General features: G+C 51.2%; 105 protein-coding genes (2 of these 105 cut by a window edge). 74 read left to right on the forward strand and 31 right to left on the reverse strand.

Annotated features, from left to right (window positions below; all coding sequences use genetic code 11):
* The 9 genes from AC1VOR_RS11110 to splB form a co-directional block, all read left to right on the forward strand.
* Positions 1–535, forward strand: the 3' portion of a protein-coding gene (locus AC1VOR_RS11110; RefSeq protein ID WP_482617809.1) for a LacI family DNA-binding transcriptional regulator. The gene continues 473 nt to the left of window position 1, outside the view; the window shows 535 of its 1,008 coding nt (coding positions 474–1,008); its start codon lies off the left edge, out of view; its stop codon occupies positions 533–535.
* Between the two features lie 191 nt (positions 536–726).
* On the forward strand, positions 727–1,197 hold the full coding sequence (locus tag AC1VOR_RS11115) for a hypothetical protein (RefSeq protein WP_482617811.1): 471 nt from the start codon (positions 727–729) through the stop codon (positions 1,195–1,197).
* Positions 1,194–2,192: a CehA/McbA family metallohydrolase gene (locus tag AC1VOR_RS11120; protein ID WP_482617812.1), complete on the forward strand. Its 999-nt coding sequence runs from the start codon at positions 1,194–1,196 to the stop codon at positions 2,190–2,192. The genes AC1VOR_RS11115 and AC1VOR_RS11120 overlap by 4 nt, the downstream gene beginning before the upstream one ends.
* Positions 2,179–3,528: an MATE family efflux transporter gene (locus AC1VOR_RS11125; protein ID WP_482617813.1), complete on the forward strand. Its 1,350-nt coding sequence runs from the start codon at positions 2,179–2,181 to the stop codon at positions 3,526–3,528. The genes AC1VOR_RS11120 and AC1VOR_RS11125 overlap by 14 nt, the downstream gene beginning before the upstream one ends.
* A 37-nt stretch (positions 3,529–3,565) precedes the next feature.
* Entirely contained in the window at positions 3,566–4,480 is a 915-nt protein-coding gene (locus AC1VOR_RS11130; protein ID WP_482617815.1) for a carbohydrate ABC transporter permease, read from the forward strand.
* Positions 4,481–4,497: 17 nt separating this feature from the next.
* Positions 4,498–5,343, forward strand: a complete 846-nt coding sequence (locus tag AC1VOR_RS11135; protein WP_482617817.1) for a carbohydrate ABC transporter permease — start codon at positions 4,498–4,500, stop codon at positions 5,341–5,343.
* A gap of 101 nt (positions 5,344–5,444) precedes the next feature.
* The gene (locus AC1VOR_RS11140) at positions 5,445–6,863 is read left to right on the forward strand and encodes an extracellular solute-binding protein (protein ID WP_482617819.1); all 1,419 of its coding nucleotides are present in this window, start codon (positions 5,445–5,447) and stop codon (positions 6,861–6,863) included.
* 115 nt (positions 6,864–6,978) lie between these two features.
* Positions 6,979–7,242, forward strand: a complete 264-nt coding sequence (locus AC1VOR_RS11145; protein WP_482617820.1) for a transcriptional regulator SplA domain-containing protein — start codon at positions 6,979–6,981, stop codon at positions 7,240–7,242.
* Positions 7,239–8,267, forward strand: a complete 1,029-nt coding sequence (splB, locus tag AC1VOR_RS11150; protein ID WP_482617821.1) for a spore photoproduct lyase — start codon at positions 7,239–7,241, stop codon at positions 8,265–8,267. Before AC1VOR_RS11145 ends, splB begins: the two co-directional genes overlap by 4 nt.
* Before the next feature lie 67 nt (positions 8,268–8,334).
* On the opposite strand, the gene AC1VOR_RS11155 is transcribed toward splB, so the two are convergent.
* The 4 genes from AC1VOR_RS11155 to AC1VOR_RS11170 all read right to left on the reverse strand — a co-directional run bounded on the left by AC1VOR_RS11155 (position 8,335) and on the right by AC1VOR_RS11170 (position 12,872).
* The gene (locus AC1VOR_RS11155; protein ID WP_482617823.1) at positions 8,335–9,684 is read right to left on the reverse strand and encodes a glycoside hydrolase family 5 protein; all 1,350 of its coding nucleotides are present in this window, start codon (positions 9,682–9,684) and stop codon (positions 8,335–8,337) included.
* Between the two features lie 28 nt (positions 9,685–9,712).
* Positions 9,713–10,558 carry a carbohydrate ABC transporter permease gene (locus tag AC1VOR_RS11160; RefSeq protein ID WP_482617824.1) on the reverse strand — a complete coding sequence of 282 codons (846 nt, stop codon included), beginning with the start codon at positions 10,556–10,558 and terminating at the stop codon, positions 9,713–9,715.
* 30 nt (positions 10,559–10,588) lie between these two features.
* On the reverse strand, positions 10,589–11,479 hold the full coding sequence (locus AC1VOR_RS11165) for a carbohydrate ABC transporter permease (RefSeq protein ID WP_482617825.1): 891 nt from the start codon (positions 11,477–11,479) through the stop codon (positions 10,589–10,591).
* Positions 11,480–11,579: 100 nt separating this feature from the next.
* Positions 11,580–12,872 (reverse strand): ABC transporter substrate-binding protein, encoded by a 1,293-nt coding sequence (locus AC1VOR_RS11170; RefSeq protein ID WP_482617827.1) that lies wholly within the window; start codon positions 12,870–12,872, stop codon positions 11,580–11,582.
* 253 nt (positions 12,873–13,125) lie between these two features.
* Between AC1VOR_RS11170 and AC1VOR_RS11175 the strand changes: the two genes are divergently transcribed.
* Positions 13,126–14,658: a sensor histidine kinase gene (locus tag AC1VOR_RS11175; protein WP_482617828.1), complete on the forward strand. Its 1,533-nt coding sequence runs from the start codon at positions 13,126–13,128 to the stop codon at positions 14,656–14,658.
* A 16-nt stretch (positions 14,659–14,674) separates the two neighbouring features.
* A complete protein-coding gene (locus tag AC1VOR_RS11180) occupies positions 14,675–15,370 on the forward strand; it encodes a response regulator (protein WP_482617830.1) in 696 nt (231 codons plus the stop codon).
* Positions 15,371–15,405: 35 nt separating this feature from the next.
* On the opposite strand, the gene AC1VOR_RS11185 is transcribed toward AC1VOR_RS11180, so the two are convergent.
* Positions 15,406–16,242 (reverse strand): helix-turn-helix domain-containing protein, encoded by an 837-nt coding sequence (locus tag AC1VOR_RS11185; protein ID WP_482617832.1) that lies wholly within the window; start codon positions 16,240–16,242, stop codon positions 15,406–15,408.
* Between the two features lie 167 nt (positions 16,243–16,409).
* Here AC1VOR_RS11185 and AC1VOR_RS11190 point away from each other — a divergent pair, with 167 nt between their 5' ends.
* The 4 genes from AC1VOR_RS11190 to AC1VOR_RS11205 all read left to right on the forward strand — a co-directional run bounded on the left by AC1VOR_RS11190 (position 16,410) and on the right by AC1VOR_RS11205 (position 20,921).
* A complete protein-coding gene (locus tag AC1VOR_RS11190) occupies positions 16,410–17,072 on the forward strand; it encodes a ThuA domain-containing protein (protein WP_482617833.1) in 663 nt (220 codons plus the stop codon).
* A gap of 34 nt (positions 17,073–17,106) precedes the next feature.
* Positions 17,107–18,210: a Gfo/Idh/MocA family protein gene (locus AC1VOR_RS11195; protein ID WP_482617836.1), complete on the forward strand. Its 1,104-nt coding sequence runs from the start codon at positions 17,107–17,109 to the stop codon at positions 18,208–18,210.
* An 88-nt stretch (positions 18,211–18,298) separates the two neighbouring features.
* The gene (locus AC1VOR_RS11200; RefSeq protein ID WP_482617838.1) at positions 18,299–19,738 is read left to right on the forward strand and encodes a serine hydrolase domain-containing protein; all 1,440 of its coding nucleotides are present in this window, start codon (positions 18,299–18,301) and stop codon (positions 19,736–19,738) included.
* 358 nt (positions 19,739–20,096) lie between these two features.
* Positions 20,097–20,921 (forward strand): TerC family protein, encoded by an 825-nt coding sequence (locus tag AC1VOR_RS11205; RefSeq protein ID WP_482617840.1) that lies wholly within the window; start codon positions 20,097–20,099, stop codon positions 20,919–20,921.
* Between the two features lie 152 nt (positions 20,922–21,073).
* Here the strand turns inward: AC1VOR_RS11205 and AC1VOR_RS11210 are convergent, their stop codons facing one another.
* Positions 21,074–22,117, reverse strand: coding sequence for an SIS domain-containing protein (locus tag AC1VOR_RS11210; protein WP_482617842.1), 1,044 nt, complete (start codon positions 22,115–22,117; stop codon positions 21,074–21,076).
* A 222-nt stretch (positions 22,118–22,339) separates the two neighbouring features.
* On the opposite strand from AC1VOR_RS11210, the gene fba reads away from it, so the two are divergent.
* The 8 genes from fba to AC1VOR_RS11250 all read left to right on the forward strand — a co-directional run bounded on the left by fba (position 22,340) and on the right by AC1VOR_RS11250 (position 31,337).
* Positions 22,340–23,206 (forward strand): class II fructose-1,6-bisphosphate aldolase, encoded by an 867-nt coding sequence (fba, locus tag AC1VOR_RS11215; RefSeq protein ID WP_482617844.1) that lies wholly within the window; start codon positions 22,340–22,342, stop codon positions 23,204–23,206.
* Between the two features lie 106 nt (positions 23,207–23,312).
* Positions 23,313–24,110: a DeoR/GlpR family DNA-binding transcription regulator gene (locus AC1VOR_RS11220; protein ID WP_482617845.1), complete on the forward strand. Its 798-nt coding sequence runs from the start codon at positions 23,313–23,315 to the stop codon at positions 24,108–24,110.
* A gap of 73 nt (positions 24,111–24,183) precedes the next feature.
* The gene (locus AC1VOR_RS11225) at positions 24,184–25,485 is read left to right on the forward strand and encodes an ABC transporter substrate-binding protein (protein ID WP_482617847.1); all 1,302 of its coding nucleotides are present in this window, start codon (positions 24,184–24,186) and stop codon (positions 25,483–25,485) included.
* Between the two features lie 14 nt (positions 25,486–25,499).
* On the forward strand, positions 25,500–26,435 hold the full coding sequence (locus AC1VOR_RS11230) for a carbohydrate ABC transporter permease (RefSeq protein ID WP_482617849.1): 936 nt from the start codon (positions 25,500–25,502) through the stop codon (positions 26,433–26,435).
* Positions 26,436–26,450: 15 nt separating this feature from the next.
* Positions 26,451–27,275, forward strand: a complete 825-nt coding sequence (locus AC1VOR_RS11235) for a carbohydrate ABC transporter permease (RefSeq protein WP_482617851.1) — start codon at positions 26,451–26,453, stop codon at positions 27,273–27,275.
* Between the two features lie 16 nt (positions 27,276–27,291).
* On the forward strand, positions 27,292–28,593 hold the full coding sequence (locus AC1VOR_RS11240) for a family 4 glycosyl hydrolase (protein ID WP_482617853.1): 1,302 nt from the start codon (positions 27,292–27,294) through the stop codon (positions 28,591–28,593).
* Between the two features lie 23 nt (positions 28,594–28,616).
* Positions 28,617–29,561, forward strand: a complete 945-nt coding sequence (locus tag AC1VOR_RS11245; RefSeq protein ID WP_482617855.1) for a carbohydrate kinase family protein — start codon at positions 28,617–28,619, stop codon at positions 29,559–29,561.
* A 228-nt stretch (positions 29,562–29,789) separates the two neighbouring features.
* Positions 29,790–31,337 (forward strand): right-handed parallel beta-helix repeat-containing protein, encoded by a 1,548-nt coding sequence (locus tag AC1VOR_RS11250; RefSeq protein ID WP_482617857.1) that lies wholly within the window; start codon positions 29,790–29,792, stop codon positions 31,335–31,337.
* Between the two features lie 127 nt (positions 31,338–31,464).
* Here the strand turns inward: AC1VOR_RS11250 and AC1VOR_RS11255 are convergent, their stop codons facing one another.
* The 4 genes from AC1VOR_RS11255 to AC1VOR_RS11270 are packed head-to-tail and all read right to left on the reverse strand — an operon-like array spanning position 31,465 to position 36,017.
* Complete coding sequence (locus AC1VOR_RS11255) at positions 31,465–32,097, reverse strand: metallophosphoesterase (protein ID WP_482617858.1); 633 nt, start codon at positions 32,095–32,097, stop codon at positions 31,465–31,467.
* On the reverse strand, positions 32,090–33,181 hold the full coding sequence (locus AC1VOR_RS11260) for an ABC transporter ATP-binding protein (protein WP_482617860.1): 1,092 nt from the start codon (positions 33,179–33,181) through the stop codon (positions 32,090–32,092). Before AC1VOR_RS11260 ends, AC1VOR_RS11255 begins: the two co-directional genes overlap by 8 nt.
* Positions 33,182–33,193: 12 nt before the next feature.
* A complete protein-coding gene (locus tag AC1VOR_RS11265) occupies positions 33,194–34,915 on the reverse strand; it encodes an ABC transporter permease (protein ID WP_482617861.1) in 1,722 nt (573 codons plus the stop codon).
* Positions 34,916–34,925: 10 nt separating this feature from the next.
* Positions 34,926–36,017 (reverse strand): extracellular solute-binding protein, encoded by a 1,092-nt coding sequence (locus AC1VOR_RS11270; RefSeq protein ID WP_482617862.1) that lies wholly within the window; start codon positions 36,015–36,017, stop codon positions 34,926–34,928.
* A gap of 186 nt (positions 36,018–36,203) precedes the next feature.
* Here AC1VOR_RS11270 and AC1VOR_RS11275 point away from each other — a divergent pair, with 186 nt between their 5' ends.
* From AC1VOR_RS11275 to AC1VOR_RS11400, 26 genes are all read left to right on the forward strand, one after another.
* Positions 36,204–37,103, forward strand: coding sequence for a LysR family transcriptional regulator (locus AC1VOR_RS11275; protein ID WP_482617863.1), 900 nt, complete (start codon positions 36,204–36,206; stop codon positions 37,101–37,103).
* Between the two features lie 202 nt (positions 37,104–37,305).
* The gene (locus AC1VOR_RS11280; protein WP_482617865.1) at positions 37,306–38,184 is read left to right on the forward strand and encodes a copper amine oxidase N-terminal domain-containing protein; all 879 of its coding nucleotides are present in this window, start codon (positions 37,306–37,308) and stop codon (positions 38,182–38,184) included.
* A gap of 473 nt (positions 38,185–38,657) precedes the next feature.
* Positions 38,658–39,092: a phage tail terminator family protein gene (locus tag AC1VOR_RS11285; RefSeq protein WP_482618313.1), complete on the forward strand. Its 435-nt coding sequence runs from the start codon at positions 38,658–38,660 to the stop codon at positions 39,090–39,092.
* On the forward strand, positions 39,082–39,282 hold the full coding sequence (locus AC1VOR_RS11290) for a hypothetical protein (protein WP_482617867.1): 201 nt from the start codon (positions 39,082–39,084) through the stop codon (positions 39,280–39,282). Before AC1VOR_RS11285 ends, AC1VOR_RS11290 begins: the two co-directional genes overlap by 11 nt.
* Positions 39,275–40,603, forward strand: coding sequence for a phage tail sheath family protein (locus AC1VOR_RS11295; protein ID WP_482617868.1), 1,329 nt, complete (start codon positions 39,275–39,277; stop codon positions 40,601–40,603). Before AC1VOR_RS11290 ends, AC1VOR_RS11295 begins: the two co-directional genes overlap by 8 nt.
* Positions 40,604–40,616: 13 nt before the next feature.
* On the forward strand, positions 40,617–41,093 hold the full coding sequence (locus AC1VOR_RS11300; protein WP_482617869.1) for a phage tail tube protein: 477 nt from the start codon (positions 40,617–40,619) through the stop codon (positions 41,091–41,093).
* 24 nt (positions 41,094–41,117) lie between these two features.
* Complete coding sequence (locus AC1VOR_RS11305; protein WP_059050224.1) at positions 41,118–41,537, forward strand: phage tail assembly chaperone; 420 nt, start codon at positions 41,118–41,120, stop codon at positions 41,535–41,537.
* Positions 41,538–41,729: 192 nt separating this feature from the next.
* Positions 41,730–43,730: a hypothetical protein gene (locus tag AC1VOR_RS11310; protein ID WP_482617870.1), complete on the forward strand. Its 2,001-nt coding sequence runs from the start codon at positions 41,730–41,732 to the stop codon at positions 43,728–43,730.
* A complete protein-coding gene (locus tag AC1VOR_RS11315) occupies positions 43,727–44,407 on the forward strand; it encodes a LysM peptidoglycan-binding domain-containing protein (protein ID WP_482617872.1) in 681 nt (226 codons plus the stop codon). Before AC1VOR_RS11310 ends, AC1VOR_RS11315 begins: the two co-directional genes overlap by 4 nt.
* 6 nt (positions 44,408–44,413) lie before the next feature.
* On the forward strand, positions 44,414–45,379 hold the full coding sequence (locus AC1VOR_RS11320; RefSeq protein ID WP_482617873.1) for an XkdQ/YqbQ family protein: 966 nt from the start codon (positions 44,414–44,416) through the stop codon (positions 45,377–45,379).
* The gene (locus AC1VOR_RS11325; protein ID WP_482617875.1) at positions 45,379–45,720 is read left to right on the forward strand and encodes a DUF2577 domain-containing protein; all 342 of its coding nucleotides are present in this window, start codon (positions 45,379–45,381) and stop codon (positions 45,718–45,720) included. The genes AC1VOR_RS11320 and AC1VOR_RS11325 overlap by 1 nt, the downstream gene beginning before the upstream one ends.
* Complete coding sequence (locus tag AC1VOR_RS11330; protein ID WP_482617876.1) at positions 45,717–46,115, forward strand: DUF2634 domain-containing protein; 399 nt, start codon at positions 45,717–45,719, stop codon at positions 46,113–46,115. The genes AC1VOR_RS11325 and AC1VOR_RS11330 overlap by 4 nt, the downstream gene beginning before the upstream one ends.
* On the forward strand, positions 46,108–47,187 hold the full coding sequence (locus tag AC1VOR_RS11335) for a baseplate J/gp47 family protein (RefSeq protein WP_482617878.1): 1,080 nt from the start codon (positions 46,108–46,110) through the stop codon (positions 47,185–47,187). The genes AC1VOR_RS11330 and AC1VOR_RS11335 overlap by 8 nt, the downstream gene beginning before the upstream one ends.
* Positions 47,180–47,767, forward strand: a complete 588-nt coding sequence (locus AC1VOR_RS11340) for a putative phage tail protein (protein WP_044480734.1) — start codon at positions 47,180–47,182, stop codon at positions 47,765–47,767. Before AC1VOR_RS11335 ends, AC1VOR_RS11340 begins: the two co-directional genes overlap by 8 nt.
* On the forward strand, positions 47,764–48,051 hold the full coding sequence (locus tag AC1VOR_RS11345) for a ketopantoate hydroxymethyltransferase (protein ID WP_482617880.1): 288 nt from the start codon (positions 47,764–47,766) through the stop codon (positions 48,049–48,051). Before AC1VOR_RS11340 ends, AC1VOR_RS11345 begins: the two co-directional genes overlap by 4 nt.
* Positions 48,051–50,747, forward strand: coding sequence for a hypothetical protein (locus AC1VOR_RS11350; protein ID WP_482617881.1), 2,697 nt, complete (start codon positions 48,051–48,053; stop codon positions 50,745–50,747). Before AC1VOR_RS11345 ends, AC1VOR_RS11350 begins: the two co-directional genes overlap by 1 nt.
* A gap of 12 nt (positions 50,748–50,759) precedes the next feature.
* On the forward strand, positions 50,760–51,320 hold the full coding sequence (locus AC1VOR_RS11355; protein WP_482617883.1) for a hypothetical protein: 561 nt from the start codon (positions 50,760–50,762) through the stop codon (positions 51,318–51,320).
* Positions 51,321–51,336: 16 nt separating this feature from the next.
* Positions 51,337–51,444 carry a CD1375 family protein gene (locus tag AC1VOR_RS11360; protein WP_482617884.1) on the forward strand — a complete coding sequence of 36 codons (108 nt, stop codon included), beginning with the start codon at positions 51,337–51,339 and terminating at the stop codon, positions 51,442–51,444.
* Positions 51,445–51,745: 301 nt separating this feature from the next.
* Complete coding sequence (locus tag AC1VOR_RS11365) at positions 51,746–53,110, forward strand: enhanced serine sensitivity protein SseB (RefSeq protein ID WP_482617886.1); 1,365 nt, start codon at positions 51,746–51,748, stop codon at positions 53,108–53,110.
* A gap of 393 nt (positions 53,111–53,503) precedes the next feature.
* On the forward strand, positions 53,504–54,988 hold the full coding sequence (locus AC1VOR_RS11370) for a protein adenylyltransferase SelO (RefSeq protein ID WP_482617888.1): 1,485 nt from the start codon (positions 53,504–53,506) through the stop codon (positions 54,986–54,988).
* A 365-nt stretch (positions 54,989–55,353) separates the two neighbouring features.
* The gene (locus tag AC1VOR_RS11375) at positions 55,354–56,505 is read left to right on the forward strand and encodes an MBL fold metallo-hydrolase (protein ID WP_482617890.1); all 1,152 of its coding nucleotides are present in this window, start codon (positions 55,354–55,356) and stop codon (positions 56,503–56,505) included.
* Between the two features lie 271 nt (positions 56,506–56,776).
* Positions 56,777–58,141, forward strand: coding sequence for an alpha-L-fucosidase (locus tag AC1VOR_RS11380; RefSeq protein WP_482617891.1), 1,365 nt, complete (start codon positions 56,777–56,779; stop codon positions 58,139–58,141).
* Between the two features lie 36 nt (positions 58,142–58,177).
* Positions 58,178–58,648 (forward strand): RidA family protein, encoded by a 471-nt coding sequence (locus tag AC1VOR_RS11385; RefSeq protein ID WP_482617893.1) that lies wholly within the window; start codon positions 58,178–58,180, stop codon positions 58,646–58,648.
* 32 nt (positions 58,649–58,680) lie between these two features.
* Positions 58,681–59,850, forward strand: a complete 1,170-nt coding sequence (locus AC1VOR_RS11390) for a M20 family metallopeptidase (protein WP_482617894.1) — start codon at positions 58,681–58,683, stop codon at positions 59,848–59,850.
* A 42-nt stretch (positions 59,851–59,892) separates the two neighbouring features.
* Positions 59,893–63,012, forward strand: a complete 3,120-nt coding sequence (locus AC1VOR_RS11395; RefSeq protein ID WP_482617896.1) for a beta-galactosidase — start codon at positions 59,893–59,895, stop codon at positions 63,010–63,012.
* Positions 63,013–63,036: 24 nt separating this feature from the next.
* The gene (locus tag AC1VOR_RS11400) at positions 63,037–65,331 is read left to right on the forward strand and encodes a glycoside hydrolase family 3 N-terminal domain-containing protein (RefSeq protein WP_482617897.1); all 2,295 of its coding nucleotides are present in this window, start codon (positions 63,037–63,039) and stop codon (positions 65,329–65,331) included.
* A gap of 650 nt (positions 65,332–65,981) precedes the next feature.
* Here the strand turns inward: AC1VOR_RS11400 and AC1VOR_RS11405 are convergent.
* Together AC1VOR_RS11405 and AC1VOR_RS11410 are read right to left on the reverse strand one after the other, a co-directional pair.
* Complete coding sequence (locus tag AC1VOR_RS11405; protein ID WP_482617899.1) at positions 65,982–66,863, reverse strand: carbohydrate ABC transporter permease; 882 nt, start codon at positions 66,861–66,863, stop codon at positions 65,982–65,984.
* Between the two features lie 215 nt (positions 66,864–67,078).
* A complete protein-coding gene (locus AC1VOR_RS11410; protein WP_482617900.1) occupies positions 67,079–68,008 on the reverse strand; it encodes an ABC transporter permease in 930 nt (309 codons plus the stop codon).
* Between the two features lie 429 nt (positions 68,009–68,437).
* On the opposite strand from AC1VOR_RS11410, the gene AC1VOR_RS11415 reads away from it, so the two are divergent.
* The gene (locus tag AC1VOR_RS11415) at positions 68,438–70,699 is read left to right on the forward strand and encodes a helix-turn-helix domain-containing protein (RefSeq protein ID WP_482617902.1); all 2,262 of its coding nucleotides are present in this window, start codon (positions 68,438–68,440) and stop codon (positions 70,697–70,699) included.
* Positions 70,700–70,864: 165 nt separating this feature from the next.
* Positions 70,865–72,373, forward strand: a complete 1,509-nt coding sequence (locus tag AC1VOR_RS11420; protein ID WP_482617904.1) for an extracellular solute-binding protein — start codon at positions 70,865–70,867, stop codon at positions 72,371–72,373.
* 80 nt (positions 72,374–72,453) lie between these two features.
* Here the strand turns inward: AC1VOR_RS11420 and AC1VOR_RS11425 are convergent, their stop codons facing one another.
* Entirely contained in the window at positions 72,454–73,368 is a 915-nt protein-coding gene (locus AC1VOR_RS11425; RefSeq protein WP_482617905.1) for a phosphatidate cytidylyltransferase, read from the reverse strand.
* A 98-nt stretch (positions 73,369–73,466) separates the two neighbouring features.
* Here AC1VOR_RS11425 and AC1VOR_RS11430 point away from each other — a divergent pair, with 98 nt between their 5' ends.
* Together AC1VOR_RS11430 and AC1VOR_RS11435 are read left to right on the forward strand one after the other, a co-directional pair.
* Entirely contained in the window at positions 73,467–74,003 is a 537-nt protein-coding gene (locus AC1VOR_RS11430) for a hypothetical protein (RefSeq protein WP_482617907.1), read from the forward strand.
* An 86-nt stretch (positions 74,004–74,089) separates the two neighbouring features.
* Entirely contained in the window at positions 74,090–76,474 is a 2,385-nt protein-coding gene (locus tag AC1VOR_RS11435; RefSeq protein ID WP_482618314.1) for a GH36-type glycosyl hydrolase domain-containing protein, read from the forward strand.
* Between the two features lie 85 nt (positions 76,475–76,559).
* Here AC1VOR_RS11435 and AC1VOR_RS11440 read toward each other — a convergent pair whose 3' ends face one another.
* The 4 genes from AC1VOR_RS11440 to AC1VOR_RS11455 all read right to left on the reverse strand — a co-directional run bounded on the left by AC1VOR_RS11440 (position 76,560) and on the right by AC1VOR_RS11455 (position 79,983).
* Entirely contained in the window at positions 76,560–77,255 is a 696-nt protein-coding gene (locus AC1VOR_RS11440) for an ABC transporter permease (RefSeq protein ID WP_482617908.1), read from the reverse strand.
* Positions 77,239–78,171 carry an ABC transporter ATP-binding protein gene (locus AC1VOR_RS11445; RefSeq protein WP_482617909.1) on the reverse strand — a complete coding sequence of 311 codons (933 nt, stop codon included), beginning with the start codon at positions 78,169–78,171 and terminating at the stop codon, positions 77,239–77,241. Before AC1VOR_RS11445 ends, AC1VOR_RS11440 begins: the two co-directional genes overlap by 17 nt.
* 138 nt (positions 78,172–78,309) lie before the next feature.
* Positions 78,310–79,275 (reverse strand): sensor histidine kinase, encoded by a 966-nt coding sequence (locus tag AC1VOR_RS11450; protein WP_482617911.1) that lies wholly within the window; start codon positions 79,273–79,275, stop codon positions 78,310–78,312.
* Positions 79,276–79,983, reverse strand: a complete 708-nt coding sequence (locus AC1VOR_RS11455; protein ID WP_482617913.1) for a winged helix-turn-helix domain-containing protein — start codon at positions 79,981–79,983, stop codon at positions 79,276–79,278. It lies immediately after the preceding gene.
* Positions 79,984–80,247: 264 nt separating this feature from the next.
* Between AC1VOR_RS11455 and AC1VOR_RS11460 the strand changes: the two genes are divergently transcribed.
* A complete protein-coding gene (locus AC1VOR_RS11460; protein WP_482617915.1) occupies positions 80,248–80,787 on the forward strand; it encodes an NADPH-dependent FMN reductase in 540 nt (179 codons plus the stop codon).
* A 96-nt stretch (positions 80,788–80,883) separates the two neighbouring features.
* Here the strand turns inward: AC1VOR_RS11460 and AC1VOR_RS11465 are convergent, their stop codons facing one another.
* Positions 80,884–82,296, reverse strand: coding sequence for an MATE family efflux transporter (locus tag AC1VOR_RS11465; RefSeq protein ID WP_482617917.1), 1,413 nt, complete (start codon positions 82,294–82,296; stop codon positions 80,884–80,886).
* Positions 82,297–82,435: 139 nt separating this feature from the next.
* Here AC1VOR_RS11465 and AC1VOR_RS11470 point away from each other — a divergent pair, with 139 nt between their 5' ends.
* Together AC1VOR_RS11470 and AC1VOR_RS11475 are read left to right on the forward strand one after the other, a co-directional pair.
* A complete protein-coding gene (locus AC1VOR_RS11470) occupies positions 82,436–83,497 on the forward strand; it encodes an LLM class flavin-dependent oxidoreductase (RefSeq protein ID WP_482617919.1) in 1,062 nt (353 codons plus the stop codon).
* Between the two features lie 119 nt (positions 83,498–83,616).
* A complete protein-coding gene (locus tag AC1VOR_RS11475) occupies positions 83,617–84,039 on the forward strand; it encodes a DUF6944 family repetitive protein (RefSeq protein WP_482617920.1) in 423 nt (140 codons plus the stop codon).
* A 48-nt stretch (positions 84,040–84,087) separates the two neighbouring features.
* Here AC1VOR_RS11475 and AC1VOR_RS11480 read toward each other — a convergent pair whose 3' ends face one another.
* The 5 genes from AC1VOR_RS11480 to AC1VOR_RS11500 form a co-directional block, all read right to left on the reverse strand.
* Entirely contained in the window at positions 84,088–85,158 is a 1,071-nt protein-coding gene (locus AC1VOR_RS11480; protein WP_482617924.1) for a saccharopine dehydrogenase family protein, read from the reverse strand.
* Complete coding sequence (locus tag AC1VOR_RS11485; RefSeq protein WP_482617925.1) at positions 85,155–86,555, reverse strand: MFS transporter; 1,401 nt, start codon at positions 86,553–86,555, stop codon at positions 85,155–85,157. The genes AC1VOR_RS11480 and AC1VOR_RS11485 overlap by 4 nt, the downstream gene beginning before the upstream one ends.
* 162 nt (positions 86,556–86,717) lie before the next feature.
* Positions 86,718–87,173, reverse strand: coding sequence for a MarR family winged helix-turn-helix transcriptional regulator (locus tag AC1VOR_RS11490; protein WP_482617927.1), 456 nt, complete (start codon positions 87,171–87,173; stop codon positions 86,718–86,720).
* Between the two features lie 142 nt (positions 87,174–87,315).
* Positions 87,316–87,951: a guanylate kinase gene (locus tag AC1VOR_RS11495; RefSeq protein ID WP_482617928.1), complete on the reverse strand. Its 636-nt coding sequence runs from the start codon at positions 87,949–87,951 to the stop codon at positions 87,316–87,318.
* Positions 87,952–88,383: 432 nt separating this feature from the next.
* A complete protein-coding gene (locus AC1VOR_RS11500) occupies positions 88,384–89,442 on the reverse strand; it encodes a bifunctional transcriptional activator/DNA repair enzyme AdaA (RefSeq protein ID WP_482617930.1) in 1,059 nt (352 codons plus the stop codon).
* 224 nt (positions 89,443–89,666) lie between these two features.
* Between AC1VOR_RS11500 and AC1VOR_RS11505 the strand changes: the two genes are divergently transcribed.
* The 7 genes from AC1VOR_RS11505 to AC1VOR_RS11535 all read left to right on the forward strand — a co-directional run bounded on the left by AC1VOR_RS11505 (position 89,667) and on the right by AC1VOR_RS11535 (position 96,333).
* The gene (locus AC1VOR_RS11505) at positions 89,667–90,725 is read left to right on the forward strand and encodes an agmatine deiminase family protein (protein ID WP_482618315.1); all 1,059 of its coding nucleotides are present in this window, start codon (positions 89,667–89,669) and stop codon (positions 90,723–90,725) included.
* A 40-nt stretch (positions 90,726–90,765) separates the two neighbouring features.
* Positions 90,766–91,650 carry an N-carbamoylputrescine amidase gene (aguB, locus tag AC1VOR_RS11510; RefSeq protein WP_482617931.1) on the forward strand — a complete coding sequence of 295 codons (885 nt, stop codon included), beginning with the start codon at positions 90,766–90,768 and terminating at the stop codon, positions 91,648–91,650.
* A gap of 30 nt (positions 91,651–91,680) precedes the next feature.
* A complete protein-coding gene (locus tag AC1VOR_RS11515) occupies positions 91,681–92,661 on the forward strand; it encodes a DMT family transporter (protein ID WP_482617932.1) in 981 nt (326 codons plus the stop codon).
* A 241-nt stretch (positions 92,662–92,902) separates the two neighbouring features.
* A complete protein-coding gene (locus AC1VOR_RS11520) occupies positions 92,903–93,259 on the forward strand; it encodes a PadR family transcriptional regulator (RefSeq protein ID WP_482617933.1) in 357 nt (118 codons plus the stop codon).
* A complete protein-coding gene (locus AC1VOR_RS11525; RefSeq protein ID WP_482617935.1) occupies positions 93,237–94,298 on the forward strand; it encodes an HAAS signaling domain-containing protein in 1,062 nt (353 codons plus the stop codon). The genes AC1VOR_RS11520 and AC1VOR_RS11525 overlap by 23 nt, the downstream gene beginning before the upstream one ends.
* 145 nt (positions 94,299–94,443) lie before the next feature.
* On the forward strand, positions 94,444–94,677 hold the full coding sequence (locus AC1VOR_RS11530) for a hypothetical protein (protein WP_482617937.1): 234 nt from the start codon (positions 94,444–94,446) through the stop codon (positions 94,675–94,677).
* A gap of 192 nt (positions 94,678–94,869) precedes the next feature.
* Positions 94,870–96,333: a hypothetical protein gene (locus AC1VOR_RS11535; RefSeq protein ID WP_482617939.1), complete on the forward strand. Its 1,464-nt coding sequence runs from the start codon at positions 94,870–94,872 to the stop codon at positions 96,331–96,333.
* Between the two features lie 668 nt (positions 96,334–97,001).
* Here AC1VOR_RS11535 and AC1VOR_RS11540 read toward each other — a convergent pair.
* Positions 97,002–97,673: a hypothetical protein gene (locus AC1VOR_RS11540; RefSeq protein WP_482617941.1), complete on the reverse strand. Its 672-nt coding sequence runs from the start codon at positions 97,671–97,673 to the stop codon at positions 97,002–97,004.
* 524 nt (positions 97,674–98,197) lie between these two features.
* Here AC1VOR_RS11540 and AC1VOR_RS11545 point away from each other — a divergent pair.
* The 5 genes from AC1VOR_RS11545 (at position 98,198) to AC1VOR_RS11565 (ending at position 101,483) form a co-directional block, all read left to right on the forward strand.
* Positions 98,198–98,413 carry a hypothetical protein gene (locus tag AC1VOR_RS11545; RefSeq protein ID WP_089153443.1) on the forward strand — a complete coding sequence of 72 codons (216 nt, stop codon included), beginning with the start codon at positions 98,198–98,200 and terminating at the stop codon, positions 98,411–98,413.
* Positions 98,414–98,527: 114 nt separating this feature from the next.
* Entirely contained in the window at positions 98,528–99,247 is a 720-nt protein-coding gene (locus tag AC1VOR_RS11550) for a hypothetical protein (protein WP_482618316.1), read from the forward strand.
* Positions 99,244–100,452, forward strand: a complete 1,209-nt coding sequence (locus AC1VOR_RS11555) for a glutathionylspermidine synthase family protein (RefSeq protein WP_482617943.1) — start codon at positions 99,244–99,246, stop codon at positions 100,450–100,452. The genes AC1VOR_RS11550 and AC1VOR_RS11555 overlap by 4 nt, the downstream gene beginning before the upstream one ends.
* On the forward strand, positions 100,453–101,094 hold the full coding sequence (locus AC1VOR_RS11560; protein WP_482617944.1) for a signal peptide protein: 642 nt from the start codon (positions 100,453–100,455) through the stop codon (positions 101,092–101,094).
* Positions 101,094–101,483, forward strand: a complete 390-nt coding sequence (locus AC1VOR_RS11565; RefSeq protein ID WP_482617946.1) for a DUF350 domain-containing protein — start codon at positions 101,094–101,096, stop codon at positions 101,481–101,483. The genes AC1VOR_RS11560 and AC1VOR_RS11565 overlap by 1 nt, the downstream gene beginning before the upstream one ends.
* 78 nt (positions 101,484–101,561) lie before the next feature.
* Here AC1VOR_RS11565 and AC1VOR_RS11570 read toward each other — a convergent pair whose 3' ends face one another.
* Positions 101,562–101,981: a MarR family winged helix-turn-helix transcriptional regulator gene (locus AC1VOR_RS11570; protein WP_482618317.1), complete on the reverse strand. Its 420-nt coding sequence runs from the start codon at positions 101,979–101,981 to the stop codon at positions 101,562–101,564.
* Positions 101,982–102,216: 235 nt separating this feature from the next.
* On the opposite strand from AC1VOR_RS11570, the gene AC1VOR_RS11575 reads away from it, so the two are divergent.
* A complete protein-coding gene (locus AC1VOR_RS11575) occupies positions 102,217–102,711 on the forward strand; it encodes a glutathione peroxidase (RefSeq protein ID WP_482617947.1) in 495 nt (164 codons plus the stop codon).
* 70 nt (positions 102,712–102,781) lie between these two features.
* Here AC1VOR_RS11575 and phnE (AC1VOR_RS11580) read toward each other — a convergent pair whose 3' ends face one another.
* From phnE (AC1VOR_RS11580) to AC1VOR_RS11595, 4 genes are all read right to left on the reverse strand, one after another.
* Positions 102,782–103,621 (reverse strand): phosphonate ABC transporter, permease protein PhnE, encoded by an 840-nt coding sequence (phnE, locus tag AC1VOR_RS11580; protein WP_482617948.1) that lies wholly within the window; start codon positions 103,619–103,621, stop codon positions 102,782–102,784.
* A complete protein-coding gene (gene phnE / locus AC1VOR_RS11585; protein WP_482617950.1) occupies positions 103,618–104,439 on the reverse strand; it encodes a phosphonate ABC transporter, permease protein PhnE in 822 nt (273 codons plus the stop codon). The genes phnE (AC1VOR_RS11580) and phnE (AC1VOR_RS11585) overlap by 4 nt, the downstream gene beginning before the upstream one ends.
* Positions 104,436–105,239 (reverse strand): phosphonate ABC transporter ATP-binding protein, encoded by an 804-nt coding sequence (phnC, locus tag AC1VOR_RS11590; protein WP_482617951.1) that lies wholly within the window; start codon positions 105,237–105,239, stop codon positions 104,436–104,438. Before phnC ends, phnE (AC1VOR_RS11585) begins: the two co-directional genes overlap by 4 nt.
* A 355-nt stretch (positions 105,240–105,594) precedes the next feature.
* Complete coding sequence (locus AC1VOR_RS11595) at positions 105,595–106,599, reverse strand: phosphate/phosphite/phosphonate ABC transporter substrate-binding protein (RefSeq protein ID WP_482617953.1); 1,005 nt, start codon at positions 106,597–106,599, stop codon at positions 105,595–105,597.
* Between the two features lie 191 nt (positions 106,600–106,790).
* Here AC1VOR_RS11595 and AC1VOR_RS11600 point away from each other — a divergent pair, with 191 nt between their 5' ends.
* From AC1VOR_RS11600 to AC1VOR_RS11615, 4 genes are all read left to right on the forward strand, one after another.
* The gene (locus AC1VOR_RS11600) at positions 106,791–108,443 is read left to right on the forward strand and encodes a bifunctional metallophosphatase/5'-nucleotidase (protein ID WP_482617955.1); all 1,653 of its coding nucleotides are present in this window, start codon (positions 106,791–106,793) and stop codon (positions 108,441–108,443) included.
* A 38-nt stretch (positions 108,444–108,481) separates the two neighbouring features.
* Complete coding sequence (locus tag AC1VOR_RS11605) at positions 108,482–109,117, forward strand: class I SAM-dependent methyltransferase (protein ID WP_482617957.1); 636 nt, start codon at positions 108,482–108,484, stop codon at positions 109,115–109,117.
* Positions 109,118–109,396: a hypothetical protein gene (locus AC1VOR_RS11610; RefSeq protein WP_482617959.1), complete on the forward strand. Its 279-nt coding sequence runs from the start codon at positions 109,118–109,120 to the stop codon at positions 109,394–109,396.
* Positions 109,397–109,533: 137 nt separating this feature from the next.
* On the forward strand, positions 109,534–111,228 hold the full coding sequence (locus AC1VOR_RS11615; RefSeq protein WP_482617960.1) for a methyl-accepting chemotaxis protein: 1,695 nt from the start codon (positions 109,534–109,536) through the stop codon (positions 111,226–111,228).
* 107 nt (positions 111,229–111,335) lie between these two features.
* On the opposite strand, the gene AC1VOR_RS11620 is transcribed toward AC1VOR_RS11615, so the two are convergent.
* On the reverse strand, positions 111,336–111,872 hold the full coding sequence (locus tag AC1VOR_RS11620; protein ID WP_482617962.1) for a phosphatase PAP2 family protein: 537 nt from the start codon (positions 111,870–111,872) through the stop codon (positions 111,336–111,338).
* An 87-nt stretch (positions 111,873–111,959) separates the two neighbouring features.
* Complete coding sequence (locus AC1VOR_RS11625; RefSeq protein WP_482617964.1) at positions 111,960–113,114, reverse strand: MGDG synthase family glycosyltransferase; 1,155 nt, start codon at positions 113,112–113,114, stop codon at positions 111,960–111,962.
* A 330-nt stretch (positions 113,115–113,444) separates the two neighbouring features.
* Between AC1VOR_RS11625 and AC1VOR_RS11630 the strand changes: the two genes are divergently transcribed.
* Positions 113,445–115,343 carry the 5' portion of a DUF2339 domain-containing protein gene (locus tag AC1VOR_RS11630; protein ID WP_482617966.1) on the forward strand. It continues 687 nt past the right edge of the window, so the window shows 1,899 of its 2,586 coding nt (coding positions 1–1,899); the start codon lies at positions 113,445–113,447; the stop codon falls past the right edge of the window.

Consider the following 115,343-nt stretch of genomic DNA (forward strand, 5'->3'; position numbering starts at 1 on the left):
GATCGATGATTATCAGGCGGCCTTTGATGCCACTGCATATCTGATTGATGGCGGACATCGCCAGATTGCCTTTCTTGGCGGGGATCTAAGAGATATTACGGCTGGCGATGCGCGTTATCGCGGTTATGTGGATGCTATGCAAGCTTATGAGCTTGAGGTAGACCCGCGGTATGTCCGATTTGGGAACTATAAAATGGAGAGTGGCCGGAAGCTGATGTCCGATCTGCTTCAATTACAAGAGCTGCCTACCGTCGTATTTGCAGCGAGCGATGATATGGCTGTGGGTGCTTTGAACGTGGCTCTCGATTATGGACTGAGGATTCCTGAGGACATATCCATTGTTGGGTTTGACGGCAGCCGGATTGCCGAAGTGGTAAGGCCTGCACTAACCACCATTCAGCAGCCGATGGAAGAACTCGGCCGAATTTCGCTGGAAAGCTTGCATATGTTGATTGAGAACCCGGATACAAGTGTTCCTCCTGATCTTATCCTTCCGCATCAGCTAGTAGAGCGCGAGAGTTGCCGTAGATTATAGCTTGCCTAAACATAATAAATTCTGCAAGAGCCGGATCTTCCTTGAGGAAGGACGGTTCTTTTTGCGTTTGCAAAGTTTAATAAGCCCTTAAACAAAATCGGAATAACATTTTACAAATGGTCGTTATGCTTATAAATATCCTTCTGGTATCGTTACCAGAAACACTGAATTCAGAGGAAGAGGTGAACCCATTGGCCGTTCTACTCGAAGCTGAAGGCAAATTGACGCCGATTAGCTCCAAAACACAGATTACCTATCAATTCCAGTTAAATCACGAATGGGAGTTCCTCGATATCGATTTTAAGTATGCGCCTAAGCAATATCAGGACAAAGCGGCTTCCCATGAGCTTATCATGGAAGCCATTGAGAAGTATGCAGAGCCCGAGTGGGCAGAGCCCTATAAGAAGAACTGGGAGGGATTCTATCCGCTACAAAATTTATTGACCCTCTCTGTGGACGGGCCCGAAGGGTTTCGCGGCTCAGCACATCGCCACCCGCCGGAGCAGCAGCACCGGATATGTTCGGATGTGAGCCTGACCTCACCAGGCTTCATTCCCGGCAAGCTGGCAGCGGGTGTCTGGAAAATTACGATTAGTGTGCACTGTGTTGTCACGCCCGAATGTCGTTATGTGCTGGAAGTGAGAGGAGGAGAAGTGGTTTGACTCAATGGATTCCGTTTGAATTGCATACCCATACCCCGCACAGTGATGGAAGGCATACCCTACTGGAGATGTGTCAGACGGCGGCTAGATTAGGTCTGCAAGGTATTGCGCTAACTGACCATAATACAGTGTCTGGATTGATTGACGCAGAAGCTGTAAGCCAAGAGACGGGCATCGCCATTATCCCGGGTATGGAGTGGACAACCTTTTATGGACATATGCTGACGCTGGGCGCGCCTTATTGCGAGTGGAGAGATCTGGGGCAAGGCGATATTGCCAAGGGCATTGCCCGTGTTCACGAGCAAGGGGGCATCGTAGGGATCGCCCATCCTTATAGCATGGGGAGCCCCATCTGTACGGGATGTCATTGGGAATACACGATAGAGGATTGGGAGCAGGTAGATTACATGGAGGTCTGGCATGAGACGATGCCTCCGATCAAGAACCATAATGTGCCCGCCCTGCGGCAATGGACGGATTTGCTTAATCAAGGATACCGAATTTCGGCTACCTCCGGCCGGGACTGGCACCATTCCGGAGACCATGATGCGTTGGCGGCATACACGTATGTAGGGCTTGAGGACACGGAAAGTCCGGGCTCTCCGGAGGCGGTTGTAAAGGCTATTGGACAAGGCAGATTATGTCTCAGTATGGGTCCAATTCTTGAGGTGAGTCTGCATGTAGGTGGGACGAGCTATCGGCTTGGGGACGAGGTACCGTTGCAGGAGGCAAACAATGCGGCCTCAGCCCAACTATCCGTAACCATCACCCGTTCTTCGATCCCGGAGAGACCTTGGGGTGGGGATGAGGGGAGCACCTTAATCGTCATCTCCAATTTGGGCGAACTGGCAAGAGTGTCCGCGTCTGGACGAACGCAATGGATAGAAGGCTTGAGTCTGGAAGGCTTGCGGTGGCTGCGCGTGGAGCTATTTGGTCCGATTCAGGGCCTGCTGGCAACGATAGCCTTCACGAATCCTATTTATGTTGAAATTTAATTTGTTCACCTTAGCTTGGCCTATCTTCTTGAGCCAATTGATTCAAACCTTAATTTATACCATAGATACGCTAATGCTTGGGCGGTATTCTGACCTTGCCGTAGCTGCGGTAGGGACCGTTGCCCAGATTATCACGACGGCTAACTTGATATTCGGCTTTATTACCATAGGAGCAGGCATTATTATGAGCCAATTGTTAGGGTCAGGCAGGCCGCTGGAGGCAGGGCGTATCGCCAGGATAGCTCTGTTAGCTAATTTATGCTTGGGCCTGATCGTAAGTGTAGGGCTGTTCTTTGGAACGGATCTGATCCTACAGGCTATTTCCATGCCGGAGGAACTGATGGGCTACGGGAAGACCTTCCTGACGATTACGGGCTCCGCTTCTGTAGCAGCCGCCTTTGTCATGACCGTAGAAATGATGCTGCGCATGAACGGGATGGTCAAGCGAATGCTGGCCTTATCGCTAACGGTTGTCATCATTAATACCATCGGTAATTATCTGGTGTTGTTTGGTCCCCTGGGTTTGTCCTACTTCGGGGTAACTGGAGTAGCTTGGGCTACCTTTGTCAGTCGGTTTGCGGGTGTGGCGTTGGCCTTAATTATGCTGGTTCGCAGCTTGCGTCAGCATCTGTTCACCAGAATGCAGGATAGACTTCGCTTGGCTGATCTGCGGGAGATTCTTCGGCTGGGCATTCCGTCTGCGGGTGAGCATTTATCTTATTCCGCCTCACAGGTGGTGATAACTGCCATTGTGACGCTGCTGGGAACGGCGGCCATTACAACCAAGATATATACACAATCGATTACGGGCTATGTATTTCTAATCTCCACCTCCATCGGTCAGGCCACGACCATTATGATTGGCTATTCATTGGGAGCAGGGCAGCGTACCGGGGCCAAGTTAACGGGAAACAAACATTTGCAGATTGGCCTGGCTATCAGCTTTCTAGTGAGCCTTGTGCTCTACTTGTTCTCCGGTCCGATTATAGGCTGGTTCACCGAGGATCGTGTCATTATAGCTACAGCACGGAATCTGCTGCTGTTATCCGTAGTGCTGGAAGCGGCAAGAGCCTGCAACGTCATCATGATTGCGGGACTGAATGCCAGCGGGGACGTCAGATTTCCAGTGATGGTTGGGCTCGTCCTGATGTGGGGAGTCAGCGTACCGCTGGCTTATCTGCTTGGTATTGTTCTGGAGATGGGCATCTATGGCATATGGCTGGCGTTCATTATAGATGAATGGATACGAGCGGCCTGCATGATCGTTCGCTGGAGATCGGGGAAGTGGCAGGAGGTTCGTCTTTCTACAGTAACGAGGGAAGTACAAAAACTATAAAAACGGGGGAGGGGAGGACAGGTTTCTGTCCAAGCTTATGTCCAAAACGGTAACGGCGGTATTGGAACAGCAGGCTAGCCGCAAGCGACAGAAAGTCTCCAGGAGAGAACCGCAACTGGCCTGGTATGTGTTCTTGATGCCAACCTTATTGGGAATCTTGCTATTTATGGTTTACCCGCTGCTAGAATCACTTCGATTAAGCTTTGTTAAAGGAACGGGAGAACAGTTTGTCGGGTTTAGTAATTATGCCAATGTTCTGCAATCGGGAACATTCTGGTACGCCATGTATAACACGCTGTACATGACCATTTTTCAACTTATGATTGCCATTCCCGCCGGATTTGTCATCGCCTGTTTAATTAACAATCTGCTGCGGGGCGGGGGCTTTCTGAAAGTGTTGTTCTATATCCCCAATGTCACCTCGATGGTGGCAGCGGCCACGGTGTTTCTCGCTATACTTCATCCGGATGGTCCGCTTAATTACGTAGTTCAACTGTTGGGCTTTGAGAAGATTATATGGCTATCGCAGCCGTATTCGGCTAAATGGGGCGTGATTATTCTGGCCGCCTGGCACTGGTTAGGATTTGTCATCATTATTAATCTTGCTAACCTGCAAGCCATCTCCAATGATTACTACGAGGCTGCTTCCATAGACGGTGCCTCACGATTTCAGCAATGGCGTTATATTACGCTGCCTAATATGGTAGGGAGCCTGACGATTTTGTTCATTATCGGCTGGATTGGCGGTCTTCAGCGATTTACCGATGCCTATATGCTAGGCGGCTTGCAGGGAAGTCCGGCGCGGTCCTTGCATACCGTGGTCGGCTTTGTGTTCGAGCGAGGTTTTGGCGGTCATGAATATGGCCTGGCTTCCGCGGCTACATATATTCTGTTCCTGTTCATTCTGCTATTGACCTACTTCAACACCGTAGTCACAAAAATGAAAATCTAGAAGGAGGGTAGCCAGCCATGCTGAGCAACAGAAAAACAAGACAACTATCGGACGGGCTCTTATTCCTGTTCCTGCTCGCTCTTGGTATCATCATGCTCTATCCCTTTCTCTGGATGATTAGTGTCAGTCTGGAGCAAACGGCTAACGTCAGTATTCCTTTTCCCCCCAGGTTAATGCCGGAGGAGTTCTCCTGGTTCAATTATAAGCTGGTATTTGAAAATGGGGCCTTGCTGACCGCCTATGGAAATTCTCTGGTGATAGCCCTCTTCAGCGTACTGCTTAGCGTCTCTTCGGCGCTGCTTGGCGGGTATGCTTTCTCCAGAGGTAGCTTCAAGGGCAAGCGGCTGCTGTTCTTTGCGGTTCTGGCCACGATGATGATTCCCTTTGAAGCCAGACTGATTCCTATGTTCACGATGTTCAATGAGCTTGGCATGATCAATACCAAGTATCCACTAATCTTCCCGTCGGTGATCAATGCCATGGGTATTGTACTGGCGAAGCAATATTTTGACAACTTGCCCGAAGGTTTGCGAGAGTCAGCCAAAATAGATGGGGCTGGCGAATTCAAAATCTTCTTCCATATCTTTGCTCCCTTAACCGGTCCCATTACAGCGACACTAGGAATCCTCGCCTTTCAGGACAGTTGGAATTCCTTTCTCTGGCCGCTTGTGGTCATCAATGACCAGCATTTGAAGACCGTTCCCTTATTCCTGTCCAGCTTCTCTACCGAGAATGGCGGAAGATTGGCGGGAGTGACGATGGCTACAGCGGGAATGAGTATTTTACCTATACTTCTGGTGTTTCTGTTCTTCCAAAAATATATTATCCGCAGTATTGCTCTAAGTGGCCTGAAGGGAGAGTGATAGCAGGAACGTACCTAGGAGCGAGAAGCCATACAGATAACCGGTGAGCCTTGTATGCTTTGCAGCAGTATCAAAAATGCCAATTAATCAGGAGGGTATGCATGTACAACCATCGTAAGCTGAACTTGACCGTCATTCTTTTTCTAGCCTTGGCCTTATTCCTGAGTGCTTGTGGAGGGAACGCGGCAACCAATGCCTCAACTAATCAGTCTAATTCAGGCGCGAACACAGCCGGAAATAGTGGAAGTGAAGAAGCCAAGCCAGAGGAAGGCACCAAGCCATCGGGAACGCTTAAGGTGCAACTGGTCGGAGACTTTGTTCTCGAAGATAAGACAGATCCGGTGTCGGGCCAAACCTCCCGGGGCGTGAAGGTACTTAAAGAGGAATTCGAGCGACTTTACCCGGGGACCACGGTAGAGTTCGTGCTGATGGGCTGGGATAATTACAATGAGAAGACGCAAACGATGCTCCAATCCGGGGCTGCCGACGTGTATCAGGTTCCGGGTATTACCTCCTTTACAGAGCAAGGGTTGCTGGAGCCATTGCAGCCTTATATTGACAAGGATCAATTCGACTTGGGCGTGTATCTTGACGGCCAGGTAGACGGTTGGAAGACGATGGGGCCAAACGATCAGGAACCGCAAATTTATGGGTTACCCTTCATTGGAGATGCACGCTTGATTGTTTATGATAGCCAGCTATTTGAAGATTGGGGCGTAGAACCGCTCTCGGAATCGCCAACGATTGAGGAGATTGTGGAGAAGGCGGCGGCCATGACTGGTAAAAATCCGAAGACCGGAGAGATGAACTACGGGCTCACCTATAAAGGTGGGGATGCGGCAGACAGCGTGATGAACATCAACGAGTCTTTGGGCGGCAAATGGGGGGAAGGCTTCCTGTGGAAGGACATGAAGCTGGAATTTGATAGCGAGACGATGATTCAATCCGTTGAATGGTTGAAGGAAGCAACCAAATATGCCCCTGAAGGGGTGATGGCGGGCCAAGGCGCGGAGAATTTCCTGCGTGAGAATAACAACGTGGCCATTAACCTGCGTATCGTACCAGGCTTTATCAATGACATTGCGACCTTCGGCCTTGAAGATCGCTACAAAGCCGCTCTCTTATTCAAAAATCCGACCACAGGAACAGGGGGGATGTTCGCAGGCAGTCCCTTCTCCATCGGAGCCTCGGCCAAGAACAAGGACCTGGCTTGGGAATGGCTGAAATTCAGTAGCAGTGAGTTCTTCCAACAATATATGTGGACGGATCAACGTTCGCAAAGTATGCCAGTAGTCAAAGCGGCCAGAGAGTGGGACACCGTGAAGGAAATCCCGCAGATGGAGATCATCCTGGAGCAAATGAGTCAGCTCTGGACACCACGTTATCCGTACCGTTCCGGGCAACCCCGTTATATCCTGTCCGAGAATGTGGAGCGCGTCTTGCTGGGCGAACTCTCCGCAGCCGATGCCATGAAGAGAGCCCAAGAGGAAGCCACGGCTTGGCTGACGCAGCAGAACTGATATGCTACAGCCTCTGGCTATCGCCGGGGGCTTTTTCTATATTTACCCATAAAATATTAAACATAAATTTTGGATAAGGAGGGATATTAACTTCAAAAAAGAAGGTGACCTGCACGTGGAGATATATAATGCAAATGGTAACTATCAAGCTGGAGACATCGTGTATGTGATTTACCGCAACCCTCACACCCAAGACGTGGCGAATGTACAGCAGGCAGCGGTCATACATGATCCTGAGAATCCAGGTGCGTTGGCCGTCTTCCTTTACGAGACCTATTATCCACTAACGGCAGAAATGGCGGTATATACCACGGAATCGGAAGCGAATGAGGCTTATAACTACTATTTCGGCGGTACTGTGGAGGAGAGCTTTCAATGAATGCTCCTTTTATGCCGCGACTCGTTTATTTTGAGCCCGACGCCCTGGAGTACCCTTTAGGGGTGAGTCTGCATGAGAAGTTCCAGAAGATGAACCTGGACATTAGATATACCACGTCGCACAATCAGGTGCGGAATCTTCCCGGTGACAGTGACCTGCAAAAATATCGGGTCGCGAAATCGACGCTGGTGGTGGGTGTGCGTAAAACGTTGAAATTCGATACCTCCAAACCTTCCGCAGAATATGCGATTCCTTTTGCAACGGGCTGTATGGGGCATTGTCATTACTGCTACTTGCAGACGACTATGGGCAGCAAGCCTTATATCCGTACCTATGTCAATGTGGAAGAAATATTAATGGCAGCGGATAAATATATGGAGGAGCGGATACCTGAATTCACCCGGTTTGAAGCAGCTTGTACTTCAGATATTGTGGGTATCGACCACTTAACCCATACGCTAAAAAGAGCGATCGAGCATTTTGGCCAGTCCGAGTATGGCAAGCTTCGATTTGTAACCAAGTTCCATCATGTCGATCATTTGCTTGATGCTAACCACAACGGGAAAACCAGATTCCGGTTCAGTGTCAATGCGGATTATGTCATTAAGAACTTTGAACCGGGGACGTCCCCCTTAGCGAAGCGCATTGAAGCCGCCGGTAAAGTGGCACGTGCGGGTTATCCACTTGGCTTTATTGTAGCGCCTATTTATTTGCATGAGGGCTGGAAGGAAGGATATTATCATATGTTCGAGCGGCTGGACCAGGAGCTGGATGAGGGGGTAAGGGACGATATTACCTTTGAATTTATTCAGCATCGCTTCACAAAGCCTGCCAAACGTGTCATTGAGAAGAATTATCCGATGACCAAGCTGGAACTGGATGAAGAGAAACGCAGGTACAAGTGGGGCAGATACGGGATTGGCAAATATATTTACCAGAAGGATGAAGAAGCGGAGCTGAAGGAGCATCTTCACGCGTGCATGAATAAGTTCTTCCCTCAGGCGAAGCTGGAATACTTTACGTAAAAAAAGAATGACAGCCCCAGGCCATCGCCTGGGGCTGCTTCTATATCTATGCGGCAACTGCTGATTTTTAGAGCTTAGTATATTTCTGGATCAACGTAGCCAACTCGGTCCAATGATCACAGTGTTCCCAATGGAATGAGGCCGGCAGCTCAGCGATTTCTTCCCAGGAGCGCTTCGCCAGGAACGGCTTTAGATTCTGCTCCACGCAAATGACCTGCATCAGCGTACGCATGCGGAATTGCAGCGGGTAGCGCATCGCTTGAGAGATAGGCTTAAAATAAGTGGCCGCCATGTAGTCAACGAGGGCTTCGCCCTTCTCTTGCTCCTGTTGCTGCTCCCATACCTGCTTGATCTCATCGGTTAGTACGCGCCACGGTGTATCGGCGCGGGGATAGACAATACCCATGGTGGCGGCATCCTTGTAGGTCCAAAGCGCCCAAGAGACGTCATTCTTCTCACATAGCTCCAGCATGTCCTCGATAATTTCCACCTGGAACTCGATATTCTCTTGCTCCAACACCAGTCCTAACTCCCCGCACCATACAGGACGTTTGTATTTGTCACGAATGGCCAGTAGCTTGCCAAAGGCATCAGCAAAAATTTCTTGTCGGCGCTGGCGGTTCATTTCCCGGGTAAGTACGGCCGGCTCGTCAACGAAGGGGTAGAAGTGGAACTCGTAGGCCACCTGTGGGTCGTCTATAGGATCAAGCATCGAGAAGTCCGTGGTGAACGCATTACCTTCTATGAAGATAATATGACGCTCATCATATTGGCGAATTTCGGCAACGACCTTGCGGTAAAACTCATTAAACACAGCAGCATCGCTAACTAATGCAGGTTCATTAACGATGTCATAAGCTGCCACCCAAGGCTGATCCTTGTAATGCTGAGCGATTTGCCCCCACAGACGAATAACCGTATCGCGGAGCGCCCCATATTCCCAGAAGAGAGGCAGGCCAGAGTTGGTATCGCAGTGCCAATCCGGGTTTTGCCCCCCAGGCACGGAATGGAGATCAAGAATCGCATAGATTTCATGCTTGGCGCACAGATCCACCACATGGTCCAGGTACTTGAAGCCATCTTCCTTCAACACCCCGGGCTGCTGATCGTCGATAAAATATTTGTAATTGAACGGCAGGCGTAAATGATTCACGCCTAGCTTCTTGAGGAATTCAAAGTCCCGGTCATCGACGAACCCCAACAGAAAGCGGTCAAAGAATGCATGACTGCGTTCTTCCCCGTATACCTCGGCAAAAGCCTTCTTAATCATCGTATCCGTTCCCGGTAGTCCGATCATAAAATGCTCCAGGTTCATCCAGGAGCCTAGCCCGAACCCGCGGAACAGAATCTTTTTCCCGTTCACCGTAAAGTCTTCTCCGGATACTTGAACAAATGATTTCAAATTCATGCTCGTCATATTTGGCACCATCCTATCTATCTTCAAATTAATTTTTCATTCCCGTGGTAGCCACGCTCTGGATAAAGAATCGTTCGCCTGCCAGGAACACCGCCACCATGGGAACTGTTGCAATGACAGTACCGGCCATCAGCAGGCCATAATCCGTGGTATGCTCGGTTTGGAAGGCCTTCAGACCAAGCTGCAGGGTCTTGAGTGCGTCGTCGTTCAAATAAATCAGCGGAGCCAGGTAATCGTTCCACATATACGTAAAGGTGAAAATTAGTAAGGTCGACAACGCCGGAGCGGATAAGGGCAGCATAATCTTGCGGAAGATGCGCCATTCGCTGTAGCCGTCTACACGTGCGGCTTCATTTAATTCATTGGGCAGGCTCATGAAGAACTGCCGCAACAGAAAAATGCCAAAGCCACTGAATAATTGAATAAGCACGTATCCGGTATGCGTGTTATATAGGCCCAGCCGGCTGACTACGGCAAACTGTGGCACCATGATTGATTGCCAAGGCATCATCAGGTTAGCCATGAACAAGACGAATATGACGCTCTTGAACGGAACCTTCAGCTTGGCAAAAGCATAGGCGGCCATGGCGCAAATTAGTACCTGTAATACCGTAATCAGTACCGACAGCTTCACCGTATTGAATACATATTGGCCGAACGGGATAGCCTGCCAAACCTCCCGGTAGTTGTCCAGATATAACGTCTGGGGAATCCAGTTCATCGGGTTGCGGAACAAGTCCACGTCCGTGCGTAGCGATGATGACACCATCCAGAGGAATGGGAATAGTGCAGCCACGGAGCAGAGAACCAGTCCGACTAACAACAAGACGTAGAATGGTCGGCCCTTGGATGATTTAGAGATAGCTTGCGGCACGAGAAGTCTCCCCCTTTCTCAAGGTAGTTTCTAGTAGGTGACCCATTTCTTCTCCATGCGGAATTGAATCAGCGATATCACCATGATGATCAGGAACAGTACCGCTGACATGGCTGCCGCATACCCCATGCGATAATGCAAGAACGCTTCCTGATAGATGCGAAACACCAGCACATTGGTGGAACGGCCGGGCCCGCCATCGGTCATGACCGAGACGAGGTCGAAGACCTGGAACGAGTTGATGATCGTCAGTACCAGCACCATAAACAGGGTGGGAGACAGGCTGGGCAACGTGATATACCAGAATTGCTTGAAGGTATTAGCTCCATCGAGCTTGGCCGATTCGTATAAATGCTCCGGGATGCCCTGAATCCCCGCCAGCAAAATAATCATGTAGTAGCCAAAGCTCTTCCATACGGCTACGAGAATAATAGCCAGCAGCGCCCAATGCGAGGACATCAGCCACTCGGGAGGATTAGCTACGCCTAGGGACTTCAGGACGGAGTTGATCGGTCCGGAAATGGGATTGAACAGCAGCCCCCACACGATGGCGATGGATACCATAGAGGTAATTTGCGGGAAATAAAAGGCCATGCGCAAATATCTACGCAGATGGCGCACACTGTTCAGCGCAACTGCAGATAGCAACGCAAGCAGCATGGTTAAGGGTACGAATAAGAGCGTATAGAGAAAGTTGTTCTTCAGGGATACTCGAAAATAATCGTCCTGCAGCAGCTTGGCATAATTGTCGAAGCCAACGAAGTTGGCCTTGAGGTTAAACCCGCCGTAATCAGTGAAGCTCATGCCGATGCCGTAGGCCAGTGGCACGAAGATAAATATCGTGAATAACACGAAGGCTGGAAGGATAAATAAGGTCCCTGGAAGATAAGATTTGAGGCTGTGCAGCCGTTGACCGCTCATCGAGGCCACCTCCTGTTCATTGTTGTACTGTGCTTCCGCCGGGGAGAGGCTCGGCTTCCTTCATCAAGACGGGAAGCCGAGCGGGTCCAAAGTATTTTGTCTAGCGCTTGAGTACAGCTTGGCGTTCCTTAGCAAAGTGGTTCATGGCCGTGGAGGAATCCTGCTCCTGGAACAGGAAGAGATCGCGCTGCTCGTTATAGACGCGGTTCACTTCGTCGATTTGCGGAATCGGTTGATTCTCGACGACGGTGTTCGCCTCGAAGAAATAACCGCTACCTTGCGTACCGGTAGCATTCAGGAAGGCTTCCTTCGTCTTGTCACTAGCATAGGCTGGCAGGACGCTGGACTCGGCAATGATGGTTTCCCCTTGCTCCCCAGCCACGAACTGGATGAATTCGAAGGCGGCGTCACTGTGTGAGCTTTGCGGGTTCATGCCAATAAAGGTGCTTACGCCGCCCACGGTAATGGGGTCGTTTGTGCCTTCCGGCAGCGGAAGCGGGGCCATATCGAATTCAATGTTGGTTTTGCCGCTAGCGATATCGGCCTTCAGCAGGTTGAGGGTCCACTCTCCGTTGATCAGCATAGCGACGTTGCCGCTTTCAAATTGCTTGATCCAGTCGATGCTTTCCGCCTTCATTTGCTTGTAGCTCATATGCGAGCCGTCCTCGTAGAACAGTCGGTTTAAATAATCGAGCCAGCTTGCGACGGGGGAGAGGTCATCGTCCAGAATGGTGGCTCCTTGCTGAAGCGCACCCAGCGGGGCAATCAGCCAGTCGGCATAGTAGCCGCCCCATTGCTTGTCCGCTCCCTCTCCATGAGTTAATTTTTTAGCCAGTTCCGCATATTCCTCCCAGGTCAGTTGACCGGGTGCTTCGAGACCTGCCGCTTCAAATAGCTGCTTATTATAGAACAAGGCGTATTGCGAGGTCCGGTAAGGGAGAGCATAATACTTGCCCTCGGTCAGCACTTCCGTAATATCCTGGAAGCTGGGGCCATATGCACCCACGTCCAGATTGGCCGCTTTAATGCGATCCGTGAGGTCGACAAGCTGTCCCTTGGAGGCGTACAGCCCCAGGCCAGAGGTACCGTTCATGCTGTAGACATCCATTTTGGAGCCGCCAGACAGGTTGTTCATAATCTTGGTGTTGTACTCGTCGGCGTCGTTGCTGACAGTGGTCATTTTAACCTCGATGTCACTATGTTGGGTGTTGAAGGCATCAACCACTTTTTGCATATAATCCGCTTCGTCTGTCCAGGTGTAGTAGTCAAGTACGACCTTGTCATTACCGGACTTGTTGTTAGCGCCTTCATTATTGCCGGCACCACAGCCTGCTAGTGTGAGCATCAATACCAGCGCAAGGATCAGACTGGCTTGCAGCTTCGTTCTATTCATTCGAACCCCTCCCATTTCTATGCTATGTTTGATGGACCAACGATGAATCCTACTTCTAGTCTAAGGTGAGCGTGGAATTCCGGTAAGGTTGAACTTTTATCATCGGCAGGGATGCGAGCAATAGCCTGAACCGTCTGATTTAGCGCGAATTTCCTGCGCTGCTAGGGCTGATGGGTGGATGAAATTTCAACCTTTACAGCCGGGGCGGGGTAAACTAAAATGAAGTACCTTGAAATGTGGAAGGACGGGTCGCATGATTATTTTCCTCGTCTTCATGCTCTTCATCGCAATTGCTGTCTTTTGCCTGATTCAGCAGCGTTATACGAAAGCCACCTTATTTATGCTAATGATGGGCTTCTCTTATCTGGTTGTCGTATCCTGTATCATCGTGTACATGTCCAAGGATGCATACTATTATTATAGCCTGGAGGATTACTTCGGCATCAGTCGCGGGCTCCAGAATCAACTGATGTTTCTGCCGATTTCCCGGCTTAGCTTGATTCGTCTGCTTAATCTGGCCACCATGCTATTTCTGTACTCCGGGCTGTGCTCGGCCATTTACTTCGCCTTCCAAGTACAGTTGCAGCGTGGAGTATGGTTGCTTGTCTCCCTGGCCATTCCGTTAGTGCTACAGGTCTTTGTGTATGATCCATCCCTTTATGCGAACCTGTATTATAGACTGTACCCGGATGTGATGAGCTCACAGGCTATCGTTTCACTGTATGAGGGTTTGCATACGCTTACTTTTGCGGTGAATACACTTTATATTGTAGTGGGGGTGGTGCTACTGATTTATGCGCTGTATGATGCCCCTAAGGTGCGACAAATTCGCAGTAATATCGCCATGATTCTGGTCTCGTACATATCCGTACAGATCACATACTACTATATGAACTATTGGGCACCGGATGTACTGGTTAAGGTGTCCAAGGCGGCGCACTTCGTTCATTACAAACCGATTAATCTGGTGGGCAATCCGTCTATTTATACGCTGCTGCCTTATGTAGCGGGGGTGTGTCTGCTGGTCAGCCTGTACAGCATTTACAAGTATTCGCGTATTCAGAACAGTATCAAGAACCAGGAATCAGTCATCTCGACCAATATTGATTCTGCCCTGCTGACCTCCCGGGTATTTAGCCATTACATGAAAAATGAGCTCTTGGCGATCATGGCCCAGACGGAAATTGTAGAGAACATGCTGGATAGCTCCCCCGAGGCCGTGCATGAGCTTCATGTCATTGAACAGCGCTGCCGACAAGTGTATGAACGGCTGGACTCCGTCCACCAGAAGACGCTGAAGTCGAAGATTGAGCTAGAGCCGGTTGTGCTGAGCGAGTTGCTGGACAAGCTGCTTCAGGACTTGCAATCCGAATTGAAGCAGGTACAGGTGAGCTATACCCCATCCCCGAAGGTGCCAGTGATTATGGCGGACCCTTATTATTTCTCTCAAGCGGTTGCCAATATTATCACAAATGCTGTAGATGCTTTGGAATATGTGCCTGACAAGTCCCGCCGACTGACGATAGACTTAATTGTGAGGAATAAATGGGTTGAGTTGACCGTTTCCGATAATGGGGCAGGGATGACTGAGGAGCAGGCGCGGCAAATTTTTCAGCCGTTCTATTCCTCGAAGCCAACAGCTACGAATTGGGGAATGGGCTTGTCCATCAGTCATTCGGTGATTAGTGCCCATGGTGGCAAAATTCATGTAGAAAGCCGCGTCGGGGAAGGGAGTTCCTTTCATATCGTGATGCCGCTATTGTCCGTATCTGTTGCAAACAGCTAAAGGAGGTGAGTCTCGGATGAGCAGGCCAATCAAGGTGCTGATCGTTGAGGATGATCCGTTGATTGCCAAGCGCTATCAAATGATTTTATCCAAGGACAAGGATGTGGAATACGTGGGCAGTGCGTCTAGCGGGTACGAAGGTACCATGCTGGCTGCGCTTAATCAGCCCGATGTCATTCTAATGGACATTGAATTGGAGGACAAGCAGGCCGGGCTTCGCGCAACCGAGGAAATTCTGAACTATATGCCAGCGGTCAAAGTGGTGATGCTGACGGTATGCGACACAGATGATGCAGTCTTTCGCGCCTTCGAGCTAGGGGCTACAAATTATTTGCTCAAAAATATGTCCGCTGCGGCGATTCTGCAAGCGGTGAAGGATGCCTATGAGGACCGTCCTTCCTTGCACGCCAATATCGCAGGCAAGATTACGCGGGAATTCAAGCGAATTAAGCAGACAGAAGACAGCCTGATGCATAACTTTTACAAGCTGACCTTGCTCACCTCTACGGAGCTGGAGGTACTGGAGCTGCTCATGAAGGACTACACGCGTCAGGAAATTTGCAAGCTTCGCCATGTGGAGCCCTCCACGCTAAAGTCGCAAATCAACAGTATTCTGAAGAAATTCGACAAATCGAGCATTCAGGAAATCGTACCCGTGCTACGGGAACTGCACATCCCGCAAATTCTGGCCCAGCGCAAGGGGAAAAGGTAAAGAAGATGAGGGGCTTAGCATAACGGAATCTCCCCTTATCGCAGACTGGAAGGAGCGCAGCCGCGGAGTTGGCGAAACGCCCGGTTGAAGGTGCGCACATTCGTAAAGCCGCATTCCAGAGCAATATCAAGCATGGTCTGATCGGAGGTGCGGATGAGCTCCTCCGCCCTATCTACCCGAATGCTATTGAGATAAGAAGGTAGGCTCATCCCGGTGGTGTGTTTGAAGGTGCGTGAAAAATGATAGACACTCATATGTGCCTGGCGAGCTGCTTCCTCCAGCGTAATGGGACGGGACCAGTGCTCCTCCAGGTAATCAAGCGCTTCACGCATGGCTTGCCGGCTTCCGCTGAATCGGTTGCTCTGTGGAAGGGTCAGTGGCTCACTCGGGACGTGACGAAGAATTAGCCCACTGAGCTGGTAGAGCAGACCAAGCATGATGGTTTCGTAATGAGCGGATTTGTCTCGTTCTTCTCGCAGCAGCTCATGCATCAACTCCGCGGCCTGATTAGCAAGATGGCCACCGTCCGTATCAGGTCGCCCTGCATTCCCAACATAAGGAGAGAGTAAACGGAGATGGCCCGGCCATCCACCGGGAGCTCCGATGGTTTGCGGATTAAAGATGACCAGAAGCATAGATGACTCCAGCCCTGTGCTGTCGTAATAATGAATATCCCCACTGCTACAGATCGCCATATCTCCGGCTTGCAGCAGCCAGCTTTCCGAATTAATACCTACTTGCACGCTCCCCGTTATAACATAAATCAGTTCCACATCCTGATGCCAGTGAGCCAAGAAAGAAAGGTCCTGCAATTGCATCGTACTGATGCGTAGATTGCCTCCATAATAGCGCTGTTCATGATAAGCCTTCAACTTGGTTGCCCCCTGCGATTCATCACTAGACTTCTAAGCATAAAATAGCAAAAAATGTCCGATTGGACAATGGATTTGACGAGCTTTTCCGGACTCTGCGGCTTACAATTTGAGTGAGTAGATGGAAAATAGCTGCAACTACAGTACGGGAAGGAGAAAATAAACACATGGCTAGGAAGGCTTTAATTGTACAAGGTGGCTGGGATGGGCACGAGCCTGTTCAGGTATCCGAGATATTTGCGAATTTATTGAAAAAGGAAGGCTTCGAGGTAGAAGTTTCGGACACGCTGGACCGTTTTGCGGATGAGGAGAATTTGAAGAGTCACGATCTGCTCGTCCCGATTTGGACGATGGGAGAGATTAAGGAGGAGCAGCTTCGTTCTGTGCTGCAGGCGGTGCAGTCCGGCGTAGGCATTGCTGGGTGTCACGGAGGCATGTGTGATTCCTTCCGCAATTCAGTTGAATGGCAATTTATGACCGGATCACAATGGGTCGCCCATCCATTCAATGATGGCGTCGAGTACGAGGTGAACATGGTGATGAATAGCTCCAGTCCGTTGATTGAGGGGATTCAGGACTTCAAGGTCAAGTCGGAGCAATATTATCTTCATGTAGACCCTTGTGTCAATGTACTCGCAACAACGACCTTTGCGCTGAGTGACGGGCCTCATTCTGCAAACGGTATCATTACGATGCCTGTCGTGTATACGAAGAAGTGGGGGCAGGGCCGGGTGTTTTATAATTCACTAGGCCATCACGCCGATATTTTTGATATTCCAGAGGCGCGAGAATTGATGCGTCGTGGCTTCTTGTGGGCAGCCAAGGCGTAGGAACATTAAATTCAGGCTAAAGGCGGGATTATAGTTGGATAAAATCAAGGTCGGTATTATAGGCTGTGGTAATATTAGCGGGATTTATCTGGAGAATCTGACGAACATGTTTGCAAATACAGAGGTCTATGCGGTTGCTGATACGATTCGTGAACGGGCGGAGCTTGCTGCGAAGACTCACGGCATTCCGCATGTATGGACAACAGAGCAACTACTGTGCTCCACGGAAATAGAAATTGTGGTGAACTTGACGACACCAGTCAACCATTATGAAATTTGCAAAGCAGCCCTGATGCAGGGCAAGCATGTCTATGTAGAGAAGCCCTTATCACTGGAGTTCGAGCACGGGTTGGAGTTAACCAGACTGGCGGAGGAGAAGGGACTTATGCTTGGCTGTGCGCCGGATACCTTTCTGGGAGCTGGCCTGCAGACCTGCCGGAAGCTGATTGATGACGGCTTTATTGGCGATCCGATTGCCGCTACAGCCTTTATGCTGTGTCACGGACATGAGGGCTGGCATCCTGATCCGGAGTTTTACTATCTAAAGGGCGGTGGCCCGATGTTTGATATGGGGCCTTACTATTTGACAGCGCTGGTCTCTTTGCTAGGCCCGGTAAAGACGGTCTGTGGGATCGCCAAGAAGACATTTCCACACCGAACGATTACCAGCAGTCCTAAATTTGGCCAGCAGATAGAGGTGCAGGTCCCTACGCATGTGGCGGGGACGATGGAATTTGTCTCCGGACCCGTAGCTACGATGGTGACCAGCTTTGATGTCTGGGACAGCACGTTGCCGCGAATTGAAATTTACGGCTCGCGGGGCACGCTAATTGTCCCTGATCCCAATACTTTTGGCGGACCGATTCTGTTCAAGCCGGCTGGCGGAGAAGGCTTTGCCGAAATTCCATTGCTCCATAGCCATGCCATGAACAGTCGGGGTATTGGCGTAGCGGATATGGGAGCTTGCATAACCAGCGGGCAAAAACATCGAGCGCATGGGGAGTTAGCCAATCATGTTTTGGAGATTATGCACGCTTTCCATATCAGCTCGGAGTCAAAGCGATACGCGGAACTGACCACAAGCTGTGAACGTCCAAGACCGCTTGCACCGGGACTGATATATAGCACGTTGAACTGATTATTTAATAAATGGTTATTTCTTCTAATTTATAAACGCAGCTTGTATAATGAAAGTAGCTTGTTTATCGAGAGGAGAGCTGCACCCGATGTCAATGTCTTTGCCGAGAAAAAACCTCAAGGAACTGGGGATATCGCCAAGTAAAGTTCAAGGTTTTATCGATTATTTGGAAGCGCATTCAATAGAAATGCATAGCTTGATGCTGCTGCGCCATGGTCATGTTGCTGCTGAGGGTTGGTGGCATCCGTATGAACCGGAATTGCCGCATATGCTATTTTCACTCAGTAAAAGCTTCACCTCCACAGCCATTGGTCTGGCTGTACAGGAAGGGAAGTTAAATGTAAATGATTCTGTTATCTCTTTCTTCCCGGATGAGTTGCCTGCTGAGGTATCGGCAAATTTATCTGCTATGCGCATCAAGCATTTGCTAATGATGGGGACGGGGCATACCTCTGATACAACAAGTGACATGCATCAGGCTGCGGATGGGAATTGGGTCAGAGCCTTTCTGGCATTGCCCGTAGAGCTTGAACCGGGAACGCATTTTCTCTACAACACAGGGGCCACCTATATGCTCTCGGCTATTTTGCAGAAGGTGACAGGACAGACGCTGCTGCAATTTTTACAGCCTCGTTTATTTGAGCCGTTGGGTATTACTAACCCTTCGTGGGAGAGCTGTCCGAAGGGCATTAATACAGGCGGCTTTGGTTTGAAAGTACGGACCGAGGATATCGCGAAGTTTGGACAGCTATATTTGCAGAAGGGAAAATGGCAGGGCCAGCGCTTGTTGAATGAAGACTGGATTGCCGAGGCCACAGCCAAGCAGATTTCAAATGGGGACGGCAAAGAGAGTGATTGGGCGCAAGGATATGGTTACCAGTTCTGGCGGTGTCGCCATGGAGTGTATCGGGGGGACGGGGCATTTGGACAATTCTGCATCGTGATGGAGGAATGGGATGCTGTACTGGCCATGACCGGGGGAACCAATGACCTTCAAGGGGTCTTGAATGGAGTATGGGAGCATTTGATTCCTGCATTCAAGAGTAGCGGCAGCGAGATGGCGGAAGAGCCTGATGTTGTTGAATTGCTGCAGGATAGACTGAGCCAGTTGAAGTTGCAACCTCCCTGCTGGCAGCAAGAGTCGCAGTGGGAGATGGATATTAATAAAAGCTCTTATCGACTTGAGTCCAACTCGTTGGAACTGGAGACGATTCAAATTGAGTTTGTAGAGGATACCGCTATATTGCACATTCGGGCGAAAGGTACGGACCACCGAATGGAGTTGGGCAGGCAGCGGTGGGTCCCGGGCAGAACCTCTTTCTTTGGCGTGGAGGAACAAATAGTGGGCTCGTTTACCTGGAAGGAGCATGGTCAGTTGCTGTTGTCGATTCAGCGGGTTGAGACGCCGTTTTGCATCACAATAACTTCGGAGTATAAAGAGGCTGGCGACGAGATAGAGCTTCAGGTGAGCTGGAATGCTTCCTTCGAGCCGGATGGACCTCCAGCTGTGCGAGGAAGACGGCTCTAAAAAAAATAATCACAGGGTATTCCCTATATCTAAGAGAGATGTTATGATACGAAATAAGATAACAACTCCAAAGGGGAGTAGCTGTACAGTAAAGTCGTCATTACGGGATGAGAATCCTCGGCTTTATTGGCAACATTACGTTGTTAGCGAGACCTTTGCCTATAGTGGCAGAGGTCTCTTTTGTTAAGGTCTCTGCCGAACTAGGCAGAGGCCTTTTTGGTTATATCAGGCTCATAGGTAGGGGTGCCAGGTTATCCGAGTCTATGGTTCGTAACGGAGGTGAACCGTACCAGAAGGAGCAAGAGGCCAGAAAAGGTTGGAGCAAAGATAAAATAACTAGAGAGACAGGAGTGGTAAAATGGATCTTTCAATTTTTATGGAATATGCTTGGGTGCTGGTGGTGCTCATTGTGCTGGAAGGACTGCTCGCTGCTGACAATGCGTTGGTACTGGCGATCATGGTTAAGCATTTGCCGGATGATGAGCGGAAGAAGGCTTTGTTTTATGGTCTGACCGGTGCTTTTGTTTTCCGGTTGCTCTCATTGTTCATTATTTCGTTCCTGGTTAATGTGTGGCAGGTGCAAGCGATAGGTGCCTTGTATTTATTCTTTATTTCACTGAACCATATTATCCGGAAAGTCCTGATGAAGAAGACAGAGCCCACGCCGGAAGAAGCATTACTACCAGATCAAGTGAAGAAGAAGTCTGGCTTCTGGATGACGGTGTTAAAGGTAGAATTGGCCGATATTGCCTTTGCGGTAGACTCTATTCTAGCGGCAGTAGCCTTGGCTGTGGTATTGCCAGATACGCCTTTGCCTAGCATTGGCGGCATGGATGGCGGACAATTCCTGGTCGTCTTCCTCGGTGGGTTTATCGGGATGATCATTATGCGTTTTGCGGCTAACCTATTTGTGGGACTGCTTAAACGCAAACCGGGACTGGAGATAGCAGCCTTTGTCATTGTTGGGTGGGTAGGTGTCAAGCTGGCAGTTTACACACTGGCGCATCCTTCACTCGCGATGATTCCCGAGAGCTTCGCTAAAAGTCCGGCATGGAAATTAACCTTCTATGTGGTATTGATTGCAATTGCTTTAGCTGGCTGGTTCTTGTCCAAGGACAAGAAAGAGATGAATGCTACTTCTGGCGAGAAGCTTGAGGTTTCCCAGGCGGACAGCCAGGCATAATGTTGCTGGTTGGCTTATTTAAATCATAAATAATAAAGGACCTTCTAAGCTCATGATCTATTGGCAGCTTCTGCTTCTAGTAGATCAGACAGGCTTGGGAGGTCCTTTGCTTGTAAGTATGCTATAAGGGTTGTTGGCTTCTACCGTCTAAGTTACAGCTTAACCCAGGCCATCAAGCCATCCGGCTGGTCGGGATTGATGCCGTGGCGCTCGGCACTGGAGAGCGCAGCGATTTGCGGGATGAAGATGAACGGAATACCACGAACTGCGGCATCCAGCGGCTGGTCGGTCGTAATGGCCAGATCAACGATATCCTGCGGCAGCACGTCTGCCCGGTCGGCAAAGGCAATAACGGTAGCTTCGCGCTCCTTGAGATCCTGCATGAGCTTGCGTTGATGGTCCACATCGTTGTCAGACAATGCGGCGATAACGAGCGTTTCCCGCCCAATCGTCACCATCGGTCCATGACGAACATCGAGAAGATGATAGGCGTGGGCTTGTGTTTTGGCGATTTCTGTCAAAGCAATTGCACCTTCTGCGGCCAATCCCTGAAGCTCCCCGTCGGCCAGTACGACAGCATTACTCCAGGCAAAATCGGAGGTACGGCGAATTCCCTCCTGGGTACGAGCCATGTAGGCTTCACCTTGCTGAATGGCTGCTTGCAAATCGGCAATCAACGCTTCATCGCTAGCCAGAAAGGCAGCCAGCAGCAGGTTAACCGCATAGAGGTTGGTGACCGTACGAGTCTGGCAGACGCTATGATCGAAGGCCCAGGGCAGGGCCAGAGCACAATCGGCTACTTGGGCGAGTGGAGAATTTTCGACACAGGAGATGGCTAGTACCGGAGTTCGCTGCATAGCTTGAACCTGGCGAAGGGCCTCCATGACTTCGCTAGTGCTACCTGAACGTGACGGCGCAATGAGCAGCGTGCCTTCAAGTAGGGTGCGGTAACGCCGGGCATGAAGCATCAGGTCACCGGCAGCCAAAGCTACCGCAGGCAGGCCCGTACGTAATCGAAAAGTAAATGCCGCCGCTTCACTTAAGCAATAGCTGGAGCCACAACCTACAAAGGTTACGCTCTTTACGTCTTGCGCCTGCACAAAGGCAGTTAGTTCCTCACGCTTAGATAGCATATAATCGTAGGTTTGCTGTAAAGCCTGGTATTGGCCCTTAATTTCACTATAGGTCAAACTCATAATAGGTACCCTCCCACATACAAAATTAAATGACGCTTTATGTCAATTTTATAATTGTTTCACTCAAAAAATCAACTAAAAGATATTTATGATCAAAATAAATCACTTATACTTGCAAAATGAAGATTTATTTTTTATAAAATGATTGAAATTATCAAATATAAAGATTATTATAATCACAAGTACAAAATTTATCCATTTTTCATGAAAGGAGGAATCGGAATGCCACTCATCTCGTCCACGGAAATGCTGCAAGTTGCTCGCAGGGAGAAGTACGCTGTCGCTGCCTTCAATGTACATACCCTGGAGATGCTTCAGGCGGTCGTTGAAGCTGCAGTAGAGACGGAATCCCCGTTAATCATCCAAACGACGGTAGGCACCGTCAAGCATCTGGGCCCGGATTACATTGCCCATGCGGCGAAGACGGCGGCGGATCGCACGGATTTGCCGATGGCACTGCATCTGGATCACTGCACGGATTTTACGACCATTATTCAATGTATACGTGCTGGCTACACCTCGGTGATGATTGATGCTTCAATGTACCCTTTCGCAGAGAATGTAGAGCAGACCCGGAAAGTCATGGAGGTTGCCATAGCCTCCGGCGTAAATGTAGAAGCGGAGCTGGGAAAAGTAGGCGGGGTTGAGGACAACATTGTGGTGGATGAAAGGCATGCCTCGTTGGCTGATCCCGAAGAATGCGTACAATTCGTGGCACAGACGGGTGTACTCACGCTTGCCCCGGCGATTGGAACGGCACATGGTATCTACAAGGGGCGTCCCGACATTGATTTTGCCCGGATTGCCCGAATCGCCGAGTTGGTTGATATTCCTTTGGTGCTGCATGGTGGCTCCGGTGTTCCGGCCGAGCAGATTCATCAAGCCGTGGCGCTGGGCATGTCGAAGGTGAACATTGCGACCGAATTGCGAATTGCCTTTTCTAATGCCATCAAGGGCGTATTTACGGATCATCCTGAAGAGAATGACCCCCGTAAATATATGGTTCCGGCCAAGGCAGCGGTCAAACAGTTGGCTATGGAGAAGATGCGGCTTTGCGGAAGTATTGGCAAGGCGGGCATGGCGCGTTGATAACGGTAGCTGTATTGCAATCTATCCTGGCATCCTCCACAATAGAGCTAACACGGCTGGGCTTGTCAGCCCGGACATATTCAGAGGTTGTTTAAAGGAGAGAGCCATGCAATCAAAGGGTGAATTGCGCCGAGCGAAGACGCTCGAATTGATCAAATCCCACGGTAAAATTTCGTTGCAGGAAATCATAGAAGCGATGGGTTGTTCGGAGGCTACGGCCAGACGCGACCTCGATGTGCTGGAGAAGGCCGGAGGGATCATTCGTACAACAGGCGGGGCGATTTACGAGGGAGCGCTGATGCCTTCGGCTGCGGAGTTGCCTTTTGCCGCCAAGCGAGATTTTAAGCGGCTGGATAAGGAGCGGATTGCCCAAGCGGCGGCTGCACTTGTTCAGGAAGGGGATATTATTTGCCTGACCGGGGGAACTACGACGTTCTTTATCGCCAAAGCGCTGAAGCAGCGCCAGAATATTACGGTGGTTACCAATGCCGTGAATATCGCCTTTGAGCTTGCTGATGCAGACGGAGTTCAAGTGGTGGTCATTGGCGGTGTGATGCGTGCCAAGAGCTATGAACTGAGTGGTCCATTAGCGGAGAATGTGATTGATAAGATCAATATTACCAAGATGTTTCTGGGGGTAGACGGAGTATCGTTGAACCACGGCTTCACGATGCATTCCGAGCTAGAAGCCCATATTGCCCAATTGATGATGGAACGTTCAAGCAGCGTGTATGCTGTATTCGACCAGAGCAAGCTGGAGAAGAGCGCTTTATTTACGATTACTCCGCTGAATCAGGTAACGGGCGTAATTATGAATAAACCGCCGGAGGGATGGTTTGAGCAAGCGTGCCGGGAGCAGCTGATTGCCATACATACACCCCTAGACCATACGGCTTCCGTATAAAATACGCCTGATATCCTCAAGCAACCTCCCCTTCAGATGCTGACTAATATGCGGAAGATAAGGGGATGTGCGAATGCGGTTATCCAAACGGATGTTAATACTTGCGGTGATTTGCGTCATGTTCGTCGCGTCAGGCTGTACAGGCTCCTCGGCTACCAGCGGCGATGCGTCCGCAAACCCGCAAGGCCAAGATAAGGTGAAGCTGGTCTTCTGGAGCCACCAGGAAGACGCAATTGTAAACGCATACAAAAAGCTCGTTGCTGAATTTCAGATCCAACACCCCGATATCACCATTGAGTATCAGACCTTTCCCTATGATGTATACAATCCGAAGCTGAAGGCATCCTTCTCCGCAGAGACACCGCCGGATGTAGCCGAGATGTTCGGAACCTGGGTACCCGCTTATTCCAAAAATGATTTGCTCGTCGAAATACCTGATAGCGAACATGTGCAACAGGAGTATTATGACGCCCCCATAGGTGCGTATTTACGTGATGGCAAGCTCTATGGCCTGCCGCTGGAATACAACATCGAGAACGGCGGGATGCTGATTCATCCGCAAATGCTCAAGGAGCAGGGCTTGGACCGGCCCCCGTCCACCTGGACAGAACTGGTCGAATACGCCAAGAAGCTGACGGTCCGTCAGGGGAATACCTTGCAGATTAAGGGCTTCGACTTCGTGTCCTCCGACAATATTACTTTTACCTTCCTATCCTTGATTCTCCAGCAGAATGCCAGCTTCTGGGGCGAGAATGAGCATGTCAACTTTCAGACGCCAGAAGCTGAGAAGGCCATGTCTGAGCTGGTCTCTCTGATCGCCGAGCACAAAGTTGCTGATTTGACGACCTTTGGCGGCGAACTCGACACCTCCGATTATTTCTTCCGGGGCAACTCAGCGATGACCTACCGCGGTCCGTGGACCATTTCAGCAGGTTTGAACAACTATAAGGTCAGCGACTTTGAATACGTACCTGTTCCTTCGTTCACGGACAATCCGCCTTCCTTCGCGGCTGAATCCGGCTGGGGTCTGACCGTGGCGAAGCGAAGCAAGCAGCAGGAGGCAGCTCTAAAGTTCGTTCAATTCGTTTCACAGAAGGAGAATCTGGCTACTTGGAACACGGACACTTTTACCGTTCCAGCCAAGAAGGAAATTGCCGAAGACCCCGAATTTTTGAACAATAATCCATACATGAAAACACCGATAGAAGCCCTACCGCTTGGTCAATGGATTGGCCCTGTGGCGGATCGCGACTATTTCTTCAAGCAGGTCAATGACCACTTTCAATTAATGGTTACGGGCCAAATGAATGTGAAGGAAGGACTCACGAAGATCGAACAGGCCATTAACGATAACCAGGACCAACATAAGCGATAGGGGTGTGTTCGGGCATGCGTGTTGCTGTTTCGGCCGATAAGGCCAATAAGTTGAAACGAGCGGGGAGAGCAGCGGGCCTGCGGGCCAAGCGGAGGTTCATCCTCATCTCGCTGATACCGATTCTGCTGTTGTTTGGCGTGTTCGCTTTCCTGCCCATCGCCTGGAGTTTGGGGTTATCTGTCTTTCAGTATGATCCGCTTAGCTCCAGAGCTATCTTCGTAGGCGCAGAAAATTATATTCGCATGGCCAGCGATGCCGTGTTTTTGAAATCGTTATGGATTACGTTCAAATTCGTGGCGATAACGGTTCTGGTCAATATCGTGATTACATTATGCATCGCTTCCGCAATCCAGCGAGTCAGAATTCCATGGCTCAAGAGCTTGTTCCGTACCTTGTTCTTCTTGCCAACCATTGCGCCGCTGGCAGGAACGGCTATCGTATGGAGTACGATGTTTAATTATAACAACGGTCTGTTCAATCTCATTCTGGTGAAGCTGCACCTGACTCCCATTCATTGGCTGGCTGATCCCGGGTATGCCCTTTATTCCGTGATCCTGATGACCTTGTGGGCGGATATCGGCTATAACGTCGTGTTGTTCATTGCCGGACTGGATTCGATCCCGGACATGTACTATGAAGCTGCGTTGCTGGAAGGGGCGGGGAGATGGCGTATTTTTTTTCAAATTACAATGCCTTTGCTGCGCAGAACGCTGTTATTCGTGTCGGTAACAACGGTAGTTTCTTATTTTCAGGCGTTCCCGCAATTCCAAATCATGACCAAGGGGGAGCCCTTCAACGAGACGCGGGTGCTGGCGTTACACATTTATGATCAGGCCTTTGCCGGCTCCAATATGGGCTATGCTTCTGCCATGGCAACGGTGTTCCTCATGGTTATCCTGCTCGTTACGCTGGTGCAATTAAGAGGGGGACGCGCCAATTGGGAGCATTAAGAGGAGGTAGAGTCCATGCTGCATCGACGTAGCGCTTGGGACGGAGTAGTTATATTTGTATTGGCTGTAGCGGCTGGCATCATGCTGGTGCCGTATGTCTGGATGGTCCTGTCTTCCCTGAAGAGTAATATGGAAATCGTAGCGGGTACAGGAGGATTGATACCCCGGGAGCCTAGTCTGGAAGGATATCGTACGGTGTTCCGGGATGCTCCGTTTGTGACCTGGCTGTTCAACAGCTTGGGAACCTCCATTGTGATAACGGTGGCAACCTTGTTCACCAGCGCACTCACGGGATATATTTTAGCCAAACATCAATTTAGAGGCAAAAGGGTGCTGTTCATTCTTATTCTGGCGACCATGATGATTCCATTCCAGGTGATCATGATTCCGACCTACCTCATCACGGCTGAGCTTGGACTCATCAACAATCTGATGGCCATCGTGTTGCCTTGTCTGGTGAGCTCCTATGGGGTGTTCCTAGCCAAGCAATTTATTGAGGAAATTCCGCAGGAACTGCTGGAGGCGGCCAGAATGGATGGGGCCGGAGAGTTCAAGCTGATGCTGCGTATTGTGACGCCGCTGATTTTGCCTATGCTGTCGGCTTTAGGCATCTTCACGTTCATGAATTCCTGGAACAATTACCTATGGCCTTTAATTGTGTTGAATGACGAGAGCAAAATGACGGTTCCGCTGGCCCTGGTCTATTTCAATGGAACGCATATGGTCAATTACAACGTGGTGATGTCGGCGGCAGTTCTAATTACTTTGCCGGTGATCGTAGTGTTTCTGATCTTTCAAAAGCAATTCATCAAAGGCCTGACCATGACAGGCATGAAATAGGAGTGTGGAGAGAGCGATGACGAAAATTTCCATTATCGGGGCAGGTAGTGCCTTCACTAGAGATATTGCGATGGATATTCTGATGATCGAGGGCTTGGACGGGGGAACGATTGCCTTGGTTGATATTGATGAGCGGCGGTTGGAGCTGGCTCGCAGACTCGTCTTGAAGATCGTGGAGATGACGGGCAAGTCGTGGAGGGTGATCGCCTCTACCGACCGCAGGGAGGTTATTGGGGGATCGCGGTTCATCATCAATCAGATTGAAGTTGGCGGTCTGGACACCGTTCGCTATGAATATGAAATTCCGTTAAAATACGGAGTCAACCAATGTATTGGAGATACGCTAGGTCCGGGTGGGCTGTTCAAAACGCTGCGAACACTCCCCAGTTGGATTGAAATTGTCAGGGATGTGGAGGAGCTATGCCCGGATGGGATGATCCTGAATTATACCAATCCCATGTCAGCAGTTACGTTGCTCACCTCCCGCATCACCGAGCTTCCGGTGGTAGGGTTATGCCACTCGATTCAAAATTCATCGGCCCAACTGGCGGAATATGCCGGAATTCCTTACGAGGAGCTTCACTGGAGGGCCGGGGGAATTAATCATATGTCCTGGTTTGTGGAACTAAGCCATAAGGGACAGAATTTGTATCCCATCCTGCTGGAGAAGATCAAGGACCCTGAATTGCTGCGGCAGGACCCGGTTCGTTTTGATGCTATGAAGTATCTGGGGGCCTTTGTCTCGGAATCCAGCGGCCACTTCTCCGAGTATATTCCTTATTATCGCAAACGCCAGTCGCTAATCGATCAGCATTGCAGCACAGGGTATAATGGAGCAACTGGCTTCTATGCCGATAATTGGCCGATTTGGCGTAAGGAGAATGATGAAGAGATCGTGCGTCAGCTTGAGGGGACTTTGCCGCTGGAACTACAATCCAGCAAGGAATATGCGGCGGTGATTATTGAGGGGGTACTAAAGGGCGAACCCAAAGTAATCTACGGTAATGTCCCGAACCGGGGATTGATCGAGAATTTGTCACCGGATGGGGTAGTTGAAGTAGCTTGTCTGGTCGATGCCAAGGGGATTCAGCCTACTCGTTTTGGCAAGCTGCCAGAGCATTTAGCAGCCTTATGTCGTTCGAACATGGCCTTCTTTGATCTGGCGGTTGAGGCGGTCCGACAAGGCGACAAGGAAATGGCCCGTCATGCCCTGATGGTAGACCCCCTGTCGGCGGCGGTTTGCTCTCTGGAGGAGATTGGCCATATGTTTGAAGAGCTATATGAGGCGGAGCAAGGTATTGTTCCGGTGCTGAAATGATGGGCAGCCAGAGCCGAGGAATCATGGACTCCAAGCCAATCGTTGTTGTCGCCGGAGAGCTAAATGTGGATATTATTGTATCGGGCAACGATGTGATGCCGGAATGGAATCGGGAGAAGCTGGTGGAAGGCTTTGAGATCGTGTTGGGCTCTTCCTCTGCCATTACGGCCTGTGCCTTGGCAAGTCTGGGGGCAGACGTGCGGTTTGTTAGCGTAGTGGGGGAGGACGACTTCGGGCGGTATTGTACCAATGAGCTACAGCGTATGGGGGTGAACACCGAGCATGTGACAGGGCTACCGGGGATCAAGACCGGGGTGACCTTGTCGTTCTCTACGCCAGCGGACCGTGGCCTGCTAACCTATGCAGGCAGCATTCCGCTGCTGAAGCCGGAGCTTGTCCCGGAGAGGCTGCTTCGCGAGGCCCGCCACCTCCATTTCGGGTCCTACTATTTGCAGGACGGTATGAGACCGCATTGGCCCGAATTGTTCCAAAGGCTACGCTCAGACGGCATTAGCACGTCCTTTGATACGGGGTGGGATGTGGCTAACCAGTGGGATCGTGAAGGGATTAGCACGCTCTTGGGCCATACAGATTTGTTCATGCCCAGCGAGGATGAGCTGCTGCACATTTTCCCGGCGGATCAGGTTTCTGATATGCTAGAGTCGGGGTTACCCCCGGTGGCCGGGCTAGTGGCCGTCAAGCAAGGCTCCCGAGGAGCTTCGCTACGTGAATTAGACGGGAGCGTGAGCCGGGCGGAACCCTATCAGGTATCACCGGTAGATACGACAGGAGCGGGCGATTGCTTCAATGCGGGTATCATTTACGGTTATTTGCTTGGTCATCGTGGTGGGGAGCTCATTCAATTTGCCAACGCTTGCGGGGCAGTATCGACGCTAGGAATTGGCGGTACGGGAAGCTTGCCGACCGTGGAGGCTGTCAGGAAGCTGCAGGCGGTAGTCAAAGCATGAATTTGCCTGCCAGTTGCTGAAGCATGACGGGAAATTAGCTGCAATTTGATTACAGGGACCGATCAACAGCGTGCTGCTAATATGCAACCCCACGTCTGTTTTCTCAGGCAATTGCTCTACTAGAGAAGAATTTTCACTATATCAAATTGGATATATATTTAAAATATTTCTATTATATAATATATTTAGAAATAATTTACTATATTTGAATCTAAGGAGCTGACATTAATGTTGAAATTAAAACCATGGTCCATCGTCGTACTGAGCTTGATTCTGGGCTTCGTTCTGGTAGGCACCTCGGTACATATGCCGGACGTATCGGCGGCCGGGGCTGAATATTATGTAGCGACAAGCGGTAGTGATTCCAATGCAGGGACCAGCACTGCGCCATGGAAGACTTTGCAGCATGCGGCTGACGTCGTACCTGCGGGGAGCACAGTCTATGTGCGGGGTGGCGTGTATAATCAAAAGTTGAAAATCACCCGTTCAGGTTCTGCGGCTCAAGGCCCTATCGTGTTCACTAACTATGGAACGGAACAGCCGATTCTTGACGGTACCGGACTAACTGTTAGCGGTTCCCAAGGATTGGTGGAGCTTGAGGATGTAAGCTATGTCACCGTTCAGGGCTTCGAAATACGCAACTTTACTACGACTTCCCGAAATGCCGTGCCTATAGGCATCTATGTGCATGGGGCAGGCGGATTTATTACGCTGGCCGACAATAAAATCCATGATATCAAGAACACCGCTACTCCAACGGGCAGCGACTTGCTTGGCCGGGATGCCCATGGTATTGCTGTATATGGAACCAAGGCACCTGCCTCCCTTCATGATCTTGTGATCAGCGGTAATGAACTTTACAATCTCGTATTGGGTTCCAGTGAATCCATGGTGCTTAACGGGAATGTCGATGGTTTTGAGGTCCTTAATAACCTGGTGCATGACAATGACAACATCGGGATTGACCTGATCGGCTTTGAAGGGACAGCACCTAATTCGGCCTATGACCAAGCGCGTAATGGTCTGGTGAAGGGAAATCAGGTGTACAATATTACTTCCAATTATAATCCATCCTACGGCAAGACGCTTCCGAACAATAGTAACGGGGCTGACGGCATTTACGTGGATGGAGGTAAGGATAGCATTATCGAGCAGAATTACAGCTATAACAACGATATCGGTATTGAAATCGCCTCAGAGCATGCTGGCAGATCGACCAGCAATATTACGATTCGCAGCAACGTTGTCTATAACAACCGGTTAACCGGGATTGCCATGGGCGGATATGATGATGAACGTGGCTCTACGGTCAATTGCAAGATTGTGAACAACACCGTATATAAGAACGATACGGTAGGCGATGGCAGCGGCCAGTTGTATGTCCAGTTTGATACAAGAAACAACATCATCAAGAACAACATCTTTGTCGCCAGCTCTTCGGATGTGCTGATTTACAACGAATATACCGAAAACTCTGGCAATGTAGTCGATTATAACCTGTACTTCACTTCTGGAGGCAGCAGCGAAGCGGGCTTCACGTGGAAGAACAACGATTATTGGGGATTTTCCGACTATAAAGCGGGAACAGGCAATGACGCTCATTCCCTGTTCCTGGACCCCAAATTCGTGAATGCCGCCTCAGGCAACTTCCATTTGCAATCCTCCTCGCCTGCCATTGATGCCGGTGATACAGATCATGCGATTATCGGAACAGAGGATATCGATGGAGACCCACGAGTACAAGGTGCTGCCGTCAACATTGGCGCTGACGAGTAAATATCGATTCACTTTACGAGGGTAGCATATAGCAGCTAAAATAATAAGATCCTAGGGCCATGCGGCTTTTCAGCCGTAGGTCCTAGGGTATTTATTTTCGTAATCTTTTTAATCGCCTATTAATATGTCATTCTAGGGTATGTTTGACCAGTCTTACGTTGTGAGGTGGTAAGACGGATACTGACCACTGCCATCCTTCAGTCAATTCGACTAGACTCAAAAAATGGCCATGGCCAGCACCCGTATCTATGCCAAGCTTGCCATCTGCAAACCACAGGTGATCTGGCTGCAAGCCAAAGCGGTAGGTGGATGTATGACCAAACACGACCGTTTTGCCCGGGGGGCCAGGGGTCTGAAAGAAGGGATCACGAATTTCCGTCAAATCCTCGGGAGTTTGCTCATGTAGTGAAATGCCTGGACGCAGGCCCGCATGAACGAACAGAAAGTGTTTGTATTCCGCCCATAGCGGCATTCCGGCGATGAACTCCTGGTAGTAGGTTGATACCGCTTTATGGTCAGTGGACTTACTCGGTACCTGGTTCAGCCACTTACGCTCGTTATTCCCCTGAAGTGCGATAGCTCCATCGACGCATAGCCTATGAACCAACTCCAATGTACCTACAGAGTCCGGTCCTTTATTCACGTAATCACCGAGCAGGAATAGCCGATCGGCTTGTGAATTATATCCTGCACAATCCAGTAGATACTCCAGCAAATGACCATAGCCATGAATATCCGAGACAGCAAATAATTTACTCATCGTCAGAGAGAGCACGGGCCGCATACAGCATGACATTCTGCGAAGGAACCTGAATGGTCAACCGGGCGCCCGGCTCTACCCCCCTGTCATGAAATAAATGGAGGGGTTGTCCGTCATCCGTCTTCACAATCAATCGCCATCTTGTGCCTTCATAGATTGCCTGTACCACCTCTGTCTCAAGCATGTTAGCATCAGTGGATAAGGGCTCCTGACCCACAGAAATGTTCTCGGGGTGAAGCATCATCACACCTTCTCCTGAGTAAGCGCCTGGAGTCATTTGCACTCCCTGAATCGGGGCTCCTGCTGCCAATGTCACCAGATTGCCATGAGCTGCAAATTGAACCTTTAGGCGGTTATGATAGCCCATCAATTGTGCTACCCAAGGGGTGGCTGGCCGTTCGAACAGCTCGTCGGGAGTTCCGATTTGATCGATGCCGCCCTCGCGGAGCACAAGAATGCGGTCGGCTATGGTGAAGGCTTCCATGCGATCATGTGTTACATACAGAGTAGCGATAGACAGTTCGCTGAGCAGGCCCGCCAATTCGCCGCGCATATCCGTGCGCAGCTTGACGTCCAGATTGGATAGTGGTTCATCCATCAACAGGAGCCGGGGACCTGTCGCCAGTGCCCGGGCGATACCTACCCGCTGCTGTTGACCACCGGATAGTTGGGCGGGTAGCCGTTCCAACAGTCCGTTCAGCTTCAGCAGGGATTGAAGATGCTTCAGACGGCTCTGCATTTCGGTCTTGTCGACTTTGCGCCGCTTCATACCATATTCAATATTCTGCCGGACCGACATATGTGGCCACAGGGCATAATCCTGAAATACCATATTAATTGGCCGATTTTCAGGAGGAACGTAATGTCCCTTCCCCTTCTCCACAGTAACGCCATTTATCTCAATCTCACCATCATCAATTCGGGTCAATCCAGCTACAAGCTGGAGCAGCGTCGATTTGCCGCAACCGGAAGGACCCAGAATGCAGATACGTTCGCCTTCGTTGACTTCAAATGAAATAGGCTTTAGTACCTGTTGTGTGCCATATGCTTTCGAAACGCCTTTCAGCTTTAAAATCTTACTCAAATGATAGCCCTCCTAAACTAAATCCTGATTGCGGTTCCCGTCCAAGCGGCGGAATAGCCATCGGCCGGCTGCCTGCAACGCCACAATCAGCAATACGACGACGGAGCAACTGACCACAGTAGCAGCGGTTGCGTACCCATACCTGGAAAATTCAAAGGCACGGTCTATGACTAGCGGCATTAGCGAATAATTAGCGGGCTTTAGCATGGATGCCAGAGCCAGATCGAAGATGCTTGTGCCGAACGAAGCCAGTGTTGCCATGAGCAGTGACTGACGTACAAGTGGCAGAACAATATGCCGCATCCGGTCAAACACACCTGCTCCCTGAATTGCAGCAGCTTTGAGCATGGTGCCCGAAAGCGCTCCGAACGAGCCCATCTGTACGCGTACGGCATAGGGAATGGCCCCAGCGATGCCTGCAATGACCAGCAGTGCCGGTGTACCATATAAATGAAGGCCAAGAGGCTCCAGCCACTTTTGATTCCAGATGAAGATGTAACCTATACCGAGTACAACCCCTGGAACAGCCAGGGAAATGACAGAAAACAACTGAAGTGCCGATTTGAAGCGAGATTCCGTGAAGCTTAGCACATACGCAGTTACGAAGCCAATCAACATGCTGAACACGGCCGCTGCAGCCGCAATCGTTAACGAATGGTAGAGCCCCTCCAGATACTCGAGCAGCCGATGATCCCCGGCTACGCCGGTGAACAGATTAAAGTAGTGCTCCAGGGTCAGGTTCCCTACCGTAAGCCCTTCTCCCATTTGTTTAAGTAAGGATACAGCCGCACTTGTCCCAATCGGAATACCGAGGCAGACCACCAGGAAGCCACCAACTACGATGTTGTAGGCCCAGCCGTGACGAGGCTTCTCTCTCACCGTTCTGACGGCTTTGGCATTCAGGAAGTCAAATCGCGAGCGGCGCAGGGCAAACAGCAGTAACGCCATGGCAAGCGCAAGCATGACAACAAGATAAAAGGCCAGAACTCCAGCCATATCAAAACGAACGGGCGATTGATAAATAGCGGAGTAGATGGAATAGGTCAACGTCGGGAATTTGTAGACGGTGGCCAGAGCGGCCGGAAGACCAAAGTCCCCAATGGTGTCCATAAATACGAGCGTCCAACCGGCGAGAAAAGAAGGCAAAGCCAGCGGAAAGTCGACGGTTCTCCAGACCGTAAAAGGCTTAGCGCCGTTCAGTCTGGCGGCTTGGCCGAATTGCCGGACATTCCATTCTGTGGCGGACACAATGGCCAGGTAGGCCAACGGAAATTTGCTGAGCGCCATAACAAAGACGAGCCCGGATGGCTGGAAAATAAATGACGTAACAAAGGTCCAGCCAAGCCATTGATGGACAAGGCCATCGGCACTGGCGAACAGTACCCAGCCTTGAGCAATCATAAAGGATGGAGCAATCAGCAATAGCCAGGCTGCCGTATCAAGTAGCCGACCAGCGGCGAAATTCCAACGGGCACGAACCGTGGCGAGCGCTCCGCCTATGATGGTTCCGAAGGTGGCCGAGCCAAGAGCCAGCAGTATCGAGTTCCAGAGCGACTGCCGCCATAGTGGACGGTGAAAAATTTCAGTAATAAGCCCAAAGCCGCCATATTCCAACTTCCCGAAGAAAAAGCCAGGAAAGACAACATTAATTAGAACAGCCTGTAAGGGCAGAAAAATAAAAAGGAAGAGGAGGAACGTTACCGCGCCCCCCCAATGTGCTTCCGTGGTTTTCATCTCAGGGCTCCTACTTTACGTTTTGATCAGCGAACCAGGTCTTGATTTCAACTTCATGCTCCGCGGCCCACTCGGCTGACGGTAACAGGAACTTACCGCCCTGTTCACGTTCGCTTCGTCCTTCAACACCTGTAACAAGCGGAGTAAAGAAGCTTTGTGTGGATTCGAGTTCTGTCAGCATTTTCTGAGTTTCCGGTTTAAGCATATATTCGATAAAAGCTTTGGCTGCTGCCGGATTTTTAGTTGCCTTACTGATGGCGGCAACGCGCAGACTTCCCGGCGCCCCTTCCTCCGGCCAGATGACTTCGATGGGCTCGCCTGTCATCTTCAATTCATAGGCATTATGCTCCTGTAGGGCGGCTACCTGAATCTCTCCGCTGAGCAATGCTTTGCCAACGGGACCATTCTTAGGGTAAATGTGTAAGCCATCCTTAAAACGCTGGGCATATTTGGCCTCCCCTTCTTCAATCCCCCATTTCTCAAACAAAGCAGAGACGAGAGGATAAGCAGGAGCGGCGACTGCCGGATCAGCATGTCCGACCGGACCCTGGAAGGCAAAGAACTCATCCCATGTTTTAGGTGCTTGATCAGGAGTGACCAGCTTCGTGTTGTAGGCAATAACACCAGAGGCGTGCAGGCCTATTGGGAAATACGAGAGGTCGCTTGGAACGTATGAAGTGCCAAGTTCAGATAGATTGGCCAGATTACTTGGCTGCCAGCCTGTTAGCAGAAAGTCGCGGTCGGCCAAATTCCGCACCGAGCCGTGGCCATCCATCATCAACACATCCCATTGGGGGTTGCCTTGCTCAGCCTCAATTTTGGCCAAGGCCTCACCGCCGCCGTAGTGGACGGCTTCTATTTTATAGCCTGTCTCTTCAGCAAACTTCGGGGCAATAAAGTCAACAAAATCGTTGCCGTATAAATAAATCGTTTTGCCTGTATCTTCAGAAGTCTCCGCAGGCTGTTCTGTTCTCGTTGCTGGGTCTACCTTCTTATCGTTTCCATTCAAGTCTGCGGAGTTAGCCCCGCAAGCCGATAGCAGAAGAACGACGGATAAGAGCGCCGTCATTAGAAGACTTTTGTTGTTTCTCTTTGTTTTCATGTCACCCTCCATGTTGTGTATTCAATGATTCCATTGCATAATCGATTACTTCTCTAGTCTAGTGGGCTCGTATCATCCAAAAATTAACCCCACGTTAATATAAAGTTAAATAAAATCTATAACATATAAATTAAGATTGATATTATCTATCTTTTATGGTGAATAAACAGGAAGAGGAGAGCTCTTATGAATTTGCAGCAGTTGAGAGCCTTTGTGCTGGCGGTTGAACTGCAGAAGCTGTATTTAGTGGCGCAAAAGTTAAATATTACGCAGCCAACAGTGACCTTTCATTTGAATAAGCTACAAGAGGAAGTTGGAGTGTCGCTGTTCCATACCAAATCGTATCATGTGATTAAGCTGACGGAGGCAGGGAGAGCCTTCTATCATTATGCCTCTCAAATCAGTGCATTATCTGCGGAAGCGGAGTCGGTGATGGCGGTCTATCAGGGGGTTCATGCGGGGAGGCTGGCGATTGGGAGTACACACACACCAGCTACATATATGCTGCCTCCACTACTGGAGCGGCTCAAGCAAAGCAATCCTGGGCTATCGATTCTCCTTGACGTCAGACCGGCCCCTTTTATCCTGGATAAGATTAAGAAATACGAGCTTGATCTGGGGATCATCTCACAAACGTCCATTGATGATCCTGATCTCATTGTGTTGCCACTGAAGCGCGATGATCTGGTTCTCATATGTTATCCCGGCCATCCGCTTGCTGAAATGAAGGAACTGTCGCCCAAGCATATAGCTGCTTATCCGTTTATTTCCCATGAGGAAGGTTCAATTAGCCGTAAGCTGATCGATAGTTGGGCTGAACAGCATGGTATCTCGTTAGATATAACTATGGAAGTATCCAGTTCCGCTGCACTTAAATCAGCCGTTATGCACGGAATCGGTTTTGGGATGGTTGCCGAAGCAGGCATTGGAACGCAGCAAGCCGAGGGGCATTTAGTTGTCCGCAAAATTCCTGGCTGGGCTGAGGAACGGTTCATCTACGCCGTGCGTCATCGGAACAAGCTTGCCAGTCCGGCGATGCGGATGTTCTGGAAGGCGATGGAAGAGCAGTGGGAGGACAAGCACTGACTGGGGGAAGCAAGCAGATCCTTGATCATTTTCCTGATCGTAGCCTGTGATTTGCCGAAAATATCGGTAAGCTCCTTAAACCACAACTAATGTTGGGTAATCAGCGTCTCTAAATATAGAGGTAGCAACGTTTCATAAAATGGACGGAGAGGGAATACTTAGGAGTCATTTATCTATTAACAACCTTAGGAGGAATAAAAGTATGAGAAAAATGGTCATTTTGCTTGCTCTAGTAGTCAGCTTTAGTTGGGGAGGCTATACCCCTGCTCATGCAGCGGTGAATTATAACCAAAGACCTGTGAAAATCAATGTTAATGGTGAGTTTATTCCATTGGATGTACACCCCACTCTGGAAAATAATCGTTTGTTTATTCCTATTCGTTCCTTGGCGTCATTGGGGATTCATTACAGTTTTTCTTCAAACGTAGTGACGTTAAAAAATCAAAACGGAGAATACTTAAAAATTACGGTAGGCAGCAAGGTCGCCTACAAGGGGAACCAAAAAATACAAATGGATCAGGCCGCCAAAAATGAGAATGGGCGCGTGCTTGTTCCTATTCGATTTGTGAGTGAGGCCTTGGGCTATCAGGTCGAATATGAAGCCCTGCGCCAAATGGTTTTTGTGAGATCCGAAAGTTATCATTTTGATATAAGCCAGATTACTCAAGAGGACCTGCAAGCCACACGTAAAGCAGCCATTTCTTTGCCTATTAAGTTTAACTTTCAATCGTTTGATTCTCCTGGCACCTATCATGTGTATTCTTTCCCGGTAGGAAGAGCTGATACGTACATGTTACAGGACGGTCACAATACAACTCTTGTGGAAATTGAAAATGGGACAGCAACGGCGATTGGTCAATTTGATGATTCTGATCGCTCCAAAACCTCCGGGGCTATTCTTCCTCATTTTATCTTCGATACGGACCCCCTTTTTGAGGCCTATAACAATAGTAACGTCTTGTTTATGGATAATAGAAATGGAACAGCCAAAGCTATTTACGGGGATGAGAACGGTAAAAGAATAGAAATAATGACAAAACTCCATGTGTATTCTGACATCATTCAAAACCTTCCTAAATAATAATTGCAGAAGGGAGATCTGCCCGGCAGATCTCCCTTCTGTTTATCAGGCTTTTTCAGCGAAGCAATTGAGCCTCCGCGCTTTTCTTCTTTATCTGTCCTCTCCCTGTCCGGTCCGTGACCCATGTTTGTCCGTTTATAGGCCGATGGTGACCGGGAATCCGCGATACAATGATAGTGTCGAAGAAGAAGGATACAACAACATAAAGCTTGCGCAGGGCCGTGAATGAGACTTTCACGGCCCTGCTGTTTTCTCGCCGGTTCCAGGCATTTGGACCGGCTATTCGTGTTGGCGGGACCCCTTGCACCGGTTCACTGAACCACGCAGGCGCTATAGAGGAAGGGCGCTCCTGGCATAAGGCAAGTCTAAGGTCCCGCTCGTAGAATAACAAGTCGCAAAACGTCTGGAACAAGGCGGAGACAGCAACACGCAAGCGAAGCACGAAAGCAGGTGAGGAGTCTATTTTGACACAGATGACTTTGAATGACGTTGTACAGAGCCTGGCTCATGTGCTCACCGCCGGTATCCCGGAGGTCCCTGTGTATACAGAGAAGCAGCCTGGGGAGACAGAAGGGCCCTATTTGCTCGTACAACTGGCGAAGTCGGAGCAGAGCCGAGAGCTTCATCGAAGGTACAAGCGTACCCATTCGCTGGAGGTGCAATTCGTTCCAGGCGGAGCGGATAGCCGGGTGTCTACCTATGACATGGCAGAGCGCCTTTATGAGCTGCTTGCTGACTTTGGCATGGGCGATGGTTTGATGCCGGGTAGCGCTTTGGCCGCACAGTGGCAGGAAGATGGGGTACTACACCTGCAACTGACATTTACCCAAATCGTCTGGTCGCAGGCCAGCGAAGAGATCAAGATGGGAACGCTCCGGCAGGAGGGAGAGCTTAAAGATGGTGTTTAAGAAGAAAAAGGCAGCCCAGCCTGTGCAGCGGACTTTCTCCAAAGCACAACTGCTGGCAGCTAACCGTTTCAGCGGTGTGGAGAAGGATATTCTGCATGTCGCACTGACGGATGAGGGAATTTATACGGCGGCTCAAGCGGAGCAGGCCGTGCAATCATTTATTCAAAGAGGAGTGAAGGAACATGGCTAATGGCACATGGACAACACAAAATAAAGTATCCCCGGGGACGTATATCAACTTCAAATCAGCAGCCCGTGCAGTGGGTACAGTGGGAGAACGAGGGGTGGCTGCTTTTCCGGCACCCTTGCCTTGGGGCCCTGAGGGAGTTATCAAATTGGAGGCGGAATCCTTCCTGCAAAATGCAGAGAAGCTGCTGGGCTTCGGGGCAGCCGATGCTAGAATCCGTCATATCGCAGCCGCTATGGCTCACGCCAGCCAAGTGCTTATTTATCGGCTTGGGGCCAAGGGTGCTGAACAGGCCAAGGCTACGGTGGGCGAACTGACAGCAACGGCCAACTACGGCGGTACACGTGGTAACGACCTGCAGATTATTGTGCAAGCTAGCGTCGACGAGCCGGATCACTATGAAGTCCGCACTTTGCTCGAAGGCGAAGAAGTAGACGCGCAAATCGTAGGCTCCATCGAAGAGTTGGTGAATCACGACTTTGTTACCTTTACGGGGAGCGGTGAGTTGACGGAGACGGCTGGAACGGCGCTTGCGGGCGGTGTGGATGGTCCGGTAAGCAATGGCGATTGGACCGCAGCGCTGGCAGCTTTGGAAGCTGAAGAGTTTGACGTGCTGGGTGTACCAACCGATGATGCGGCGATCAAGCAACTGGCTGTAGCTTATACGAAGCGCCTGCGTGAGCAAGAGGGCAAGAAAATCGTCACCGTCCTCTACAATCACCCGCAAGCCAATTACGAAGGAATTATCAGCTTGAAGAACAGCATTATTACAACAGACGGCTTGACCGTGGAGCCTATTTACCTGCTATGGGAAATTACGGCCATGGAGGCCGCCGCCAATGTCAACGAATCCCTTACCTATACGGAGATCCCGAATGCAGCGGACGTATCCCCTAAATTGACTTATAGCGAGATGATCCAGGCGCTGCAAAACGGGGAGCTTGTGCTTACCGCCTCCAACGGCAAAGTGCAAATCCAACAGGACATCAATACACTGACTACTTTTACCCCGGAAAAAGCCAAGCATTTCAGCAAAAACCGCGTGGTACGGGTGCTGGATACGATTGCCCGTGATCTGCAACGGACGTTTGCTTCGAGCTACCTTGGTAAGATTGGCAATAATGCGGATGGCCGCAATTTGCTGAAGGGCGAGGTGCTGAGCTACCTGGGCAGCTTGCAGGGCATCGGTGCGATTCAGAATTTTGATGCAGAGAGCGACCTTGAAGTGCTTCCAGGCATCGAAGGCGATGCCGTCGTGATCAACCTGAATGTACAGCCGGTGGACAGCATCGAAAAAATCTACATGACCGTGACGGTCAACTAAGGAGGACGAAAGCATGGCAGGCTCTTTTTTTAATGTGAAGGATGCAGTAAGTGGCAAGCAAGCCAAGGCATTTATCAAAATGGACGGACGTACGGAAGAATTGTTTTATGCCAAAACACTGGAATCTACGATTGAGAAGACCAAGGTAGACGTGCCTACGCTGGGCAGAACCAGCACACCGCAACGTTCCGCGGGCTGGAAGGGTACGGGGACGCTGACGATTTATTATGTCTCCTCCTTCTTCCGTAATCTGATGCAGGACTATATCAAGAACGGGACGGACTTCTGGTTCGATCTGATGATTACCAATGAGCAGCCGGGGAGCGGCGCGGGCAAGCAGACGGTGTTCCTGCGGGGCTGCAACATCGACAGCATTATTGCGGCTAAATTCGATGCGACTGCTGACGATATGCTGGACGAGGAAATTCCATTTACCTTTGAAGACTATGACATTATCGAATCGTTTGGCACTGTTCAGCCAAGCAACTAAACCCATTCAGGAGGAGATTCACAAATGAGTGCTTTAACTGCTTTTTTTGCCCAAAATGCCGCCGCCGGACAGGTGGAGGAAGTCGTTGTTTCCGATCGTTTCAAGGATGAGAATGGAGCTGCCGTGCCTTGGCAGCTCCGCAGCATGACGGAAGAAGAGAACGAGACCATTCGCAAATCCTGCCAGCGCAAGGTGAAGGACAAGGGCGTGGTCAGCTACGAGACAAACACGGATGAGTATTTGGCCAAGCTGGCGGTCGCAAGCGTCGTGTTCCCGGATTTGAAGAACGCGGAGCTTCAACAATCCTATCAGGTGATGGGTGCAGACCAATGTCTGCGCAAGATGCTGCTGCCGGGTGAGTACGCTACGCTGGTGCAGAAGGTGCAACAGATTAACGGCTTTGACAAGAGCATTAATGAACTGGCGGACGAGGTAAAAAACTAATCGACGAGGGCGATGGCGAGGCGACCTGCGCCCTCTTTGCGTTAAACCGCTTCAACCTGATGCCATGGGAATTCGCTGCCCTGGGCATCAGGCAGAAGGCGGCCTTGGTCGCAATGATCCAGGAGATCATCAAGACGGAGAAGAAAGCAGCGAAGAGAAAGTGAATTTCGAGCCAGGAAAGAAGGTGAAACCTTGGCGAGTGCAAATTTGATGCTTCAACAAAATACGCTTTTTCAAACCTATATTCAACAACAGAATGTAGCTATCACTAACACCAATATTGTGTTTCAACAAGTTAATAACATCAATCAAGCTCAGACCAAGCTGAATAAGACCATGGACGATTCCGCCAAGAAGGCGAATGCATTCATGGGTATCTTTAATGGTCCGGCACTTGGGAAAATAGCAAAGGCAGGCAATGCAATTCTGGGAGGTATGCTTCAAGATGGTGCGGATCAACAATCCGTCCTTGACCAAATGTCCCTTCGAGCTGGAAGCTCGGGGGCAGGGCAGGCCATCTTTGACCAAACGGCCTCGCAGGCTCTGAAATACGGTCAAGATGTGAAGACGGCTTTGGCAGGAACGCAGGGGTTGATGGCAAGCACCACCGATCCAGCCCAGTTGGAACAACTGAATATGCTGGCGATGCGTATGTCGCAAATGAACCCGGACATGGGATTAAAAGGGGCAACCGATGCGTTATCCAAGCTAATGACAGGCGATAGCAAGTCCTTGGGAGAGGATTACAAGGTTGAGGCAGGGGATCAATCCGCATTAACCACCGCATCCAACGCGGGAGATATTAACGGCATGATTGCGGCGATGGATACGTTGCTGAACAAGCAGGGAATCACGCAGGCTGCGTTGGATACGATGTTAGATTCACCAGCCGTGAAATGGAAGAGCGTAGTAGATGGCTTTAATTTTCAATTAGCCTCATTAGGTCAACAAGGGATGAATGCGCTCACTCCTGCCATAGACGCGCTGTTGAGTATGCTGAACAGCGAAGCGTTCAATCAGTTCATCAGTGGAGTAGGCGCAGCCTTTGGCTTTGTAGGCTTCCTGTTGGGCGAAGTCATGGCAGGGGTTGCTTCCTTTGTAGGTTCGCTCACTTCAGGTGGCTCCTCTGTGAACATGATACTCCTTGGCATGGGAGTGGCACTAGCTGCACTGGGCGTCATGCTATGGGCAATGGTGGCTCCGGTGGTCGCACAGGCTATTGCCTGGTTGGCTGTGAATTGGCCTATTCTGCTGGTAGTGGCTGCCATTGCGCTCATTATTGGGGCTCTTATCAAGTTTGGAGTGTCTGTGGAGTCTATCGTTGGCTTTGTTGTGGGTTTATTTTATGGCTTATATGCTGCTATTTATAACTATGTCGCTATTTCCATCAATTTATGGATTGCCCTTGCTGAATTTCTAATCAACACCTTCCATAATTCGGTGTACAACGTTAGGAAGTTTATCTTTGATATGGGACTGTTCTTTGGCGAACACATGTATAAAATGCTCCTCGCCACTGAGGAATTTGCCAGCGGATTTGTAAGTATCATTCTGGACGCGGTAAATGGAGCCCTTGGCGGCATTAATTTACTCATTGAAGGGTTCAATAAACTGACTGGTGCTGATATTTCAGCCATTCCATTACTTAATAAACCCGACATGCACGTGTTGAGTGATAAGCTCAGAGTTAAGCTGGACAGTATGGTGGCTCCGGAGGCTCCAGGTGAGTCGACTAAACTGGGTAGAATGGAGACCAAGGATATACTAGGAGCCTTTAATCAAGGCAACCAGGCTGGGAAGAACCTCGTGAGTAAGGGAACGGATTTTCTCGATTCAGCAAAATCCGGCCTCGGCAATACGCTGGGCGGGATGCTGCCAGGTAGCCCGGGTACCGGAGGCGCAGCTCAGCTAGGAACTCAGCCAGGCATGAATATTTCCCAAATTGGCAGTGTGGGTAATGTCGGCAGTGTGGACCGCATTAATGAGACGGTGGATATTTCTTCGGAAGACCTCAAAATGATGCGTGAACTGGCGGAGGTAACCGCGATCCAGAACTTTACGACGCTGACACCAACGGTGACGGTCAACACAGGGCCGGTCTCCAAGGAAGTCGATATTCACACCATCGTGACGCAGATCGAACAGGTATTGGAAGAAGAGATCGCCACCAGCGCAGCGGGGGTGTATGCATGAGCTATACATTAATGCTGTCCTATAACAATAGGGAGGAAGTAATTTTTTTACCGGTTCTCCCTGAGAAGATTGAAGTGAACCAAAGTGGCAACAGCAATAGCTACGATATCTCCCAGCTTGGCGAGGTTCAGGTGTTGACGGGACATAAGCTGCTCGATATTTCGTTCTCTGGTATTTTCCCGGCCCATCCTTTGTATGTGAACGGGCAGGAGCGTGTTCCTTTTCTGGAGCCGAGCAAATATTACCACACGTTGGAGAACTGGCTGTCTTACCAGAAGCCGATTCGCCTGACCTTTAGCGGGTCCACGCTCAATCTTGATTTACCGGTGAGCATTGAGAGCTTTACGTATTCGGAATCGGGCGGGGCCGTTGGCGATATCAGCTATACCTTAAAGTTGAAGGAATACCGCTTTTATACCGCGAAAAAGACGTCACTGGAACAGCCAGGGGGAGCGGCAACTGCGGCTGCTCCGGCAGCAGCAACGAATGCTCCAACTCGTCCCGACACCAGAGTACAGCCCAAAACCTATACACTGGTATCCGGTGACAGCCTCTGGAAGGTGGCGCAGAAGGTGCTGGGTAGTGGTGCCCGCTACAAGGAAATACAGAAGCTCAACGGCATTCAGGACAGTGAACTGACTCGGTTGCCTGTCGGCAAGGTGTTGAAGCTGCCATGAGAAGAGGTGAGTCGTTTGCTGCAAGTTTTACTGGATGATACGCTGGGCTCGGTCTGGGATATTTCCGAATTGGTCTCAGAAGCAACTTGGAAAACTACGCGGGTGATTCAACCCGGAAGCCTCGACTTCCGCATGATTGCCTCGCCGCAGATTACTGTGGCTAACGGCAACATCGTCCGCGTGAAGTGGGATGAGGTTCCGTTGTTTTATGGCTATGTGTTTTCCATCAATCGCGGGCAGGGTGAGGAAATTTCAATCAAGTGTTATGACCAAATGCGTTACTTGAACGCTAAAGATACTTATGTGTTCAAAAATATCACCGCTGCGGCCGCCGTGAAACGAATTACCGATGATGTGGGCCTGAAATGGGGACATGTTGCTGATACGAAGTATGTTATTCCGACGCTGATGGGCGATGGGAAGAAGCTGCTGGATATCCTGTCGGAAGCCTTTGACAAAACGGTTATCAATACCGGTATCATCTACACCCTTTACGATGAGTTCGGGGCGCTGGCCGTAAGGGATTGTGCCAAAGAGATGAAGCTAAATTTGCAGCTTGGTGATCAAAGCCTGCTGTACAACTACTCTTATGAGCAGAGCATCGACAGCGACACGTATAACTACTTCAAATTGGTGCAGGACAACCAGGAGACCGGGCATCGTAATGTGTATGCCGCCAAGGACGAAGCCAATATCGCCAAATGGGGCAAGCTCATTTATTACGATAAGGTGGACGATAACCAGAATGCGGCTCAAATTAACAAGCTGCTGGACATGCTCCAAAAGCTGAAAAACCGCGAGACGCGGCGACTTAAGCTGGATGTGCTTGGTCAGCCGCAGCTTCGTGCGGGTTGTCTGGTTGCGGTGAACATCAGCGCCCTGGGGATGAACCAGGATTTCTTGATTGACGAGTGCTCTCACCAATTTCGTGGGGGCGAATATACCACTTCTATAGATTTGAAGGTGATTTAATGGGGTTGGCGAACAAAATCCGTCAGCTCGGCGCCGGGGCGGTCGATGCGTCCAGCCCGGTGTCTGTGCTGTTCGGCAAAGTGATGAATACGGCTCCGCTGGAAATCCTGGTCGATCAACGTTTTACCATCGATCAGGATTTTTTGGTCGTTCCGCAGCAAATGACCCGCTATGAATTGGACCTGAAGCACAGGCACAGGACCAGTGCGGAGGATACCCAGGAGTCGCTGGTCGATAAAGTTGTTATCCGCGAGGGCTTGCAGGCCGGGGACAGCGTGTTGCTGCTACGCATGCAAGGCGGTCAAAAATACGTCGTATGGGACAAGGTGGTGAGCGGATGATCCCACAAGGAGGAAGCCTGATGCCGGACACCGCTGCGGTGGAGCAGCCAAGCCGTACCTACAAGCTGGATATGCGGCAAGGGCGTATGGCGGGAATGGCGGATGGACTGGATGCGGTAAGGCAGGCGGTTTATAAAATATTGCATACCGAGCGTTTTGCCCATCTGATCTACTCAGGAGACTACGGCTTTGAGCGAGCGGGATTGCTTGGAGGCAATCCTGACTTTGTACGTTTGGAGTTAGGACGCCGGACTCGCGAGGCGCTGCTGGCTGATGAGCGAATCTCGGATATCACAGATTTCCGGATTGAAATGCAAGGAGATGAGGCGGAGGTCAGCTTCACGGTGCTGTCCGTGTATGGAGATTTCCGTATGGAGGTGAATATGAATGTATGAGCATGAAACTTATGAAGCTATTCTCTCCCGGATGCTGTCTCGGGTGCCGGATACGATTGACAAGCGGGAGGGGAGCATCATCTATGATGGGCTAGCCCCGGCGGCGGCCGAACTGGCTCAGATGTATATTGAGCTGGATCTTAGCTTTGGCTTGTCCTTTGCGGATACCGCTAGTGGGGATTATTTATCGCGTCGTACCGCCGAATTTGGCGTGGACCGGCAGCAGGCGACGAAGGCTCGCCGGAGAGGACGCTTCTATGGAGCCCAAGATGCCCCCATTGATATACTCCCGGGCAGTCGGTTCTCACTGAATGATTTGGACTATACTGCCATATTGCGAATCACGGTAGGTGAATGGGTGCTGGAATGCGAAACAGCGGGAGCCGTAGGGAATCAACAATATGGGGCTTTGCTGCCCATTGATTATGTGCCTGGCTTGGTTCGCGCAGAGCTGGCGGATGTGGTTATTCCTGGCGAGGATCAGGAGACAGATGATTCGCTGCGGTTGCGTTATTACGAGACAGTTAATGAGCCTGCCTTTGGCGGGAATGTGGCGGATTATGAACAAACCCTGAACAAGCTGGAGGGTGTGGGAGCCACCAAGGTGTTCCCGGTCTGGAACGGCGGCGGGACCGTCAAGTGTACGGTCATCACTTCGGATTGGAGCGAGCCGTCTGCGGCTTTTCTCACCGAGTTGCAGACGGCCATAGACCCTACGGTGAACCAGGGAAAGGGTTATGGTACAGCCCCGATTGGGCACACCGTTACGGTGACTGGTGTAGCTGGGGTTACCGTGGATGTAGCGATGACGGTTACGCTCGCTCCAGAGACTACCTCCGGTCAAGTGCAGGCCCCGATTGAGGAAGCGGTGACGGCTTATCTGCTGGGATTACGGCAAACCTGGGCCGACACGGAGCAAATTATTGTACGGGTGGCCTTGATTGAGGCTGCCATGTTGCAGGTCCCCGGCGTCATTGATGTGACGGAAACAGAGCTTAACGGGGTAGCGGGCAATCTCACGCTGGCGGCTGAGGAGATTCCGCGAGTGGGGACGGTGACCGTTCATGCCTGAACGCATTTTACCCTATCTCCCTGACTACTATGGGGAGGTGCTGGATTTTATCCAATTGGCTCGTACAGAGGATCTGGAGCTGGATCAATTGGAGGGAGCGGTGGAGCAGCTATTTGCCGATCAGTTTGTAGAGACAGCCGGGCTTCAGGCGATCAAACGCCGGGAGCGTATGCTGGGCATTCAAGCCGATCCTGCCGTGGAGACATTGGAGTTCCGTAAGCAGCGAATCCTCAATCGCTATCGGACTAAGCCTCCTTTTACCGTGCGCTGGCTGCAAGAACAACTTGACCGTCTGGTTGGGCCGGGCATGACCATTGTGTCGGTGGACCCGGATCGGTTCATGTTGTATGTCACGACGAGCATTGAGAATGCCAATGTCTTCAAAGAAGTTCAATATACGCTGCAAACGGTGAAGCCGGCGAACATGGTCTATCAGCAAAATACGGCGCTCCATGACCGCATCGGTCTGGAAGAGCATGTCGCCAGCAGGTCCGTGACCTGGAACTATAAGCTGGATGGTTCATGGCAGCTCGGGGAGAAGCCGTTTGCCACACTCGGAACGGAGGTGCGTGTGATATGATAACCGCCACTTTTAAACAAGAAATTGCCCAGTACGTCCATTCGCGGCTGGCGAAGGTCGTATTAAATGGCAGCTTTGAAATTACAGAATTCCAGCAGAGCGTCGTTAACGACTCAACCGTGGCCTTGCAATATCTGATCCCGGCGAATGAGCTGCCAATCATCACGCAAATCGAGCTACGGGATGAGACCGATGCCACACTGTCTACCCACACAGTGAACTTGCCCGTGCCGTCAGACACGCTCATGCTACAAACGTTACAAATCAAGGAGGTCAACAACTAATGGCCAAAACCGATTGGAGATTTACAGATACCGTCATCCCGGAGGACCTCAATGGAATCGGGGAAGAAATCAACGGACTGCGCACCGAAATGTCCACCCGCTTCGACCACGAAGCCACAACCCCTCTTACCCTCCAGCCCGGCCTCCAGGTCGTCCACGCTGAAAAGGACGCCCGCTTCAAGCTGGGCGAAATTCGGGGGCGGACTTTGGTGAATTTGTTGGGGCAGATGGGGAGTATGGATTCTCTTGAAGGATGGTTATACGACCCTAATGCGGCTCTAGTAGACACTAATGAAAAAATTGAGGGGTCTAGTAGTATCAAGGGAATTGTAAACAACGGAAAATTCACTGATATTTTCTATCGGTTTCCTTACGACCCTAACAAAAGATATGTTGTCATTGGTGAGCTGAAAACATTTAGTGGGGCTGTAGGAAGAATAAGGTTCGTAGAAGTGGATGGGCTGATAGAAGTTTCAAGTAGTCCATTTTCAAGTGAAGTATTCAAACCTGCATTCTTTAAGGTTCCTGCAAATATAATTACAAGTGGAAATATCGTTTATTTTGGTACTGTTTTTGTGGGAGATAATGGATCAGGTGGGAACGTGGATGCTCTAAGAGTATACGAAATTTCAGATGCTGAATATCAGGCTTTGGATAACATGACACCTGAGCAAGTGGCTCTAAAGTATCCTTTTGTACCTAGTGGAATTATTGGTGTAGAGAATCCGTATGTAATTAATACTTTGGGAAATTTGCTGCCGCCGTTTTACAATTATGAACATCTCGTAGATACACACAAAGTAGAAGGTCCTTATACGGTAAAGATTGAGCCCAATATAAATAGTCCTCATGCGTATTCGTATATACCTTTCAAAGTACAGCCGTATACAGACTATACACTGTCTATTGAGGGTTCTAACTATTATCATGCCATTTTTCCACGCGATTTAATGGTTCCCAATCCTCCATCGGGATGGTCTAATAGTCCAAGCATAACGTTTAATAGTAGAAATAACAGTGAGCTATTATTTCTATTTAGAAATGCAAACGAGACTCTTCCAGCTGGTATAAAAAAACCAATCATTACTATGGGAAGTCTTACTAATGTATTCAAACCGCAACGAGTCAATATGTTTGCACTTCAGACGGAGTTACACGCCAATCCTGCTGATGGAAGTTCTCCAGATGTAATGTTTGAGAAGCAAGGACAATATTTTAAACTGAAGAAATGGGAAAAGAGGACTTTAGAAAAGTTTTCTGGATGGCTGCCCGCTCAGGCTCGATCAGGATATAAAGTATTTGCTTGTTCCCTACCAAACTCACAAAACTATTCACAAACTCTCATTAAGAGTAACGGTAATCAAGTACAAAACACCTTGCCTGATAACTGGACATCTGGTGATCTGACAATTATTTTTAATAACTATCTGTATTTATCTATAAAAAACACAGATAGCGGATGGGGTGAGAGGGATGAGTTACATGAGTTTACAGGAGACGGATCAACGACAAAATTTGTGTTGCCCACGCCAACAGGTTTTTGGATAATACCGGAGACTGTAACCGCTAGTATTGACAATATAAATGTTAATCTAATCTCGGTTGTTGGGAATGAAGTCACTGTTGAAGCAGCCCCGACATCCGGAGAAAATCTTGTTATAAATTATAAAGTAGCTTACGTACCGACCGGCGATGAAATTAAGGCGTATTTTATGGGCTGGCGCATGGCTAATCCAGAAAACTGGGGCGTTCCATACTTTGCAGGTATAAAAGCATGGGGAAAACTTAATAGAAATTCTGAACTGGTTTCGGGAAGTGGTACGAATGTTTTGCCTATCCTGATAAGTGATCAAGGATACAAACCATATGAGATACTCTATCGTCTAGGTGTTAATTCCATGGAGCCCGTTGTTTCTGGTGGAGGGCTCCTTTTGAGTGAGGGAGATAACCTAGTTGAGGTGGGCACAGGAATTGTACTGAGGGAGCAGGTGGTACCATCACAGGATAACGCTAAGTTTTGGAATCTAGGAAACCCAGTTGCAAATCCTACTTCTAAAGCATTCAAGCAAAGAGCCTCAAGGATTTTGTCTATTTACGCTGATAATATGTCTGATGAGCGCTGGGCAAAGGTGAGCGGTGATAGTAGCAGTGAAATTAGAGGGATTATTGCTCAACTCAGTCCTAATTACGAAATTGATTTGACAAAGATATATTCTGTAACCTATGTGAAACTGGATAACTCCCCAATTCAGCCGATTATAGGAACGTTAGCAGCCAATGAAAAGGCTCAAATTGGCGACCTGACAGCAGGGGTCGCCGAAGCGTTGCAGCGGGTAAGCGTGGTTGAGCAGAAGAAAGCGGAGAAGGATGCACCGGGATGGATAACGCCTACGCTGTTGAATGGGTGGAATATCGCATATACAGGAACCGGATATTATAAGGAATCGAATGGAATTGTAAGGTTACGCGGGCGAATTACATCAGGTATTATGACAGGAGGTACGAGTATCTTCATACTGCCCCTTGGATTTCGTCCCAATCTACATTCCAAATTCATTTTATCAGTATACAGTGGTACGGGAACGGTACAGATGGGCACTATAAACGTGAATACTAACGGATCTGTGACTGCTGAATTCCTTCCCGGTAATACATGGGTTCATTTAGACGGAATCTCATTCCTAGCCGAACAATAAAGGAGGCATTACATGAAAGCCATACCCAAAGTAAATAAAGAAGGCTTCTATTTAGAGGACGCCTTGGTGGACGATGCCTTTTCTGGGGTCGTCCCTTTTTATGCCGAGTTGTCAGTACCAGAGTTGCCGTTGATAACGGATGCTGAGCATGAGCAGCCAGCTAAACAGGAGTCGGAGATTGCTGGCTACATGGTGGGCCTGCCCGTTACGCCGGGCTTGTACCTTCCGCGATTTGATATCGCTGCTTGGAAGTCCTATCAAGATAACTTGGTTTTTGCACAAGAGGAGTACAACATGGCTTATGCAGAGTGGAGTAGTTTTCCGGAGGAAGGACGCGGCGAACCGCCGATACATCAGCTACTTACACAACCTGAATTTTGGCTGGAAGGTCTCACAGCAGAAGAAATTGAGGCCTTGCATCCGCCGATGCAGCCTACTGAACTGGAGCGTTTGCAACAGGAGAACATGGAGTTGAAGCTGGCTATCGCCGAGTTGGCAGAGGCTAACGAAACCGACAAGACGCAAATGCAATTGGCTCTTGCCGAATTAGCTGAATGGGTGGCAGTTCATTAGGGAGGTGATGAGAGCAATGGCTAAAATCTATGTTGATTTAATTCAAAAAGGGTTAAAGTCCATCGAAGATGTACCTTTGCGCTGGAAAGAGCAGGTTGAGGAGCTCATGGACCATGCCGTTTAGGCAATCGGGATATATAGCACGATATGCACTACTACGTAACTTCAAGCAGGTCGATCATGGAGGATACTCCAAGGTCGGCCTGTTTTTTTGCGTCAATTCACACACACTCAATTCCCTCATTGGTCTGGTCAACTAGCCATCCTTTCCACCAACCTCCTGTCTGCTTCTGTCCGACACCGCCACAACACAAACATAACCACAATCACTACAACCCACAAAGCAACTATGGTCCCTTTCCCCCTCTAGCCAACAAGGCTATACTAAAACCAACGTAAAAAGTAGATGAGGGAGGAACCCAAGAATGAATGAAGAACGCAAGGATGAAATCGGTAGAAGGTTTATTCTGAGTCCGGAGCTTGTGGTAGAGGAGCTTAATCAGCTTTCCATTCAGGAACTGAACTTTCTAATACATACCGCCAAGAGGTTCAAAGAAGAAGAAGCCTTTCTTCATGTGTACCTCGACGAACGTATCCAAAGCTTCACCACTACGCTGCAAGATAAGTTTAAAGCCGCCGAAGCACTTTATGTTGCGTACGACAAAGCCACGCAGTATCCGTACATTGATGGTGAAGGCCGGGTGTGGATTTTTTCCAAGGGGAAATTTGCCGACAGCGCCCAGGACTATTTCATGCAACAGCTCGTCATGCTGGAGATGAAAAAGATCGGACAGAAGGAAATCCTCCCTATCCTCGGTTTGTTTCATGTGTGGGGACTTCCGGAGATTTTGCTGGATAACGGACAATATCAGGTTGAACTCAAGCGGGACGAACTACTGCCACCGCCAGACTGGAGCGGAACGCCAGAGATTAATATTCCTGTGACCAATCCGGGGTTGCAGCGGGCTCTCCTGCAATTTTTCCAAGGCCTGCATGCGCCATCGGGAAGCCAGGAGGCGAGAGAACAACTGTTGAACGGCCTGGAGGCACAGATGTTGGATAAGGTGCTCCAAGCCAGATACCTTCTGCCCATGCAGCTACAGGAAGCAGATCCTTCGGTCGCCGATACAGAAGGACGCAAAACACTAAAGGAAGGGACAGTTATTCAATTCGGTGTCTTGAGCGCCGAAGATGAATCCTCCTGGTTGCCTGCGTTCACAGACTGGCCCGAATTTGAAAAAGTGTACGACAAAACCATCTGGAGCAGCAATATTGCCACCTATGAAGACCTGCTCGCGGTATCTGGTAATATGAGTGGAGTTGTAATCAACTGCCGGGGCGTCGCCCTGCGCATTGATCCCAGCAACCGGAAGCGGATTGAAGCGTACCGCAAGGCTCGCGACAGTCAGGGAGAGAACGGGGCTAAGCCAGTAGACCAGGTGACAGAAACCGTGGAAAAGGTCGTCGTCCCCAAGGATACGAAGGTCCTGCTCGGTGAGCCGGCCAACTATCCTACAGCCATGATCGAAGCGGTGAAGGCTTGTCTTAAGACGCAAAAGTCCGTCAGCGAAGCGTATCTGCGGCTGATGGTTCAAGGAGAGACGCAAAGTTATCTGCTGATCGTGGACACGAATGACGAACCCGAAGCGGTGTTTGGAGCCATTTCTTCGGCGGCCGCTCCTCATTTGCAAGGGATGCCCCTTAACCTGGTCAAGCTGGAAGGAACCTGGGCAGAAGAAGCTGCGAACCTTACGCCGTTTTATAAGAAGAAGCGTTTTGGCCTGTTTTAGCAGAGATTACATTAGCGAGTATCCCTAAAATGAACTCTATACTCAAAATAACTGGAAAAACTCCCGTTAATCTACTGGTAAGTTGCCGAAATACTCAAGTTATATGGAATTTCTCCCGCTAATATCTTCGAAATGGTTGGCTTGCACCGAAAATAGGTAAAATAGATGGAGGAATTCCAGCTAAACAGCAAATTTTAGGAAAAAGCGAAATTTAACGGGAGGATTTCCTGCTAATGATGTAGTGGGCCACTCTATCATGGAACTTATCAAGCTATTCAACAAGCAACTTAGCAAGCAATACAGCCACATAGCAATACGGTTACAAAGCAACACATCCACATAGCCACATAACAGCAACGCAAAAGACCGAGAGAGCGGAGGAACCCTATGACTATGCCTAGCGAAAAAAGAACCGGTTGGAATCTGAGCAACAGCTATATGGAATTACCCGACATGTTCTATACCCGTCAAGAGGCGAAGCCGGTCCGGTCGCCGCAGGCGGTCGTCCTGAACCGGGAGCTTGCAGAGCAGCTTGGGCTGGATGCCGAGGCGCTGCGCGGCGAAGAGAACATTGCCGTGCTGGCTGGCAATGGCCTGCCGCCCGGGGCGGAGCCGCTGGCTCAGGCCTACGCCGGGCACCAGTTCGGGTATTTCACGATGTTGGGCGATGGCCGGGCCGTGCTGCTGGGTGAACAAACCGCGCCTTCCGGGGAGCGGTTCGACATCCAGCTCAAAGGCTCGGGCCGGACGCCCTATTCGCGCGGCGGCGATGGCCGCGCCGCGCTGGGGCCGATGCTGCGGGAGTACATCATCAGCGAAGCCATGCATGGGCTTCGCATACCGACCACCCGCAGCCTGGCCGTCGTGACCACCGGGGAGTCGGTGGTCCGCGAGCAAGACCTGCGCGGCGCGGTGCTCACCCGCATCGCGTCCAGCCACGTGCGCGTCGGCACGTTCCAGTACGCCGCGCAATACGGCACGGCGAGCGATGTACGTGCGCTCGCCGACTACGTCATCGGCCGGCACTACGCGGAGCTTGCCGGCCCTGAGGCTGCGGCCGACGAGCCCGGCCGCTATCTCGCGCTGCTGCGGGCGGTGATCCGCCGCCAGGCGGAGCTGATCGCGAGGTGGCAGCTTGTCGGCTTTGTCCATGGCGTCATGAACACCGACAACATGACCCTCAGCGGCGAGACGATCGATTACGGGCCTTGCGCGTTTATGGACGCCTATGACCCGGCGACCGTGTTCAGCTCCATCGATTCGGGCGGGCGATATGCCTACGGCAATCAGCCCTATATCGGAGCGTGGAACCTCGCTCGCCTGGCGGAGAGCCTGCTGCCCTTGCTGAACGAGGACACCGAGTCAGCCGTCAAGCTCGCCGAGAGCGAACTGGCGGGCTTCGATGATTACTTCCAGGCAGCTTGGCTGCAAGGCATGCGCGGAAAGTTGGGGCTCTTCGGCGAGCAGCCGGACGATGAAGCCCTGATTCAGCGCTTGTTGGAATTAATGCAGCTTCATCAAGCGGATTTCACCAATACCTTTCTGGCGCTCACCTTTGGCAGATTGGAGGAACCAGTGATGGCTGGCACACCGGAATGGGCAAGCTGGCTGAAGCAGTGGGAGACCAGACTAAGTGCACAGGACGAGAGCCAGGAGTCCTCCCGTCAACTCATGCTAAGGAGTAACCCCGCGGTCATTCCCCGTAACCATCTGGTGGAGGAAGCCTTGGAGGCCGCGGTGGAACGGGATGATTATACCGTGATGCATCGCCTGCTAGCCGTATTGTCCGAGCCATTCTCGCATACGGAGGAGCAAGCAAAATATACGGGTTTGCCACCTGCCTGCGATCGTCCTTACCGCACCTTCTGCGGAACCTGAATAGCTTCCGGGACCTGGCTGGTTTGCTTTTAGCTTGTTAACCTATTTATAATGGACAAGACATGATAACGAGCCATCAGCAGGTGGGTACGAAAGCGTGATTCAAGGGCACAAAGGGATATAGCTGGGAAAACGGTTCAACACCTGGTCCCAGGCGATCATACAAGGCTCTCATCCCAAGCTACGCATCTCAGAACCTCAGAAGTCTTCTGCTACAGAGGGCTTCTTTGCGTTCCAGGCCCTTTCTTTAACAAGGTGCGTTGTTCTAACTCTGTACTAGCTCTCTGGCAGCTTGTTTGCCACATTTCCAAGCACTTACTCGTAGCCTTTCATGATCTCGCCAAAAACAAAGGAGCGGTCATCGCATGATTATTTTTCTCTTCACACTTGGGATTCTCATCCTTGGTATCTGGTTGTTCCTTAGGCTGAACCCGGCCTTTGGCGGCAAGCCGACGCCGGAGCAGCTTCGGCGGTATGCCCAGTCTCCCAACTGGGACGGTCAAAAATTCGCCTATCCCGAGCTTACTCGCTCCTTTCAGGTTTCCCCGGGAAATATGTTGTCGCTGTTACGCGATTATATTCGCGGCAATGACCGTACTCGCCCCTCACGGTCGCTTCCGGTGGTGAAGCTGGAACCTTCGGTATGGACGGAGCCTAATGGTGATAGCATCGTCTGGCTGGGACATTCGGCCTTGCTGCTGCATATCGGAGGCAAGCGGTTGCTGCTCGACCCGATGTTGGGGACGTCGCCGACCCCGGTTAAGCCCTTTGGAGGCAAACGTTATGCTCCCGAGCTCCCGTTTGATATAGAAGCGCTGCCGCAGGTGGATGCTGTTTTGTTTTCCCATGATCACTACGACCACCTGGATTACGGGACGATCACCAAGCTTAAGGACAAGACGAAGCGGTTCATCGTGCCATTGGGCGTGAGCTGTCACCTGGAACGGTGGGGTGTGAGGCCGGAGCAGATCAGCGAGCATGACTGGTGGGACGAACTGGAATGGGAAGGGCTTAAGCTCGTATGTACGCCAGCACGCCATTTCTCAGGCAGAGGCAGGGGCAAGCGGGATCGCAGCTTGTGGTGCTCATGGGTGATTCATTCACCGGAGCGGCGAATATTTTTTAGCGGGGATAGTGGATATGGCCCTCATTTTCAGCAAATTGGGGAAAAGTATGGTCCATTCGACCTCGCCCTCATGGAATGTGGTCAATATGATGTCCGCTGGGTGGATATACATATGTTGCCGGAACAGACGGTTCAGGCCTGTCTGGACGTGCAAGGGAAGCGGCTGCTGCCTATTCATTGGGGGGCCTTTACGCTTGCCCTGCATGATTGGGATGACCCTATTCGACGCGTGGTCGCACAGGCGGAGATGAGTGGGGTGCCAATGGCTACACCTCAAATTGGTGAAGTACTGCGGCTGAAAGCCTTGGCTACTCCGCAGATTCCCCCTGTGGAGTCCTCACCTCAAGAAATGAGGTCGGCTGCAACAGAACTGAATGCGTGGTGGAAGTAATAAGAGGGCATTTCCAAAAGTTATCTTTTGGAAATGCCCTTTTTTTGTATATCTACATATTCATTTTGTCGCTTTTTTTCCGCAATATGGCATGAATATCCCCTTTTTAAAGTGTATTGCGCAAAAACAAAGCTTGCATTGCCCAAAATTGGAGACACCGGGCGCGGATTCAAATTTACAAGGAATTTGCCCCTCTATATGATGGCAGTGGAAGCGAAATAGCGGCCAAAAAGCCGCATCATCGAAACGATCAAGAAGGGGTTGAAGCAGAGTGAGTGGAGCTTTTGTTGTACCCGACAAATGGAATTGGTTCACGGATAGTCGTTACGGCATGTTTATTCATTGGGGCCCATATGCACAGTTTGGACGGGGCGAACAGGTATTGTTCCGTGAGCATTTAAGTCATGAGGAATATGCGGAGCAGGCATGTGCCTGGAACCCGGAGCATTTCGATCCTGAATTATGGGCCTATACCGCTAAAAAGGCAGGCTTCAAATATGCTTGCTTCACCACAAGGCATCATGACGGATTCTGCATGTGGGATAGTGCCTATACGGATTACAGCAGCGCCAAGCAAGCCGCCGGACGCGACTTTGTGAAGGAATATACCGACGCTTTCCGCAAAGCGGGACTACGCGTGGGCTTGTATTATTCCTGGATCGATTGGCGGTTGCCTGCTTACTTTGACGGTCCACAGAAGGACCCCGAGGGCTGGGAGAGAGTCAGAACGTATCTGCACAATCAGGTTAAGGAATTACTCACTAACTATGGCCAAATCGATCATTTCTTTTTTGATGGAGTATGGCCGCGCAATGCCGATGACCTGCAAAGTGTAGAGCTGCTCGAGGAAATGCGTAAGCTTCAGCCCAATATTCTCATTAACAATCGACTGGGTTATTCCAATAAAATCGAAGGGCATCGGGCGGATGGAGGCATTGGGGCAGGAGATTCGGATACGCTGGGTGACTTCGGTACACCTGAACACGCGATCGCTTCGGAAGCGACCCGCTTGTGGGAATCTTGCCAGGTAACGACTTGGCGATTATGGAGTCATGTGATTGGCGAACGCTGGCGCAATACAGATGTCCTGCTCGATATGCTGTGCGAATGTGCCGAAAAGGGTGGCAAACACGGAGGCAATTTGCTCCTTAATGTAGGTCCAACCGCTGACGGGCAGCTTCCACCCGAATTTGTGGAGCGTGCGCTTGAAATCGGCCGCTGGCTGGACGTCCATGGTGAAGCTATTTACGGCACGGATGGCGGTTCGTTGACCGAATTTATTACTCGGGGTCGTCAGACCATGAAGGATAACCGGCTATATCTGATTATCCGGTTCTGGGACGGCCGTCCTGAACTGAAGCTACGTGATTTGACAAGCCGTGTACTGGACGTGGAATTGCTGACGACAGGTCAGTCATTGCCGTTCGAGCAGGAGGGTGACACGCTGATCATTAACGGTCTGCCACGGGAAGCGCCGACGCGCTTGTTCCCGGTAATCCGGATTACCTGTGACGGCAAGCCCACCACTAATGAGTGGGGAGAGTATCGACTTTGGGAAGGTGAGCCGGAGCGCGTGGCGGCTTGGGCTCGGGAACGACGTGGCGGTTCTGTATATGTCGATGGGCGTGAGCGGTAGCAACAACAAATCCTTTATTTTCAGGAGGAAACAGCTATGAGCGTAGTAGAAGAGCGACTGGCGGCAGCAGGAATCGTATTGGGTGAGGTTCCACCGGCCGTAGCTAATTATGTGCCAGCCAAGCAGACAGGCAATCTCGTATATACCTCCGGTAATGACTGCCGGGTGAACGGCGTCTTGATGTACACGGGCAAGGTAGGCGCTGAACTCACGGTACAGCAGGGGTATGAAGCATCCCGTCAAGTGGCAATCAACCTGCTGACGGTGCTGAAGACTGAGTTGGGAGATTTGGACCGCGTCAAGCAGGTTGTCAAAATGCTGGCGTTCGTCAACTCCGCTCCCGGATTTGTGGAGCAACCGTTCGTAATCAATGGGGCTTCGGACTTGCTGGTGGAAGCGTTTGGCGATGCTGGCAAGCATGCGCGTTCCGCGTTATCGGCGAATGAGCTCCCTTTTAATACCCCGGTTGAGATTGAGTTGATTGTGGAAGTAGATGGAGAGAGATGAGCAGCCTGGGTAAAGGAGACAGCGGGCAGATAGTGCCTGACATCAGCCGTAGTCGTGTTGCGGAAATTTTGCAGCAGTTGGTCCGTATCCCTAGTGTCAATCCAGCGTTTCCCGGCGGGACAGGAGAGGCTGAACTGGGATGCTACGTGGAGGAATTCCTGCATCGTCTGCATTTACCTGTTGAACGTCAGCTAGTGGCCGAAGGGCGCTTTAATGTGCTGGGCACACTGCCTGGTCGCAGCCAGCACAAGCTACTGCTGGAAGCCCATATGGATACGGTTCAGACCATCGGCATGACCATCCCACCCTTCGACGGCATGATAGAGGGCGGTAAATTGTACGGACGGGGAGCCTGTGATACCAAGGCTTCAATGGCCGCCATGCTGGCCGCCATTGAAGTGCTGGCGCTGGCTGGCATCCGTCCGGAAGTGACGATTGAACTGGCGGCGGTTGTCGATGAGGAAACGACCTATATCGGGGTATCCGCTCTTGCGGAACGGATTCAGCCAAACGCTGCTGAATATATTGGCGCCGTGGTGGGCGAGCCGACTGGTCTTAATATCATTTCGGCGCATAAGGGTTGTTGCCGCTTTTACGTCGATGTCAACGGCGTAGCCTGCCATAGCTCCAATCCGGCACAAGGGGTTAATGCGATTGACCAGACGAGTAAGGTGCTGTCATTTCTGAACGAGCTACATGAGCGGCGTTATCCGAAAAGCACTCACCCGTTGACGGGTCCGCCGACGGTCTGCGTAACCGGTATCCAGGGCGGCATCGCCCCCAACACGGTGCCTGCGCATTGCCAAATCACGGTCGACCGGCGTACCGTTCCCGGCGAAGAGCCGTTTGGGGTCTACGAGGAAATGAAGCGCGATTTGGAACAACTAGCAGATGCCGAGGGCTTGGAGTTAACCGTGAGCGAGCCGTTTGTAATCGATTATGCCATGGAGACGGATCAGAACGAGCCGATCGTTCGCTATTTATTGAAGGCAGCGCAGACGTATGCACCGCAAGCGAGCATCCAGGGGGCGCCCTATTGCAGCGATGCCAGCAAGCTGGTCAGAGTAGCTGTGCCATCCGTAGTGTTCGGCCCTGGTCATATTTCGGAAGCGCATACGCAGGACGAATGGATCGAGCTGTCTCAAGTAGAGCAGGCGGCTTGCGCCCTTCGCGATTTGATACTGAATGTGAAAACGATCTAAATCGAGATAAGTGGAGCAAAAGAATAGGAAGGCGGGTTCATATTGAACATATTGCTATTTTACGATCAATCCTTTCCTTTTGAAGGTAAGAGACCGGAGGCTTCATTTCTGACGGCGGCGTCCGCATGGGCCGAGGTGGTTGATGCCGAAGGGTTGGCATCAAGGCTACAAACGAAGAAGTGGGACACCCTGGTCTGGCTGCACGGACCCTATTTCCCCAAGGAGGCTTGGGTGGCAGTACGCGCCCATCTCCAGGCTGGAGGGGGTCTGCTGCATACGGGCGGTCCTCCATTCCGCAGGCCAACCGTACAGACGGGTACAGGAGAATGGCGTATAGAACGCGAGCAGGTAGGCTACCATCAAATGCTGGATATTCATGATGTTTTGCCTGTGGATGTCTCTCTCGTTCGAAGCCAAAAAGCCGGGGAGGAGTTCCCCCTTCTAAGCGGTAAAGAAAGCTGGTTTGGCATTGAGCCGACTTGGGGACTCACTTTACATCCGAGTAAGACAAGCGATATTCCCGCTGAGATGGGGGCTTGTGGGCCGATGGACTCCGTCATTACACCGCTGCTGATCGGTGTGGACGCTACCGGGCGTGAGCGCGCTGCCTCCGTTGTACTTTTGGAGCAAAACAAAGGTATTTACGCTGGTGGACGCTGGGTGCTCGTCAATCAGAAGATTCCGGCTATTGTTGGCGGTGCGGAGGGAGCCGAGGTGTTGCGGGAGCTGGCATTGTTCACGGGCTATGGCGTGACGGAAATCTGGCTCAAGCCCAATTATGCTTGCTACGAGCTTGGAGAGCAGCCGCTACTTACTTTGCAATTGCAAGCCCTTTCTCGCACGGAAGCGGGAGCGGAGAACCGTTGGAGCTTTGAAGTGGAGGTCCGTAAGGACGGGATGGATGAGCCCGTTTGGACAGCCAGCCTGGAATTTGCAGCAGGAAGAGACGTTCCTGATTTACAGCCCGTTCGTCTTCCGGTAAAGTTAGCCGCCGAGCCGGGATTGTACCGGGTCAAGGCCTCTGCCTTGTCTGCCAAGGGAGAGCGCCGGGTGCTTATCCAGGCCTTCTGGGGTATGGACCGGGAGCTGCTGCAAAGCGGAGAGCCGCTAAAAGCGGGCCGGGATTACTTCGAACGCGGCGGCAAGCCCGTTCCAATTGTAGGCATGACTTATATGACCTCTGATGTTTCGCGTAAATTTCTGCAATTGCCGAATGTGGAGCGCTGGGAACGGGATATGGGCGAAATGAGTCGGGCCGGCATTAACCTGATCCGGACAGGCATTTGGACGGGATACCGTCAGATTATGTTTGCCGACGGTCACGCTGTTGAAGATGCACTACGCGCGATCGATGCTTTTATTTTAACGGCCAAACGGTTTGAGCTTGAAGTGACCTTCACCTTCTTCTCCTTCGCTCCCGAAAGCTGGGAAGGGGTTAATCCGTATCTGGACCCTCGCTCGCTTGAAGCGCAGAAACGTTTTATCGCCGCCATTGTGTCACGTCAGCAGGGGACGACCAATGTGCATTGGGATTTGATCAATGAGCCGAGTCTGTTCGATCCGGCCCGTATCTTTGAGGGTCCCGTTACCGCACGTGACACCTATGAGCAGCAAGCCTGGTCAGAATGGCTGAATCAGCGTTACGGGGGCGATCTGGCGGCTCTGCAGGAGCGCTGGAATATGACGCCTGAGCAATTGCCCGACTTTGCTTCCGCTCAAGCGCCGGACCCGGATGACAAGGTGTTTCGCAGTGTGGTGCAGCCGAAGAAATGGGCGCGTTGGCTGGACTTTACGTTGTTTACGATGGATATGCACAATCGCTGGGCTTCCGACCTGATCGGTACCTTACGGCGCATTAATCCGGAGCATCTGGCGACGGTCGGACAGGATGAAGGGATCTGCTCACAGCGTCCTTCTCCGTCGTTCTATGCCCAGGAGGTTGACTATACGACGGTGCATTCCTGGTGGCAAAACGATCATCTGGCCTGGGACGGCCTGTTCACGAAGACGCCGGGCAAGCCCAATCTGGTGCAGGAAACGGGCATTATGCATATACAGCATCCGGATGGACGCGCTAAGCGAACGGAAGCTGAGCTGCGCAACATCCTTGAGCGCAAATACGCCTATGCCTTCTCGACCGGCGGAGCCGGTGCTGTGCAATGGATTTGGAATATCAATTACTACATGAATAATGCCAACGAATCCAACATAGGGGCTTTGCGTGCCGATGGAACGCAGAAGCCGGAAGCTGATGTATCTTATGATTTTGGCAGGTTTATGAGCGAGATTGGACATGGGTTCAGGGGGCGAAAGCTGGAGGAGGTGGCTGTGGTCTATCCGTACTCCAATGACTTCTCCAACCAGCCGCTGGCTTATGGAGCAACGACCAAGGCTATCCGCACCCTTGCGCATGTGATGAACGTACATCCACGTGGCATTGGAGAATATCACTTATCTGAACTGCGCAAGCAGCCAGCCAAGCTGATCATCGTGCCAAGTGCGCATAACTTTGACGATAAGGCTTTTGCCGAACTGATCGCGCTGGCGGAACAGGGTGCTACCATCCTGTGGAACGGTCCGATTCGTCTTGATGCCCATTGGGGAGAGACCGCAGATCGCTTGCGAGAGGAACTGGGCGAGCTGCACCAAGGCAATGTGCTGAGGGAAGAGACGCTGGAACTGGATGGAGCTGCGCACCGGGTAGCCTTCGGAGAACGCAAGATTAATACGCTGGTCGTAGAGCGTCCAGCCACGTACGACAGCAAGCCGGGAAGCGCGTTGCAGCAGATCGTAGTAAGTCTGGGCGCGGGCAAGCTGATTTATAACCCGTTGCCGCTGGAATTGAATGAACGGGATGAGCCGATCATTGCCGCTTACCGGCATGCTTTAGCCGAGAGTGGCGTGTCCAGTGAGCTGGAATGGCTTAAGGGCGGGGAACTGCCTGGCATTTATGGACGCAAGTTAAGCTTTGAACAGGCCAACCTTTATATTTTTGTCTCGGAGTTTGGAGCAGATGCGGAGATTGCAGTTCGAGATCCCGAGACTCAAGCGTCTTATCAGTTTATTGTAGAGCGTGAGCGGACTGTCATGTTCGCTACAGACAAGCAAGGGGAACTACTAGCTGTGTATCGGCCGGATCAGGTTCTAATTGAGCGAGTTTAACTAGACTAAAGGAGATGTTGACAAATGAGTTATCGTAATGCCTCACTTCCTGTAAAAGAACGCGTACAGGATTTGCTCTCCCAAATGACCAGGGCGGAGAAGATCGGGCAACTTGTTCAGCCTTTTGGCTGGAAATGCTACCGTAAGCTGGAGGATGGAACCGTAGAGGTGACGGAGGCCTTTAAGGAGCAGTTGAAAGCAGGCGGCGTAGGCTCATTGTACGGAGCACTGCGAGCCGATCCATGGACAGGTGTCACGCTGGACACCGGGTTGTCCCCGCAGCAGGGGGCAGAGGCAGTCAATACGATTCAGCGATATGCGATCGAGCAGACACGGCTAGGCATTCCGATTCTGTTCGGCGAGGAATGCTCCCATGGACATATGGCCATCGGTGCGACCGTATTCCCGGTTCCGCTAACGATTGGCAGTACGTGGAACCCGGCTTTGTTCAAGGAGATGTGCCAAGTAGTGGCTGCGGAGACAAGGGCACAGGGCGGGGCGACCACCTATTCCCCGGTCCTCGATGTAGTGCGGGACCCGCGCTGGGGACGGACAGAGGAGAACTTCGGAGAAGACCCCGTGCTGGTGGCCGAAATGGGTGTTGCCGCAGTGGAAGGCCTTCAAGGCGATGATCTGGCATCGGAGAACAGTGTTATGGCTACCCTGAAGCATTACACGGCGTACGGCAGCTCTGAAGGTGGACGTAACGGGGCCCCGGCCCATATTGGCCTCCGTGAGCTGCATGAGATCGATCTGTACCCGTTCCGTAAGGCTGTGGAGGCGGGCGCTGGTTCAGTCATGCCTGCGTACAATGAAATCGACGGAGTTCCTTGTACGTCCAACCGCTATTTGCTGCATGATGTATTGCGTGAGCAGTGGGGCTTTGACGGCTTTGTCATTACCGATTGCGGGGCCATCAATATGCTTGTCAATGGGCATAACACGGCGGCAACGGGAGAAGAAGCGGTGGCAGCTTCCCTTAAAGCCGGGGTAGAGATGGAAATGTCGGGCGAAATGCTGAACAAGTATGCAGATTCGGCTATTGAACAAGGGTGGATGGATGAAGCTGACCTGGATTTGGCTGTGGGCCGTGTGTTGGAAATGAAATTCAGATTGGGCTTGTTCGAGCGGCCTTATGCCGATGCCGAGCGTGCCAAAGCCGTGATTGGGCGGCCTGAGCACAAGCAGTTGGCCCGCCAGGTGGCTGCTGAGGGGATTGTCCTGCTGAAGAATGAGCAAGGTACATTGCCGTTATCGCGTAAGCTCGGCAAGCTGGCCGTCATTGGCCCGAATGCCCATGCTCCATACCATCAGTTAGGTGATTATACGTCGCCGCAGCGTAGAGAGCAGATTGTTACCGTGCTGGACGGACTGCGCACGAAGCTTTCAGCAGAGCAGGCGGAGATTTTGTATGCGCCTGGCTGTCGGGTGCGAGGTGAGGATCGCGATGGCTTCCCGCTGGCGCTGGAGCAAGCGGGTAAGGCGGATACTATAGTCGTTGTAGTGGGAGGATCAAGCGCCCGTGATTTTGGCGAAGGGTCGATCGATCTGCGGACAGGAGCGTCCAATGTGACGGACAATAGCTGGAACGATATGGAATGTGGCGAAGGCATTGACCGTACGACCCTTCATTTGACGGGGGTGCAACTGGAACTGGTGCAGGAGCTGCGTAAGTTAGATAAACCACTGATTGTAGTGTATATCAATGGGCGGCCGATTACAGAGCCATGGATTGATGAGCATGCTGATGCCATCCTGGAAGCCTGGTATCCGGGCCAGGAAGGGGGACATGCCGTTGCAGACATTTTGTTCGGTGATGTCAATCCTTCCGGTAAGCTGCCCGTTAGCATTCCCAAGGAGGTCGGTCAGCTTCCGGTCTACTACCACTCGCGGCGTACACGGGGCAAGCGTTACCTGGAAACCGATCTTGCTCCCCGTTATCCATTTGGTTACGGCTTAAGCTATACTACCTTCGAATACAGGGATTTGCGGATTGAGCCTGCTGTGATCGACGAGTCAGGCGAAGCAACGGTTACGGTCCAGGTGGAGAACACCGGAACGGTTACCGGGGCAGAGGTCGTGCAATTGTACGTATCTGATTTGGCTGCTTCCGTGACGCGTCCGGAGAAGGCACTCAAGCGGTTTGAGAAGATCGAGCTTGAGCCTGGTGCAACCCGGGAGGTCAGCTTCGTCCTTAACCGTGAGCAGCTTGAGTTGGTGGGACTTGATTTGCAGGCTGTCGTTGAACCCGGCGCTTTCGATATTATCGTTGGCCCTAGCAGTGCAGAAGGATTAGTCGGCCGGTTGACGGTTGAATAGATAGAATCAAAAAACGGTGCCGCGGCCGTAGCCGTCGGCACCGTTTTTGTGAGCTTGTGAGTTATATCGAAGGGAAGAGCACTCGCAGGGAAAGGGGATAGTTGTATCATGCCTAACACATACACCATACCTACCATACATGCTACGGATTCCACACCTCATATTTGGGGTAGCTAAACTTAACTTTATAGGGAATTCCTCCAGCTAATTGTCCATCATTTGGCCACAATCGCCGATTTGCTTAAGATTATAGGGAGGAATTCCAGTTAATTGCCTTATTTGTCACGATCGCTAATAATTAGCGGGAGTATTTCCCGCTAAATTCTTCGGCCGAGCCTTATTTGAGGCTTATCCCTTGGCCCCTCTTCTTTCTCCCTCCCTGGTTCGCACTTTTTCCTCACGATTATACCGCCGCCGTCCCTCACCCCTCTGACTAGTAACAACCCCCGCTCACTGTGTCCACACCACGCGCATTCACAGCACATGGTTGCTTGGATGCTCTGACAGCTTTCAATAGAAGCGCATCACGCCGCATATACATATATCTGAATAGTAGAACCACTTATCTAGTAGCACCTAACTATACAGCGGATATAAATAGAACCCCCTAGCAGACAATGGCTGCTAGGGGGTTCGTAGTGCTTTTAAGATCAACCTTTCACCGAACCAATCAATAGACCCTTGATGAAATAGCGTTGCAGGAAAGGATAGAAGAGTACGACAGGACCGATGGTCAGAATGGCTGTAGCCATTTTGACGGATTCCTGCGGCATGGTGCCCGTGCCGGACAGTACACCGCTGCTCTGCATCTGCTGGATCATATTTATCTCTGAATTTAGTTTGAACAACAGATACTGCAGCGGGTACAGTTGCTGGTCGTCCACCAGCATGATAGCGTTAAACCAGTTGTTCCAGTAGCCGATGCCGTAGAACAGCGTGATGGTAGCCAGTACGGGCATACAGAGCGGAAAGTAAATACGGAACGCAATGTAGAAGTCGCTGGCGCCGTCAATTTTAGCTGCCTCGGTAAGGGATACCGGAATTTGGGACATATAATTTCGTACCAGAAATAGGTTGAACGGGTTGAAAATCAAAGATGGTATAATCAGGGCAAAGATTGTATTTTTCAGGCCTAATTGCAGGTTAATCAGATACCAGGGCACCAGGCCGGTGTTGAAGACCATAGTAATGAAGAAGAAGATCGCGAGTTGATTGCGGTATTTGACATGCTTGGCTGACAGGGTATAACCGGCCATGCCTGTCATCAATACGGCTGCTGTCGTGCCTACGACCGTAATGATGATGGAGATCATATAGCTGCGATAAAGCGGCGTATTGCCGAACAGCAGCAGCTTGTAGGCGTCGAAGGAGAACTTGTCCGGAATTAACTGATATCCGAATTGCTTGATGCTGGCTTCATCCGTCAACGACACCATCAGTACCAGTAGCATCGGCAGAATGCATAGTACGGAAAATAGAGCGATAAATGTATAGTTGGCTAGATCAAATGGTTTGATTTTTTTCGTCGCCATAAGGCACTCTCCTTTTCAATGCGTGTTCAAAAAGTCGGGTTTTCAGGACCAAGAAGGTTGGATGAAGCTAGGGACTGAGTAGCGCAGCGTACGTAGTGGGTACGTGAGCAACGGAAGGCCCGGGTGAATTCAAGATTCGATGTTGAATCCACTCCTTGAATAGCTTCGTCCTGGGAAGACGACTTTTTGAAGAACCTCTTGCTACGATTAGGATATTAGAATAGGGCATGATCAGGATTAATCTTCCGCACAATCCGGTTGCTACCCCATACGAGAATGAATCCGACCACCGACTGATAGAGGCCCACGGCCATGGCTTGTGCCGGGTTCCCGATGGTTCGCAGAGAACGGAACACATACGTATCAATAACGTCAACCGCCGGGTAGAGGACCCCGTTATCCTTGACAATCGCGTAGATCATATCGAAGCTGCCGTACATGATTTTGCCAAGTGCGAGCAAGGACAGAATGATGATCGTCGGCATCATGAGCGGGATCGTAATGCGGCGAATCAATTGCCAGCGGCTTGCTCCGTCAATGCGGCCAGCCTCGTAATACGTATCGTCGATACCGGTAATCGCCGCCAGATAGATGACTAGATTCATACCGACGTCCTTCCAGACGGCAGCGCTTACGAGAATCGAAGTCCAGTATTGCGGGGAGGAGTACCAGTTGATGGCATCCAGGCCAAACCAGCCGATAATCTTGTTAATTACGCCATAGTCCGTGGAGAACAGGCTGTAGATGACATAGCTGACGATAACCCAGGATAGAAAATGCGGGAACAAGATCGTGGATTGCGTAATTCGGGAAAATAACTTGCTGCGCAATTCATTAAAGAGAATGGCCAGCGCCATGGCCACGATCGTTCCAACCACAATAAACAGGAAGTTGAGCTTCAGGGTGTTGAAGGTGACCTCCCAGGCTCTGGGGGATTTGAAGAAAAATTCGAAATTATCGAGCCCAACCCATTTGGAGTTGAACAGTCCGGTCTTAAAATTAAATTTCTGGAAAGCGATTAACATATACGGCAGAGTGAAGTAGCCGAAAATAAGGGTATAGATGGCAGCCGGTATAACTAGCAAGTAAGCGGAGCCATTATGTCTTATTTCATGGAAAAAACCTGTTTTGTGTTTGGTTTGCATAACGATTCAGTCACGTCCTTTCCCTCGGTTGTTGTTGCTTGGTCTGATTTTAGTGTAAGAGGGCTGGGGGCGCCGGTAAACTTTGAATAGTGGATGATACCGGGTTTGAACGGGTTAAATAGAACTTCAAAATTGGGCGTTAACTTCAAGTTTGAGCAATACTCCGAAGTGAAGAAGCCCTTGCTGTTTGGCCAAAAGCCTTGTCCCGTCAAGGTTTTTTCGCTCCTGGCTTTATAGTTCACATCATTAGTGAAGGCCCTACGGGCTATTGAACTATTCCGATAAGGACTTAAAATAAGAATAAGAAATAATTAAAGCGCTTTCTTACAGCTTGTGTCACGTTTTAAAGTGTACTGAACAAGTCGCCGCAGTCTTCAGTTTTGTTCAATACACTTATTTAGAACGGAAGTATCAAAGGGGGAAAGGCAGATGATTAGACAAAGGCTGATACGCTATTCTGTTTACCGCAACATGTTTCTTAGCTTCGTGCTGTTGACGGCCGGAATTATCGCCCTGGTGACCGTAGTATTGTTCGCCCTGTTTTCCTGGAGTACGGCGCGAGAGGTTGGTCATATATCCGAGTCCATGCTGAAGCAGAATAGCGCGGTATCCAGCGTCATTAAAGATGAAGTGTATAATATCGGTAACTTGTTACTGGCAGATAGGCAAGTCGTCTCTGCCTTGTTTGATAACGATGCAGATCAGATCAAGAGATATCATGCATCGTTTGCGTTGCAGCGAATGCAATCAACCTATCCATATATACAGTCCATCGGCCTCTATAACGGATTGACCGACACTTATATGAATACGACGGGGATTTCGCATGATCAGGAACGACCCCTGTTGCAGCAAATTGTGCAAAAAAACGGCTCTTATTTTAACCTGTTTCCCAGAACGGTGAATGTGCCAGGTTCCTCCCAGGAACGGCAGGTGTTGACCTTCGTCCTGTTGCCGAGCTATTATTCCTTGATGCCAGCGCGAGGGGCGCTCCTGATCAATATTGATTCGGAGTACATTCAGTCGTTGATTGGCGGCTACAAGAATGATGCGGCGGACGAATTGTTTGTTGTTAACGCCAAAGGCCAAGTCTTGACGCATTCGGAGTCGGATCGCTTCCTGGCCGACATGTCCGGGGACCCTAATATTCAGCATATTCTGGAGACGGACCAGCCCAGCGGTTATTTCATGGACGGCGAACGCAAGTTGGTGACTTATGTCAAATCACCGGATATGGACTGGATGTTTGTCAGCGTCAGCGATTATAAAAATTTACTGTTTAATATGAACTTGTTGAAGTGGTCGGCCTTGGGTCTGGCTGTGCTTATCTTCGCCCTAAGCCTTGGCGTGTCCCTGTGGCTCACCAATCATGCTTATAATCCGCTGCGCCATTTGCTCGACAAGATGTTGCCGGCAGGCAAGACGAAAATCGGCAATATGCGGCTTAATGAATTTGCGTTGCTGGATGATAGTTACTCCCAACTGAAGGAACGCCTATCAGCCATGGAGTCGGCGGCCAGCAGAGGGCAGCAAGCGGAACTGGTGCAAATGCTCAAAGGCGGAAATTCACTGCAATATGAGCGGTTCAAGCAACATTTTCCGGCCAAGCGGTATTCAGTCATGGTCATTCTGGTAGACAAGCTGAGTCATTTCCGTAATCATGGGGACGCCGAGACCAGGTCCTTCGCTTATGCTTCAATCTACAAAATGGCTGAGGAGGTGCTCGGTGAACACGAGGCCCGGCTGGCTATTGCCGGGGAGGGGATGATTACCGGTGTATTGAAGGCTTCGGAAGGACCTTATCCGACGCAACCGGGGAGTGCCTTTATGGAGTTGCAAAGTCAAATTTATGAGAAGTTAGGCGTGTCGGTTACGATAGGCATCGGCCCCTCAGCCTACGAGTATGATGAGCTATGTGTATCCTTCGAAAAAGCCTGTACTTGTGTACAGCAGCGTTTCTTGCAAGGGGCGGGGCAAATTCATTTTTGCGGTCAGGAAGAAGACGGGCCTGCGGAGAGCAAGGAGTACCCTCATAAATATGAGACAAGCATCATCGATGCGATTAAATTGCAACAACGTTTCCGTCTGAACCGTGAGATTGAACAGTGGCTGCATGGAATTAGGGATTGCGAGTATCATGAAGCATTATTTTACATGAACCAACTGGTAGGAAGCTTGTATCGGCAATTTCATGCAAAAACGCTACGCGATTGCAGTGTATCTGCATCCTTCTCGCAGTTCATTCACCACATCGATGTCTACGAGACGCTGGAGGAAATTGGCGATGCTCTAAAGGAATTGGCTCACCGGCTGTGCGATGAGATGGAAGAAGCGAGTGATGCGAGGTACAAGAAGATCATATCCGACATCAAGAGGTTTGTGGAGAAGCATTATATGCGTCCGGACCTTTCCCTGGAGCTGGTGGCCAGCGAAGTAAGTCTCTCGCGGAGTTATGTAGGTAAGCTGTTCAAAGCGCACTGCCATATTTCCTTCAACGACTATCTAAACGGGGTCAGGTTGACCAAAGCGAAGGAACTGCTAATGGCTAGCGATATGCCTGTGCAACTTGTCAGCGAGCAGGTTGGCATTTACAATACAACCTATTTTTATACTTTGTTCAAGAAGCATTACAAGATGTCACCGGCGCAATTCCGCTTGCAAGGTAATGTACGGGAAGGAACAGCTCAATAACGTAGCTTGTCAGTATTCAAATTTGGGCAATCCCCAATTCAAAATCAATCAGTCGTTTGCAAAAAGAAGAAATCCCTATTATTGAAGTATACGTACTGCTTTCCCCTCCATTATATTAGGCACTAGCAACACTCAAACCACATAAACGGAAGGGGATGCTCCACAATGAAGCACTGGAAACGATGGCTTGGACCAGTCCTGATATTCGCGTTGCTGTTAGCGGGTTGTTCGGGAGGTAATAAGAACACGCAAGGAAACGGCGGGGGAGAAGAAGGAGGGGAGGCTGCTGGGAAATTACCGGTACGCTATTTGCTTCCTGGCAATGAACCTGAAGGCTTGGATGAGGTTGTGAAAGCAATTAACGAGAAGCTTGAGGCGGACGGTCTCAATCTGGTCTATGAACCGACCTATATAGCTTGGGATGCCTGGGATCAGAAGACCAACCTGATGATGTCTACCGGTGAAGAGTTCGAATTGATTGCTATCATGCATGATACCAAGGGACCTAACGTGCTGGCTGGCAACGGAGGCATTATTCCCATCAATGACTTACTGGATGAGCACGGCTCCGTGCTGAAGGAGAAGCTGCCGGACTGGGCCTGGGAATCGGTTAAGACGGACGGCAAAATTGTAACCGTTCCCAACTTCTGGATTGACGTGGCGATGAACGAAGGTATGATTACGTTCCGTGTAGATATGCTGGAACAGCATGGCCTGCAACCGCCAAAAACAACGGAAGAACTGCTGAATGCTGCGGAGGTGTTCCAGAAGAATTGGCCGCAGGATAACAAGAATGTATATATCAAAGTATTAACAGAGCCTGCTAACCACTTGCACACGACCTATGACACTTATCCGTTCACTGTGGTCGACACGCTGATCTATGTTGATCAGGAAGGCCAGGTCAAGTCTTGGCTGGAGACGGAGGAATTCAAGAAAGACATTCAGTTTATGAATGAAGCTTATAAACGTGGCCTGATTATGAAGGACGTTCTGACGGCTCCGGCCGAAGTAATCAACCAGGAGGAACTGGCTGGACGTTACCTGTTCCGTCCGGGTGATGTAGGCATTAACGATGCGGTGCGCGAGACGTTCCCTGGTGCTCGTAATGACGCGTTCTATATGAACGACACGATTAAATTCAGAGCCAATGCGCTGCGTAATTCCAACGGTGTATCGGCGACAACTCCGCATCCGGAAGCAGGTATTCAGTTCTTGAACTGGGTATTCAGTGACCAAGCGAACTTCGACTTGGTGCAAAGCGGGATCGAGGGTGTACATTGGAAGAACACCGGCGACCATAAGAAAGACATTTTGGCAACAACGGACAATGGCGCCCCTGTGTATGAATTGGCGAACTGGCTGCTTGGGCATGTCGAGTTCAACCGTTACCCGAGCAATATCGAAGATGGACGTCTGGAACGCCGGACTACGATTGCGGAGGATGCCATCAACAGTGTGACGATCGGCTTCAACTTTGATCCGACCAATGTGGCCAGCGAGTATGCCAACAGTATGGCGGAACTCAAGACCAGTATCTATCCGCTGATGTATGGCGTAGTCGATTATGACAAAGGCTTCCCTAATGCGCTGCAGAATATGAAGGCAGCAGGGCTTGACGCCGTGGTTGCTGAATACGATAAGCAATTCCAGGAATGGCGCAGCAAGCAATAAACGGATAATAAATGAGTGAATAACAAGAAACGGCCGTGTCCGGGAGTCCACCTGGCACGGCCGTTTTTTTACTTTGATGGCTACATAAAGTCAAAGAAATACCTTGTCACATGGAAGAATACGGGAGACGTATACGTCAAGCTGTCGACCAGGTTCAGATAAATCTTCCTTGGGTGATTAGCTTGAGGCTCTTGACCGATGCGCAGATCACGCTTGAGTACGGAGACCGTGAGGCTGCCGATAAAGCCGCCCAGGCCGATCAGACTGCCTGCGAACAGGCCGAAGGAGGCACCAAGCGGGGTGAAGAACGGCGCCAGCAAATAGGCCGCTCCCGTCGTAGACAGCATGGCTACAATGAAGCCTTCCCAGGTCAGGTAGGGATTGGCTGTTGGGGCGATTTTATGTTTACCGATATAGTAGGAGGCCAGGTAGTGCACAATATCGTTAAGCTGAGTCAGTACGACGAGCAACAGCACCAGTCCGGCGCCGAATTGCGGAGTGGCGAAGGGGAAATAGGCCAGGTGGCTAAGACCAAAGACCATCAGCATCAGGCCCCATTGCACACGGCTTACGCTGCGCAGAAATCCTGCCGTACCTTTATTGACGATGCGGGGGAGGGGAAGGAACAGGAACACGTATACGGGAATAAAGATAATGAACATGCCGTACCACTCGATATATATCCAGTAGAACTGTGCGGGAATGGACAGATATGCCCAAAGATATAAGCGACGCTCGGCCTTGCGTGAACGAATCATGGAGAAGTATTCCTTCAGCGCGAAGAAGGAGAGCAGCATGATGCCCAGCAGCGATACGATCGGGTTGAACAAGGTAGCCAGACATAAAATCAGCCACATGCCCCACCAGGTCCACAATCGTTGGCCCCAAACCGAGTAATCCTTGCTGCGGTTCCGTCGTTTGAGTACGAAATATATAGAATGAATGGCCGCCAAGGACCAAAATATAACGATCAACGTCCAATGTAAATTGTTCATTGTTACTGTCGCCTGCTTCCTTAAGGAGGTAGATTCCACCAAAGGAATCATATGTTATTATGGAGGAATAGTCCATACTTGATAAGGGGATTTCATCGATGTTAGAGGAACGCTCGGTGTTTATTTTGCTGACGAATACAGGTACGTTATTCACCAAGATGATTAAGGGCTATACTAGGGCTCCCTATAATCATGCTTCCATCTCCTTTAACCGGGAGCTATCGGAGTTATATAGCTTTGGGCGGAAGAATCCGAATAATCCGCTTAACGGCGGGTTTGTGAAAGAGGATATCCAGACCGGGACCTTTAGCAAATACCCCAATACGACCTGCGTAATCTACGAGCTAAGAGTAACGAGCCGTGAGGTGGAGAAGATGGAGCGGGTGCTGCATCTCTTCATTCGCAAGCGGGAGAAATATTTATACAATATCCTTGGGGTAATTGGCATCGCCTTGAAGGAGCCGGTGGAGTTCAGCAATTCCTACTTCTGCTCCCAGTTTGTCGCCGAGGTGCTAGAGCGCTCAGGGATCAAGCTCTGGAACAAGCTGCCCGCTCTGGTGACGCCGGATGATTTCCGTCAATGCGAGCGGCTGAAGCTGGTGTATGAAGGGAAGCTAAGCGAGTATCGGCCTTAAAAATTATAGTGTTCACTATAGCTGTGTTTCCGATGTATAATAGACTTGTCGACAAGTACACAATATTAAGGAAAAGAGGGTTAATGATGTTCAGAGCAACGGAGGATCAGGAATTTTACGAGCTGCTGAGCCCTACAATATTGCCTAAGGCTTCGGGATTTCTGTGGAACGAAGCCATGATGATTCATATGAACTGCCGCGGTTATGCCGTATCCCAGTTCATGCAGCCAGAGCCGGCAAAGTATTCCTATGCACCCAACCTGGAAGCCAAAACATTTATGCAGCCGGAGCAGCCGTATTATGCTCATCATCCGGGTCGCTTCGTTTTTGTCAAGGACGAGGAAACCGAAAGCGTATTCTCGGCACCCTATGAGCCAGTACGTGTGGCTACAGATAGCTATAGCTTCGCAGCAGGGAAGAGCAGCATTGTCTGGACCGTAGAACATCAGGGCGTGCAGGTGGAGATGACGCTTAGCTTGCCCAAGCAAGATCCGCTGGAGCTCTGGCGCGTCAAGATCAAGAATACCTCTTCCGTGAAGAAGAAGCTCAGTGTGTATCCGTATTTTACTGTGGGCTATATGTCCTGGATGAATCAGGCGGGCGAATATCTTCAGGAGCTTCAAGCTATCGTGTGCTCCGCTGTGACCCCGTACCAGAAATATCAGGACTACGATAAAATCAAGAACTTCCGTGATAAAACCTTTCTAATTGCGGAGCAATCGCCAACCTCCTGGGAGGTAAGCCAGGAAGCATTCGAAGGGGAGGGGGGCATTACGATGCCGTCCGCCCTTGCTGGGGAGGAATTGGCGGGAGGCGATGCCCGGTACGAAACACCGGTGGCCGTCATGCAATATCGTGTAGAATTGGCCCCGGGAGAAGAGAAGGAGTACCGCTTCCTGTTTGGACCTGCGCAGGACGAGCAGCAAATCGCCCAGATCCGCGAGACTTATTTCCTGCGTGGCTCTGAGATTGGTGAGGATGGCTTCACCGCCGCCCTGCAAGAATATGATCAGTATATTCGCGAGGGTCAAGGATGCCTGACGATTAGCACACCGGATGCAAATCTGGATAACTTCGTTAACCACTGGCTGCCCCGGCAAATTTATTATCATGGCCAGACCAACCGGTTAACGACCGACCCGCAGACTCGTAACTACTTACAGGACCATATGGGCATGAGCTATATCAAACCGAAGGTGGCACGGGAGTCCTTCCTCACGGCGATGAGCCAGCAGGAGGCTAGCGGAGCCATGCCGGACGGGATTGTGCTGCACCCGGATGCGGAACTGAAATATATCAACCAGGTGCCCCATACCGACCATTGTGTCTGGCTGCCGATTTGTCTGGCCACGTATCTTGATGAGACGGGGGACTATTCGATTCTGGAGGAACGGGTCCCTTATGCCGGCAGCGAAGAGATTACCCCGGTGTATGAGCATGTGGACCGGGCGATGCGCTGGCTGATGCATGACCGTGACGAGCGGGGATTGAACTACATCAATCAAGGGGATTGGTGTGACCCGATGAATATGGTGGGGTACAAAGGCAAAGGCGTCTCCGGCTGGCTAACAATTGCTACCGCCTATGCCTTCCAGGTCTGGGCCGATATTTGTGAACAAAATGGCCAAGCTGAGCAGGCGCAAGCGTACCGTACTGCTGCGCAGGAGACCAACGATGCCGTTAACCGCCACTTGTGGGATGGAGAGTGGTATGCCCGGGGAATTACTGATGATAACGTCGTATTTGGGATCAACACGGACAAGGAAGGCCGGATCTTCATCAATCCGCAGGGCTGGTCGCTGCTTAGCGGCGCTGCAGATAGCGACAAGAAAGAGAAGCTGATGCAGGCGGTCAAGGAGCAACTGGAGACGCCGTATGGCGTGGAGAAGCTGGCTCCTTCCTACACCGCGATGCGTGAGGACGTAGGGCGGGTAACTCAGAAGCATCCGGGCTCAGCCGAGAACGGGGCTGTCTATAATCATGCTGCTGCCTTCTACATCTACGCGTTATATACGGTAGGGGAGCAGGAAGATGCGTTCCGGCTACTGCGCAAGATGTTGCCTGGGCCAGACCTGGATGATATCGTTCAGCGCGGCCAGCTTCCAATCTTCATCCCGAATTATTACCGGGGAGCTTATCGTCAATTTCCGCGTACAGCGGGCCGCTCCAGTCACCTGTTCAATACAGGAACCGTGCCTTGGGTGTACCGTTGTCTAATCGACGGATTGTTTGGCGTACAGGGCACCAAGGACGGAATTCGCATTCGTCCGCAGTTGCCAAGTACCTGGCCACAGGCCAAGGTGACCCGTAGCTTCCGCGGAGCTACGCTGGATATCGAAATGAAGCGGGAAGCCGGTATTTCGTCGGCGGAGGTTTACGTGGATGACCAACTGGTAGAGGATGGCGTACTGCGAGATGTGCAGCAAGGCCGGGAATACCGGGTGTGGGTGAAGCTGCCGCTGGAAGGTTAGCTACATTGAATCAATGCAAAAAAACGGTCGTGTCAGGGACTCACCCTGATACGGCCGTTTTTTTTATCATACGAACATATTACTTTTAACCAACGTCCACCCGGTCGATATTGCGGAAGCTGAGGTAGGTAATGAAGATGCCCAGCGCAGCCAGCGATAACGGAATGGCAATGATGGAACTGAGGGTAAAGCCAAAGTTGTTGGAGCACACCACTACGACGATAACAATGGACGAGACGATGGTCATAGGAACGGATTTCTTAGGTAGCCCGATGACCAGCGGCAGCAGGCTCATCCCCGCAGCGCCGAAGGCTTGCATCAGCACGGTAAGGCCATGGCTAAGCAGGGATTCCGTAGTAAGTTGGCCGGGTATATAGCCGACCACAGCGTTGATTCCGACGAAGAGTGCGTCAATCAACAGATTGGCAATAACCACGTTAGCGAATGTCCAGCCGAAGACCATAGTCAGTTTGGCAAAGATTAGCTTCTTACGGCTGATGGGGTAAGAGAACATCAGGGCAATCGTTTTATCCTTGAACTCATTAATGACCAGCTTGGACAATAGTACGGATGCATAGATGATGAAGGTGGCTCGAACCACGAGATCAATGAGAGCTAACATTTCGGGCATTGTCGTGAAGGCGAGCTCTTCCAAGCCTGAACCTCCGACATAATACATGGTTCCCACCAATCCGGCAATGATAAGATAGGTAACGAGAGAACCCCAGAGGTAGCTATCAAACCGCCCTTTCTTGAGCTCCAGCTTAATGAGTTGCAACATGCTCATTACCTCCTTTGATCATATCGAAGAAATATTCCTCCAGGCTGTGATGCCTGCGGTTGATGGATTGGATTGGCACATCACTGGCGATCAGCCCCTTGGCCAACACCTCTGGCGACAGCTTGGTATCGTAGATGCGGATGGTGTTATCACCCATTTGCTTGATATTCTCGATCTCTAATGTATCCACCAGGACAAAAGCAGCCAGGCTAACGTTCGAGGTCACGATCTCTACATATTCGGTGGTGGAGGCGTGAACCGTCTCCATGGACACCTCCCGCAGCAAGCGGCCTCCATCAATGACGCCAATGGTATCGGCTACTTGTTCCACTTCCGAGAGCAGGTGGCTGGAGATCAGGATGGCGGTGCCCCATTCATCGCGAATTCGCACAAAGAGCTGGCGCATCGCCTGAATGCCCTCGGGGTCAAGTCCATTAATTGGCTCATCCAGCAATAGCAGCTCTGGCCGCGTTACAATGGCTCGGGCTATTCCGAGTCGTTGCTTCATGCCGAGCGAGAACTGCTTGACCGGCTTGTCATAGGTGGCTACCAGTTGCACCATTTCCAGTGCCTCCCGGATAGCTCCTTCCTTGTAATACCCCATATACTCCGTGTGCAGCTCTAGATTTTGCTCTGCGGTCAGCTTCTCATAAAAGACCGGCGTTTCAATCAAATGCCCGATGCGCTTTAGATGTTCCGTAGACCCGGGCAGCAGCTTCTCGCCAAAGATTTCAATCTCGCCGCCGGTGGGCTTCACCAGGCCGAGCAGCATTTTCATCACCGTCGATTTACCGGCTCCGTTGGGTCCAAGAAATCCGTAAATTTCGCCACGACGCAAATTCATGTTAACCCCGGACACCACTTCGGCAGGTCCGTAGCTTTTTGTAAGCTGTCTGGTTCTGACTAATTCCTTCATGGTTTCACTCCCTTTGCTTTATCTATACCTATCGTAACGGGGGAAACTCTCTTTTCTATTTCGGACTTCTTACTTATTTCTTACGTTGCTCAATGAAACTGTGCTTGCCTTCACGACAAAGGGGGATACCGCCACTAATCAAGCCCGCTCCGAGCGGGGCAAGGTGATAGTGAAGCAGGTGCGAACGCCCGGCGTGCTCTCCAGTCCAAGCTTACCATTCAACCGCTCGGTCAGCCGCTTGGCGATGGTCAGGCCTAGACCGCTACCTTGCATATTGCGATTACGGGAATCTTCCATCGTATACATCCGCTCAAATACCCGGGCTTGCTCCTTGGATGAAATACCGCGGCCCCGGTCGATGACCTGAATGCGTATCTCCTTCTTGTCCTCTTCAAGCAGCAGGCCGAGATAATGGCCTTCGGCTCCATAACGCATGGCGTTGGACAGGAGGTTGTCCAGGATACGAGAGAGGGCTTCCCCATTGGCGTATACCCATACGGGGTGCTCGGGCAACTGGATATCCACCTGGAAGCCTTGCTCGGACAGCAGGTCGAAGTAGGCCAATATGCGCTGGCGGCTGACCTCTCCTGCATCTATAACGGATAGAGGAATGTCCAGATCACCGGATTCCAGCCGGGCCAGATCGAAGAAGGTATTGATGAGCTGATGCACCTGCACTGTCTTCCTATGTACTTCCCCCAGCATACGCTGTTGTTCCTCTTCAGGCAGGCCTTGCTGCTGAGACAACATCTCGGCATAACCCATGATGACCGTCAGTGGGGTCTTCAGATCATGGGAGACATTGGACAACATCATCCGCATCGCTCGCTCTGTACCGGCATAATCTGCCGCCGACTGACCTGCCCGATCCAGCAAGGCATTAATAGTCTGCAGTAGCTCCCGCAACTCGGGCAGAGCAGTTACCGTAAGGATGCGTTCTTGAGTCAGCGGCTCTCGCGGATCGGTGAAGGGGAGAAGCTTCTTATGGACATAAGATAACTCCCTGCGCAGTGATTGGGTTGCCCTGCGCTCGTGCCAATACAGCAACGCAAATAATATGAGGGGAATCAACAGCAGCCATGGTAGCCAAGTGTATTCTGTCATTTATCCTTCCCCCAGCCGATAGCCGATACCCCACAAGGTCCGGATATACCGGGGATGGGAGGGGTCGTCCTCAATTTTCTCGCGCAGCCTTCTCATATGTACATTAATAACGTTGTCGTCATTGTAGTATTCCTCGTTCCATACCTGCTGATACAGCATGGCCTTGGTGTATACCCGGGTTGGATGTTGCAGGAATAGCTTCAGAATCTGGAACTCCTTGGGGGTAAGTAAAATCTCCTGATCGCGCTTGGTTACCGTAAAGTTATCGGGGTCCACCGTCAGATCGCCCAGAGATAGCAACTGTGGTGTAGCCTCCTGCTCCGCTTGCTCCAGACTTGAATACAATGTCGCCCGGCGGATGGATGCCTGCACGCGTGCGGCCAGTTCCATCAATGAAAAGGGCTTGGCAATGTAGTCGTCTGCTCCGATTCGCAGGCCCAGCGCTTTATCGACCTCATTATCCTTGGCGGACAGAATCAGGATGGGCACGCGACTAACCCGGCGGATATGCTCCAATACCTCCAGCCCGCTTCTTTTGGGCAGCATAAGATCGAGCAGAACTAAGTCATAGCTACCCGGTACGAATTGCTGAAGCGCCTGTTCGCCGTCACCGACGAGGGTGATGTCGTAACCCTCTTTGGTCAAGTAATCCTGCACCATCGTGCTGATGGAGGGATCATCCTCAACCATGAATATTTTGCCCTCCATGATTTTCGCCTCTTCCTGCTTCGAATTTATCCCTATTCTAAGCCAGGGCGAATTTTTCTACAAGAAATGGACCTTCTAAAACGCCTTAACAAACTTTTAGTAAGTTACTTGACAAACGAAACTAACCGAGGTATGATAATCTCACATTCAAATAATTCACATTAAAGTTATTGGAGAAGTTAAAGAAATATGCTGGTGGTGTGATGGTTGGGATTTTTGGGTAAGTTATTTAGTAGGTCTACCAATATCGAGGAGGAAAAAGTCATGTCGAAGTTGAATATCGGAATTATTTTGGGAAGTACACGCGAAGGCCGCGTCAGCCCACAAGTAGGGGAATGGGTGAAGAAGCATGCAGATGCCCGCGGCGACGCTAACTACGAGATTATTGATATCGCTGATTACAAGCTGCCATTACTTGGCGAAGCCGATGCTTCCGAGCAAGCTGCTGCCTGGAATGCTAAGCTGAACAGTCTGGATGGCTTCGTATTCGTCGTGCAAGAATATAATCACAGCATCTCTGCTGCGTTGAAGAATGCTCTCGACTATGCTCGTGAAGCATGGAACAATAAATCTGCGGGGATCGTCAGCTATGGTTCCGTAGGCGGGGCTCGTGCGGCTGAGCATCTGCGTGGCATTTTGGGCGAACTGCTGGTAGCGGACGTACGTGTTCACGTAGCCCTGTCCCTGTTCACCGATTTCGAGAACTTCAGCACATTCAAACCTGCTGAATTGCATCTGACCAACTTGAATGAAATGCTGGACCAAGTGAATGCTTGGGGCGGCGCATTGAAAACCCTGCGTTAAGATCGGGCGTTAATCAGTTAAAAGCTCAAATCCCCCGCCTCTTTAGATAGAGACGGGGGATTTTTAGGATTACCTGGTTAATTGACCTACTTCTTCTTATATTAGTTTATGCGCATACCATTTCTCGCCGCGGAACCGCCAGAGGAAGATGAACCCGCGTACACCCCATTCGCAGCACATCGCCAGCCAGACGCCGAGGATACCAAGCCCGAAGGTAATTCCGAGCACGTAGCCGAATATGACGCGGAACAACCACATGGTCAACATGGAAGAAATTGAAGTGAAGCGTGAGTCCCCGGCTGCCCGCAAGGCCGATGGCAAGATGAAGCTGATTGGCCAAAGTGGAAGCTGGGCGATCAAGCTCACCATCAGGACGAGGAAGATGTCGCCAATGATTTCCGTCGGCGGCTCAAAGAGATGCACCAGCGGATAGAAGAATGGCATTAGAATCAGACTGAGCGCAGCCAGAAAGATCGAGCCCAGCCACAGGAAGGACTTGATGAACTTGCGGGCATCTCGGATGTTGCCACCTCCGATGCATTGCCCTACTACCGTGACGATGGTGAGCGACAGGGCCGAGGCCGGAATTTGGAACACCCCGGCCAGCGCCCCGGCAATAGCATTGGTGGCGATGGCGTAGGTGCCGAGACTGACGATAAAGACCTGGGTCAGCAGCTTGCCGCCATTGAAGAACATCTGCTCCGCAGCAAAGGGAATGCCGATGAATAACATTTTGCGCAGCATCTCGATAGGGAACTGAAACAGGTCTCGTAACTGCAAATGCAACGAGGTCTCTACCCGGAACAGATAGTACAAGGCACAACCGGCCCCTACATATCTGGCAATGTTGACGGCAAGCGTCATGCCGAATACCCCCATATCGAGCAGGGTAATAAATAGGACATTCAACAACACATACAACAGGTTCATGATTAGCGACAGGAACAGAGAGGCCCGAGTCTTGCCGATTCCTCTCAGTGAGGCGCACACCGCCTGGACCGTAGCCAGCCCCGTATAGGAGATGCTACTGCCAATCAGATAGACGCGGGCGCTTTCCAGCACCTCCGGCGAGGCCGCCCCGAACAGCAGGTTCAGCATCGGCTGATGGAAGGCAATCAGCAGCAAGGCGATAGCCACAGACAGCAAAGAGACGGAGGTAACCGTGGCCGCAGAGGCTCGTGATACATTGCGGTCATTGCGACTTCCTTTATACTGCGCGACTAATACCGTACCGCCGGTGGCTACCGCGACAAATACGTTAATCAAGAAGATATTAAGCGAGTCCACAATATTGACCGCACTGACAGCAGCCACACCCGAGGAACTGATCATGGCCGTATTGACCAGATTGAGGCCGATAATAAAAGCCTGATCAATCAGGATCGGGATGAACAAGGCGATGATTTGCCGATAATCCATCGATTCGCCCGACAGATGTTTCTCCAGAAGGGCGTGGCTCTTTTGCCTTAATCGAAGTCTTGTTCTATGCTTGGCAAGGAAGTGTTTCAAGTCATCACATTCTTTTCGCATTATAGTAGAAATTTCCGAACATCGTATATTGACCTAGTTTACCGGAAAATATTGTCTTCGTATAGGGCCGTGGAATGGGCTTCACTGAATTGATAAACATAAAATGGAGGAATGTAACATGGAAATTGGTATCAGTACCTTTGTGGAGACGACTCCCGATGTGGTGACGGGGGAAACCATCAGTCATGCCGAGCGGTTGCGTGAGGTGGTTGAGGAGATCGTGCTTGCCGATAAGGTCGGCCTGGACGTATTTGGCGTCGGGGAGCATCATCGTCAGGATTATGCGGCTTCTTCTCCAGCCGTGTTGCTGGCTGCCGCCGCACACCAAACCACACGGATTCGCTTGACTAGCGCGGTGACCGTATTGTCCTCGGATGATCCGGTACGCGTGTTTCAAGACTTTGCTACGCTAGATGGCATATCGAACGGGCGGGCGGAGATTATGGCTGGCCGTGGCTCTTTCATTGAGTCCTTCCCTTTGTTTGGCTACGACTTGAACGATTATGATGAACTGTTCGATGAGAAGCTGGATTTATTACTGAAATTATGTGCCTCGGAAAAAGTAACCTGGGAAGGCAAGCATCGTCCGTCCATTCGCAATTTGGGTATCTATCCACGTCCAGTCCAGCAGCCGCTTCCCGTATGGATCGGTAGCGGCGGGAATACCGAATCGGTTATCCGCGCAGGCTTGCTTGGTTTACCGTTGGTACTGGCCATCATCGGCGGGCGCCCGGTGCAATTTGCGCCGCTCGTGAAGATGTACAAGCGGGCAGCGGCACAGGCCGGGCATGATGTCTCCAAGCTCATGGTTGCTTCGCATTCCCATGGATTCGTGGCTGAACGCAATGAGGTAGCCGTTGAGAAATTCTTCCCGTCTACCCAAGCCGTCATGAATGTTATTGGACGTGAGCGGGGATGGGGCCGTTATGATCGGGCCAGCTATGACGCGGCGCGTAGTCCGGAAGGAGCACTGTATGTAGGCGATCCGGAGACCGTAGCGAACAAGATCATCGATCTGCGCAAGCGGGTAGGAATTACCCGGTTCATGCTGCATTGCCCGCTTGGCACGATGCCGCATGAGGATGTGATGCGCGCTATTGAACTGCTCGGGACCGAGGTAGCTCCACGTGTCCGTGAGGAAATAGCCCGCTGGGAAGCGGCTGGCGAGGAAGAAGCCTGAGAGGGCACCGCAGGTTATCGGAAAATAAGGATCGGGCCTAACTCGGGAGCTGGCATTCCTTCGTATAATAGAGCAGGGCACCTGCGCTTGACGCAAGTGAACTTGGAAGGAAGGGGATTATGATGCCAGCCGTGCCTTCGCGAAAGTCTGCCAGATCCAAATCGGCCAGACGGCCCATCAGGGCCAAGGTCGCAGCGGGAGGACGCTCGCGCCGGTCTTCCCGCAGGTCATCGTCAGGTTGGAGTGGCCCGTCCAGCATTGACAAGCAACTGGTGGCCTACGCTTGGCTTCAGGCCATCGGCACGAACCTTGCGGCCATTGGCCAGTCCAAGTCCTTGTCAAACCGCAGAAGCGTACGAGAGGAAGGGGACCGGCTGGTTATCGTCGGTAATACGTTGCAGGCGATATCCAATGCGGCCCAAGCTGACTTGATTTTACAGCAGGGACAGTCGGAGAGCGATCAATTGAACTCCATCGGCAGCCTGCTGCAAGCCTTGGGGGAGACGCTGCAGGTCTTCACAGATCTCACGGACCCGGACTAAGCAGAAATGGGCTAGTTCTGCTCTCCTGCTGCCGAGCTCTGCTTCGATTCAAGACCGCCCGATTTCAACCTTGACTTCCTTCCCCAGAGCCGTTAGGACGGGCTCAAGCTCAAATAGCTGCTCAATATGGTGAACCCCATGAGGCAACTCGGAGCGGTATAAGGCTTCACTAAGAATAGTGGCCATCCTGGCTGTAATCAGCGCTTCATGCTCTCCTTGCAGGTAACATTCGGCCAAGGCTGGTTGCCCTTGATACGTTCCCCGGGCATCTACTTTCACGGCGAACCTGGCTGTTCCCATGTGTGGTTTGCCAAGTAGCCCTATGGCAGCCTTGCGCACGGGGCTCCAGTTCAGCGAGCGAAGCATCCCGGTCGCCTTCATCCCGGCAAGCAGGCGGGTGACGCCTGCGGAATCAAAGCACAAGCGAGTGGCAACAGTAGGGACCCCCAAGGTGGTGGGGAGTACATGCTGATCGGAGAAGTTAAAGCGATAGGCCATACGACCCTTTGCCCCTCTGCCAAAGCTGATTTTTAGGCCATCTGTGAAGCTGCTTACCTCCTTGGGTTCTCCTTGCACCACAACGGTATAGTTGGCGTTCATATTATCGATGGTCCATTCGATCGCGGCTTGCCCATGCTGATCTCCTAGTCCCAACATAATAGAAATGTCTATAGAATCAGTGCTGTCCAGCAAGCTATGGGCGTGACGGGCCAGAAGATGGGTCAGTCCAGGGGCTAGTCCCACGCTAAGCACAGCCGTTGCACCCCCGGATAAGGCCATCGGGTGGTGTTTTTCTATTTGCTCCAAGAAGGCATAATCGGCAGATACATCAATATAATGCGTCCCATTCTCCAGACAGAATTGCACAAACCTGGTATCTGTCTGATCCAGACACATGACGACGAGCCGTGCTTGCTCAAGCAGGTTCGGGCTGGGCGGAGCCTGGACATCCAAATGCAGCGGCTGGACCTTTCCTCCCGTAGACTGGCTGAACTTCCGGGCGCGTTGCAAATTTCTTCCGGCAGCATACACCTTCCCGGGAAAGAGCTCGCCCAGCCTCCTCGAAATAGCCTGCCCTACCTGCCCGTATCCCCCGATGACGATGATTTGATCCTTCATAATGATTTCTCCTCTCTGTTATGAACAAGCAAGCCCCATAAGATTAAGGCGCCAGCAGCAGTATAGATGCTGGCTTCAAAGGCTTCTTGAATGGAACGGGATATAAGAGGCTGGAATTGAACCTCAATGCTTCCCAGCCCAAGGGCTGCGCCCAAAGCCATGCCCAGATTGCGCGTTAATGCGATCATTCCCGAGATTGCCCCAATATGCTCCCTGGGAGTGTGCCGCATGATGAAGCTGTTGTTCGGGGAAGCAAGCAGTCCCATACCAAGGCCAATTAACGCGAGCACAGAGGATATACCCCAGATCGACAGGCTGTCCAGGTACAAGAAGAAGAGGACGGCCCCTCCGCCCATGGCGGCTAATCCCATCGGCACCAGGCTCTTAGGGCCCCAGGCATCGGACAAGTGTCCGGCGAAAGGCCCAGTTACCGCGAGTAGAAGTGGGTAGAAGGCCAGCACAACTCCGGCAAGCGAAGGAGTCAAATCCTCAATGCCCGATAGATAGAAGGGCAAGGTGACCAGCCCATGATTGGCCAAGGCGAAGGAAACGACGCTAATGATCAGCCCGATGCCCACTTGGGGAATGCGAAGGACCTGCACCGGCAGGAAGGGGGTGGGCTGGCGAAGCTCCCACCCAAGCAGTAACAACAAGGCCGTCAAAGAGAGAGATAAAGGCAGGAGGGTTCCTGGTACCAGCCAGCCTTGCGCACCGACCTGAGAGAGCCCGTAAACCCCTAAGGTTGCTGAGACGATCAGCAACATTGCTCCAACAGGGTCGGAAGCAGGTTGGCCCCGTTCCGGCTCCTGCCGGGGAATATAGCGGAAGGCCAGCCAGGTACCAAGCAGAGCAACGGGAACGTGCAATAAGAACAGCCAGCGCCAATGGAGCCATTCCACAATGAGCCCCCCGACGGCAGGCCCGCACATGGCGCCGAGTGCTACGGCGGTGCTTAGGGTACCAAGCGCCCGCCCTCTGTGTTGCTGGGGCCAATGAAGCGTGACCAGCGCAATATTGGTCGCCTGAAACATCGCGGCACCTACGGCTTGCAACAGTCTGAATCCAAGCAAGGTCAGAATGTCAGGAGCTGATGCGGTTAAGAGAGACCCTACAGTAAATAAAGCCAAACCGTAATTATGAAGGCGGTGGTATCCCCAACGTTCCCCCAGCTTGCCCATGACCTGAAGCAAGGAGGTGATGGCTAGAAGGTAACCGGTGGTCACCCAAGAGAGGCTTGCCGAATCGGTATGAAGGGCTACAGTCAGATACGGTAGCGAGACATGAACAACGGTGGCCATATAATGCGATAGGAAGGCCCCGATGCTAATGGCAATTAACATTCCTCTTTGGCTAGCTTGCGGCCAGGAACTGGCAGCAGCGTCGTGTAATGTGTTCATGGTTAACCTCCTTTACTTCTTACGGAAACATTGTTATAAATTCTATAAAAGTATAGTTACTAAACTAAATCCGCAAAAAAATAACTCAACTGAAAATCAGGGCTACTCTATCGCTCGCTGACTTTGGTATTGAGTTAACACTTGGGCGCAACTCTAACTCGCTTATTGTTCCAGAAAATCGGCGAATTTCTCGATGCCTCTCTCAAAAATTTCAATTTCCTCCTCAGTAAATTGAGCGCGAAGCTGCTCGTAAAAATCATGATGCATCGCTTCGTGCGCGGCGACCGCTTCACAGCCCTTGTGCGACAAGGAGATTAAGGTGCTGCGCGAATCGGTAGGATGCTGTGAGCGCAGCACCAATCCTTTTGGTTCCAGACGGGCTATGAGTTGGGTAACGGCACCCTTGGTCACGCCCAGCCTTGTGGCCAGTTCGCTCATTAGCACGTTGCCTTCGGGGCCAACGGCCTCCAGCGTGTGGATTTCACTAGGGGTGAGCGAGCCTGCTGTCCCAAAGGATAAGGGCTGGCGCTCAAGTCGACGAAGCTGCATGATGAGTCGGCCGATGCCCATGATTCCTTTATTATTTTTGGGTTCAGAGGTAGTTCGTTGAATATTCATAGATTTAGTATAGTTTCTAAACTTCATGGATGTCAAATTAGCGAGGATGGATGAACAGAGGGGATATAGGCAATAGGCCCGCCTCATACGGAACAGCCCCAATCCTGTGATGACCGGATTGGGGCTGCCCGTATTTAGAGGATCAAAGAATCGGCTGCAAAAATTGCTTGATTTTCACCAAGGTGTTGGCGGGATCAATATTTTGTAATAAATAGTCCGAGTCCTTCTTGTGAACGACTTGCTCTGAGTAATTGCGCAAATACTCCTCGGTGACTTCATGGGGAGCACCTTCCCGCTCACCCCGCAGCCTTATATCGTCCTTGGTGACATAAAGAAAAATTCGAACAGCCTGAGGTCCAAAGCGCTTGCGGAAGGCCTGAACCCCATCATGATTCATCACGACAATCACCGCTTGATGGGTGGTGAGCGCTTCCATTAAATCTCGCTCGGGAATGCCGTAGCTTCCTCTTTCCAGCCGGACGGACTGGCTAAACCCTGCTCCGTTCTCAATGCTCTGGAACTCCTCAGAAGAGATGAAGCGGTAGTGTTCTCCGTTAACTTCTCCTTGGCGAATCCGTCGCGTTGTGTAGGGCCGTACATAAGGGATGTTAAGTTCGCCGCTTAATTGACTGGCGATGCTCTTTCTTCCAGAACCACTTGTTCCTGTAATAATGATAACCTTAGGCTGATCCTTGTTGACCTTGTCCTGTTCCGTATCCGGGTTCTCTACGGCCGCGGGGGCCGGGGACGATTTGGATGATTTAAGCCATTTCCACATGTTTCTCCATGCGCCTGACGAGACTGACTTGCCTTAGGCCAGAATCGTCGCACGGATTCACCTCCTTGATGTTCATAAGTCCTTATAGTGCGTGATAGTACGTGTTCAAAAAGTCGAGTTTTTAGGACCGGAGATTATGCTTCCGATGTGCGTTTTTTCAAAACACTTTAGGTTGGATGAAGCCAGGGACTGAGTAGCGGAGCTACACGTTTTCGGAGAAAACGACTTCGGAAGCATACGGGTACGTGAGCAACTACAATGTTTCTGAAGGAAACATACTACGGAAGCCATGCTAGGCCCGGCTGAATTCAAGATTCGATGTCGAACCCTCTCCTCGAATAGGTTCGTCCTGGGAAAACGACTTTTTGAACAACCTATTATAATATATTTCGGCAGAGAGGTTCCTCCTTGTTATGCGCTGTGTGAAAATGCTTACTTCATCAGGCTCCCTGCATGCTTCTCGTGGTTCAACAGCCAGCCTTTCCGTGACACACCACCGCCATAACCACCGAGTTCACCGTTGGAATTAATGACTCGGTGGCAGGGGATAATGAGCGCGAGTTGGTTGGCTCCGTTGGCCTGAGCAACGGCCCGGTAGGCGGACGGCTTGCCAATGGCGATGGCAAGGTCAGCATAGGATCGGGTCTCGCCGGGCGGGATTTGCTGCAATTGTGCCCATACCTGCTGTTGAAAAGGGGAACCCATTAAGCATAGCGGGGTCGTGAACTCCGTGAGGCTCCCCTCAAAGTATAGGGTCAGCTCCCGCTCAATGGAGCGGATAGGCTCTGTCACCCCGGGAATGATCGCTGCCTTGGTTCGATTCCGCAATCGTTCCACTTCCCGTTCTAACCCGCGGCGGTCGATGAACTCCAAGAGATACAAGCCCGCTTCATCCGCGATGGCCATCATGGGGCCAAGCCGCGTGTCAATCCATGCGGCGTGGAGGATTTTGCCTCCAGTAAGCCGGGTTGGGGCAGCCCCCATAATCCGCGAGAATGCATCCCGAAAGCCGCTGCTCGACTCATAGCCGGTTGAGAGCTGAGAATCGATGACGGGACTTCCGGAACGGATATTCTTTAGAGCCAGTCCCATGCGGCGGGCACGGGCGTACTCCACGAAGGTCATACCGAAGCGCTTCTTGAACTGGCGCCGTGCTGTCGATGCATCAACGGACAGTTCCCGAAAGTCAGCGTCCTTCCATCGCTTCTCCGGGTTGGCCTCTACCGCTTCTACCAACTGTCTGACCAGATCTGAGACATGGCCCGGATGGGATAGAGGGCGGCAACGCTGGCATGGACGGAAGGAGGCCAACAGGGCCTCCTTGGCTGTCTCGTAAAATTCGCAGTTCTCGAATTTGGGCTTGCGTGCGGGACAGGTCGGACGACAGAAGACACCCGTCGTCTTCACCCCAACGTAGAATACTCCCTCATATTCAGAATTTTTCTGGAGTAGAGCTTGATAATAGAGTTGTTTTCGTTCCGCAGATATCATCCTGCATAGGCCTCCTTGCCTTCATATCATTTATCTGAATTATAGCTTTGGTCTGAAGCCGTCGTCGCCGAAAATCGGGCATCTATTTTTGCAGGATTCTGAGGGACAGCGGCGGGCAAGACTTCCATTGTAGACAGGCATGTTTTGTTATATGATAGCAGGGTAAATTGGGTATTCCCAGCATGATGAAGATTGTCAATTACAATTTGTACGTGGAGGAACCGATGTATCCTAGAAAATTAAACTATACGATGCCAGCCGAATGGGCGGCACATGAACGTACTTTTATTTCCTGGCCTATACAGGACTCGATGGTGTACCCGGATCGCTATGAGGAAGTATGTGACGGTTATGCCGAATTTATTGAGGCAATTGCCGAGTTTGAACCCATTACGGTGGTTGTGAACTCTGCTGACCTGGAGCGCGTCCAAGGCCGATTTGCCCAGGCAGATGGCACGAAGGCTGGCGCGAATGATCGAATCAGCTTGTTGCCGATTGAACATAATGATGCCTGGCTGCGTGATAACGGACCGACCTTTGTGGTGGGTCCACAGGGTGAACTGGGCGGGGTGAACTGGGGCTTTAATGCCTGGGGTGGCAAATATTCTCCTTGGGACCTTGACGATGCGGTCGCTCCGCAAATCCTTGATGCCTTGAAGGTTAAGAAATTTGATGCTCCGTTGGTGCTGGAGGGCGGCTCTATTCATACGGATGGAGAGGGCACGCTGCTCACCACGGAGGAATGCCTGCTTAACCCGAACCGCAATCCGCACATGAGCCGGGAAGAGATCGAAGCTGCGGTCAAAAATTATGTCAATGTCGATCAAATCATCTGGCTGAAGCGTGGTTTGAGTGGCGATGAGACAGACGGACATATTGATAACGTGGCTTGCTTCGCTGCACCAGGCAAGATTATCTTGCAGGTCTGCGACGATCCGAATGACGAGAACTACGCCATCACGCAGGAGAACCTGGCTATATTGAGCCAAGCTGTGGATGCGCAAGGCAGGAAGTTGGAGATCATTCCGATTCCCCAGCCACCGCAGGCATTTTATGAAGATACGCGCCTGACACTCAGCTATTTGAATTTTTATTTTGTTAATGGCGGCATCATCTTGCCTGTATTTGGCGGAGAGGCCGCAGAGACGGACCGTCAGGCCGTGAAGATATTGGGTGAGTTGTACCCGCAGCGGCAGATTCGTACGGTGAATGGCATGGCCATTATCCGCGAGGGTGGCAACGTGCACTGTACCACGCAGCAAATGCCGGCAGGACGTCGGTAGGATTGGGGAACAAGTTGTTACAAAGCAAAGGAGGGCTATCATGAGTAAAAGACAAGTCAAAGTGGCAGCCACACAAATGAGCTGTTCATCCAATAAAGAAGAAAATATCGCCAAGGCAGATAAGCTAGTTAGACAAGCAGCCCAGCAGGGAGCGCAAATTATTTTGCTGCAAGAGCTGTTTGAGACCCCTTATTTCTGTCAGAAGGAAAAGGCGGATTACTATGCCTACGCCACTGAACTTGAGGAGAATGCGGCAATTCGCCATTTTCAGCAAGTAGCGAAGGAGCTTCAGGTCGTGCTTCCGATCAGCTTCTATGAGAAGAAGAACAACGCTCGCTACAACTCGCTGGCTGTCATTGATGCAGATGGCGAGGTACTGGGCCGCTACCGCAAGAGTCATATTCCCGATGGTCCGGGGTATGAAGAGAAGTTCTACTTTAATCCAGGGGATACGGGCTTTAAAGTATGGAACACGCGTTATGCCAAGATCGGTATCGGCATATGCTGGGACCAATGGTATCCCGAAGCAGCTCGCTGCATGGCCCTGATGGGCGCAGAAATTCTGTTCTACCCGACAGCCATTGGGTCGGAGCCACAGGACGGATCGATTGATTCCAAGGACCACTGGCAAATGTGCATGCGGGGCCATGCCGCCTCAAACCTCGTTCCGGTGATTGCTTCCAATCGTATCGGTGAGGAGACGGATGAGGATTCTGCGATTACCTTCTACGGGTCCTCCTTTATCGCCGGACCACAGGGCAATATGATTGCCGAAGCGGGCCGTGCCGAAGAGACGGTGCTGGTCGCCGAGTTCGATCTGAATCAACTGGAAACCCAGCGGATTGAGTGGGGTATTTTCCGCGACCGTCGTCCCGAGCTATACAAGGTGATTGCCTCATATGATGGTGAATTGCTGATCGATTAGATTCGTGCTGGAGAGAAAGAAGGGATAGGAGTGGCGCGATCACTGTACCTGGCTTTAGTGTTGTTAAGTTTGATTTGGGGTGGCTCTTTTTTCTTTATTAAAATACTGCTGCCAGACTTCGGCCCATGGACCATCGCATTTCTGCGTTCGGTGTTCGGGCTGGCGACCATTACCGTGATTATGGTCATGTTGCGCAAGCCATTTGGTTTACGGCAAATCCCTTGGGTGCTTATGGTAGTGATGGCTCTCATCAATACGGCGATTCCTTGGGCCTTGATTGGATTCAGCGAGACGCGGCTGACAAGCAGCATGACGTCGGTGGTGAATGCAACCACGCCTTTGTGGACCCTGGTGGTGGGCGTTGCGATCTTTGGCGTCGCTGCGACTCGCACCCAGTGGCTCGGAATGGGCCTGGCCTTTCTTGGCCTGCCGATTCTAGCCGGGGTCAGTCCGACTTCACTGGCCTCGGTGGACCTGCTCGGGTTCGCCAGTATGTTGGGGGCTACCCTATGCTACGCCATAGGCACACATCTGTCCAAACGCTTATCTGGCGGACTAACGATGTATCAGATTACGTTCGGTACATTAATCAGCGCGATGCTGGGTAGCGGTCTGATGTTCCTCTTGTTTGAGAGAAATTCTCTGGCACCGCTGGCGTCACCAACTACACTGGGGGCTATCGTCGGCTTAGGTGTATTCGGGTCTGGTATTGCTTATATTCTGTTCTATTTCATGGTGCAGAAGGGCAGTGCCCAATTCGCCACGATGGTGACCTATCTGGTCCCGGTGAGCGCTATTTTCTGGGGTTTTACGCTATTAGACGAGCCGGTGAGCTGGCGTCTGCTGGTTGCTCTGGTCTTCATCCTCGGTGGGGTATATCTTGCGGGCCGTGGTGGAAGACAAGGCAGGAAGCAGATACCCGTAGCGGACACGCCAAGCGGCGAGAATCTGAATCTAGCGGGTAAGGATGGCAGGATTGAGCCAGGGAAGACCTGTGTAACGAAGGGGTAGGGTATTTAGAGAAGCATTAATAAATCTTAGACTCATCACGTTTTATAAGATCCTGTCTTTTGCAGGGGGCATTCCCTAGCAAAAGACAGGATTTTTTGCGTTTTTCTGCGCTTCTTATGATCTCAAGTTACAGGCAACAGGCTATTGCTGTATAAATAACAATAGTGTATGATACATAGTATAAATATAGTGTACGATACACAGTATGTATAAAACAGTATGTGATAGACGAGGTGGAAGCATGAATTCATTACTTAATTCGTTCATCACGGAGCTGCGGCGGGGGACGCTTACGCTTGCCGTGCTTAGCCAATTAAGAGAACCGCAATACGGATATTCTCTGGTGCAACGATTGGAGAATTCAGGAGTGGCTATTGATCAGAGCACGTTGTATCCACTCTTGCGCCGTCTGGAGAAGCAGGAATTGGTGACCAGCAGTTGGGATACCTCTGAGAGCCGGCCGCGTAAGTATTATGTGCTAAGTTCATTTGGTCAGGAGATTTATGAACAGTTGAAGCTGGAATGGGAGAGAACCTCCCGGGAGTTGCAAGACCTATTGAAGGGGGGCGATGGCCATGAATCCATCAAATCTGATTGAGCTGTACATTCAGGAAGTGACCCGCAGGCTGCCCGAGCAGGGTCGGGAGGATATCGCGCTGGAATTGCGGTCCACGATTGAGGATATGCTGCCTGACGAGTATGGAGAAGCTGAGGTCAAGGAGGCTTTAATGAAGTTGGGTAATCCGGCGGCGCTTGCCGCGCAATATAGGGATCAGCCCCAGTACCTGATAGGACCTCATTATTACGAGACTTATATTCAACTCATGAAAATGGTACTGCCCATCGCTGCTGTTATTGGGGTTATTGTGGTATTTGCCGATCAATTATTCGCTTATACAGCTTCCGTCGCTCAAATAGATTGGGTTGACTTCATGACAGACCTGATTGGTGGGGTGATCAGTCAAGCTGTATCGGTCATGCTGCAAGCTGCCTTCTGGATCACATTGGTCTTTGCCATTCTGGAGCGGTCTGGTGTTAAGGGGAGCACCGGAGAGGGGTGGAATAGGAACCCTAAAGGGTGGACGCCCGAGGAGCTTTATCGCATCCGTAACATTCCTGTGGAGAAAAGAATCGCCAAAACCAAGGTCTTTTTTGACCTACTAGTGACGGCGATAGGGGGCTGTATTTTTTTTAACGCTGATCGGCTCATCGTTGTTTATGAATCTGGGCAAAACGGTCTGGAACGGCTAATGCCGGTATTTAATCAGGACGTACTCCTGTCCTATTGGCCGTGGGTCGTGTTGTGGCTCGCCCTCGATGTGACTTTGTCTATCTATAAATGGCTGGCGGGTCAGTGGACGTATCGGATGGCCGCACTCAATGCTGCCGTGTATGCCGTTACGTTGTGCGTCTTTGCATCTATGCTGCTCCGTGCCGACACCTTAATCTCGGCAGCCTTCCACGTCAAAATGGGCGAATGGTTTGGCTATACCCACTTAGCCGATGGTGGATTTACCCAAGTCAGTCTGTTGTGGATCACCTTCTTTGCCATTGCCTTAGCTGTTTCGATCGATACCTGGCAGGGCTTCCGCAAGGCGGGGATACAAACACTGCCTTCATCGTATAAATGGGAATAGGCGTAACCCTGCGACCTAATCAGCAGACTAAGCGCTCGGCATTTCAAGTGTCCAGGATGATTACTGACTGTGAGCAGGGTTTGAAGGGGGAAAAGTAGAAGAGGGGGAGACGGAACAAGTAGAACAATTGAAGGAGGTCAAAACATTGTCACAGCATAATGACTTGCAGCAGCAAAAAGAGTCAGAGGAGCGCGAGCTCCAAGACCCGGCACAACTTGAAGTGTTGAAGCAGCGTCTAAATCAGGTCGAGCAGACGCTGGAGCAATCGCAGAAGCTGAACAGGACTGTATCGAGAGTTGTTCTTCCAGTAGTTATTGGTATTGCCGTTATTTTCGGTCTGTTGATACTGATAGGTATCCTTCAGTTTATAAGTGGCTAAAGTTAGCACGGGAAGTTGCGCATGAACAGATACTGTACTGTTAAGGAACTGTCGGCGTACCCATCAGCAGAGGAATGTAGTCGTCAGGATAACTCCTTTTCAAGAAAAATTAGTCCCTTTTCCCGAGTTGAACCCTTGCTTGGGCCTCCGCATAGCATATAAGACAATTGCGGGGGAAAGGGGCGCGGCTCCATGACAGGAACTGAATTATCGGCAATCCATATCGTATACCTGTCCTTTATTGTGTTCATCATGGCGCTACTGATCCGGCGGCGAGATACCACCATGATCTGTGTGGTGGGAATTTTCACATTAGGCCTGCTGGCTACGGAAACGCTTAGCGGTTCCATATCGGGAATCTTTCAATCGTTTGTTTATGCGACGCGGGAACTGATGGGGACGATTATGATCATCTCCATTATTGTAGCGATGAGCCGAGTGCTGATTCGCACGGGTATCAACGAGACAATGGTTGCTCCTTTGACGCGTTTTTTGCGCACGCCAGCCATGGCCTATTGGGGAATCGGCCTGATTATGATGGTGACTTCCTTGTTCTTCTGGCCCTCTCCGGCGGTGGCGCTTGTGGGCGCGGTGCTCCTGCCGGTGGCTATTCGCGTGGGTTTACCGGCTTTGGGCGCGGCGATGGCGATGAACCTGTTCGGACATGGCATCGCATTGTCCGGAGACTACATCATTCAGGGAGCACCGAAGCTGACGGCTGATGCGGCTGGTTTGCCTGTTAGCAGCGTGATGTCGGCCAGCGTCCCGCTGGTTGTTGTAATGGGGGTGGTGAGCACGGTCACCGCTTACTGGATGATGCGCCGTGATCAGCGTAACGGTACATGGCGTGATGGCTTGGTGAAAGTGAAGGGGACTGACGGAGGACTGGTTGAGAGTCGTCCCACAAGTGAGGAACGGCGAAAGGTTGGCAAGGATGGTGGCGACGTCACGGACGGTACAGTCGACGTGCTCCGTCCACAGGTTAGAAGAGGGCTTGCCATTCTGATTCCGCTGCTGTTCGCTGCGGATGTAGCCGCGATGTTTGTGCTAGGGCTTCAAGGCGGTGATGCCACCGCCTTGGTGGGTGGAACAGCCGTGCTGATTCTGATCGGCGTCACCTTGCTAGCTCACCGTGATCACGGCCTGGAGAAGGTGACCTCCTATCTGATTGAAGGCTTAACCTTTGGCTTCAAGGTGTTTGGCCCCGTCATTCCGATTGCGGCCTTTTTCTATCTGGGGGATGCCGCATTTTCGGAGCTGTATGGGCAGGTCCTCCCGGCGACCTCCCATGGTATTGTGAACGACCTGGGCCTGGCCCTGGCCAGTGTCGTCCCGCTAAACGGCAGCGTCGGCGCCATTACGCTGGCCGTGACCGGAGCGATCACCGGCCTTGACGGCTCCGGCTTCTCGGGCATTTCGTTGGCCGGTTCCATCGCCCAACTGTTCGGCACCGCCATCGGTGGGGGCACAGCCACCCTGACGGCGCTGGGGCAGGTCGCCGCCATCTGGGTCGGCGGCGGCACCTTGATTCCGTGGGCGCTCATCCCGGCCGCCGCGATATGCGGCGTGAGCCCGTTCGAGCTGGCCCGTCGCAACCTGAAGCCGGTGCTCATCGGCCTGGCCGTGACCACTGTGGTTGCCATGTTCATGGTGTAGGGAAGGCTGAAGGAAGAAGATAATTGGCCGTAGGATGGCTGCATCTCATTGCATTGCGGCTAAATTTTAGCTCTAGACTCTAGTTTTGTAGAGAAAGCAACTTTATAGGGAAATCCTCATGTTAATTTCGCCAAACTGAGCAAAATCAGCGATTTATAGGGAAATCCTCCATCTAATTGCCCCGAATTCGGCCTCAATTGGCGATTCAGGCAATATTATATGGAGGATTTCCAGTTAATCACCTATTTGCAGCATAAACATCAACAATTAGCGGGAGTTTTTCCTGCTAAATTCGGCAAGTGCGCTAAGCTTGTTAAGTGTACTAAGTGTGTTAATCGTTAACCTTGCACATCTCTCGCTCTACTTACCTATGGCTGCTCTCACACTCCTAGCTTGTGCGTCTCTAGCTGCCTTTACCCTCTCACCTAACTCGACTTACCCACTAGTTACACTCAATCTGTCCACCTACTCGACTTACCCTCTAACTACATTCAACCTCTCCACGGATCAGACTCATCTCTCGCTTTATCCAATCCTCCGTTGCTATGACTCGCATCCTACCATTCTCTCTACCCTTCTGCCTCCATCGCTTTCTCCTGGCGCGCGGTGTTCGCTGGATAACGGGTCGGCTGCACCACTACATGCTTCTACTGTACCTTGCACCTATGTTACTCCAAAAAGTTCAGCGCGCCCCGTACCAGTTCATAGCCGACAATTCGTTGGCCGTTGCCGCGGTAGACGGGCTTGACCCAGCCTTTGTCCTGTACTTTACGCAGCATGAGTACGGCTGTTTTGTGATCTAGCTCGAAATGCTGCTTCACATCGACCGGACGAATGGGACTGGCTTGACGGGCAGCTAGTCGAATAATTTCTTTTTCCGCAATTAGGCCACGTGATACGGGAGCTTGGGCGGGAAGGTAGCGGCTCAACACCATGCGTAGTAGATTTATGCACAAGTCCGGGCGTTGCTCCACATCATCATAGGCCAAGGAGATTACCTGGTAGCCCATCGCATGCAGGAAGGTTTCCCGGTTGAGCTCACGGCAGTATTTTTGCCGATCCATATCCCTCACGTGAATTGAGTAGCCTTTAATCTCCAGTAGCAATCTTACTTCTCCCGATAACCAGGCAAAATCGGCAAAATAGGGTCTCCCCCGCCAATCGCTCACTTCATACTCAGGGTGTAAGTCTGCGAAATCACCACGGAGCGGCCACCACACCTGCCTTAGAAACATAGCCTCTGCATGGGCATAACCCCGCTCCAGCCGCGCACGGCGTTCACCGTTTCTTGCCGCCAGATGCCTTTCCATAAAGACAGCATAGCTTTCTTCATAACTCATCCCAATTCACCTACCCTCTCCCGGCAATAAGCCGATTTTAATATTAGCTAGTCCTCTCGCAAAGAACCGCTGCCAACAAAAAAACGCCCCGCACCCTCCCCCCGGAGCTGGTATTCAAGGCGCTGCAACCGAGGGGGTTGGCGCTGCCCTGAATACCAGTCCTTGAAGGAGCTGTGCGGGACGTGCTTCGTCTTATTCATAGTATAAATCAAGTGGGAAAACCCCGTCTAGACATCGGTTACTCTACTTTTTGACGACATGCATGCTCACCGTCATGTTACCCTTTTATGATGAAACTAAGCGATCCTCATTGCGTATCATTACATAGCGTGTTTTTTAATAGTTTTTTTAGGAAGCTCAAGTATGTATTTGCTGCAGCTTGTGGTTAAATGTGCAAAATAAAGTATTTGTTCTAGTGGAGTTAGATTAGTGTGTCTACTGGAATCTGAGTAGGGTGGGTACCAAATAGTTATTGTTAAGTCCCAATGTATATTTGTACAATATCAATAGAGAGGGTGGTTGGATTGGCGCAGGAGATGAGTGTGAAATTGTATGAGAAGCTGCCGGATGGGGAGCTGAAGGAGCTTGAAGAGCGTGTATGGAGCGGGAATATGATTGCCGCGCTGGAGCATGTCAATTATCTGGTGGTGGGAAAACGCGAGTTTGAGACGGTGGAAGGCCGTTTGAACGTGGATGAGGGCAAGCTGGAACTGCTGCTTGTACCTATCGCACACGATTAAGGACTAGGCCTGAATAAATATCACTAAGCAGCACAAATAAAGCAAGGTTCTTGGCAAGTTCGTAAGGAGGGAACCGGTTTGATTAATGATGACAGAGCAACATCTCCAGATAAAATGAGTTCAACAGAACAGCTACGGGAGCATACGGCGGAGGATTCGGCAGGCTCGAGGTTTTTCACATCCGAGGGCAAGCCACTGCGTGTATTGTCCACCTCACTAGGCATTGCGCTATTGGCGAATGCCTTCTTGATACCCGGCTCGGGAGCTACGGCTGCTAGCACGAATGCTGGCGGGGAGGAGCCCCAACTTGTGGCTTGGTCAACGGAGGAAGTAAAGCAGTATTTTGATAAAAATGTAGATTGGAGCCTTCCGCTTCCGGTAGACGAAGAGGAGGAAGGAACAGCAGGAAGCGCCGAAGGAACTTCCGGCTCTGGTAGCGATACGTCGGCGAACCCGACCGTTTACCATTCCGGGTTTGGCTGGGACGACATGCTCTTGTATCACTTGCTGTTCAACAGCGGAGCGAACTATTCGTCCAGTCGCTGGCACGACAATAATCGCGGGTACTATGCGGGCACGTCAACGCCGTATAAGCCCAAGTCCTATTCCAGCGATACGTTCCAGAATAAACAAACCGCAGGTTCTGTGGTTCGGCCGAAAACATCCACATCGTCAACGGGGTCCATTGTTCGGCGTTCGACCTCGTCGCAAGCGGGAGGGATTGGCGGTAAATCTAGCGGATTAGGTTCATCTTCCGATTCCACGGGTTCGTCCAAGAGCTCTATTTCCGGCTCATCCTCAGGCCGTTCAAGCAAGGGGTTCTTTGGCGGATGATCAAGGATAACGGTAAATCTATATTTGAAGTCGTTGGTGAGCCCCATGCCAATCGGGAGGAACGGGTGCGGCAGCTTGCGGAGTTAGGGTTCACCTGGGCTGATATTGAGGAAGAACAATATTGGATTGATCAGTTAGTGCTCATGCCGAAGGAACTCTATACGGAGTTGGAGCAGGCCGCGGCAAAGCTATGGACCCTTCTTGATAAAACGGTGCGTTATGTCCATCTGCGGCATGACTTGTACGAATTGATTGGCATCCCGCCCGTGCTATGGACCATGCTTGATGAATTGCCAATGCCGGAGCCAGGGCTCATTAGCCGCTATGCCCGGTTTGACTTTGCCATCTCCAGCGAAGGAGCGATCAAGCTGCTGGAGCTGAACGCAGATACGCCGACCGGGTACGTCGAGTCCTCGATTGCCACGCCTTGGCTGATGGAGCAAGCAGGCTACCCTTCACCGAATGCTCGCATGAAGGAGCTTCTTGCCGAGGCTTGGGCAACCGAACAGCCTGATACGGTGGCATGCATGGAGTATGGGCGACACTTGGAGGATTCCGGTACAATTGAAGCCCTGGGCCGTCATAGCGGGCTCACGCTTCATTATGAGGATTGTCTGGAGTTATGGGTCGATGAAGGTACGCTAAAGACCAAGGACAACCGCATCATTGAGCGAATGTTCGCGTTATATCCAAAAGAATGGATGGCCGTAGATGATGCCGGGGAAGCACTCAGCTATGCTATCGAGACCGGAAGGCTGAACATATTTAACGGACCTCATAGTATTTTATTGCAATCCAAGGGTCTGCTGGCAGCGGCCTGGGGCCTTTACGAATTAGGGCTGTTATTTGACGAAGAAGAGCGTGCTGCCATTGCTCAATACGTACTGCCCACTTACAATAAGCCCGTCTTCTCTGGCAGCTTCGTGTCCAAATCGATGTTCGGGCGTGAAGGAGGCTCGGTGCGGATGTTCGATGCTGAAGGGCAACTTGAATTAGAGGATCAGGAGGGCTTCGACAGCAGCGTGCTGTTTCCTTCGGTTTATCAAAAAAGAGCGGAGCTGGCACGCATCCAGACGGCTGAGGGAGAATTCCACTTATTAACCGGCTTGTTCATGCTAAATGGAACCCCCTGCGGCATGCTGGGCCGGGCCGGTGGGCTCATTACTGGTAATGCGAGTCATTTTATCCCGTTGGGAGTGAAATAAATGTACGTGCACAGACACACTAAATTTCGGCGCAGTGCGGTTGCCGCCTTGCTTTTACTGATCATGCTGACGCTAAGCGCCTGTGGAGGGCAGTCTAACCTGTTTTCTTTCGATACAGGAAGTGAAGCCACATTAACAACCTCGCGCGTGCCATGGGACTATAAAATTGTCGAAGCTACCGTAGGTGATCTAGTGGGAAGCGACATGACCATTCTGCCGGACAACGATTTGTTGCCTAATGATAACAATTACGCCACCGGGGATCGGATATGGGTGCTTCAATTTATGGATGCCGAACTCACGACGGACGAGAATCAGAAGAATGAAGTGCGCTTGTCTTCATGGACGACGCTCAAGACCTATGCGGATCAAGCGACGGCTGAGCAAGATTTGGCTGAATTGAAGGTATCCATTACGACTGAGGTTGACTTGGTAGGGGTGTACAAGACAGAGTATGAAGGCAAGACCCGGGCATTTGCGGTGCTGGAGTTGCCGACGGGCAACCGGATTAAGCAACCGATTGATGATGCGCGTTATACAGCATTGGAGAAAGAACAGAAGGCTTCAGTCGTGCTGGAGGAAGTGCATGATTTTGCCGATTATGATTTAGCATTTGCGAAATTTCGGGGGTGGGCGGAGTAATGATAGCCATTAATATCGTGATCAGCGTAGTCGCGATGATCTTGCTGCAACTATTGGGAATGGTCGTATTTAACTGGATGACGCCATATCGTGATATGGAAGAGTTGAAGAAGGGCAATGTAGCGGTCGCCCTCGCGCTAGGCGGGAAGTTTCTCGGTACAGCGATTATTTTGGGCGTATCGGCTTTTACAAATACATCCATTGTGCATATGGTGATCTGGTTCGCTGTAGGGTATGTCTGCCTGATTGCATCTTATTGGATTTTCGAACTGGTCACTCCAGGCTTCAACGTCTCCGATCAATTGAAGAAGGGCAACGTAGCCGTGGGCACGCTGCTGTGCATGGTGTTTATTGGCATGGCGTTTGCCGTCAGCAGTCTGATTATCTAACAAAAAAGGCAAGCCAGGAAGAGATTACACCTCCTGACTTGCCTTTTTTAATTTATGGCCTATTAATAACAAGCTGCTTCATTCATTGCCAAGCTTGCCCAGGAAGTCTTGAATTTGTCGCTGCATGGCCGTAACGTCTTCGAGGGTGACCTGAGTACCCGCGAACAATTGCAGAGGAACCGTACATGCTTTCTCTTGCAGCTTGGCTCCTGCGTCGGTTAACCGGATGATCACATTGCGTTCATCGGATTTGTCGCGGGTACGAGTGAGCAGTTCCATGCCCTCCAGCTTCTTGAGCAAGGGCGTTAACGTTCCCGAGTCCAGCGCCAACTTGGCCCCGAGTTCCTTGACGGTGACGCCATCTTGTTCCCACAAGGAGAGCAACGTAATATATTGCGTGTATGTCAAGCCTAGCTCCGTAAGAAGCGGCCGGTACAGCTTCATAATTTCCTTGGAGCAGCTATAGAAGGCAAAGCATAACTGATTATCTAATTTCATCAGTCCGCCCTCAATCAACTCCTGGGTAGTCAAGTCCTGCCCTGTTAATTCATTCAGTTGCATTTTCCTCACCTGCCATTTAATTGTATGCAATCTATTTGTGGTGCAGTCATTATAGCATCCCTGAAGACAGCAAGTAAAGGAGTCACCTGAGAGTGATGCCTCGGGATTTGACATTGCTAATTAAATTGCATACAATTGAATTACGCTAAATTAATTTGTGGAGGTAGTAAATATGTCTCTCTATGATATCGAAGTGAAAACAATTCAAGGTCAAGTACAAACGTTAGAGCCTTACCGGGGACAGGTGCTGTTGATTGTGAATACGGCTACCAAGTGTGGTTTTGCCCCTCAGTTCAAGGGCTTGCAGAAGCTGCATGATACTTACAAGGACCAAGGCTTCTCCGTGCTGGGCTTCCCTTCCGCCCAATTTGCTAATCAGGAATTGGGAACGGACGAAGAGGTTGCACAGGCCTGCGAGTTGAACTTTGGTGTATCGTTCCCATTGTTCTCCAAGATTGATGTCAACGGTAAGAATGCACATCCGCTCTTTCAACATCTAACCAAGGAAGCTCCTGGCTTGCTCGGGTCCAAGGCGATCAAATGGAATTTCACCAAATTCCTGGTCGATAGCCAAGGACAGGTTGTCAAGCGGTTCGCCCCGGCGGATGAACCGGCCAGCATTGAAGCGCATATCCGCGAATTGCTTGGTGCCGGAGCGAACGTATAGGATAGCTGCAGCCAACAAACAGCCTCGCCTTCTGTGTCGTACAGAGGCGAGGCTGTTATATTTCACAGAGCTATACCAGCTTCTTGCGCAAGGCGCCGGAGACAAGGTCGAGGATCGTAATCATCACAATGATTCCCAATAAGATAATGCCGACGCGATCCCAGTCCCGGGAGCCTAAGGCAAAGATTAACGGGGTGCCGATTCCGCCGGCTCCAATAACTCCAAGAATTGTAGCGGAGCGGAGGTTGATCTCGAAGCGGTACAGGGTATAGGAGAGGAAGCCGGGTAACACCTGTGGCAGCACCGCGAACCACATAATTTGCAGGCGGTTGGCACCAGCGGCGAGTAGCGCCTCTGTAGGTCCTTGATCCATATTCTCGATTTCATCGGCGAACAGCTTGCCTAGCATGCCGACGGAGTGCAGCCCAAGAGCCAGTACACCAGCGAATGATCCTGGTCCCACGGCCTTGATGAACAGCAAAGCCATGACAATCTCCGGGAAGGTGCGGACGAAGCTTAGCACCATCTTGCCCGAGCCGGAGAACCAGCGGGTCCGACTCATATTGGTCGCTGCCCAGAAGGCAAATGGAACACAGATTACAGTCGAAATAAAAGTGCCCAGGATGGAGATGCTCAACGTTTCGAGCAACCCTCGCAGCAGGTCTTCACCGTCTGGCAAGTAGACGTAATTCCAATCCGGAGAGAAAAGTCCGGTAAAAATTGACCGGGTAATTTGCCCTGCCGTTTCCTTAATTCCATTCAAAGGGATACCTGCGAAGGCCCAAATATAGACCAAGGCGAGCAGCAGGTAGATTAGCCAGCGGTAACGATTCTTTTTCGGCTTGATTATTTTATGGCGCCAGTTCGTGGAAGGGGTGTTATTTGGCGTATGGGGCGTATTTGTCGTCATAGCAGCTTCTCCCGCAATTTGGTACTTACATAGTCGATGAGTAGGACAACCGCGAGCGTGAACAAAATAATGACGCACGTCTTGTCGTACTCCAGAAATCCAAGTGTGACTTCATAATAGTGGCCGATCCCTCCGGCACCGACGAGTCCAAGGACAGCGGCAGCCCGGACATTAATTTCGAAGGCATACAGCACGTATGACATAAAGTGCGCCTGAATTTGTGGCACTACGCCAAAGAAGATGCGCTGGATGGAAGATGCCCCAACAGAGGTCATGGCTTCCAGAGGACCCCGGTCAATCGCTTCCAGTGACTCATAGGTTAGCTTGGCAATCAGCCCAAAGGAGAAGACGGTTAACGCCAGCATGCCGGGCAAGGGACCTAGGCCAAAGATGGCCACAAAGATAGCGGCAAGTAGCAGATCGGGAATCGTCCGTACCAGGTTAAGTACGAAGCGGACGGGCTGATAAATCCAGGCGCTGCGGCTAAGGTTGCTGGCACAGAGCAGGGCTACCGGCACGGCGAGGATGGCACCGAAGGTTGTTCCGACCAGTGCCATGCGGATCGTCTCCAGCATAGCTGGCACGATGTTGTCGAAATAGCTCCATCTCGGCGGGAACATTTCTCGCAAGAGGTCAAGCATATTAGGAGCGCCATGAATCAGCGTGCCCAGCGTAGCTTCGGTATTAATTGAGCTACCCCAGAGCAGCAGGAGAATAATGGCCCCCGTCAAATAGTGCTTTAATTTGCTGGGTGCTGCCGGGCGCTGCGGGCTGTTACCGGCCTGAACGCCATTCTGATGCGGCGGATGCATGCTCATCGGGCCCGGGCCTCCAGTTCCTGCGAGCTTGGCAAACGGCTTGCCAGTAATTCTTCATCATCGATAGGGCGGCCATAAATTTCCGCGAAGCGTTCATCGGTGGCCTCGGACACCGGGCCGTCGAACACCACCTGCCCTGCACGCAGACCAATAATACGGGTGGCGTACTGCCTGGCCAGATCGACAAAATGCAGGTTAATGATGGTGGTAATACCAAGCTCGACATTAATTCGCTTTAAGTCGTCCATAACTTGCTTGGTGGTCAGCGGGTCCAGCGAGGCTACCGGCTCATCGGCCAGAATGATTTTCGCTTCCTGGGCGAGCACGCGGGCAATGGCTACCCGCTGTTGCTGCCCGCCGGACAGTTCATCGGCTCGGGCGTAGGCCTTCTCCACGATATTGACGCGATCCAGCGCCTGAAAGGCAAGCTCCACGTCAGCAGCGGGGAAGCGGCCGAGCAAGGTGCGCAGCGTAGAGTGGTAACCTACGCGTCCAGCCATCACATTGCGTAAGACGGAGGAACGCTTCACCAGGTTGAAGCTTTGGAAGATCATGCCCACATCGCGGCGAATCATGCGCAGCTCCTTGCCGGATGCTCGGGTAATCGATTTGCCACCAATGATGATATCGCCTGATGATATATCATGCAGTCGGTTCATGGAACGCAGCAAGGTGGATTTACCAGCCCCGGATAGTCCGACAACGGCAACGAATTCACCTTGATCTATATGCAGATTGATCCGGTCCAGCCCCTTGGTGCCGTTCGGATAGGTTTTTGAGACGTCACGTAATTCAATCACAGAAAAACTCCTTTATTGAAAGGTAGTTCAAAAAGTTGTCTTCCCAGGACGGAGTTGTTCATGGAGTAAATTCGACATCGAATCTTGAATTCAGCCGAGCCATCCGTTGCTCACGTAGATCTGTCTACGCTCCGCTACTCAGTCCCCAGCTTCATCCAACCTTCTTGGTCCTGTAAACCCAACTTTTTGAACTTGCATTATAGAAAATAGTCTGACAAGAACGCACAGCCAGCCGAGAGCGCGGGGGCACTCCGACTGGCCGGCATCATCTATTCGCCGCTCTCTGATGGTCTTTGCGGCATAAGCTAAGGAATTAACGAGAATGAAATGATTGCGGGTGACAGGCCCCCTAGAACTACTCAGTTCTCACTTTTTCGTTAAACTCACGAACCGTATCGAAGGCGCTGTCACTGGACTCTACATATCCTTCGTGAGTGTAGATATCGGAGATGATTTGATGACCTTCCTCATCCTTGCCGATATCAATGAAGGCATCCTTCAACTTTTGCACCCATTCGGCACTCATATCGGAGCGTACGGAAATGGTGTCATTGGGAATCGGCTCGGTGTAGGTCAGGACGCGAGTGTCTTCAAATACGGACGGATAGTCGGCCTTTACCGTGTTGCGTGCATCCTGGAAGATCGCCGCGGCATCGACATCGCCGTTCAAAACGGCAATGACGCCTTGGTCATGCCCCTTGACTGTAATGGCTTCGACATCGGACAGCGGGTCCAGTCCGGCAGCGAGCAGCGCGCCAGCGGGCCATACATAACCGGCAGAAGAAGTTACGTTTTGGTAGGCGATTTTTTTGCCCTTCATATCTTCAATAGATTGAATCTCGGAATCTTTCTTGACGATAATCATCGACTTGTAGAAATCCACCAGTTCATCCGTAGGAGCGCCGGTATCATCCTGAACGCCATATCGCTGAGCCTGCAAAATAACCTCGGCAGCGCCCTTCTCCTTCGCCAGCACATAAGCGGTAGGAGGCAGGAAGCCAACGTCCACTTGCTTGGAGGCCATAGCCTCGATAATCGTGTTATAATCGGTCGATACGCTGACCTTTACAGGAACGCCCAGACGGTCGGTCAGCAGCTTCTCCAATGGCTTGGCCTTGGCTTCCAGCGTGTCGGCATTTTGCGAAGGAACGAACTGAACGGTCAGGGTTTCTGGAACATAGCCAGCATCCATGGGCTGTTCTGCTGCCCCTGTGTTTGTATTGGCTGCTGCGGAGTTTGTTTGTCCGCTTCCAGTGGATGCATTCCCGCCATTATTGGCCGGAGCGGTGTTGCCACAAGCCCCCAATACAAAGGAAAAAGTCAGAAATAGGGGTAAAATGAACTTCGTAATCTTCTTCAATTCGGATGACCTCCACTTTTTTGGTTATATGTAGATTATGTGAATACTATAAAAGACTTTTGTTATCACTCCGTCAGAAATAACACAGCCTTTTGTTAAATTTGCAATTATAGTCATTTTTACATAAATATGAACTAGTCTTGGTAGAATGGGATAGTACATATATCCCGGATATAAAGGTGGGCTAGGCTATGACCGGAAATAAAACGATGAATCATTCTATCGAAGCACTAACCAATGCAGCGGGTTCAGAAGAGTTAATCTTTCAAATTCTAGCAACTAGTGATGTTCATGGTTCCATCTACCCGACCGACTATCGGACTTCCGATGAGCAACAACGAGGGCTAGCCAAGCTAGCAACCCTTATTCGCCGCGAGCGCTTGCGCCATCCCGGAGGATTACTGTTGGATAACGGGGATTCCCTTCAGGGAACGCCCTTATGCTCCTACTTTGTAAAATATCGGAAGGAGGAAATGCATCCGGCCATTGCAGTGATGAATAAGCTTGGTTACGATGCGGCCGTGCCAGGCAATCACGAGTTCAATTATGGTCCGGAGGTGCTTCGTCAGGCAGTGGAGCAGTCCACGTTCCCGTGGTTATCGGCAGGCATTGTTGAAGCGGGGAGTGGGGAGCCGGCTTTTGGCAAGCCTTATATCATGAAGACGACAGAAGAAGGGATTCGAGTTGCTATTTTGGGCGTGACTACCCATTACATTCCCAACTGGGAGAATCCTCGGCATATCGCTGACTGGGCATTTTGGGATGCGCTGGAGACCGTGAAGGTCTGGGTCCCCCGCATTCGCGAAGAGGAGCAGCCCGATCTACTAATTGTCAGCTATCATGGCGGGTTCGAATGTGATCTGGACACCGGGGAGCCCAGCGAACGCTTGACCGGGGAGAACCAGGGGTCAGCTATGTGCCGAGAGGTGCCGGGAATCGATATTCTGATCACCGGTCATCAGCATCGATTGATTGCGGGTGAGATAGCGGGGGTGACCGTAGTGCAGCCCGGCTGTAATGGACAAGCCCTGGGCAAGCTACTGGTCCGGTTCCAGCGCCATCAAGGCAAGTGGATCATGAAGGGCAAGACCGCGGAGCTTCTCGTTCCCGATGGGGATGTTCCCGCTGATAAGCAAGTGCTTGAATGGATTGCCCCTATGGAGGCGGGGACACAGACCTGGCTGGATCAATCCATCGGCCTTATAGATGGAGATATGAGTATCGCAAGTCCTGTGCAATGCCGCTTGGCTGATCACCCGTTCATGGAATTCGTGAACCGGGTACAGATGGAGGCAGCCGGAGTAGATATATCCAATGCTGCGCTGCTGAGTGAGCAATCGGGCGGCTTCCAGGGCCATGTCACCATGCGTGATGTATTAACGAATTTTATGTACCCGAATACTTTAACCGTTCTCCGTTTAACGGGAAAGGATATCCGTGCTGCATTAGAGCAAACAGCTCATTATTTCGTAGTTGGCGAAGCGGGGCAGGTTGCCGTTAATCCGCAGTATATGGACCCAAAACCTCAGCATTACAACTATGATATGTGGGAGGGCATCGAATACGAGCTTGCGGTGGATCGGCCTGCCGGGGAGCGGGTGGTCAAGCTGAACTATCACGGTGCTCCGCTGGCGGATGAGGCCGAAGTGGATGTCGTTATGAACAACTATCGGGCAGGTGGCGGAGGGGACTATGAAATGTACCGGGGTAAGCCGATCATTCGGGAGATTCAGCAGGACATGGCGGAATTAGTGGCGGATTATATTGTCCGAACCGGAACGATTGTGGCCAGATGCGACCAAAATTGGCAAGTCACCGTGCAAGGCGTGGGCGTGATCTGGTAAGATAGGCACAGCAGGACAAGGAAGAAGGGGCACGTGTCATGAGTCTGAGTGAAACAATCAGCCCGGCGGTATCGGCCGTTATTTTGGGAGTTGCCTTGCTGGCGGCCCTATCCATAGTGTACCGAAGCTGGCGTAACGGCATTTCACCGATGCCCAGCCCGGCGGTGGTACGGCGTGCAGCCGTGAGGGAGCTACGAAGGTTGCTGCGGACCCCGGCACCTGATACAGCGGATGGCCGCTTCAGGCAACTTGATGTTCCTCTGGGGCATGGGACGATTGTCGAAGCAGGATCGGGCTGGGGGGCGTTGGCGATGGACCTTGCTCGTTCCTTCCCGCAGCGGCAGATTATCGGTATTGAGAACTCCATCCTTCCATGGCTCTTTTCCCGGCTGACGGTCCGCTTGAATGCTGTGCGGAATATACGGCTGCTTCGTGGAGATATTTATGAATACGGCTATGAGGAAGCGGTGGCGGTCGTTTGTTATTTATATCCCGGAGCCATGAAGCGGTTGGACCCGATCCTAAGATCAAGACTGGCGGATGGAGCCTGGGTGGTAAGCATTTGCTTTGCACTACCGGGCTGGCGGGCTGCACACGAGATCACCTGCAGTGACCTATACCGTACGAAAATATATTTCTATCGGATAGAACCTGATGAGAGAGGAGGGATTTAGATGAGCGATATTATTAATGAGCAAGAATTGGTTCAATATATTGCTGGACGCATTAAGACCAGTGTGGAGAACATCCGGCTGGTGCTGAAGTATGAGACGGACTTTATTGACCAGGCGCATCAGAAGGCCAAGGACGAAGTGGACATCGACGGAGACGAACTGGTGGACTATGTACTTAGCCGCCGGGATGTCAAACTGGATGAGCTGACGGTCGAGACCATCCTCGATTTGGAGATGGATTATTTGACCGAGAAGGGCCTGGCAGGCTATGCAGATTAATGCTGGAGAAAAAAAGACCTATGGTTAAATAAAATCGGCCCGGGGCCCTAAATATTGGGGGCGCTGGGCTTTCTTTTGCTACAAATCTGCAAGGCTTGGCTTTATGATGGGAACATACTAGTTAGGGGGCAACCAATGTGCAAATACGAAGCATCGGAACTAAAATAAGTCTTATCGTAATTATTATTGTACTGCTGGTCGCCGGTAGCGTGGGATTGGTAGCGATGTGGCAGATGGAGAGCGGGATTAAAACGTTCGCCACCGCCAAGGCCAAAAGTGATGTCCGGCTGGCTAGCCGTTATGTCGATAGCAAATACCCAGGAAGCTGGCATGTAGAGGGGGAAAGCCTCTACAAAGGTGATGTTGAAATCAGTGGCAACTTTGAGCTGGTGGACGAGATTGGGGAATTGACCGAGGATACGGTCACTATATTCCGGGGAGACACCCGGGTATCCACCAATATACTGGCGGAAGGCGAGCGGGTGGTCGGAACGAAGGTGTCCGATCAGGTCGGTGAGGTTGTCTTGAAGCAAGGCAACAGCTACTATGGCGAAGCTGAGGTACTGGGCCGTCCGTATCAAGCGGCTTATGAACCGCTTAAGGCAGAGAATGGCGAGGTCATCGGCATTCTTTATGTAGGGGCCTCCCAGGAGCAGATTGAAATCATTCAAGCGGCATTTACTCGCTACAATACGGTGGTTGGCCTGATTGCGGTGGTGTTGTCCGTGGCAATCGTGCTCGCTTATATGCGACGAATTAGCAAACGGTTAGGCCGCGTTACAGAGGCTATGGGTAAAGCCGGGGCTGGCGATTTCACCACGGTAGTACATGACCCGGCCCAGGACGAAATTGGACGTCTTAGCGCAGGGTATAACCAAATGGGCGCCAGCTTGCAGCAGCTTGTGCGGCAGGGACAGCTTACCTCCGACAAAATGGCGGAGGAAGCCCGGCAATTGCAGCAAGTGGCGGAACAGGCTACAGAGGACTCGGCACGAATTGCCGCATCCATCGAGCAGGTGGCCGCCGGGGCCGAGGACCAGACGCAAAGCATGGCCGAGAATGCTCGGGCCATGGAGGAAATTGCGGTCGGCATCCAGCAAATTGCCGAGCATGCTGCTGATGCGGCCGAACTGGCCGGGCAATCCAGACAGCATGCCGAAGGTGGTGGGGACCAGGTTCGCCGCACCGTGGAGCAGATGGATTCCATTGACCGCTCCGTGCAGGCCAGCGGCTCATTGGTTCGTCTCTTGAACGAAAAATCCCAGGAGATTGCCCAGATGGTAGGGATCATTCAAGGGATTTCCCGTCAGACGAACCTGCTGGCGCTGAACGCTTCCATTGAAGCGGCCCGTGCCGGCGAAGAAGGCCGGGGATTTGCGGTGGTAGCCTCAGAGGTGCGTAAGCTGGCCGAGCAATCGGAGGCCTCGTCGGGCCGCATTGCCGAGGTGATGACCGAGATTGATACGGACATCAAGGAATCGCTGGCTGCGATGGATGAGGTTATCCGGGAGGTCGAAACCGGATTGTCCCTGACAAGGGAGACAGACCGCAGCTTCGTGGGAATCGCTGCCTCCAGCGGACAGATTGCTGATCGGATTGAGCAGCTTGCCGCGACGGTTGAGCAAATGTCTGCGGGCATTCAGGAAGTCACGGCGTCCGTGCAGGTGATTGCCGATATTGCCCGTGCGGCAGGGGATGCTTCGCAAGAGGTAACCGGGGCTTCGTCCAATCAGCTAGCTTCAATTGCCGAGATCAATGCTTCTTGCGTCTCGTTATCGCAAGTATCGAATGAGTTGCAGCAGGCGCTGAGCAAATTTAAAATTCAGGCATAATACGCCCGCGCAAATGTCAACCCCAAAATTTATCTCCATGAACAAAATGGCCCGTTTGTACTGCCTAATAGCAGCCACAGACGGGCCATTTTCATTTTATGTCATGCTTAGGCTATTCCTGCACCAAGCACAAGCGCGAGGGCAGTCAGGGTCCCGACTATGGCCCCGGCCAACACGTCGGAAGGATAATGAACACCAAGATAAATTCGTGACAGACCGACCATGCAAGCGAGCGGCAGCAGAACTTGAGTTAGCGAAGGCGCCACGAAGAGAAAGGGAATGAACGTGGAGAAGGCGGCGGTGGTATGCCCGGAAGGGAAGGAGTAATCTTTTAGCGGGAGGATGGACATCTTCGCCTGTGCCAGTACATCGTAAGGGCGTACCCGCTGAAATCTTCTCTTGATGAGTACAGCCAGCATATGGCTGATAATCAGAGCCGATAAGCTGAGCCACCCCGCCCGCTGCCAGATTCCGTTGGTGAACAGAATTACCGAGATGGCGAACGGGACCGTGAACGCCGCACTGCCCAAATGGGTAAGTGCTTTGAGAAGGCGATCCAGCAGAGGGTGGCTGATAGACTGGTTGCACCAGCAGAACAGCCGATCATCATATTCACGCAGCCTGAGATAATAACGATGTCTCATGTGTACCACGTCACTCCCATGTTTGAGATTAGGGGAGGCAAAGTAGCCTCTGTTTGTTCACCGACCATAATCATGTTATATGGCGGCTTAGCGGCTTCCAGCAAGGATGGTCCATTGACCTGCCAGCCGCAGGACGTCATTCACAATGATGTCGGTGGCATGACCGGCCGCCAGCGCATCATATTGCCGCAGCATCTGCTCTCTCTTCACGGTGGAGCAGAGGATTTCCTGCACCTGTTCACCCAGACGGCGCGTGGAGGAAGCAATAACGGCTGCGCCCTTGCGTTCCAGGTAGCGCGCGTTCTCCCGCTCCTGGCCGGAGAAGGGCTTATAGACGATAATCGGCGTGCCGATTTGAATGGCCTCAGAGAGAGTGATGCCCCCGGCCTTGGTAATGATGCAGGATGCTTGTCGCATGCGGTCATGGACAGCCTCCACATAACCGAACAGGCGCAGCCGATTGTGGTCCCTGAAGCGGTGCTGCAGGCGCCGTCTCAGCTTGTCATTGCCACCGCAGATCACATCGACATGGATCTCCTCGGGCATGGCCAGTAGGTTACGCACAATGAGTTGAATATCCGGCAAGGGAATGTGAGCTCCCATCATGACCAGCACGGAGCGGGCTTGCGTCAGCTTGATCGGCTGTGCCACATGAAGCGGTGGCTCTGTTATTCGTTCGTAGAACGGCTCCCGGACGGGAATGCCACTGACGGTTATAGCTTCCGGACGTACGCCCCGGCGCACCATATCGCGCTTCAAGTCCTCGGTGGCCACGTAGAAGCGGTCCGCTTCCGTAAAGAGCCAACGGTTGTGCAGGCTAAAATCGGTCACGACCGTGAATAGCGGCACGTGAATGCCGTGCTTCTTCAACTGAGCCGAGATTCCTCCGAAGGGAAAGGTGCTGATAATGGCATCTGGCTGCTGCTCCTTAAGAATGGTCATCAGCTTCTTCATGCCAAGCAGGTTGCCCCATTTTGCCAGTGCACTGGTCTGCTCCAGATTACGGGTCGCATAGTAGCTCCATCCGTAATAATCCAGGCCATAAGCCGAGAAGTATGGACTATATAAATACAAGTGCCTCGATAAGGTGTTCATGCCCGGGTGAGCTTCATGATACAGATCAATGATGCTGACCGAGGCAGCACCGAAGCGGTATAAAGATTGCTCCAGCGTACGCGCCACCTGGATATGACCGTTGCCGTATCCGGCAGTCAGAATGACAATATGCGCCTGATGCTCCATATCGGGTTGCCCGCCCTTCCATCCCTAGATAAAAACACGTTCACCACAATTAATGTGAGTTAACAAAGCTTGATATAAGAGTTGACCTTTTGAACAACCTCTATCAGTATATGCAGGGCTCATACCTATCACTTTAGTGTCTTATTGTTATCCCCGTTTCAACGGAGGTAGGTTCAAATGTTAACCTGGGGTAAATCCACCGGTAAGGACCAAAAATTTTAAGTCAGAAGCAAAACTCTAGTCAATTCCGACATAAATCCGACATAAACCGTTATAATGGAAAATAACATCATGCGGAAGTAAGCATTTAAGCCGTAGTGGAGGGATGATATGAAGGAGTTCAAGGAGAGGCTTATCCAGCTTCAGGATGAACAAAATCGCATACTGAAAGAATACCGAACGTTGGTCTCGGAAGTGGAGGCAGACGAGAGTATTCGCGAGAACGAAAAGCTGCGGCGGCAATATGAAGAGTATCGTCAGCGGGCAGATGCCTTGCAAGAGCAATTATCCCATCTGGACCGGGAGAATCAGGAACTTCGGCGGGCTCTCTCCGAGCAAATGCTGGATGAGAAGCTAGGCATGCTCTCGCTGTCTCGCCATAAAGTTGATACATACTTCGCAGGCAAAGGGAACACCCATGGCAACCGACTGTCAGGCCTTGAGACCATGGCCAAGAATCGGCTGGATCATCTATATGACCAAGCGGAGAGACAACTTGCGGCTGACAAGGCCGTAATTCAAACTCGACTGAAGGAATTCGGCACAGAGCTGGACCAGCGAATTGCTGCGCATCGCCAGCATTGGCGGGAGGAAGAGCAACGCATTCGTCAGTCCGCCCGGATTGGATATGATCAACTGGCCGAGGAAGGCATCGACGAGGAGACCATGGAGCGTCGCAAGCGGCAGAATCGTATGGAGATGAAGATCGGTCTGAACTGGATCAACCGAATCGGCATCTTGCTGATCATTCTGTGCGTGGGCGCAGCATTTCGCTATACCTACTTGACCTGGTTCAATGGATATATGAAGGGACTGGTCTTCTTCCTGCTGGGTGCGCTTATGCTGGCTGGCGGCGAATGGTTGCATCGCAAGGGCAAGGGGGCTTTTGCTCTGGGCTTGCTGGGCGGCGGCGTGTCCGTCCTTTACGGCTCCGTCTTTTACAGTTATTTTCTGCTGGAGATTATCAGTTTATCCGTGGGCTTGGTTGCGTCCGTCCTGATTACGGCGCTTGCCGTGCTATTATCCTTGAGGTATCAGTCGCGGACGATATGCTCGCTCGGGTTAATCGGTGGATATTTGCCACTGTTCTCCTATATGGGCGCCTTTGGATTGACGGGAAATGCCGTTTATGTAGCCATGGGGTACTTACTCCTGCTGAATGCGCTAATTCTGCTGGTCTCGTTCCGGCAAAAATGGTCGATCGTCAGCTACATCAGCTTCTTATTCCATGCTCCGTCCATGATTGCACTGGCCTGGCTGGCTGACCAGGCAGGCATTGCTATACTTCATGTCGTTCTGGCTTTTGTCATGTACATCGGCATCACGCTTTGGGTCCCTTTCCGTTACGGCTCCAAGCTGACCTGGTGGGATTTTGCCTTGCTAGCCTTAAATACGATGGTCAGTTGCGGGACGCTGTATGGCTTGATTGCCAAAGCGGATTGGACTGAATTCCGCGGGTTGCTGGCCTTGCTCTTCTGTATTGTCTTTACTTTGCTTGGGCGGTTCACTCAGACAAGACTTGCGCGGGAAATGGCGGCTCGGGTCTTGTTCTATAGCACCGGGCTAACCTTTGCCCTGCTTATGATTCCATTCCAGCTTGATATCCGCTGGGTATCGCTTGGCTGGCTGCTGGAGGGGCTGGCACTCTCTATCTTTGGTAGCCGCAGCCGACAGAAGGCAGTGGAACGCGCCGGTTGGGGGATCATGCTATTATGTATGGTCGCGTTCTTCTGGATTGATTATATCCGTCATCTGTTTGGTGCCATCAGTACAACGGATTTCAACATGCAATACAGCTATATTTCTATGGGCATTCTATTGTTTACTGTATTCTACGCTTTCCGCCTACGCGGCGAGGAGGAGGCCAGCCGTTATCTGCATTCGGAGCATACTGGCTTGAGTGCGATTAAATATATAGCGCTGGTGAATCTATGGTTGTACCTGCTCTATGAAGTAGGTTACGTCTATGAACGTGTTGTGCCTGGATATGCCAGTCATTACGATTTGTAT

The organism is Paenibacillus sp. 1SOY10 (assembly GCF_056836745.1).

What these genes read in the sequence shown, in the direction of transcription:
- AC1VOR_RS11230 (WP_482617849.1), top strand. Translation starts at nt 25,500, where the DNA reads ATGCGTGTTGCTGTTTCGGCCGATAAGGCCAATAAGTTGAAACGAGCG.
- AC1VOR_RS11520 (WP_482617933.1), top strand. Translation starts at nt 92,903, where the DNA reads ATGAATTCATTACTTAATTCGTTCATCACGGAGCTGCGGCGGGGGACG.
- AC1VOR_RS11495 (WP_482617928.1), bottom strand. Translation starts at nt 87,951, where the DNA reads ATGTGGAAATGGCTTAAATCATCCAAATCGTCCCCGGCCCCCGCGGCC.
- AC1VOR_RS11210 (WP_482617842.1), bottom strand. Translation starts at nt 22,117, where the DNA reads ATGAGTTTGACCTATAGTGAAATTAAGGGCCAATACCAGGCTTTACAG.
- AC1VOR_RS11405 (WP_482617899.1), bottom strand. Translation starts at nt 66,863, where the DNA reads ATGGCGACGAAAAAAATCAAACCATTTGATCTAGCCAACTATACATTT.
- AC1VOR_RS11140 (WP_482617819.1), top strand. Translation starts at nt 5,445, where the DNA reads ATGTACAACCATCGTAAGCTGAACTTGACCGTCATTCTTTTTCTAGCC.
- AC1VOR_RS11220 (WP_482617845.1), top strand. Translation starts at nt 23,313, where the DNA reads ATGCAATCAAAGGGTGAATTGCGCCGAGCGAAGACGCTCGAATTGATC.
- AC1VOR_RS11365 (WP_482617886.1), top strand. Translation starts at nt 51,746, where the DNA reads ATGAATGAAGAACGCAAGGATGAAATCGGTAGAAGGTTTATTCTGAGT.
- AC1VOR_RS11345 (WP_482617880.1), top strand. Translation starts at nt 47,764, where the DNA reads ATGATAACCGCCACTTTTAAACAAGAAATTGCCCAGTACGTCCATTCG.
- AC1VOR_RS11400 (WP_482617897.1), top strand. Translation starts at nt 63,037, where the DNA reads ATGAGTTATCGTAATGCCTCACTTCCTGTAAAAGAACGCGTACAGGAT.
- AC1VOR_RS11625 (WP_482617964.1), bottom strand. Translation starts at nt 113,114, where the DNA reads ATGGAGCATCAGGCGCATATTGTCATTCTGACTGCCGGATACGGCAAC.
- AC1VOR_RS11370 (WP_482617888.1), top strand. Translation starts at nt 53,504, where the DNA reads ATGCCTAGCGAAAAAAGAACCGGTTGGAATCTGAGCAACAGCTATATG.
- AC1VOR_RS11300 (WP_482617869.1), top strand. Translation starts at nt 40,617, where the DNA reads ATGGCAGGCTCTTTTTTTAATGTGAAGGATGCAGTAAGTGGCAAGCAA.
- AC1VOR_RS11125 (WP_482617813.1), top strand. Translation starts at nt 2,179, where the DNA reads ATGTTGAAATTTAATTTGTTCACCTTAGCTTGGCCTATCTTCTTGAGC.
- AC1VOR_RS11155 (WP_482617823.1), bottom strand. Translation starts at nt 9,684, where the DNA reads ATGACGAGCATGAATTTGAAATCATTTGTTCAAGTATCCGGAGAAGAC.
- splB (WP_482617821.1), top strand. Translation starts at nt 7,239, where the DNA reads ATGAATGCTCCTTTTATGCCGCGACTCGTTTATTTTGAGCCCGACGCC.
- AC1VOR_RS11470 (WP_482617919.1), top strand. Translation starts at nt 82,436, where the DNA reads ATGGAAATTGGTATCAGTACCTTTGTGGAGACGACTCCCGATGTGGTG.
- AC1VOR_RS11485 (WP_482617925.1), bottom strand. Translation starts at nt 86,555, where the DNA reads ATGAACACATTACACGACGCTGCTGCCAGTTCCTGGCCGCAAGCTAGC.
- AC1VOR_RS11425 (WP_482617905.1), bottom strand. Translation starts at nt 73,368, where the DNA reads ATGAACAATTTACATTGGACGTTGATCGTTATATTTTGGTCCTTGGCG.
- aguB (WP_482617931.1), top strand. Translation starts at nt 90,766, where the DNA reads ATGAGTAAAAGACAAGTCAAAGTGGCAGCCACACAAATGAGCTGTTCA.
- AC1VOR_RS11375 (WP_482617890.1), top strand. Translation starts at nt 55,354, where the DNA reads ATGATTATTTTTCTCTTCACACTTGGGATTCTCATCCTTGGTATCTGG.
- phnE (WP_482617948.1), bottom strand. Translation starts at nt 103,621, where the DNA reads ATGACGACAAATACGCCCCATACGCCAAATAACACCCCTTCCACGAAC.
- AC1VOR_RS11255 (WP_482617858.1), bottom strand. Translation starts at nt 32,097, where the DNA reads ATGAGTAAATTATTTGCTGTCTCGGATATTCATGGCTATGGTCATTTG.
- AC1VOR_RS11340 (WP_044480734.1), top strand. Translation starts at nt 47,180, where the DNA reads ATGCCTGAACGCATTTTACCCTATCTCCCTGACTACTATGGGGAGGTG.
- AC1VOR_RS11290 (WP_482617867.1), top strand. Translation starts at nt 39,082, where the DNA reads ATGGTGTTTAAGAAGAAAAAGGCAGCCCAGCCTGTGCAGCGGACTTTC.
- AC1VOR_RS11480 (WP_482617924.1), bottom strand. Translation starts at nt 85,158, where the DNA reads ATGAAGGATCAAATCATCGTCATCGGGGGATACGGGCAGGTAGGGCAG.
- AC1VOR_RS11600 (WP_482617955.1), top strand. Translation starts at nt 106,791, where the DNA reads ATGACCGGAAATAAAACGATGAATCATTCTATCGAAGCACTAACCAAT.
- AC1VOR_RS11570 (WP_482618317.1), bottom strand. Translation starts at nt 101,981, where the DNA reads ATGAAATTAGATAATCAGTTATGCTTTGCCTTCTATAGCTGCTCCAAG.
- AC1VOR_RS11555 (WP_482617943.1), top strand. Translation starts at nt 99,244, where the DNA reads ATGATCAAGGATAACGGTAAATCTATATTTGAAGTCGTTGGTGAGCCC.
- AC1VOR_RS11330 (WP_482617876.1), top strand. Translation starts at nt 45,717, where the DNA reads ATGATCCCACAAGGAGGAAGCCTGATGCCGGACACCGCTGCGGTGGAG.
- AC1VOR_RS11505 (WP_482618315.1), top strand. Translation starts at nt 89,667, where the DNA reads ATGTATCCTAGAAAATTAAACTATACGATGCCAGCCGAATGGGCGGCA.
- AC1VOR_RS11490 (WP_482617927.1), bottom strand. Translation starts at nt 87,173, where the DNA reads ATGAATATTCAACGAACTACCTCTGAACCCAAAAATAATAAAGGAATC.
- AC1VOR_RS11175 (WP_482617828.1), top strand. Translation starts at nt 13,126, where the DNA reads ATGATTATTTTCCTCGTCTTCATGCTCTTCATCGCAATTGCTGTCTTT.
- AC1VOR_RS11475 (WP_482617920.1), top strand. Translation starts at nt 83,617, where the DNA reads ATGATGCCAGCCGTGCCTTCGCGAAAGTCTGCCAGATCCAAATCGGCC.
- AC1VOR_RS11170 (WP_482617827.1), bottom strand. Translation starts at nt 12,872, where the DNA reads ATGAATAGAACGAAGCTGCAAGCCAGTCTGATCCTTGCGCTGGTATTG.
- AC1VOR_RS11205 (WP_482617840.1), top strand. Translation starts at nt 20,097, where the DNA reads ATGGATCTTTCAATTTTTATGGAATATGCTTGGGTGCTGGTGGTGCTC.
- AC1VOR_RS11535 (WP_482617939.1), top strand. Translation starts at nt 94,870, where the DNA reads ATGACAGGAACTGAATTATCGGCAATCCATATCGTATACCTGTCCTTT.
- AC1VOR_RS11430 (WP_482617907.1), top strand. Translation starts at nt 73,467, where the DNA reads ATGTTAGAGGAACGCTCGGTGTTTATTTTGCTGACGAATACAGGTACG.
- AC1VOR_RS11445 (WP_482617909.1), bottom strand. Translation starts at nt 78,171, where the DNA reads ATGAAGGAATTAGTCAGAACCAGACAGCTTACAAAAAGCTACGGACCT.
- AC1VOR_RS11200 (WP_482617838.1), top strand. Translation starts at nt 18,299, where the DNA reads ATGTCAATGTCTTTGCCGAGAAAAAACCTCAAGGAACTGGGGATATCG.
- AC1VOR_RS11605 (WP_482617957.1), top strand. Translation starts at nt 108,482, where the DNA reads ATGAGTCTGAGTGAAACAATCAGCCCGGCGGTATCGGCCGTTATTTTG.
- AC1VOR_RS11265 (WP_482617861.1), bottom strand. Translation starts at nt 34,915, where the DNA reads ATGAAAACCACGGAAGCACATTGGGGGGGCGCGGTAACGTTCCTCCTC.
- AC1VOR_RS11560 (WP_482617944.1), top strand. Translation starts at nt 100,453, where the DNA reads ATGTACGTGCACAGACACACTAAATTTCGGCGCAGTGCGGTTGCCGCC.
- AC1VOR_RS11565 (WP_482617946.1), top strand. Translation starts at nt 101,094, where the DNA reads ATGATAGCCATTAATATCGTGATCAGCGTAGTCGCGATGATCTTGCTG.
- AC1VOR_RS11240 (WP_482617853.1), top strand. Translation starts at nt 27,292, where the DNA reads ATGACGAAAATTTCCATTATCGGGGCAGGTAGTGCCTTCACTAGAGAT.
- AC1VOR_RS11435 (WP_482618314.1), top strand. Translation starts at nt 74,090, where the DNA reads ATGTTCAGAGCAACGGAGGATCAGGAATTTTACGAGCTGCTGAGCCCT.
- phnE (WP_482617950.1), bottom strand. Translation starts at nt 104,439, where the DNA reads ATGAGCATGCATCCGCCGCATCAGAATGGCGTTCAGGCCGGTAACAGC.
- AC1VOR_RS11540 (WP_482617941.1), bottom strand. Translation starts at nt 97,673, where the DNA reads ATGAGTTATGAAGAAAGCTATGCTGTCTTTATGGAAAGGCATCTGGCG.
- AC1VOR_RS11165 (WP_482617825.1), bottom strand. Translation starts at nt 11,479, where the DNA reads ATGAGCGGTCAACGGCTGCACAGCCTCAAATCTTATCTTCCAGGGACC.
- AC1VOR_RS11235 (WP_482617851.1), top strand. Translation starts at nt 26,451, where the DNA reads ATGCTGCATCGACGTAGCGCTTGGGACGGAGTAGTTATATTTGTATTG.
- AC1VOR_RS11440 (WP_482617908.1), bottom strand. Translation starts at nt 77,255, where the DNA reads ATGTTGCAACTCATTAAGCTGGAGCTCAAGAAAGGGCGGTTTGATAGC.
- AC1VOR_RS11135 (WP_482617817.1), top strand. Translation starts at nt 4,498, where the DNA reads ATGCTGAGCAACAGAAAAACAAGACAACTATCGGACGGGCTCTTATTC.
- AC1VOR_RS11325 (WP_482617875.1), top strand. Translation starts at nt 45,379, where the DNA reads ATGGGGTTGGCGAACAAAATCCGTCAGCTCGGCGCCGGGGCGGTCGAT.
- AC1VOR_RS11315 (WP_482617872.1), top strand. Translation starts at nt 43,727, where the DNA reads ATGAGCTATACATTAATGCTGTCCTATAACAATAGGGAGGAAGTAATT.
- AC1VOR_RS11410 (WP_482617900.1), bottom strand. Translation starts at nt 68,008, where the DNA reads ATGCAAACCAAACACAAAACAGGTTTTTTCCATGAAATAAGACATAAT.
- AC1VOR_RS11350 (WP_482617881.1), top strand. Translation starts at nt 48,051, where the DNA reads ATGGCCAAAACCGATTGGAGATTTACAGATACCGTCATCCCGGAGGAC.
- AC1VOR_RS11460 (WP_482617915.1), top strand. Translation starts at nt 80,248, where the DNA reads ATGTCGAAGTTGAATATCGGAATTATTTTGGGAAGTACACGCGAAGGC.
- AC1VOR_RS11305 (WP_059050224.1), top strand. Translation starts at nt 41,118, where the DNA reads ATGAGTGCTTTAACTGCTTTTTTTGCCCAAAATGCCGCCGCCGGACAG.
- AC1VOR_RS11450 (WP_482617911.1), bottom strand. Translation starts at nt 79,275, where the DNA reads ATGACAGAATACACTTGGCTACCATGGCTGCTGTTGATTCCCCTCATA.
- AC1VOR_RS11335 (WP_482617878.1), top strand. Translation starts at nt 46,108, where the DNA reads ATGTATGAGCATGAAACTTATGAAGCTATTCTCTCCCGGATGCTGTCT.
- AC1VOR_RS11225 (WP_482617847.1), top strand. Translation starts at nt 24,184, where the DNA reads ATGCGGTTATCCAAACGGATGTTAATACTTGCGGTGATTTGCGTCATG.
- AC1VOR_RS11575 (WP_482617947.1), top strand. Translation starts at nt 102,217, where the DNA reads ATGTCTCTCTATGATATCGAAGTGAAAACAATTCAAGGTCAAGTACAA.
- AC1VOR_RS11280 (WP_482617865.1), top strand. Translation starts at nt 37,306, where the DNA reads ATGAGAAAAATGGTCATTTTGCTTGCTCTAGTAGTCAGCTTTAGTTGG.
- AC1VOR_RS11180 (WP_482617830.1), top strand. Translation starts at nt 14,675, where the DNA reads ATGAGCAGGCCAATCAAGGTGCTGATCGTTGAGGATGATCCGTTGATT.
- AC1VOR_RS11295 (WP_482617868.1), top strand. Translation starts at nt 39,275, where the DNA reads ATGGCTAATGGCACATGGACAACACAAAATAAAGTATCCCCGGGGACG.
- AC1VOR_RS11245 (WP_482617855.1), top strand. Translation starts at nt 28,617, where the DNA reads ATGGACTCCAAGCCAATCGTTGTTGTCGCCGGAGAGCTAAATGTGGAT.
- AC1VOR_RS11275 (WP_482617863.1), top strand. Translation starts at nt 36,204, where the DNA reads ATGAATTTGCAGCAGTTGAGAGCCTTTGTGCTGGCGGTTGAACTGCAG.
- fba (WP_482617844.1), top strand. Translation starts at nt 22,340, where the DNA reads ATGCCACTCATCTCGTCCACGGAAATGCTGCAAGTTGCTCGCAGGGAG.
- AC1VOR_RS11285 (WP_482618313.1), top strand. Translation starts at nt 38,658, where the DNA reads ATGACTTTGAATGACGTTGTACAGAGCCTGGCTCATGTGCTCACCGCC.
- AC1VOR_RS11190 (WP_482617833.1), top strand. Translation starts at nt 16,410, where the DNA reads ATGGCTAGGAAGGCTTTAATTGTACAAGGTGGCTGGGATGGGCACGAG.
- AC1VOR_RS11500 (WP_482617930.1), bottom strand. Translation starts at nt 89,442, where the DNA reads ATGATATCTGCGGAACGAAAACAACTCTATTATCAAGCTCTACTCCAG.
- AC1VOR_RS11455 (WP_482617913.1), bottom strand. Translation starts at nt 79,983, where the DNA reads ATGGAGGGCAAAATATTCATGGTTGAGGATGATCCCTCCATCAGCACG.
- AC1VOR_RS11270 (WP_482617862.1), bottom strand. Translation starts at nt 36,017, where the DNA reads ATGAAAACAAAGAGAAACAACAAAAGTCTTCTAATGACGGCGCTCTTA.
- AC1VOR_RS11620 (WP_482617962.1), bottom strand. Translation starts at nt 111,872, where the DNA reads ATGAGACATCGTTATTATCTCAGGCTGCGTGAATATGATGATCGGCTG.
- AC1VOR_RS11415 (WP_482617902.1), top strand. Translation starts at nt 68,438, where the DNA reads ATGATTAGACAAAGGCTGATACGCTATTCTGTTTACCGCAACATGTTT.
- AC1VOR_RS11360 (WP_482617884.1), top strand. Translation starts at nt 51,337, where the DNA reads ATGGCTAAAATCTATGTTGATTTAATTCAAAAAGGGTTAAAGTCCATC.
- AC1VOR_RS11130 (WP_482617815.1), top strand. Translation starts at nt 3,566, where the DNA reads ATGTCCAAAACGGTAACGGCGGTATTGGAACAGCAGGCTAGCCGCAAG.
- AC1VOR_RS11610 (WP_482617959.1), top strand. Translation starts at nt 109,118, where the DNA reads ATGAGCGATATTATTAATGAGCAAGAATTGGTTCAATATATTGCTGGA.
- AC1VOR_RS11385 (WP_482617893.1), top strand. Translation starts at nt 58,178, where the DNA reads ATGAGCGTAGTAGAAGAGCGACTGGCGGCAGCAGGAATCGTATTGGGT.
- AC1VOR_RS11550 (WP_482618316.1), top strand. Translation starts at nt 98,528, where the DNA reads ATGAGTTCAACAGAACAGCTACGGGAGCATACGGCGGAGGATTCGGCA.
- AC1VOR_RS11420 (WP_482617904.1), top strand. Translation starts at nt 70,865, where the DNA reads ATGAAGCACTGGAAACGATGGCTTGGACCAGTCCTGATATTCGCGTTG.
- AC1VOR_RS11525 (WP_482617935.1), top strand. Translation starts at nt 93,237, where the DNA reads ATGAATCCATCAAATCTGATTGAGCTGTACATTCAGGAAGTGACCCGC.
- AC1VOR_RS11250 (WP_482617857.1), top strand. Translation starts at nt 29,790, where the DNA reads ATGTTGAAATTAAAACCATGGTCCATCGTCGTACTGAGCTTGATTCTG.
- AC1VOR_RS11355 (WP_482617883.1), top strand. Translation starts at nt 50,760, where the DNA reads ATGAAAGCCATACCCAAAGTAAATAAAGAAGGCTTCTATTTAGAGGAC.